The sequence below is a fragment of the Serratia sp. NCCP-200 genome, from assembly GCF_059697885.1.
The window spans coordinates 984,879-1,100,221 of record NZ_BAAKUJ010000001.1; the positions used below are offsets into that span (position 1 = coordinate 984,879).

General features: G+C 53.8%; 106 protein-coding genes, 1 pseudogene and 1 riboswitch (1 of these 108 only partly in view). Of the genes and pseudogenes, 71 read left to right on the forward strand and 36 right to left on the reverse strand.

Annotated elements, in window-relative coordinates; translation table 11 throughout:
* The first annotated feature begins 678 nt into the window (after positions 1-678).
* A complete protein-coding gene (gene lpxO, locus AC6HVW_RS04595; RefSeq protein ID WP_071681125.1) occupies positions 679-1,581 on the forward strand; it encodes a lipid A hydroxylase LpxO in 903 nt (300 codons plus the stop codon).
* A 53-nt stretch (positions 1,582-1,634) separates the two neighbouring features.
* Here the strand turns inward: lpxO and chaA are convergent, their stop codons facing one another.
* Both chaA and AC6HVW_RS04605 read right to left on the reverse strand, forming a co-directional pair.
* Positions 1,635-2,735 (reverse strand): sodium-potassium/proton antiporter ChaA, encoded by a 1,101-nt coding sequence (gene chaA, locus AC6HVW_RS04600; RefSeq protein ID WP_021180982.1) that lies wholly within the window; start codon positions 2,733-2,735, stop codon positions 1,635-1,637.
* 309 nt (positions 2,736-3,044) lie between these two features.
* On the reverse strand, positions 3,045-3,863 hold the full coding sequence (locus AC6HVW_RS04605; RefSeq protein WP_071680871.1) for a siderophore-interacting protein: 819 nt from the start codon (positions 3,861-3,863) through the stop codon (positions 3,045-3,047).
* 505 nt (positions 3,864-4,368) lie between these two features.
* On the opposite strand from AC6HVW_RS04605, the gene AC6HVW_RS04610 reads away from it, so the two are divergent.
* The 3 genes from AC6HVW_RS04610 (at position 4,369) to AC6HVW_RS04620 (ending at position 8,528) form a co-directional block, all read left to right on the forward strand.
* Positions 4,369-5,064, forward strand: coding sequence for a gamma-glutamylcyclotransferase (locus AC6HVW_RS04610; RefSeq protein WP_021805682.1), 696 nt, complete (start codon positions 4,369-4,371; stop codon positions 5,062-5,064).
* A 309-nt stretch (positions 5,065-5,373) separates the two neighbouring features.
* Positions 5,374-6,327, forward strand: a complete 954-nt coding sequence (gene cbl / locus AC6HVW_RS04615; RefSeq protein ID WP_021805681.1) for an HTH-type transcriptional regulator Cbl — start codon at positions 5,374-5,376, stop codon at positions 6,325-6,327.
* Positions 6,328-6,746: 419 nt separating this feature from the next.
* Positions 6,747-8,528 (forward strand): YchO/YchP family invasin, encoded by a 1,782-nt coding sequence (locus AC6HVW_RS04620; RefSeq protein ID WP_254698846.1) that lies wholly within the window; start codon positions 6,747-6,749, stop codon positions 8,526-8,528.
* Here the strand turns inward: AC6HVW_RS04620 and narL are convergent.
* Both narL and narX read right to left on the reverse strand, forming a co-directional pair.
* A complete protein-coding gene (gene narL, locus AC6HVW_RS04625) occupies positions 8,525-9,175 on the reverse strand; it encodes a two-component system response regulator NarL (RefSeq protein WP_071680870.1) in 651 nt (216 codons plus the stop codon). The two genes, AC6HVW_RS04620 and narL, sit on opposite strands and share 4 nt — an antisense overlap.
* A 9-nt stretch (positions 9,176-9,184) precedes the next feature.
* Entirely contained in the window at positions 9,185-10,969 is a 1,785-nt protein-coding gene (gene narX, locus AC6HVW_RS04630) for a nitrate/nitrite two-component system sensor histidine kinase NarX (RefSeq protein ID WP_071680869.1), read from the reverse strand.
* 353 nt (positions 10,970-11,322) lie between these two features.
* On the opposite strand from narX, the gene AC6HVW_RS04635 reads away from it, so the two are divergent.
* The 14 genes from AC6HVW_RS04635 (at position 11,323) to AC6HVW_RS04700 (ending at position 29,467) form a co-directional block, all read left to right on the forward strand.
* Entirely contained in the window at positions 11,323-12,720 is a 1,398-nt protein-coding gene (locus tag AC6HVW_RS04635) for a NarK family nitrate/nitrite MFS transporter (RefSeq protein ID WP_071680868.1), read from the forward strand.
* Positions 12,721-13,261: 541 nt separating this feature from the next.
* Positions 13,262-14,008, forward strand: coding sequence for a winged helix-turn-helix domain-containing protein (locus AC6HVW_RS04640; protein WP_071680867.1), 747 nt, complete (start codon positions 13,262-13,264; stop codon positions 14,006-14,008).
* Positions 14,009-14,397: 389 nt separating this feature from the next.
* Entirely contained in the window at positions 14,398-18,159 is a 3,762-nt protein-coding gene (locus AC6HVW_RS04645; RefSeq protein ID WP_497569281.1) for a nitrate reductase subunit alpha, read from the forward strand.
* Positions 18,156-19,700, forward strand: a complete 1,545-nt coding sequence (narH, locus tag AC6HVW_RS04650; RefSeq protein WP_021805674.1) for a nitrate reductase subunit beta — start codon at positions 18,156-18,158, stop codon at positions 19,698-19,700. The genes AC6HVW_RS04645 and narH overlap by 4 nt, the downstream gene beginning before the upstream one ends.
* Positions 19,697-20,419 (forward strand): nitrate reductase molybdenum cofactor assembly chaperone, encoded by a 723-nt coding sequence (narJ, locus tag AC6HVW_RS04655; protein ID WP_071680865.1) that lies wholly within the window; start codon positions 19,697-19,699, stop codon positions 20,417-20,419. The genes narH and narJ overlap by 4 nt, the downstream gene beginning before the upstream one ends.
* A gap of 2 nt (positions 20,420-20,421) precedes the next feature.
* The gene (gene narI / locus AC6HVW_RS04660; RefSeq protein ID WP_024485415.1) at positions 20,422-21,099 is read left to right on the forward strand and encodes a respiratory nitrate reductase subunit gamma; all 678 of its coding nucleotides are present in this window, start codon (positions 20,422-20,424) and stop codon (positions 21,097-21,099) included.
* 358 nt (positions 21,100-21,457) lie between these two features.
* Positions 21,458-22,465 carry a 3-oxoacyl-[acyl-carrier-protein] synthase III C-terminal domain-containing protein gene (locus AC6HVW_RS04665; protein ID WP_186487144.1) on the forward strand — a complete coding sequence of 336 codons (1,008 nt, stop codon included), beginning with the start codon at positions 21,458-21,460 and terminating at the stop codon, positions 22,463-22,465.
* Positions 22,462-23,478 (forward strand): NAD-dependent epimerase/dehydratase family protein, encoded by a 1,017-nt coding sequence (locus AC6HVW_RS04670; protein ID WP_186487142.1) that lies wholly within the window; start codon positions 22,462-22,464, stop codon positions 23,476-23,478. Before AC6HVW_RS04665 ends, AC6HVW_RS04670 begins: the two co-directional genes overlap by 4 nt.
* Entirely contained in the window at positions 23,471-24,277 is an 807-nt protein-coding gene (locus AC6HVW_RS04675; protein ID WP_071680862.1) for an MBL fold metallo-hydrolase, read from the forward strand. Before AC6HVW_RS04670 ends, AC6HVW_RS04675 begins: the two co-directional genes overlap by 8 nt.
* On the forward strand, positions 24,274-25,560 hold the full coding sequence (locus AC6HVW_RS04680; protein WP_071680861.1) for a F390 synthetase-related protein: 1,287 nt from the start codon (positions 24,274-24,276) through the stop codon (positions 25,558-25,560). The genes AC6HVW_RS04675 and AC6HVW_RS04680 overlap by 4 nt, the downstream gene beginning before the upstream one ends.
* On the forward strand, positions 25,557-26,174 hold the full coding sequence (locus AC6HVW_RS04685) for a phosphatase PAP2 family protein (RefSeq protein ID WP_059201086.1): 618 nt from the start codon (positions 25,557-25,559) through the stop codon (positions 26,172-26,174). Before AC6HVW_RS04680 ends, AC6HVW_RS04685 begins: the two co-directional genes overlap by 4 nt.
* Positions 26,171-27,289, forward strand: coding sequence for a sterol desaturase family protein (locus AC6HVW_RS04690; protein WP_071680860.1), 1,119 nt, complete (start codon positions 26,171-26,173; stop codon positions 27,287-27,289). Before AC6HVW_RS04685 ends, AC6HVW_RS04690 begins: the two co-directional genes overlap by 4 nt.
* A complete protein-coding gene (locus tag AC6HVW_RS04695; protein WP_071680859.1) occupies positions 27,282-28,376 on the forward strand; it encodes a fatty acid desaturase family protein in 1,095 nt (364 codons plus the stop codon). The genes AC6HVW_RS04690 and AC6HVW_RS04695 overlap by 8 nt, the downstream gene beginning before the upstream one ends.
* A 2-nt stretch (positions 28,377-28,378) precedes the next feature.
* On the forward strand, positions 28,379-29,467 hold the full coding sequence (locus tag AC6HVW_RS04700; RefSeq protein ID WP_071681123.1) for a fatty acid desaturase family protein: 1,089 nt from the start codon (positions 28,379-28,381) through the stop codon (positions 29,465-29,467).
* Positions 29,468-29,469: 2 nt separating this feature from the next.
* On the opposite strand, the gene AC6HVW_RS04705 is transcribed toward AC6HVW_RS04700, so the two are convergent.
* The 3 genes from AC6HVW_RS04705 to AC6HVW_RS04715 are packed head-to-tail and all read right to left on the reverse strand — an operon-like array spanning position 29,470 to position 32,038.
* Positions 29,470-29,613, reverse strand: coding sequence for a DUF2474 domain-containing protein (locus AC6HVW_RS04705; RefSeq protein WP_094983222.1), 144 nt, complete (start codon positions 29,611-29,613; stop codon positions 29,470-29,472).
* 14 nt (positions 29,614-29,627) lie between these two features.
* Positions 29,628-30,635, reverse strand: a complete 1,008-nt coding sequence (gene cydB, locus AC6HVW_RS04710; RefSeq protein ID WP_059201083.1) for a cytochrome d ubiquinol oxidase subunit II — start codon at positions 30,633-30,635, stop codon at positions 29,628-29,630.
* Positions 30,636-30,637: 2 nt separating this feature from the next.
* Positions 30,638-32,038, reverse strand: a complete 1,401-nt coding sequence (locus AC6HVW_RS04715) for a cytochrome ubiquinol oxidase subunit I (RefSeq protein ID WP_059201082.1) — start codon at positions 32,036-32,038, stop codon at positions 30,638-30,640.
* A gap of 141 nt (positions 32,039-32,179) precedes the next feature.
* Here AC6HVW_RS04715 and AC6HVW_RS04720 point away from each other — a divergent pair, with 141 nt between their 5' ends.
* Positions 32,180-33,589, forward strand: coding sequence for an aminotransferase-like domain-containing protein (locus tag AC6HVW_RS04720; RefSeq protein ID WP_071680857.1), 1,410 nt, complete (start codon positions 32,180-32,182; stop codon positions 33,587-33,589).
* Here AC6HVW_RS04720 and AC6HVW_RS04725 read toward each other — a convergent pair.
* Positions 33,586-34,560: an alpha/beta hydrolase gene (locus AC6HVW_RS04725; RefSeq protein ID WP_071680856.1), complete on the reverse strand. Its 975-nt coding sequence runs from the start codon at positions 34,558-34,560 to the stop codon at positions 33,586-33,588. The two genes, AC6HVW_RS04720 and AC6HVW_RS04725, sit on opposite strands and share 4 nt — an antisense overlap.
* Before the next feature lie 1,182 nt (positions 34,561-35,742).
* Here AC6HVW_RS04725 and AC6HVW_RS04730 point away from each other — a divergent pair.
* The 6 genes from AC6HVW_RS04730 (at position 35,743) to ompC (ending at position 43,771) form a co-directional block, all read left to right on the forward strand.
* The gene (locus AC6HVW_RS04730; protein ID WP_179252750.1) at positions 35,743-36,957 is read left to right on the forward strand and encodes an aspartate aminotransferase family protein; all 1,215 of its coding nucleotides are present in this window, start codon (positions 35,743-35,745) and stop codon (positions 36,955-36,957) included.
* Positions 36,958-37,007: 50 nt separating this feature from the next.
* On the forward strand, positions 37,008-38,042 hold the full coding sequence (astA, locus tag AC6HVW_RS04735) for an arginine N-succinyltransferase (protein WP_024529739.1): 1,035 nt from the start codon (positions 37,008-37,010) through the stop codon (positions 38,040-38,042).
* The gene (astD, locus tag AC6HVW_RS04740; protein ID WP_071680854.1) at positions 38,042-39,514 is read left to right on the forward strand and encodes a succinylglutamate-semialdehyde dehydrogenase; all 1,473 of its coding nucleotides are present in this window, start codon (positions 38,042-38,044) and stop codon (positions 39,512-39,514) included. The genes astA and astD overlap by 1 nt, the downstream gene beginning before the upstream one ends.
* A gap of 259 nt (positions 39,515-39,773) precedes the next feature.
* Positions 39,774-41,114, forward strand: coding sequence for an N-succinylarginine dihydrolase (astB, locus tag AC6HVW_RS04745; protein WP_071680853.1), 1,341 nt, complete (start codon positions 39,774-39,776; stop codon positions 41,112-41,114).
* 12 nt (positions 41,115-41,126) lie between these two features.
* Positions 41,127-42,110 (forward strand): succinylglutamate desuccinylase, encoded by a 984-nt coding sequence (gene astE, locus AC6HVW_RS04750; protein ID WP_071680852.1) that lies wholly within the window; start codon positions 41,127-41,129, stop codon positions 42,108-42,110.
* Positions 42,111-42,688: 578 nt separating this feature from the next.
* Positions 42,689-43,771 carry a porin OmpC gene (gene ompC, locus AC6HVW_RS04755; protein ID WP_021805655.1) on the forward strand — a complete coding sequence of 361 codons (1,083 nt, stop codon included), beginning with the start codon at positions 42,689-42,691 and terminating at the stop codon, positions 43,769-43,771.
* An 85-nt stretch (positions 43,772-43,856) separates the two neighbouring features.
* Here ompC and AC6HVW_RS04760 read toward each other — a convergent pair whose 3' ends face one another.
* Positions 43,857-44,048 (reverse strand): YdfD/YebW family protein, encoded by a 192-nt coding sequence (locus tag AC6HVW_RS04760; RefSeq protein WP_021181014.1) that lies wholly within the window; start codon positions 44,046-44,048, stop codon positions 43,857-43,859.
* A 225-nt stretch (positions 44,049-44,273) separates the two neighbouring features.
* On the opposite strand from AC6HVW_RS04760, the gene lysM reads away from it, so the two are divergent.
* Positions 44,274-44,714 carry a peptidoglycan-binding protein LysM gene (gene lysM / locus AC6HVW_RS04765; RefSeq protein WP_024486819.1) on the forward strand — a complete coding sequence of 147 codons (441 nt, stop codon included), beginning with the start codon at positions 44,274-44,276 and terminating at the stop codon, positions 44,712-44,714.
* Positions 44,715-45,206: 492 nt separating this feature from the next.
* Positions 45,207-45,371, forward strand: coding sequence for a hypothetical protein (locus AC6HVW_RS04770; protein ID WP_166732779.1), 165 nt, complete (start codon positions 45,207-45,209; stop codon positions 45,369-45,371).
* 701 nt (positions 45,372-46,072) lie between these two features.
* Here AC6HVW_RS04770 and AC6HVW_RS04775 read toward each other — a convergent pair.
* On the reverse strand, positions 46,073-46,459 hold the full coding sequence (locus AC6HVW_RS04775) for a helix-turn-helix domain-containing protein (protein ID WP_024486415.1): 387 nt from the start codon (positions 46,457-46,459) through the stop codon (positions 46,073-46,075).
* A gap of 101 nt (positions 46,460-46,560) precedes the next feature.
* Complete coding sequence (locus AC6HVW_RS04780; protein WP_071680851.1) at positions 46,561-47,253, reverse strand: IclR family transcriptional regulator; 693 nt, start codon at positions 47,251-47,253, stop codon at positions 46,561-46,563.
* Positions 47,254-47,470: 217 nt separating this feature from the next.
* Between AC6HVW_RS04780 and AC6HVW_RS04785 the strand changes: the two genes are divergently transcribed.
* The 5 genes from AC6HVW_RS04785 (at position 47,471) to cbpM (ending at position 53,006) form a co-directional block, all read left to right on the forward strand.
* A complete protein-coding gene (locus tag AC6HVW_RS04785) occupies positions 47,471-49,804 on the forward strand; it encodes a molybdopterin-containing oxidoreductase family protein (protein WP_071680850.1) in 2,334 nt (777 codons plus the stop codon).
* A gap of 3 nt (positions 49,805-49,807) precedes the next feature.
* Entirely contained in the window at positions 49,808-50,356 is a 549-nt protein-coding gene (locus tag AC6HVW_RS04790) for a 4Fe-4S dicluster domain-containing protein (protein WP_175415622.1), read from the forward strand.
* Between the two features lie 12 nt (positions 50,357-50,368).
* On the forward strand, positions 50,369-51,175 hold the full coding sequence (locus AC6HVW_RS04795; RefSeq protein ID WP_071680849.1) for a dimethyl sulfoxide reductase anchor subunit family protein: 807 nt from the start codon (positions 50,369-50,371) through the stop codon (positions 51,173-51,175).
* Positions 51,176-51,783: 608 nt separating this feature from the next.
* Positions 51,784-52,704: a curved DNA-binding protein gene (gene cbpA, locus AC6HVW_RS04800; RefSeq protein ID WP_021805649.1), complete on the forward strand. Its 921-nt coding sequence runs from the start codon at positions 51,784-51,786 to the stop codon at positions 52,702-52,704.
* Positions 52,704-53,006: a chaperone modulator CbpM gene (cbpM, locus tag AC6HVW_RS04805; protein WP_021181020.1), complete on the forward strand. Its 303-nt coding sequence runs from the start codon at positions 52,704-52,706 to the stop codon at positions 53,004-53,006. Before cbpA ends, cbpM begins: the two co-directional genes overlap by 1 nt.
* A 462-nt stretch (positions 53,007-53,468) precedes the next feature.
* Here cbpM and AC6HVW_RS04810 read toward each other — a convergent pair whose 3' ends face one another.
* Positions 53,469-53,681: a YccJ family protein gene (locus tag AC6HVW_RS04810; RefSeq protein ID WP_021181021.1), complete on the reverse strand. Its 213-nt coding sequence runs from the start codon at positions 53,679-53,681 to the stop codon at positions 53,469-53,471.
* Between the two features lie 169 nt (positions 53,682-53,850).
* Between AC6HVW_RS04810 and AC6HVW_RS04815 the strand changes: the two genes are divergently transcribed.
* The 3 genes from AC6HVW_RS04815 (at position 53,851) to AC6HVW_RS04825 (ending at position 54,733) form a co-directional block, all read left to right on the forward strand.
* Complete coding sequence (locus tag AC6HVW_RS04815; protein WP_021181023.1) at positions 53,851-54,090, forward strand: DUF2766 family protein; 240 nt, start codon at positions 53,851-53,853, stop codon at positions 54,088-54,090.
* Positions 54,091-54,209: 119 nt separating this feature from the next.
* Complete coding sequence (gene mgrB / locus AC6HVW_RS04820) at positions 54,210-54,353, forward strand: PhoP/PhoQ regulatory lipoprotein MgrB (RefSeq protein ID WP_021181024.1); 144 nt, start codon at positions 54,210-54,212, stop codon at positions 54,351-54,353.
* 98 nt (positions 54,354-54,451) lie between these two features.
* Positions 54,452-54,733 (forward strand): YebO family protein, encoded by a 282-nt coding sequence (locus AC6HVW_RS04825; RefSeq protein ID WP_071682968.1) that lies wholly within the window; start codon positions 54,452-54,454, stop codon positions 54,731-54,733.
* An 87-nt stretch (positions 54,734-54,820) separates the two neighbouring features.
* On the opposite strand, the gene fos is transcribed toward AC6HVW_RS04825, so the two are convergent.
* Complete coding sequence (fos, locus tag AC6HVW_RS04830; protein ID WP_071682967.1) at positions 54,821-55,228, reverse strand: fosfomycin resistance glutathione transferase; 408 nt, start codon at positions 55,226-55,228, stop codon at positions 54,821-54,823.
* 110 nt (positions 55,229-55,338) lie between these two features.
* Between fos and AC6HVW_RS04835 the strand changes: the two genes are divergently transcribed.
* The 3 genes from AC6HVW_RS04835 (at position 55,339) to AC6HVW_RS04845 (ending at position 57,501) form a co-directional block, all read left to right on the forward strand.
* Positions 55,339-55,641 (forward strand): phage protein NinX family protein, encoded by a 303-nt coding sequence (locus tag AC6HVW_RS04835; RefSeq protein WP_024486479.1) that lies wholly within the window; start codon positions 55,339-55,341, stop codon positions 55,639-55,641.
* 90 nt (positions 55,642-55,731) lie between these two features.
* Positions 55,732-55,968, forward strand: a complete 237-nt coding sequence (locus tag AC6HVW_RS04840; RefSeq protein WP_021181027.1) for a DUF4060 family protein — start codon at positions 55,732-55,734, stop codon at positions 55,966-55,968.
* Between the two features lie 162 nt (positions 55,969-56,130).
* Positions 56,131-57,501 carry an amino acid permease gene (locus AC6HVW_RS04845; RefSeq protein ID WP_024486480.1) on the forward strand — a complete coding sequence of 457 codons (1,371 nt, stop codon included), beginning with the start codon at positions 56,131-56,133 and terminating at the stop codon, positions 57,499-57,501.
* A 36-nt stretch (positions 57,502-57,537) separates the two neighbouring features.
* On the opposite strand, the gene AC6HVW_RS04850 is transcribed toward AC6HVW_RS04845, so the two are convergent.
* Entirely contained in the window at positions 57,538-57,822 is a 285-nt protein-coding gene (locus AC6HVW_RS04850; protein ID WP_059201070.1) for a hypothetical protein, read from the reverse strand.
* Positions 57,823-58,035: 213 nt separating this feature from the next.
* Here AC6HVW_RS04850 and AC6HVW_RS04855 point away from each other — a divergent pair, with 213 nt between their 5' ends.
* From AC6HVW_RS04855 to cspE, 3 genes are all read left to right on the forward strand, one after another.
* Positions 58,036-59,034, forward strand: coding sequence for an MBL fold metallo-hydrolase (locus tag AC6HVW_RS04855; RefSeq protein WP_021806779.1), 999 nt, complete (start codon positions 58,036-58,038; stop codon positions 59,032-59,034).
* A gap of 747 nt (positions 59,035-59,781) precedes the next feature.
* Positions 59,782-59,898 (forward strand): DUF2627 domain-containing protein, encoded by a 117-nt coding sequence (locus AC6HVW_RS04860; RefSeq protein ID WP_002211058.1) that lies wholly within the window; start codon positions 59,782-59,784, stop codon positions 59,896-59,898.
* A 41-nt stretch (positions 59,899-59,939) separates the two neighbouring features.
* Complete coding sequence (gene cspE, locus AC6HVW_RS04865; RefSeq protein WP_002221949.1) at positions 59,940-60,149, forward strand: transcription antiterminator/RNA stability regulator CspE; 210 nt, start codon at positions 59,940-59,942, stop codon at positions 60,147-60,149.
* A 65-nt stretch (positions 60,150-60,214) separates the two neighbouring features.
* On the opposite strand, the gene pgeF is transcribed toward cspE, so the two are convergent.
* The gene (gene pgeF / locus AC6HVW_RS04870; RefSeq protein WP_071682966.1) at positions 60,215-60,928 is read right to left on the reverse strand and encodes a peptidoglycan editing factor PgeF; all 714 of its coding nucleotides are present in this window, start codon (positions 60,926-60,928) and stop codon (positions 60,215-60,217) included.
* Positions 60,929-61,073: 145 nt separating this feature from the next.
* Between pgeF and rlmA the strand changes: the two genes are divergently transcribed.
* Positions 61,074-61,964: a 23S rRNA (guanine(745)-N(1))-methyltransferase gene (gene rlmA / locus AC6HVW_RS04875; RefSeq protein ID WP_497569282.1), complete on the forward strand. Its 891-nt coding sequence runs from the start codon at positions 61,074-61,076 to the stop codon at positions 61,962-61,964.
* Between the two features lie 190 nt (positions 61,965-62,154).
* On the opposite strand, the gene mntP is transcribed toward rlmA, so the two are convergent.
* The 5 genes from mntP to manX all read right to left on the reverse strand — a co-directional run bounded on the left by mntP (position 62,155) and on the right by manX (position 66,331).
* Positions 62,155-62,721, reverse strand: a complete 567-nt coding sequence (mntP, locus tag AC6HVW_RS04880) for a manganese efflux pump MntP (RefSeq protein ID WP_024487163.1) — start codon at positions 62,719-62,721, stop codon at positions 62,155-62,157.
* Positions 62,722-62,731: 10 nt separating this feature from the next.
* Positions 62,732-62,913, reverse strand: a riboswitch (yybP-ykoY riboswitch).
* A 218-nt stretch (positions 62,914-63,131) separates the two neighbouring features.
* The gene (locus tag AC6HVW_RS04885; protein ID WP_059201066.1) at positions 63,132-63,590 is read right to left on the reverse strand and encodes a DUF986 family protein; all 459 of its coding nucleotides are present in this window, start codon (positions 63,588-63,590) and stop codon (positions 63,132-63,134) included.
* 55 nt (positions 63,591-63,645) lie between these two features.
* Positions 63,646-64,488, reverse strand: a complete 843-nt coding sequence (locus tag AC6HVW_RS04890; RefSeq protein WP_071682965.1) for a PTS mannose transporter subunit IID — start codon at positions 64,486-64,488, stop codon at positions 63,646-63,648.
* A 15-nt stretch (positions 64,489-64,503) separates the two neighbouring features.
* Positions 64,504-65,304: a PTS mannose/fructose/sorbose transporter subunit IIC gene (locus AC6HVW_RS04895; protein WP_021181036.1), complete on the reverse strand. Its 801-nt coding sequence runs from the start codon at positions 65,302-65,304 to the stop codon at positions 64,504-64,506.
* A 55-nt stretch (positions 65,305-65,359) separates the two neighbouring features.
* Positions 65,360-66,331, reverse strand: a complete 972-nt coding sequence (manX, locus tag AC6HVW_RS04900) for a PTS mannose transporter subunit IIAB (RefSeq protein WP_071682964.1) — start codon at positions 66,329-66,331, stop codon at positions 65,360-65,362.
* A gap of 585 nt (positions 66,332-66,916) precedes the next feature.
* On the opposite strand from manX, the gene AC6HVW_RS04905 reads away from it, so the two are divergent.
* Complete coding sequence (locus AC6HVW_RS04905; protein ID WP_071682963.1) at positions 66,917-68,464, forward strand: TerC family protein; 1,548 nt, start codon at positions 66,917-66,919, stop codon at positions 68,462-68,464.
* Positions 68,465-68,534: 70 nt separating this feature from the next.
* Here AC6HVW_RS04905 and AC6HVW_RS04910 read toward each other — a convergent pair whose 3' ends face one another.
* From AC6HVW_RS04910 to pabB, 4 genes are all read right to left on the reverse strand, one after another.
* Positions 68,535-70,136 carry an EAL domain-containing protein gene (locus AC6HVW_RS04910; RefSeq protein WP_071682962.1) on the reverse strand — a complete coding sequence of 534 codons (1,602 nt, stop codon included), beginning with the start codon at positions 70,134-70,136 and terminating at the stop codon, positions 68,535-68,537.
* Between the two features lie 337 nt (positions 70,137-70,473).
* Positions 70,474-71,838: an L-serine ammonia-lyase gene (gene sdaA, locus AC6HVW_RS04915; protein WP_071682961.1), complete on the reverse strand. Its 1,365-nt coding sequence runs from the start codon at positions 71,836-71,838 to the stop codon at positions 70,474-70,476.
* Positions 71,839-72,210: 372 nt separating this feature from the next.
* Positions 72,211-72,789 carry a CoA pyrophosphatase gene (locus AC6HVW_RS04920; protein ID WP_059201062.1) on the reverse strand — a complete coding sequence of 193 codons (579 nt, stop codon included), beginning with the start codon at positions 72,787-72,789 and terminating at the stop codon, positions 72,211-72,213.
* On the reverse strand, positions 72,786-74,159 hold the full coding sequence (gene pabB / locus AC6HVW_RS04925) for an aminodeoxychorismate synthase component 1 (protein ID WP_071682960.1): 1,374 nt from the start codon (positions 74,157-74,159) through the stop codon (positions 72,786-72,788). Before pabB ends, AC6HVW_RS04920 begins: the two co-directional genes overlap by 4 nt.
* Before the next feature lie 265 nt (positions 74,160-74,424).
* Between pabB and AC6HVW_RS04930 the strand changes: the two genes are divergently transcribed.
* Together AC6HVW_RS04930 and AC6HVW_RS04935 are read left to right on the forward strand one after the other, a co-directional pair.
* Positions 74,425-75,432: a glycosyltransferase gene (locus AC6HVW_RS04930; protein ID WP_071682959.1), complete on the forward strand. Its 1,008-nt coding sequence runs from the start codon at positions 74,425-74,427 to the stop codon at positions 75,430-75,432.
* 63 nt (positions 75,433-75,495) lie between these two features.
* On the forward strand, positions 75,496-75,738 hold the full coding sequence (locus AC6HVW_RS04935) for a YoaH family protein (protein WP_021806766.1): 243 nt from the start codon (positions 75,496-75,498) through the stop codon (positions 75,736-75,738).
* Positions 75,739-75,775: 37 nt separating this feature from the next.
* On the opposite strand, the gene purT is transcribed toward AC6HVW_RS04935, so the two are convergent.
* Positions 75,776-76,954, reverse strand: a complete 1,179-nt coding sequence (gene purT, locus AC6HVW_RS04940) for a formate-dependent phosphoribosylglycinamide formyltransferase (protein ID WP_121607113.1) — start codon at positions 76,952-76,954, stop codon at positions 75,776-75,778.
* Between the two features lie 211 nt (positions 76,955-77,165).
* Here purT and dbpA point away from each other — a divergent pair, with 211 nt between their 5' ends.
* The 4 genes from dbpA (at position 77,166) to AC6HVW_RS04960 (ending at position 81,497) form a co-directional block, all read left to right on the forward strand.
* Entirely contained in the window at positions 77,166-78,548 is a 1,383-nt protein-coding gene (gene dbpA, locus AC6HVW_RS04945; RefSeq protein WP_021806764.1) for an ATP-dependent RNA helicase DbpA, read from the forward strand.
* A gap of 85 nt (positions 78,549-78,633) precedes the next feature.
* Positions 78,634-78,960, forward strand: a complete 327-nt coding sequence (locus AC6HVW_RS04950) for a YebG family protein (protein ID WP_021181047.1) — start codon at positions 78,634-78,636, stop codon at positions 78,958-78,960.
* Between the two features lie 39 nt (positions 78,961-78,999).
* Positions 79,000-79,308 carry a N(4)-acetylcytidine aminohydrolase gene (yqfB, locus tag AC6HVW_RS04955; protein ID WP_024530217.1) on the forward strand — a complete coding sequence of 103 codons (309 nt, stop codon included), beginning with the start codon at positions 79,000-79,002 and terminating at the stop codon, positions 79,306-79,308.
* Between the two features lie 155 nt (positions 79,309-79,463).
* Positions 79,464-81,497 (forward strand): S9 family peptidase, encoded by a 2,034-nt coding sequence (locus AC6HVW_RS04960; RefSeq protein WP_071682957.1) that lies wholly within the window; start codon positions 79,464-79,466, stop codon positions 81,495-81,497.
* 30 nt (positions 81,498-81,527) lie between these two features.
* On the opposite strand, the gene exoX is transcribed toward AC6HVW_RS04960, so the two are convergent.
* A complete protein-coding gene (gene exoX / locus AC6HVW_RS04965; protein ID WP_021806761.1) occupies positions 81,528-82,196 on the reverse strand; it encodes an exodeoxyribonuclease X in 669 nt (222 codons plus the stop codon).
* Positions 82,197-82,617: 421 nt separating this feature from the next.
* On the opposite strand from exoX, the gene AC6HVW_RS04970 reads away from it, so the two are divergent.
* Entirely contained in the window at positions 82,618-83,055 is a 438-nt protein-coding gene (locus AC6HVW_RS04970) for a TraR/DksA C4-type zinc finger protein (protein ID WP_021806760.1), read from the forward strand.
* Between the two features lie 112 nt (positions 83,056-83,167).
* Complete coding sequence (gene pip, locus AC6HVW_RS04975; RefSeq protein ID WP_071682956.1) at positions 83,168-84,157, forward strand: prolyl aminopeptidase; 990 nt, start codon at positions 83,168-83,170, stop codon at positions 84,155-84,157.
* A gap of 512 nt (positions 84,158-84,669) precedes the next feature.
* Here pip and AC6HVW_RS04980 read toward each other — a convergent pair.
* Positions 84,670-84,900, reverse strand: coding sequence for a DNA polymerase III subunit theta (locus AC6HVW_RS04980; protein WP_021181054.1), 231 nt, complete (start codon positions 84,898-84,900; stop codon positions 84,670-84,672).
* A 387-nt stretch (positions 84,901-85,287) separates the two neighbouring features.
* Here AC6HVW_RS04980 and ftnA point away from each other — a divergent pair, with 387 nt between their 5' ends.
* The 10 genes from ftnA to AC6HVW_RS05030 all read left to right on the forward strand — a co-directional run bounded on the left by ftnA (position 85,288) and on the right by AC6HVW_RS05030 (position 93,540).
* A complete protein-coding gene (ftnA, locus tag AC6HVW_RS04985; protein WP_024485864.1) occupies positions 85,288-85,806 on the forward strand; it encodes a non-heme ferritin in 519 nt (172 codons plus the stop codon).
* Positions 85,807-86,128: 322 nt separating this feature from the next.
* Positions 86,129-86,512 carry a CopC domain-containing protein YobA gene (yobA, locus tag AC6HVW_RS04990; RefSeq protein ID WP_024485865.1) on the forward strand — a complete coding sequence of 128 codons (384 nt, stop codon included), beginning with the start codon at positions 86,129-86,131 and terminating at the stop codon, positions 86,510-86,512.
* A 3-nt stretch (positions 86,513-86,515) separates the two neighbouring features.
* Positions 86,516-87,397, forward strand: a complete 882-nt coding sequence (gene copD / locus AC6HVW_RS04995; RefSeq protein WP_497569283.1) for a copper homeostasis membrane protein CopD — start codon at positions 86,516-86,518, stop codon at positions 87,395-87,397.
* Positions 87,398-87,466: 69 nt separating this feature from the next.
* On the forward strand, positions 87,467-87,808 hold the full coding sequence (locus tag AC6HVW_RS05000) for a YebY family protein (RefSeq protein WP_071683295.1): 342 nt from the start codon (positions 87,467-87,469) through the stop codon (positions 87,806-87,808).
* A gap of 659 nt (positions 87,809-88,467) precedes the next feature.
* Positions 88,468-88,851, forward strand: a complete 384-nt coding sequence (locus tag AC6HVW_RS05005; protein WP_039996018.1) for a hypothetical protein — start codon at positions 88,468-88,470, stop codon at positions 88,849-88,851.
* Positions 88,852-88,995: 144 nt separating this feature from the next.
* Positions 88,996-89,868, forward strand: a complete 873-nt coding sequence (cho, locus tag AC6HVW_RS05010) for an excinuclease Cho (RefSeq protein ID WP_071683296.1) — start codon at positions 88,996-88,998, stop codon at positions 89,866-89,868.
* 309 nt (positions 89,869-90,177) lie between these two features.
* On the forward strand, positions 90,178-90,657 hold the full coding sequence (locus AC6HVW_RS05015; RefSeq protein WP_071683297.1) for an anti-virulence regulator CigR family protein: 480 nt from the start codon (positions 90,178-90,180) through the stop codon (positions 90,655-90,657).
* A gap of 221 nt (positions 90,658-90,878) precedes the next feature.
* Positions 90,879-91,301, forward strand: a complete 423-nt coding sequence (umuD, locus tag AC6HVW_RS05020; protein WP_071683298.1) for a translesion error-prone DNA polymerase V autoproteolytic subunit — start codon at positions 90,879-90,881, stop codon at positions 91,299-91,301.
* On the forward strand, positions 91,301-92,572 hold the full coding sequence (gene umuC / locus AC6HVW_RS05025) for a translesion error-prone DNA polymerase V subunit UmuC (RefSeq protein ID WP_071683299.1): 1,272 nt from the start codon (positions 91,301-91,303) through the stop codon (positions 92,570-92,572). Before umuD ends, umuC begins: the two co-directional genes overlap by 1 nt.
* Before the next feature lie 425 nt (positions 92,573-92,997).
* Positions 92,998-93,540 (forward strand): fimbrial protein, encoded by a 543-nt coding sequence (locus tag AC6HVW_RS05030; RefSeq protein WP_071683300.1) that lies wholly within the window; start codon positions 92,998-93,000, stop codon positions 93,538-93,540.
* Positions 93,541-93,637: 97 nt separating this feature from the next.
* Here the strand turns inward: AC6HVW_RS05030 and AC6HVW_RS05035 are convergent, their stop codons facing one another.
* The 3 genes from AC6HVW_RS05035 to AC6HVW_RS05045 all read right to left on the reverse strand — a co-directional run bounded on the left by AC6HVW_RS05035 (position 93,638) and on the right by AC6HVW_RS05045 (position 95,674).
* On the reverse strand, positions 93,638-94,621 hold the full coding sequence (locus AC6HVW_RS05035) for a hypothetical protein (RefSeq protein WP_186486290.1): 984 nt from the start codon (positions 94,619-94,621) through the stop codon (positions 93,638-93,640).
* A gap of 64 nt (positions 94,622-94,685) precedes the next feature.
* Positions 94,686-95,006, reverse strand: coding sequence for an AzlD domain-containing protein (locus tag AC6HVW_RS05040; protein ID WP_021806744.1), 321 nt, complete (start codon positions 95,004-95,006; stop codon positions 94,686-94,688).
* Complete coding sequence (locus AC6HVW_RS05045; protein WP_071683302.1) at positions 95,006-95,674, reverse strand: AzlC family ABC transporter permease; 669 nt, start codon at positions 95,672-95,674, stop codon at positions 95,006-95,008. The genes AC6HVW_RS05040 and AC6HVW_RS05045 overlap by 1 nt, the downstream gene beginning before the upstream one ends.
* A 113-nt stretch (positions 95,675-95,787) precedes the next feature.
* On the opposite strand from AC6HVW_RS05045, the gene AC6HVW_RS05050 reads away from it, so the two are divergent.
* From AC6HVW_RS05050 to AC6HVW_RS05065, 4 genes are all read left to right on the forward strand, one after another.
* Positions 95,788-96,336 (forward strand): helix-turn-helix domain-containing protein, encoded by a 549-nt coding sequence (locus AC6HVW_RS05050; protein WP_186486289.1) that lies wholly within the window; start codon positions 95,788-95,790, stop codon positions 96,334-96,336.
* Between the two features lie 551 nt (positions 96,337-96,887).
* Positions 96,888-97,817 (forward strand): sugar ABC transporter substrate-binding protein, encoded by a 930-nt coding sequence (locus tag AC6HVW_RS05055; protein ID WP_021181075.1) that lies wholly within the window; start codon positions 96,888-96,890, stop codon positions 97,815-97,817.
* Between the two features lie 77 nt (positions 97,818-97,894).
* The gene (locus AC6HVW_RS05060) at positions 97,895-99,379 is read left to right on the forward strand and encodes a sugar ABC transporter ATP-binding protein (RefSeq protein WP_071683304.1); all 1,485 of its coding nucleotides are present in this window, start codon (positions 97,895-97,897) and stop codon (positions 99,377-99,379) included.
* A 17-nt stretch (positions 99,380-99,396) separates the two neighbouring features.
* The gene (locus tag AC6HVW_RS05065) at positions 99,397-100,422 is read left to right on the forward strand and encodes an ABC transporter permease (protein ID WP_071683305.1); all 1,026 of its coding nucleotides are present in this window, start codon (positions 99,397-99,399) and stop codon (positions 100,420-100,422) included.
* 53 nt (positions 100,423-100,475) lie between these two features.
* On the opposite strand, the gene AC6HVW_RS05070 is transcribed toward AC6HVW_RS05065, so the two are convergent.
* A complete protein-coding gene (locus AC6HVW_RS05070) occupies positions 100,476-100,895 on the reverse strand; it encodes an NlpC/P60 family protein (protein WP_254698844.1) in 420 nt (139 codons plus the stop codon).
* A 657-nt stretch (positions 100,896-101,552) separates the two neighbouring features.
* Between AC6HVW_RS05070 and AC6HVW_RS05075 the strand changes: the two are divergent.
* From AC6HVW_RS05075 to AC6HVW_RS05085, 3 genes and pseudogenes are all read left to right on the forward strand, one after another.
* Positions 101,553-102,893: pseudogene (locus AC6HVW_RS05075) on the forward strand (nucleobase:cation symporter-2 family protein); the annotation flags it as partial.
* Between the two features lie 109 nt (positions 102,894-103,002).
* Positions 103,003-103,830: a carbon-nitrogen hydrolase family protein gene (locus AC6HVW_RS05080; protein WP_071683308.1), complete on the forward strand. Its 828-nt coding sequence runs from the start codon at positions 103,003-103,005 to the stop codon at positions 103,828-103,830.
* A gap of 93 nt (positions 103,831-103,923) precedes the next feature.
* Positions 103,924-104,445, forward strand: coding sequence for a hypothetical protein (locus tag AC6HVW_RS05085; protein ID WP_071683309.1), 522 nt, complete (start codon positions 103,924-103,926; stop codon positions 104,443-104,445).
* A 57-nt stretch (positions 104,446-104,502) separates the two neighbouring features.
* Here AC6HVW_RS05085 and AC6HVW_RS05090 read toward each other — a convergent pair whose 3' ends face one another.
* From AC6HVW_RS05090 to AC6HVW_RS05110, 5 genes are all read right to left on the reverse strand, one after another.
* Positions 104,503-107,415 (reverse strand): HD domain-containing phosphohydrolase, encoded by a 2,913-nt coding sequence (locus AC6HVW_RS05090; RefSeq protein WP_186486286.1) that lies wholly within the window; start codon positions 107,413-107,415, stop codon positions 104,503-104,505.
* 225 nt (positions 107,416-107,640) lie between these two features.
* A complete protein-coding gene (locus AC6HVW_RS05095; protein WP_137751162.1) occupies positions 107,641-108,093 on the reverse strand; it encodes a hypothetical protein in 453 nt (150 codons plus the stop codon).
* Complete coding sequence (locus AC6HVW_RS05100) at positions 108,080-108,766, reverse strand: hypothetical protein (protein ID WP_071683311.1); 687 nt, start codon at positions 108,764-108,766, stop codon at positions 108,080-108,082. The genes AC6HVW_RS05095 and AC6HVW_RS05100 overlap by 14 nt, the downstream gene beginning before the upstream one ends.
* On the reverse strand, positions 108,766-110,031 hold the full coding sequence (locus AC6HVW_RS05105) for a DUF4123 domain-containing protein (protein WP_497569284.1): 1,266 nt from the start codon (positions 110,029-110,031) through the stop codon (positions 108,766-108,768). The genes AC6HVW_RS05100 and AC6HVW_RS05105 overlap by 1 nt, the downstream gene beginning before the upstream one ends.
* 30 nt (positions 110,032-110,061) lie before the next feature.
* Complete coding sequence (locus AC6HVW_RS05110) at positions 110,062-112,086, reverse strand: type VI secretion system Vgr family protein (RefSeq protein WP_261397407.1); 2,025 nt, start codon at positions 112,084-112,086, stop codon at positions 110,062-110,064.
* 357 nt (positions 112,087-112,443) lie between these two features.
* Here AC6HVW_RS05110 and aegA point away from each other — a divergent pair, with 357 nt between their 5' ends.
* From aegA to AC6HVW_RS05125, 3 genes are all read left to right on the forward strand, one after another.
* On the forward strand, positions 112,444-114,453 hold the full coding sequence (gene aegA, locus AC6HVW_RS05115) for a formate-dependent uric acid utilization protein AegA (RefSeq protein ID WP_186486284.1): 2,010 nt from the start codon (positions 112,444-112,446) through the stop codon (positions 114,451-114,453).
* Between the two features lie 21 nt (positions 114,454-114,474).
* A complete protein-coding gene (locus AC6HVW_RS05120) occupies positions 114,475-115,002 on the forward strand; it encodes a 4Fe-4S dicluster domain-containing protein (RefSeq protein ID WP_059201033.1) in 528 nt (175 codons plus the stop codon).
* 206 nt (positions 115,003-115,208) lie between these two features.
* Positions 115,209-115,343 carry the 5' end (the start) of a DUF4139 domain-containing protein gene (locus tag AC6HVW_RS05125; protein WP_071683314.1) on the forward strand. It continues 1,497 nt past the right edge of the window, so only the first 135 of its 1,632 coding nucleotides appear in the window; it begins with the start codon at positions 115,209-115,211; its stop codon lies off the right edge, out of view.

Sequence of the window (115,343 nt, forward strand, 5' to 3'; positions counted from 1 at the left end):
GACTGGCTGTGCTACCAATTGGCCGCTTTACCGGTTTACAACACCGTATCGATTTCCTTCGTGAACAAGCTGCAGATTGCTTCCTATAACTAAATACAGCACCGTATCAATTCCTTGCGTGAATAAGCTACAGATTGTCTTCTATACCTGACTACGGCTCTGAATCAGCTCCCTCGCCCTGCGGGAGAGGGGAATGGCCGTGCTACCAATTGGCCGCTTTACCGGTTTACAACACCGCATCGATTTCCTTCGTGAATAAGCTGCAGATTGCTTCCTATAACTAAATACAGACCGTATCAATCCCTTGCGTGAATAAGCTACAGATTGTCTTCTATACCTGACTACGGCTCTGAATCAGCTCCCTCGCCCTGCGGGAGAGGGTTGGGGTGAGGGGGATCTCGATTGCCTGACCGACAATCCGGTATCTCTCCCCGTGTGTTCATTTACTCCACCCAAACCGAATCTGCTAAATCGTTAGCTTCCTCCCTAGCGTAAATCCCATTCTCGTTTAAGCTTTGTGTAAATTTTTGCGGTTTTTTGTATAGAATTTTGGTTTCAATAACGTTAATTATTGGTGTCTTGCGGCCGTTAAACCGATCTTAACGGAGCTATGGGAATTGTTGGGTTGTGTGCTGTGCTTGCATTCTGCTGGTCGTATTTTGGGGTTCTGAAGTTATCATGAAATATATCATTCTGATCTTATTGATTTTGTGCGTTATTTACATTCATTATCGTGGCCGTGTTCGCTATCCTTTTTGGCGTCAGCTTTCCGACCATTCCACCTTTACTGCACCGCTGAACGTGTTTATGTACCTGTTCTCGCGGGTGCCGACCACGCCTTACCTGCAACCGGAGCAGTTCCCCGATCTCATTATCCTGCGTGACAACTGGCAGACCATTCGGGAAGAAGGGCTGCAATTGATGGAGATCCAGCAAATCAAGGCGTCGGATAAATTTAACGACGCCGGATTCAACTCCTTCTTCAAAACCGGCTGGAAGCGCTTTTACCTGAAGTGGTATGAGGATAACCATCCTTCGGCAATGGCGTTATGCCCGCAAACTACTGCGCTGTTGCGTAGCCTGCCTTCGGTGAAGGCCGCGATGTTTGCCGAATTACCCCATGGCAGCCGCTTGCCACGCCACCGCGACCCTTATGCCGGTTCGTTGCGTTATCACCTGGGGTTGATCACCCCTAATGACGACCGCTGCTTTATCGAAGTGGATGGCGAACGCTACAGTTGGCGCGATGGTGAAGGGGTGATGTTCGATGAAACCTATCTGCACTATGCCGAAAACCAGAGCGGGGAAAACCGCCTGATCCTATTTTGCGACATCGAGCGGCCGATGCGTTACCGTTGGGCGCAGGCGGTGAATCACTGGTTGGGGCGTAATTTGATGAGTGCTGCGACGGCACCGAATGAAGAGGGCGATCGTACCGGCGGCGTCAATCGGCTGTTCAAATATATCTATGCCGTGCGTAAGGTTGGCAAGCGATTAAAAGCCTGGAACAAGACGGGCTATTACATTATCAAATGGCTGCTGTTTGGCGGGATTGCAGCACTGATTTTCTTTGCACTATAAATAGAACGGGGCGCAAATAATGCCCCCCGTTGATGTTTTGTAACCACCCGCTATCAGGCAAATATCGTCATCATGTAAGCGGCAAACAGCGCCAGGTGCGCGGTGCCGTTTAACACGTTGGTTCTGCCGGTAGAGAACGAGATATGGCACAATATCAACACCGTCAGCATCACTACCATATGCGGTGCCTGCAGGCCGAAGATTAGCGTCTGGCCAGTCAGGGTGGCAATAATCGTTACCGCTGGCACCGTCAGTGAAATGGTCGCCAGCACCGAGCCGAAGAACAGGTTCATGGCGCGCTGCACCTGATTGTTCAACACCGCGCGCAGAGCACCCAACCCTTCCGGGGACAGGATCAGCAACGCAACCAGGAAACCGGTGAACTGGGTTGGTGCGTTCAGTTTGGTGAGCAAGCCTTCAAGCGGGTTGGCGTTGAATTTGGTTACGGCAATTACCGCGACCAGGTGCACGATCAACCAGGCGGCATGCCACAGGCTGCTGTGGGACGAGGGTTTACCGTGGTGCGGGTCGCCATCGTCATCTTCGTGTTCATAAACAAACAGGCTCTGGTGGGTTTTGGTCTGGATCAGCAGAAACACGCCGTACATTGCCGCCGAGATGGCCGCAACCAGCAGTGACTGGCCCACGCTGAAGTTGCCCCCAGGCAAGGCGCTTGGCAACACCAGCACGATCACCGCTAGCGGTAGGATCGCCATCAGGTATTGTTTGATACCGCCAAGGTTAACGTACTGGGTAGCAAACTTGCGCCCGCCGAGCAGCAGGGCAACCCCAACCAATCCGGCAGTCACAATCATGATGATTGAATATAGTGTGTCACGCATCAGGGCCGGGGCCGCGTCGCCGGTTGCCATCAGTGCCGAAATCAGGCTCACTTCCAGGATCACAACCGACAGGCTGAGGATCAGCGAGCCGTAGGGTTCGCCCAGGCGGTGGGCCAGGACGTCTGCATGGCGTACCACGCTGAAAGCACTGCTGAGGATACCGACCAGGGCAATAATGTTGATGGCCACAATCAGTGGGAAACTGCTGGTACCGCTCCACAGGTTGAGCACAACCAACGCGGCGATAGGGAAAATCAGGGAATACTCTGTGTGGCGAGATTTGGATCGGCCAGGATCGTTGTGCGACTTCATTACGGTACATCTCCTTCTCAAACTGCGTGGCCCGTCATCGCTGTTCACCTGCAGATAGGGTCAGCGTATCCAGAAAGTTGTTAATAATAATAGGATACACTCTGCGCATGACGCCGAGTAATAATGTGATGTTGTGTTTAGTTTTTAGAAAGCAAAACTTTGCTTTATGTGATAAGAGTAACAAAAAAACCGCATACGATGCGGTTTTTTTTACTTACTTTTACGTAAAAATCCAGGTGTTCTATGTTAAACGCCTATAAAAGGGTTTTAACTGGCATTTTTCACGGTAAATAAGGCAGATAATGGCGATCAGGAGTCAATGTTATCCATGATATCGTGCCTTTTCTGGTGGTAACCCTCTTCATTTAGCCCTTCACGCCAGTAAGGTACGGCATAAAGCTGATTACGCTCACATTGGCGCTCCCGGCGCAGGTAACGACGCAGTTCGACCACCAGGCGGTCCTCACCTGCCAGCCAGAACTGGGTGCCGCTTTGCGGCAGTGGCAAGGCACAGAATTGCGTGATGAGATCGGTCGTTTTCTCCGTGCCGCCAATGATCCAGCTTAGTTCAACACCGGCAGGTTTTTGCAGATCGATAACGTCCGCAGGGGTATCGACACGGATAAACGCGTGGCCTTCGCTATGTGCTGGCAAGTTTTCCAGCAGTGCGGCGATGGCCGGTAATGAAGAAGGATCGCCAGCCAGGCAGTAGAAGTCGGCCGCTGGCAACATTGGTTTGGGGCCGCCAGGGTTGCTGATACCAATTTTATCCCCCGGCTTGGCCTGACGTGCAAAGTTCACCGCTGGCCCGCTGTGGTCGTGCAGGGCAAACTCAATATCAATCTCACCCTGTTGCGGGCGGACGGCTCGAATAGAGTAGGTGCGAATTAGTGGGCGCACGGCATCGGCGGCCCACACTGGGCCCTTCTCGGTGAGCGTGGGCAGGTCTGGCTGGGTTTGGCCTGCGAGCGGTAAGAACACCTTGATATGTGCGGCGGCGGCTTCAGCAGGGTAAAAACGCAGGTCTGGCGCGCTGAAGGTGATACGGCGCAGGTGCGGCGTGATGTCGCGTAAACGGGCAACTTCGATCAAATAGGGGGCGCGGCTGCGTGGGGTTTCGGTTGTCACGGGGTTCTCCTTTATCATTCTGCAGGCAGTATATCATGCCATTTGATAATGAGAATTGTTTGCTGATTGGCGTGGCACATCAGGCCAAACGGCGTGATCCGCCCGGATTGTATTTTTTTACGGTTAAAACGCTGCGCTCTGTTAACAAAACGCAGGGGAAGAGTAAAGTTTTACGTCTATAATTATTATTGCTTCTGGGTACAAATACTTTTTCACATTAAATATGCCTGGAAACTTGATTGAAGGGTCAGAAAAGAATATGGTCATTTATACCCGTCGTCTTTCAAGTTGCAGCGTTGTTATCTGCACTTACCCACCCCAGTCACTTACCCAAAAGTAAGCTCCTGGGGATGAGTAAGCTTGTTGCCTAGCTGCAACTTGAAATCCATAGGGTATATATTTTTGCTGGGTGGTGGAAATAAACACGCCCCGAATCCCAAAAAAGAAATTGCATACACAGTGGCGAAGGGTTTAGGGCAATCCTATTCCCAGGAGGTTGTATTAGGTGTTAACTCGAGATTTTCTGCAAAAAGCAGACTGCAAAACGGCATTCGGCACGATCGAAGAGTCGCTGTTGCTGACACCGGAACAGCGCTCGGCCTCACTGACATGTACGCTCTCCAGGCGGCCGGATAATAGCCCGGTATGGGTTTTCGGCTATGGTTCACTGATGTGGAACCCGGTATTTGAATCCGAAGAGGTGCGCCCGGCGACGCTGCAAGGCTGGCATCGGGCATTTTGCCTGCGTTTGACCGCCGGACGGGGCACGCTGCATCAGCCAGGGCGCATGCTTGCTCTGCAGGAAGGGGGGCAAACCACCGGTCTGGCCTTCCGCCTGCCGGAAGATAAGCTACGTGAAGAGCTGGAACTCTTGTGGAAGCGTGAGATGATCACCGGTTGCTATCTGCCAACCTGGTGTGACCTGACGCTGGAAGACGGCAGCATCGTCACCGCCTTGGTGTTTGTGATGAACCCGCAGCATCCGCTATTTGAAGCGGATACCAGCCATCAGGTGATCGCTCCGCTGATCGCCAGCGCCAGCGGCCCGTTGGGCACCAATGCGCAGTATCTGTTTGCCTTGGACAACGAGCTGAAAAATCACGGCATGAAGGATGACTGCATCGGCGATCTGGTCGGCTATGTCCGCCAGTGGCTGCAACAGAACACCTCGGGGCCAATAGGTGGCGAAGCCACGGCCTAGCTTTCAGTTACCGTCGGGGCGTCGTATTGTGCGCCCCCAAATGTCTCAACAACCCTCGCGTTGATATATCTTATCCCTCTAGGTAATAACTTTTTGCTGCATAACTCACTTAACCATAATATTAAAATGGTTATTTATCTCATTGATTTTAAATCTATTTGTAATATAAAGAAAAGCGATGGTGAATTTTTAATGATAAAAAATGCACTTAGCATTAAAAGCTATAAGTAAAGACTATTCCTTATTTGTTCTGTTTGCCCAGACTCCGTATCAATATTGTTAACGGTTTTGGGGATAGAAGAGGACGGAATGAATTTTCAGCAATTAAAAATTATTCGTGAGTCAGCGCGTTGCAACTACAACCTGACTGACGTCGCTAATGCGTTATTTACCTCACAGTCTGGCGTTAGCCGTCATATTCGCGAGCTGGAAGAGGAACTGGGGATTGAGATATTTATCCGCCGTGGCAAACGGTTATTAGGCATGACCGAACCGGGCAAAGAGCTGTTGGTGGTCGCGGAACGCATCCTCAATGATGCCAATAATATCCGCCGTCTGGCCGATGTGTTCAGCAGTAAAGATGCGGGACAACTCCATATTGCCACCACTCATACCCAGGCCCGCTACAGCCTACCGGGGGTGATTAAGGAGTTTCGGGCGCTGTATCCGCAGGTGCGCGTGGTGCTTAATCAGGGGAGCCCGGAGGAGATTGCCGCCATGCTGGCCTGCGGCGAAGCGGATATCGGCATCGCCAGTGAACGCCTGATGAGCGAAGAGTCATTGGCTGCTTTTCCCTATTACCGCTGGAACCATGCGATCCTGGTTCCGGAAGGCCATGAATTGACACGCCAACCACTGGTTACGTTGGAAATGCTCAGTGCGTTGCCGTTGATTACCTACCGCCAGGGCATCACCGGGCGCTCACGGCTGGATGCGGCATTCAAAGCCGCAGGGCTGACGCCGGATATCGCGCTAAGCGCCCAGGATTCTGACGTCATCAAAACCTATGTTGAGTTGGGGCTGGGTGTAGGCATTCTGGCGGATATGTCGTTTGAAAAGGAGCGCGATCGTGGGTTGGTGAGCCTCAATGCCGAACATTTGTTTGAGCCTAATACCGTCTGGTTGGGGCTGAAGCGCGGTCAGTTACAACGTAACTATACCTGGCAGTTTATCCAGCTATGTAATCCCACCTTGTCGCTCACGGACATTAAAGAAAAAGTGTTCTCCGATCAGTTGGAACAGGTTATCGACTATCAGATCTGAGGCTGTAATGCGCTGGAATGGTGCAAAGCGCGCCATATCACTGTGCAATAATGAGGGGTGGATTACAGATTGCACGGCAATAACACTCTAAAATCTGTAGCTTGGCAAACTGGCATACAAGCTGCTTTACCTTAAACGCGGAAACGTTGACTATCCGCGACGAATTTCAACAGGCGTCCGTGCAGCACGTTTGCCCCAATGGTGGAATGTGCTGTTCGGACGTCTTTTTTATCGCTGGTAATACCCTTGGTTTAAATCCCCGATTACAGGTTTTTCCGATGGCTTCTTTTTGCCGATCGCTTACCCTATGGCTTCAGGTTGCATTATGCTGTGCGGCAGGTTATTTCTTCCTGCCGGAACGGTAGTGTCAACGAGATAAGTTTGCCATGCGGCAAGGAAGACGAAGGGCAAACGTGGTTATGAGCAAGGTTATTCAGCAAAAGATGTCACAGTTGTTATCCAGCACGCGCTTACTCGGGTTATTAGCTCTACCGGCGATAATGTTTAATGCCCAGGCGGAGGCTCCCCCGGCAGTGGTTGGCGTGCCTGACGTCCAGGCTGAGGCACCCGTCGCGGTGAAAAGCGAAGCTGAGTCCACGGTGGAAGTCCCCTCGGTCGGGACGAGCGTGATTGACGATCTGGCTAAAGCGCCACCGACAGCAACAGCAGAAACCCAGACGGTAGTACCAACGGCGGCGGTAGCAGAAGCTCAGACAATAGCGCCTCCAGCAGAAACCCAGGTTATCGCCCCACCGGCGGTGGCAAATGCGGCTGATATCGCAGCTAAAGTGCCTGCGGCCGTGACCCCGGTAGAAAAGCCTGTGGCTGTGGTCAGTGAGGTCAAGGCGCAAGCATCCCCGGCGCAAGAACTGCCGGATCTGGGCAGCGCTGGCGTCAACGATGCCGAAAAAGAAAAAGAGTGGGCTACGCGGGCGAAAAAGCTGGCAGAGCAGAATCTTAACCAGATATCCAGCGAGCGGGCGCGCGCCGATACCAAAGATTACCTGACCAACCAGGCCAGTTCGGTCTTACAACAGGAGACAGAGGAACTGCTTTCGCCACTTGGCACCGCTAAACTGTCGCTTGCGGTCACACCTGAAGGGGATTTTACCGGCAGCAGCGGTCAGTTGTTCAGCCCGCTCTATGACGTGGATGGCTTGTTGACCTACAGCCAGGTGGGTTATCTGCAAAAGGCTAATGGTTCACAGGGTAATTTTGGTCTGGGGCAGCGCTGGGTGGTGGGGGATTGGCTGCTGGGCTACAACTCCGTGCTCGACAGTGATTTCCAGAATCAGCGCAACCGCGGCAGCATCGGTGCAGAAGCCTGGGGTGACTATTTGCGCTTGTCGGCCAACTATTACCACCCGCTATCGTCATTTTCTCCACAGGCAAATAATGCCGTCTTTCTCGGCCGTCCGGCGCGTGGCTACGACATTACCACTCAAGGTTATCTGCCGTTTTACCACCAGCTTGGGGCCTCGCTCAGCTTTGAACAGTATCGCGGCGCCAGTGTCGATCTGCTAGGCAATGGCAACAAACAAACGGATCCTAGCGCTATGCAGGTGGGGCTCAACTATACGCCGGTCCCGTTGGTCACGGTCAAAGCCTTGCACAAACTGGATAATGTGGGCGAAACCCAGGACAAGGTCGAGCTGGCGATGACCTATCGCCTTGGGGTGCCGCTGCTCAAACAGATTTCTCCGTACTACGTGGAACAGGCCAAATCATTGCGCGGTAGCCGCTATGACAGCATTGAACGTAATAATGTGCCAGTGCTGGAGTTCCGTGAAAGCAAAACGTTGCAGGTGTTTCTGGCGACGCCGTCATGGAGCCTGAATCCAGGGGAAACGCTGCCGCTGGTGCTGGAAATCAAAGCGGCCAATAAGATCGCTGCGGTCAACTGGCAAGGGGATACTCAGGCCGTCAGCCTGACGCCGCCGGCGAATATCAACGATCCGCAGGGGTGGACCTTGACGGTGCCCGCGTGGGATGAGACGCCAGGGGCCAGTAATCACTACCAACTGTCCGTCACCCTTGAGGATGAAAAGCAGCAGAAAGCCACCTCGAACTGGATCACGCTACAGGTTACTGCTCCCCTGAGCTTGTCTATTGAAGGGGAGCCTGGGTTACCGCCGCCGCAAACTTTGCAGCCACCGGCAATCCCGGCGGTTACCGGGCCGTTGCACCCAGAGGGTAACTAATCCTTCTTATTACCTAACACCCAAACGGCGGCTTCTACGCGGGACTTCAGTTTCATCTTCTTCAGCAGGTGTTTCACGTGCACCTTGACGGTACTTTCGGTGATCATCAGTTTACGGGCGATCAGCTTGTTTGGCAGCCCCTGCGCGATCAACTTGAGGATGTCGCGCTCGCGCGGGGTTAACTGCTGGATGTCGCGTTCTACCGCCGGACGGTTTTCCCGCAGGCTGGCCGCCAGCACTGGAGTCAATGCTTCGCTCAGTACCATTTGCCCTGCCGCCGCCTGATGCAGCGCCTTGAGCAGTTCCTCTGGTTCCATATCTTTCAATAGATAGCCATCTGCACCGCGTTTTAGCGCGCTCACCACATCGTCTTCATGGTTGGAGACGCTAAACACCACCACGCGGCCGGAAAGGGCGGTTTGGCGCAGGCGATCCAGCGTTGCCAGGCCGTTCAGTCCGGGCATATTCAGATCCAACAGGATCAGGTCGGGATCGTGCAGCTCCGCCAGTTCCACCCCTTGTTCGCCATTGCTGGCTTCGGCGATGACTTGCAGCCGCGGATCCATGCTAATCAACTGCTTGACGCCGTTACGCAGCATGGGGTGATCGTCAATCAGCAGTATGGTGGCAGCTTCTTCGGTCGTCATAATATTTCCTTATTCGATAGCAGAGTTATCTGGGCGGAACGTCACCCGTACTTCGGTGCCGCCGCCGCTGCACGGCAAGATTTCGCACTGGCCATGCAGGCTTTTGGCGCGATCGCGCATGATGATTAGGCCGTAATGATCGGGCCGTTCACTGATATCGGGCAGACCACGGCCATTGTCGCTGACGCTCAGGGTGACTTCGCCCTGCAGGTTGGTCACCCGAATCGTGACCTGGCTTGCCTGCGCGTGTTGGTGAATGTTACTCAATGCCTCACGCGCGATCTGCAGCAGATGGATCGCCTGATAGGCCGGTATGCTTCGTGGTCCTAACTGATAATCCAGTTCGATGGTGATCCCCAGCCGCTGGTTGAATTCTTGCACCGTAGACTGTAGTGCCGCCAGCAGACCAGGTTCGGTCAGGCGCAGGCGGAAGGTGGTTAACAGCTCGCGTAACTGGCGATAGGCGGTGCTGATCTCTTCACGCATCTGTTGCACCAGCGCCAGGCTAGCCGCAGGGAGTTCGTTCCCCTGCATTTGCAGGCAACTGGTCTGCATTTTCAAACAGGTGAGGGACTGAGCGATGGAGTCGTGTAACTCGCGGGCAATCGCGGCCCGCTCTTCCATCAACATCAACTGCTGCTGGTGGTCAACCTGGCGCTCTATCGCCAATACGCTGGTCAACTGCTCTATCAGGGTATTCATCAACTGACATTGCTCATCGCTTAGCTGTTGTTCTGGTGCATGTTGAGCGACGACGATGCCATAATTGCCCAGTTGGTCACTCAGGCTCCAGCTAAGAGAAGGATGGCCCTGACTATGCGGCTGATGTTCGCTCAAGCAGGCGCTACAGACCGGATTATGGCAATACTCCGGCCTCAATGGCTGGTTACCGCTTAATTGTAGAAACTGTTCCTGACTGTTGTTTTCATACAGCCGTACCTGGATGCTGTGTAGCGGCGTCAAGGTTTGCAACTGGTTGAGGATCGGCGTCAGGCGGCTACAGATCGGCTCGCTGGTGTGCAACTGGCGGCTGGTGCGATACAGAAAGCCCAGCACCTGATTTTTCTGTTGCAGGTCGGCGGTTTTTTCTGCGACACGTTGCTCCAGCCTGGCATAGATGGTGGCAAGCTCATCGGACATGGTGTTGAGCGCGGCGCCGAGGGAAGACATCTCGTCCTGATGCCCACGTTGGGCAAAGCGGTGGCTGAAATCACCGCGGCCAACCGCCAGCGCCAGTGCCACCAATTGACGCCAAGGGTGCAGCAAACGGCGGCGTAGATAACAGATGGTGCCGACCAGCAGCAACAGCGTCAGGGCGATAAATCCCCCCTGAACCAGCGTCACCATCAACAAGCGCCGTTCGGTTTGATGATCGATATCGGAAACCAGCTTGTCCAGCAGGCTGACAAAATGGGCCACTTGGGGGGCCGCATCGGCGGGGCGTTGTGCTTGGCGCAGCCGTGGTTGCAGCTGGTTTAGCCAATAGTCACGCAGCGTCAGCAACTGTGGGGTTAGCCCTTCGCGCTCCAACGCCAGCTGCAAATCGCGGCTGGTTTCATCCTGATCCAATCCCTGCATCAGGAGGTCACTGCGGGCATCCAGAGGGACCTGAGACAGCAGACGGTAGCTCTGCATTCGTAGGGAGCCCGCCTTGTTGATGGCATGAGCATTGCCCTGAATGCTTTGCGACATCCAGGCGGAAATACTCATTCCGGCGATACCCAGCACCCCCAGCAGTAGCATTAGCAGGGCAACCTGGTTAACGATGGAAAGCGGAGCCAGCAAGCGTTTCATCGAATACGCGTCCCCTATAGAGCAGCAGAAACCAGAGAGTAGATATCAGCAACTCCGGCCGCCAAATTACGTCAATAGCAGCCATTTTTCCTCATCCCCCGGCGTAACCCCATACCCCTAACGAAGTACCCCTTAGTTTCCGGTGGCCTGACCCATAGCCAAACCATTAGCACTACTGTGGTATAACCTGCTGAATACCAATAGATTAGCTGGACTGGATTGGCTACTCACTAAGGGATGTATGAGGTTTTTCCACCATGAGTTACCTGCTTGCTCATTGATTTGCGTCAACTTTACCGCTTGAGGGGATCAACTAGGGTGTGCGCAGTTATCACCGTGTTTCTGAGGTTATTATGTCGCAATCTGCAACGCCTTTAGCAAAAAAAACGGGTGCGGTTATTCAGGACTGGCAACCTGAGAACAGCGAATTCTGGCAGCAGAGCGGGCACCGCATTGCCCGCCGCAACCTGTGGATCTCCATACCCTGCCTGTTGCTCGCCTTCTGCGTCTGGATGCTGTTCAGCGCCGTGGCGGTTAATCTGAACAAAGTGGGTTTTAACTTCACCACCGATCAGTTGTTTCTGTTGACCGCATTGCCTTCGGTTTCCGGCGCGATCCTGCGCGTGCCGTATTCCTTCGTGATCCCGATGTTTGGTGGCCGCCGTTGGACGGCCATCAGCACCTGTTTCCTGCTGGTACCTTGCCTGTGGTTGGGCTATGCGGTGCAGGATCCAACCACCTCATTCAACGTATTTATCATTATCGCGCTGTTGTGTGGTTTTGCTGGGGCCAACTTTGCTTCCAGCATGGCGAACATCAGCTTCTTCTTCCCGAAGGCGAAGCAGGGTGGCGCGTTGGGGCTGAACGGCGGTCTGGGAAATCTGGGGGTCAGCGTAATGCAACTGGTGGCTCCGTTAGCCATCTCGCTCGCCATGTTCGGCTTCCTGGGCGGCACTGGGCAGACACAGCCAGACGGCAGCCAGTTGTGGTTGGAAAACGCCGCCTGGATTTGGGTGCCTTTCCTGCTGGTGGCAACGCTGGCGGCCTGGTTCGGTATGAACGATTTGGCCGCCTCAAAGGCTTCTTTGCGCCAACAACTGCCGGTACTGAAACGGGGTCACCTGTGGGTTTTGAGCCTGCTGTATCTGGCGACCTTTGGTTCCTTTATTGGTTTCTCTGCCGGTTTTGCCATGCTGGCGAAAACCCAGTTTCCTGACGTGGTGATCCTGCATTATGCCTTCTTCGGGCCGTTCCTTGGGGCGCTGGCTCGTCCCGTGGGCGGGGCGCTTTCCGATCGCTTTGGCGGTATTCGTGTGACGCTGCTGAACTTTATAGTCATGGCTATTTTCGCCGCCTTGCTGTTCCTGACCTTGCCGGGTAGCGATCACGAGGGCTCGTTTATGGCCTTCTATGGCGTGTTTATGGTGCTGTTCCTCACCGCCGGGTTGGGCAGCGGCTCGACCTTCCAGATGATCGCCGTGATATTCCGTAAAATCACCGTGGACAGAGTGAAAGCCGAAGGAGGAAGCGATGAGTTGGCACAGCGCGAGGCGGTAACCGATTCGGCTGCGGCGTTGGGCTTTATCTCGGCGATTGGTGCAGCAGGGGGGTTCTTTATTCCCAAGGCGTTTGGGACTTCGCTGGCGTTGACTGGCTCACCGGCTGGGGCGATGAAGATCTTCCTGGTGTTTTATATTCTGTGTGTCGTGGTGACCTGGGGCGTTTACGGCCGTAAAAAGGTTTCCCGCTAGTTGAGTCAAGCGGAGGCAGCATGCGGCGGCCCTGCGGTCGAACATGTGCGACTCCTATCCATTGAGCACCATTGCCTGTCAGTAATCAGATACTCCCCGCTTGCCGGGGAGTATCTACCCTCTCAATTCCCACCCGTTGTTTCACTGATAGCCAATCGGTGAATTCACCGCTACTTTCGCCAAAACTCCGATGTGTAATATTACCGACACTTGGCGATTTTATTGGTCTATATTAACATCGCTTTTTTGTTGAGTGCTGATAAGAGGATCCCATGTTTATTTATTGATGAAATCTTAATGCCCACTATTTCATCAAAAAAGAAAATCCGTAATCCTTGATGCGGAGTGGTTTATGTCTGAATTGGCCATGGACCAGGAGGGGGTGGTTTTTTCTTAGTGAGCTGCATGATTTCACTAAGTTATGAAAAACAGGTGAAATATAAAGTCAGTCTGTTTCACCGAGTTTATATTTAAATTGTTGAACATTTTTTCATATGTCTATACAAATGGGGACGCTGTGAACTCATAAGGAAAATGAAAAGTGGCTGCTGAACAGGAAATAAAAATCATAAATTTTGATGTTTTGCTCCCCTCCAGGCAGCGTTCACGCCTACGTTGGAAAGAGCTGCAGATCCTTTCCCTGCTGGTTAACCGGTCGCCTGAGTTGGTGAGCCGCTCAGAAATCATTGAGACTATCTGGAAAGGCACCTATTGCTCAGACTCGACAATCAATCAGACGATTAAGTCCATTCGCCAGAAAATTGGCGACACGGAGCATGCTCTCATCAGGACCATTCCTCGTCTTGGCTATAAGGTGGACGATAAAGCGATTTTTAACTTTATATCATCAGGGGAATCTGCCGCCGCTACGAAGATTATTCCTGGAAATGATGATGGTGAAAATTTCAATAGTGATTTATCTGAGGATAAATTAAATCATATGGCCGATGAAATTATTGAAAATGCAACGGTGTCGCAAGGTTATTCCCGAATGAATCCGATATTAAGCGAAATGGTTTTGGATGATCCCAGGCAAAACACGCTAACGCCGGGGGGCCGAATATTGAAGTATTTGGCAGCGTTTATTGCGTTGTTGACAGTTTCACTTTTATCCTATGCTTTGGGCAGCCAAACCAGGCCTGCAATACAGCATAAGCAGCTAAACAGCCCTCGTATGGTCCTCTCTTTTTCATTAGACACCTCCCCAGGTGTTCATCCCCAGGCGTTGAATTGCGTGTATCTGGCGGGGAATGAAAAGGAAATGCGGGTTGAATGTAGGACTCGCTAGCAGGGAGTCCCTGGAAGCCGTTTCAGACAAGATTATCCGGTAATTTTGTCATCAATCTAGCTCACACTTCCGTTTTTACCGTCACTACCCCCAAATTTCCGTTTCAGGAGGTTCGCCAGAGGCTTATCTCTGTAAATCCATTATTCTTGTTTTATTACAGTTAGATAGCGTTAATTTTAACGCTCATCCTTTAGTGGTATTTCCACCGCTCCCCACGTTTTTCCTCACTGATTCCCTTGATCGCAATCAAGTTACGCCCGGCTGAGCATCAGTAGCCTTGGCCGCAGATTGAGCAATGTCACTTGGCAACTTCTTACAACAATATGCCCGTCGTCTTTCATGCTGCGGCTTGAAACTCGTAGGGTGATGAGCCTTCAGGAGAACTCCGGATGAGCAAATTTCTAGATCGGTTCCGCTACTTCAAGCAGCTGGCCGAACCTTTCTCTGGCGGTCATGGCCAAACGCTGAACACCAACCGCGATTGGGAAGACGGTTACCGCAGCCGTTGGCAGCACGACAAAGTGGTGCGCTCCACCCATGGTGTTAACTGCACCGGCTCCTGTAGCTGGAAAATCTATGTGAAAAACGGCCTGGTTACCTGGGAAACCCAGCAGACCGATTATCCACGCACCCGTCCTGATTTGCCCAACCATGAGCCCCGTGGCTGCCCACGTGGTGCCAGCTATTCCTGGTATCTCTACAGCGCCAACCGCCTGAAATATCCGCTGATGCGCAAACGCCTAATCAAGCTATGGCGTGAGGCTAAAGCCTTGCACAGCGATCCGGTTGATGCCTGGGGTTCGATCGTTTCCGACCCGGAAAAAGCCAAAAGCTACAAAGTGGCCCGTGGCCGCGGTGGTTTTGTTCGTTCCAGTTGGCAGGAGGTCAATGAACTGATCGCCGCCTCCAACGTCTATACCGCCAAGACCTTTGGCCCGGACCGCATTATCGGCTTCTCGCCGATCCCGGCGATGTCGATGGTGTCTTACGCAGCCGGTGCCCGTTATCTATCGCTGATTGGCGGCACCTGCCTGAGCTTCTACGATTGGTACTGCGATTTGCCACCGGCCTCGCCGATGACCTGGGGCGAACAGACCGACGTGCCTGAATCCGCCGACTGGTACAACTCCTCGTATATCATTGCCTGGGGTTCCAACGTGCCGCAAACGCGCACCCCGGATGCCCACTTCTTCACCGAGGTTCGCTACAAGGGCACCAAAACCGTCGCGGTGACGCCAGACTATGCGGAAGTAGCCAAGCTATGCGACCAGTGGCTGAACCCGAAACAGGGTACCGATAGCGCCATGGCGCTGGCGATGGGCCACGTGATGCTTAAAGAGTTCCATCTGGATCGTGAAGTTGGCTATTTCCGCGACTATGTACGCCGCTACACCGATATGCCGATGCTGGTGATGTTGGAACCGCGCACCGAGGGCTATTACGCCGCTGGCCGCCTTCTGCGCGCCGCCGATCTGGTGGATGGCCTTGGCCAGGAAAACAACCCCGAGTGGAAAACCGTCGCGCTGGATCAGACCAGCGGTGAACTGGTGGCGCCGCAGGGCTCCATCGGCTTCCGTTGGGGTGAGAAGGGCAAATGGAATCTGGAACAGCGTGAAGGTAAAGCCCAGCAGGATGTAGAGCTGCAACTTAGTATGCTAGGCAGCCATGATGAGGTGGTTGACGTTGGCTTCCCTTACTTCGGCGGTGCCGAGAGTGAGCATTTCAACAGCGTGGCGCTGGACGACATCCTGCTGCACAAACTGCCGGTAAAACGCCTGCAACTGGCGGACGGCAGCCAGGCGCTGGTGACCAGCGTCTACGACCTGACGCTGGCGAACTACGGCCTGGATCGTGGTCTGAATGATGCCAACTGCGCCAACGGTTATGACGAAGTCAAAGCCTATACGCCAGCCTGGGCAGAACAAATCACCGGCGTGTCACGCCACAACATCATCCGCATTGCGCGCGAGTTTGCCGAGAATGCCGAGAAAACCCACGGCCGTTCGATGATTATCGTTGGGGCCGGCGTCAACCACTGGTATCACATGGACATGACCTATCGCGGGTTGATCAACATGCTGATCTTCTGCGGTTGCGTTGGCCAAAGCGGTGGCGGCTGGGCGCACTATGTTGGCCAGGAAAAACTGCGCCCACAAACCGGTTGGATGCCGCTGGCCTTTGGCCTGGATTGGCAACGGCCGGCGCGCCATATGAACAGCACCTCGTTCTTCTACAACCACTCCAGCCAATGGCGCTATGAGACGGTCGGCACTGAAGAGCTGTTATCACCGATGGCGGACAAGAGCCAGTTTGCTGGCAGCCTGATCGACCTGAACGTGCGTGCTGAACGCATGGGTTGGTTGCCATCGGCACCGCAACTGGACACCAACCCGCTGCTTCTGGCCGCTCAGGCCAAAGCGGCCGGTCAGACACCGCTGGACTTCACCGTGGAGAGCCTGAAACAGGGCAACGTTCGCTTTGCTGCCGAACAACCGGATAATCCACAGAACTTCCCGCGTAACCTGTTCGTCTGGCGCTCCAACCTGCTGGGCTCCTCCGGCAAGGGACATGAATACATGCTCAAATATCTGCTGGGGACCGAGAATGGCATCCAGGGCCAGGATCTGGGCCAGCAGGGCGGCGTAAAACCGCAGGAAGTCGAGTGGTTGGATAACGGTGGTGAAGGCAAGTTGGATCTGGTCGTGACGCTTGATTTCCGCATGTCCAGCACCTGCCTGTATTCCGACATTGTGTTGCCCACCGCCACCTGGTACGAGAAAGACGATATGAATACCTCGGATATGCATCCGTTTATTCATCCGCTGTCTGCGGCTGTCGATCCTGCCTGGGATTCCAAGAGCGACTGGGAGATCTACAAGGGTATCGCCAAAGCGTTCTCCGAGGTTTGCGTTGGTCACCTGGGTCAGGAGACAGACATTGTCACGCTGCCGATCCAGCATGACTCCGCCGCCGAACTGGCGCAGCCCTACGGCGTGAAAGACTGGAAGAAAGGCGAGTGCGAGCTGATCCCGGGCAAAACTGCGCCGCACATCATGGTGGTAGAACGCGATTACCCCGCGACCTACGAGCGCTTTACCTCGCTCGGCCCGCTGCTGGACAAGCTTGGCAATGGGGGTAAGGGCATCAGTTGGAACACCCAGACCGAAGTCGACTTCCTGAAAAAGCTCAACTACGTGAAGACCGAAGGCCCGGCAGTTGGGCGGCCTAAGATAGAAAGTGCTATCGATGCGGCGGAGGTGATCCTCTCGCTGGCACCGGAAACCAATGGGCAGGTGGCGGTGAAAGCCTGGCAGGCGCTGAGCAACATCACCGGGCGCGATCACACCCATCTGGCGCTGAACAAGGAAGACGAAAAAATCCGCTTCCGCGATATTCAGGCCCAGCCGCGCAAGATCATCTCCAGCCCGACCTGGTCTGGCCTGGAAGACGAACACGTTTCTTACAACGCCTGCTACACCAACGTGCATGAGTTGATCCCGTGGCGCACCCTGAGCGGCCGTCAACAGCTGTATCAGGATCACGAGTGGATGCGAGCCTTCGGGGAAAGCCTGCTGGTTTATCGCCCGCCGATCGACACTCGTGCCGCGCAGCCGTTGCTGAACAAAAAGCCAAACGGCAATAAAGAGAAGGCGCTGAACTTCCTGACTCCGCACCAGAAGTGGGGCATTCACTCCACCTACAGCGACAACCTGTTGATGCTGACCCTGTCACGCGGCGGGCCAATCGTCTGGTTGAGTGAGGACGATGCCAAAGATTTGGGCATTGAAGATAACGACTGGATCGAGGCCTTCAACGCCAACGGCGCGCTCACCGCTCGTGCGGTGGTCAGCCAGCGTATTCCGTCGGGCATGACCATGATGTATCACGCGCAGGAACGTATCGTGAACATTCCAGGCTCGGAAATTACCAGCCAGCGCGGCGGGATCCACAACTCGGTGACCCGCGTGTGCCCGAAACCGACCCATATGATCGGCGGCTATGCGCAGTTGGCCTACGGTTTTAACTACTACGGCACCGTTGGCTCGAATCGCGATGAGTTTGTGGTGGTGCGCAAAATGGACCATATCGACTGGTTAGACGGCGAAGGTAACGACTACGCGCAGGGCAGCCAGCAGGAGAAAGCCAAATGAAAATTCGTTCGCAAGTTGGCATGGTGCTCAACCTGGACAAGTGCATCGGTTGCCATACCTGTTCGGTAACCTGTAAGAACGTCTGGACCAGCCGCGAAGGCATGGAATATGCCTGGTTCAACAACGTGGAAAGCAAGCCGGGCATCGGTTATCCCAACGCCTGGGAAGATCAGGATAAATGGAAGGGCGGCTGGATACGCAAAATCAACGGCAAGCTGGAGCCGCGCATGGGTAACCGCGTTGGCCTGCTGTCGAAGATCTTTGCCAACCCGGATGTTCCCGCGCTGGACGATTATTACGAGCCGTTCGATTACGACTACCAGAATCTGCACACTGCCCCGCAGGGCAAGCATCAGCCGATCGCCCGTCCGCGCTCGCTGATCACTGGTCAACGGATGAACAAGATCGAAAGTGGCCCAAACTGGGAAGAGATCCTCGGCGGTGAGTTCGACAAGCGTGCCAAGGATAAAAACTTCGACAACATGCAGAAGGCGATGTACGGCCAGTTCGAAAACACCTTCATGATGTATCTGCCACGCCTGTGCGAGCACTGCCTGAACCCGGCCTGTGTGGCGACTTGTCCGAGCGGAGCGATCTATAAACGCGGCGAAGACGGCATTGTGCTGATCGATCAGGACAAATGCCGCGGCTGGCGGATGTGCCTTACCGGCTGCCCTTACAAGAAAATCTACTTCAACTGGAAGAGCGGCAAATCGGAGAAGTGCATCTTCTGCTACCCAAGGATTGAGGCTGGCCAGCCGACCGTATGTTCGGAAACCTGCGTGGGGCGTATCCGGTATCTCGGCGTGCTGCTGTACGATGCCGACCGCATTGAACAAGCGGCCGCTACAGAGAACGATAAAGACCTGTATCAGAGCCAAATGGATATCTTCCTCGATCCGCACGACCCGGCGGTGATTGAGCAAGCGCTGAAAGACGGTATCCCGCAAGGGGTGATTGAGGCTGCGCAGCAGTCGCCGGTTTACAAGATGGCGATGGACTGGAAGCTGGCGTTGCCGCTGCACCCGGAATATCGCACCTTGCCGATGGTGTGGTACGTGCCGCCGTTGTCTCCGATCCAGTCGGCTGCCGATGCCGGTGAGTTGGCCCATAGCGGCGTGTTGCCTGATGTCGAAAGCCTGCGCATCCCGGTGCAATATCTGGCGAATCTGTTGACCGCCGGGGATACCGCTCCGGTGCTGTTGGCGCTGAAACGGATGTTGGCGATGCGCCACTACAAGCGGGCAGAAACCGTGGACGGCGTGGTGGATACCAGCGCGCTGGAGCAGGTGGGGCTGACAGAGGCGCAGGCGCAAGAGATGTATCGCTATCTGGCGATCGCTAACTACGAAGACCGTTTCGTCGTGCCTTCCAGCCATCGTGAGCTGGCGCGCGAAGCCTTCCCTGAAAGCAAAGGCTGTGGCTTCAGCTTTGGCGACGGTTGCCACGGCAGCGACAGCAAATTCAACCTGTTTAACAGCCGCCGCATCGATGCCATCGACGTGACGCAGAAAACCCCGCGCAAGGAGGATGCTTCATGATCGCTCTGCGAATTATTGCCCGCCTGCTAGATTATCCTGAACAGGAACTGTTTGACCATCAGCAAGAGCTGGTGGAAGCCCTGGAAACAGCCTGCGAACTGGATTTGCATCACAGTGCCCAGCTGATTCTGTTTATCCGCCGCTTCTGCGTCCGTCCGTTGCTGGACGTGCAGGCGGAGTATTGCGAGCTGTTCGATCGCGGCCGTGCGACTTCACTGTTGTTGTTTGAGCACGTTCACGGTGAATCCCGCGACCGTGGCCAGGCGATGGTCGATCTGATGGCGCAATACCGCGAAGCCGGGTTGGAGATCGATAGCCGGGAACTACCGGACTTCCTGCCGCTGTATCTGGAATATCTGGCTAGCCGCAACAAAGAGGAAGCTCAGGGCGGATTGCAGGATATCGCCCCCATTCTGGCCCTGCTGGGTGCTCGCTTGCAGCAGCGTCAAAGCCCGTATGCGGTGCTGTTCGATCTGCTGCTGGTGTTGTCTGCTAGTGGCGTTGCAGCCAAAAGTTTGCAGCCACAAGTTGCCGGTGAAACACGTGACGACACGCCACAGGCACTGGATGCCGTCTGGGAAGAAGAACAGATCAAGTTTTTGGGTGAGCAGGGCTGTGCTTCGGCGCAGCAAGCCACTCACCAGCGGCGCTTTGCTGGGGCGGTAGCGCCACAGTATCTGGATGTGGGCTCAATGACCTCGGCAACCAAAGGACGCTAATCATGCACTTTCTGACGCTTTTCTTCTTCGATATCTATCCGTATATCGCCGGGGCGATCTTCCTGATCGGCAGTTGGCTGCGTTACGACTACGGGCAATACACCTGGCGTGCTGGCTCCAGCCAGATGCTGGATAAAAAGGGCATGCGGCTGGCCTCCAATCTGTTCCATATTGGCATTCTGGGCATTTTTGCCGGGCATTTCCTCGGCATGCTGACGCCGCACTGGATGTATGAATCTTTCCTGCCGATCGCCGTGAAGCAGAAAATGGCGATGTTTGCCGGTGGGGCCTGTGGCGTGATGATGTTGGTGGGCGGCGTGCTGTTATTAAAGCGCCGTCTGACAAACCCACGTATCCGCGCCACCAGTAGCGTAGGGGATATCCTGATCCTGACGTTGCTGGTCGTGCAGGTGTGCCTGGGGCTGTTGACCATTCCGTTCTCTGCTCAACACATGGACGGCAGCGAGATGCTGAAGTTGGTGGCCTGGGCGCAAGCGGTGGTGACCTTCCATGGCGGTGCAGCTCAACACCTGGAAGGGGTTGCACTGATATTCAAGATCCATATCGTGCTCGGCATGACCCTGTTCCTGATTTTCCCGTTCTGCCGCCTGGTGCATATCTGGAGCGTGCCGGTGGAATATCTGACTCGCCGCTACCAGTTGGTGCGTAACCGCCGTTAATTCCCCGCGTTACCCAGCGGCAAGGTCTTTGGACGTTGCCGCTGTTCTGTTTTCCCCGCATCAATACCCTTTTACCGTTGATTCAGTCATTGATTTTGGCCTGCCTTAGCCTCCCAGGACATGGCCAAACAGCTTATTCTTATAGATCTCTTTTCGGCGTTGATCTAGGCTGTGCCATTAGGTTAACGGCATGGTTTACCAGGTTAGTTAAGCGAACGGAATCAATCAGTAAAAATTCCTGTTAGGATTTTCCTTATGCTGATGTTAAATAAGGGCTAGATCAAAAGAGCGTAAAAAGTTTGATTAATTACGCTGGATGCTAAGCCAAATGAGTTAGGGATAAGCAGACTGAACACCTATGACCATTGATAACCTGTCCCACCCCGTGCTGCCGCTGAAAATCATTGCGACAGGAGCGGCTTTGCCTCCCGGCTGCGTCGAATCTTCGGCGTTGGATCGGCAGTTGAACAAACCCGACGGCTATGTAGAAAAACGCTCGGGAATTATTCATCGCTTTCATGCCAGCAATCAGGCCAGCCAGGCTGAACTGGCCGTCGCCGCATTGGATGACGCGCTGGCTCGCCATACTATTGTGCGTGGCTCCATCGATCTGTTGATCTCGGCCTCGGCCATTTCTGTACAGGCATTGCCCTTTAGTGCCGCGCATATTCTTAAAATCGCCGGCTTACCCTCAGGTACCGCAGGCTTTGATATCAATACCAGCTGCGTCAGCTTTATTAGCGCATTGCAGGTGGCGGCAGGGCTACTCAACGCCGGCGTTTACCGGCGTATTGCCATCGTCTCTGCCGATATCGCCTCCCGCGGTATCGACTGGGAAGATGAAGAGTCCTCACTGATTTTTGGCGATGGTGCCGCCTGTGCCATTGTGGAACGCGGCGATGGGCGCAGCGGGATTTTGTCCTACCTGATGGAAACCTACCCGGAAGGCAGCGATCTGTGTGAAATCCGCGCCGGTGGCACACGCCGTAACCCGCGTGCCGGGATGAACGACAGCGATTTTCTGTTCCATATGAAGGGCAAGCAGCTGTTCCGCCAGGCTTCGGCGCTGATTGAAGGCTACCTTGAGCGCTTGCTGAGCGCCGCAGGGCTCACCTTGCCACAAATCGCCACCGTGGTGCCGCATCAGGCCAGCCATCTCTCGCTGGAACATATGCGCAAAAGGCTGCATGTAGCGCCGGAGGCGTTGGTGGATATCTATCGTTACCGGGGCAACCAGGTGGCGGCATCAATTCCTTCCGCGCTGCACGAGGCGGCGATCACCGACAGGCTGAATGCCAATCAGCCGGTAATGTTGATCGGTACCGCTGCTGGGCTGACCCTGGGCGGCATGGTTCTGCTGCCATGAAAGTCTTGGTAACCGGAGCGACCAGTGGGTTAGGGCGCAATGCGGCCGAGTGGCTGCTGGCTGCCGGACATCAGGTGCATGCCACCGGGCGTGATGAGGCCGTTGGCCGTGAGTTGGTGGCTCTGGGGGCAAAGTTTACCCCGTTGGATCTGACCCGTGCCGGGATGGAACAGTGCGAACAACTGATGAGGGGTTATGACATCGTCTGGCACTGTGCCGCCAAATCTGCCCCGTGGGGCGATCGCAAGGCGTTTTTCCAGGCCAACACCTACGTCACGGAAAAGCTAGCCAAAGCTGCCGGGCGTTGCGGGGTGAAACGCTTTATCCATATCTCGACCCCGGCGATCTATTTTGACTTTAAACATCATCACAACATTGCCGAGGGTGAATCTGCCCGCCGGTTTGCCAATCATTACGCCGCCAGTAAGTATGCTGCCGAACAGAGCATTGGTGCGCTGTTGCATCGCTATCCGCAAACCACGTACCTGATCCTGCGACCTCGTGGCCTGTTTGGGCCACATGACCGAGTGATCGTACCCAGGATCCTGGCCCAGATGCAGCGTGATAAAGGTGCTCTGCGCCTGCCCGGCGGCGGTAAAGCCTATCTGGATCTGACCTTTGTGCTCAACGTAGTACATGCAATGGATCTGGCCAGCAACCGGCCGAATTTGCCTTCCGGCGGCATTTATAACATCACCAACCAACAGCCGCAGCGGCTGGAGGATATGCTGCACCAACTGCTAGCCCAGCAGCTAGGCTGGCAATATCGGGTGCAGGCATTGCCTTACCGACTGTTGTGGGCGGTGGCAGGTGGCATGGAATTGATAGCCCATTTTACCGGCAAAGAGCCGGTGCTGACGCGCTACAGCGCGGCGGCCGCCTATTTTGATATGACGTTGGATAACAGCCGCGCGATTGAAGAGCTGGGCTACCGGCCACGTTATAGCCTGGAGCAGGGGATAGAGCTGACAGGGCAATGGATGAAACAGCAGGGGATGGCGGCGCATGGCTAACATCACCCCCTTTGAAATCGGCTATTGCACCCACCTTGGCTGCATGGCGCTGCGTGGCTCGCCAATGCGTAGCTGCAAATTCCCCTCCCGTGCCTACCTGCTGGAGGTGGGCGATCGTCGCTGGCTATGGGATACCGGTTATGCCAGCTATTTTCAACAGTACACCGCCAGCGGTATTTTCCGGTTGTATAGCCAGATCACCCCGGTCTATTTCAGCCCACAGCAGGCGCTGCTTGAACAGTTGCGTAACCGGGGTGTAGGCGTGCGTGATATTGAGGCGGTGATCATTTCCCATTTTCATGCTGACCATATCGCTGGCCTGCGCGATTTCAGCAGCCTCAACATGATTTGTTCCGGTGAGGGCTGGCAGCAAACTCGAGAGCTGCGTGGCTTTGCCGCCCTGAAGCGGGCGTTTATACCGGGGTTGATCCCCGAGGAGTTTGAATCCGCATTGCAGTTTGTGGAGTCATTCCCGCTACAGAGTCTGCCAGCCGAACTGGCACCGTTCCAGCAGGGATATGCGCTGCCGGGCAGCGATGGGCAAATCTTCATTGTTCCTCTGCCAGGGCATGCTGCGGGCCACCTTGGCGCCTTTGTTCAAACCGACGCGGGCTGGACGCTGCTGGCAAGCGATGCCGCCTGGTCGCCGCTGAACTACCAGCAACTGCGTGGCCCTTCGCGGCTGGCGAACCTGATCATGGACAATCCGCGTAGCTACTACCAAACCCTTGAAGCGCTCAACCAGCTGCATCACGGCGGCGCGGCGGAGATCCTGTTGTGCCATGAGGGGGATTTATGATCCCGCTGATGACGCTGTGGCATTATCTGCGAGCGCGCAGGCTGCATTTCACCGAAAGGGCAGAACTGGAGGCTTACCAGGCGCGTCAGTTAAAACGCTTTGCCCGCCGGGTATTGGCGTATAGCCCCTATTTCCGGCCATACTGTCTGTTACCTGTGAGCGAATGGCCAGAAATGGACAAAGCGATCATGATGACGCATTTTGATCGGATGAATACCGCCGGGCTGCAACTTGAGGCGCTGTTGGCCTGCGCCAGGCGCAGCGAAACCGATCGCGACTTCACCCCAAAAGTGGGCAAATACAGCGTGGGTCTATCGACCGGTACCTCCGGGCGGCGCGGCGTATTTGTGGTCAGCCCGCAGGAGCAGCAGATTTGGGCTGGCGGCATGCTGGCAAAAATGCTGCCGCAAGGGGTATTTGCCGGTGAGCGGGTCGCGCTGTTTCTGCGTGCGGACAACAATCTGTATCACAGCGTCAACAACCGCTGGTTGAGCCTGACGTTTTACGATTTGTTTGCACCCTTTGCCGAGCACTTACCGCAGATTGAACGGGAGCAACCCACCATCGTGGTCGCACCTGCGCAGGTATTGTGCGCGTTGGCTCATGCGGTCGAACGGGGCGAGTTACGGCTACAGGTGAAAAAGGTGATCTCGGTGGCCGAGGTGCTGGAGCCGCAGGATCGTCAACTGCTAAAGCGGGTATTTGCCGACGTGGGCGAAGTCTATCAGGCCACCGAAGGTTTTCTGGCTGCCACCTGTAGCCACGGCACCTTGCATCTGAACGAAGAGTTTATTCACGTGGAACCACAGTGGCTCGATGAACAGCGCTTTACCCCGTTAATCACCGATTTTACCCGCCGTACGCAGCCGATCGTGCGTTATCGGCTGGATGATATTTTGGTACGGTGTATGGAGCCTTGCCCGTGCGGCCAGGCCAGCATGGCGTTGGAGCGGATTGAAGGGCGCTGTGACGATCAGCTGTTACTGCCAGGATTGCTGGGGGCGGCGCAGCGAGTCTTTGCCGACTTGTGCCGCCGGGTGATTGCCAACGCGTTGCCCGCCGTGGCGGATTATCGCCTGACCCAGTTGTCTGGCCAGCGGCTGCACCTGATGGCCGACTGCAGTCCGGAAGAACTGGTACATTGCCAGCAGCAACTGATTGCGCTGTTTACCCAGCAGGGTATCGCGGTGCAGCAACTGGAATGGCAACTGACCGCACAACGCATCATGCCGCAGTTCGATGCTAAACGCCGACGTATCGTACGGTTGCCGGAGGTGCCATGAAAGAGGTGATCTATCGCCTATGGCAAATGCTGCTGGGTTGGGGCTTTGTCGGCCTGATTTATAACAGCACTGACCGATGGCAAGGCGCTGGTTATCAGCTGACGCCGAGTTGGCTGGATCGTGCCATTCCCTTCAGCCCGCATGCTATCTGGCTATACCTGTCTTTTTTCCTGATCGTTCCGCTGTGCTATCTGCTGTGTCCGCTGAGCCGGATCAAATGGCTTAGAAGCTCAATGCAGCTTGCCGCTCTTGTTGCGGGGGCCATCTATCTGCTGTGGCCGACGACGATGGACTACCCGGTCGATCAGGGCAGTTCACTCAGCTCAACCATGCTGGCGGCATTGATCGGGATTGATTCCAAACAAAACTGTTTACCCTCTTTACATATAGCCTTGACGGCCCTGGCCGTGTGGGCCGTGGCGGACAGTCGGAAAAAATGGCGCAGCGTACTGTTGTCGGTTTGGGGAGTGGCGATTGCCTTCTCTATTCTGCAACTGCGCCGTCACCTGTTGGTGGATTTGCTCAGTGGGGCGGTGTTGGCCATGGCCGTAGGCTATGCCTGCCAGCATGTTCGATGGATTGTCAGTGATTTTCGTCAGGGAGAACGACCATGACCGATCTGGTAATACCGATAGTATTTATGCTGTGCGTGGTGCTGGGTGAAGCCCTTTGGCTGCAAAAGCGCAACCGGGGCAGCGTTGATTGGCACGATGTGATCTTCAACCTCAACTCCGGGCATATCATGCTGTGGCTGTTCCGGGGGCTGGAGATTTTCTGCTATGGCTATGTGGCGACCCATTACAGCCTGGGCCTGGTAGATAGCTGGCCGGTCGCGCTGGTGTGGCTGTTTGCTCTGCTGGCGTGGGACTTTGGTTTTTACTGGTTACATCGCCTGCATCACCGTTTCCGCCTGCTGTGGGCGGTGCATGTGGTGCATCACCAGGGAGAACACTTCAATCTGTCGCTGGGCGTGCGTAACTCGTGGTATTCGTCATTAACGTCGATCCCGTTCTTTATGCTGCTGGCGTTGGCCGGAGTGCCGCTTTCGGTGTTCATTACCGTTTCGATCCTGCACTACGGCATTCAGCTGTTTAACCATAATGCGCTGACCCCAACACTGGGCTGGCTGGAAAAAATCTTCGTTACCCCGGCGCACCATCGGGTGCATCACGTCAACGATCTGGCCTATTCCAACCGTAATTTTGGTGGCAGCTTTATCTTCTGGGACAAGCTGTTTGGCACCTTTGGACCGTCGCTGCCAACCGAGCCTTTCGCCTATGGCGTACGCGGGGAGAAATCGTCGGCTAACCCGTTCTGGGCCAGCAATCAGCCGTTTTTGCGCTACTTCAAACTGCCTTTCAAACCCTCTGCCAATAGCGCCCGTTTCCGCAGCTCCGCCTGGTGCATGGTGAGTGGTGCGTTGTTGCTGTTCGCCCTGGTGCTGGGCTACGTGTATCGTTTCGGGTACGGCTACAACGGCCTGACCGGCGAGCAGGCGGTACTGTTTATGCTGTTGGCGGTTGGCGCGGTGGCCCTGGGTGGGATTGCCGAAGGCCGTAGCTGGGGTGTAAAGGTCTGGTTGCTGGTGGCGTTGGCCGCTCCACTGCTGTTGCTGCTGGCGCTGGGTTGGCACCAACCTTACTGGTGGCTGATGACCTGCGGCATTGCCGTGCATGGCTGCGCCGTTGCCGCTGGCTGGGGACGCCAGAAGGAGGCTTTACATGGTTGATCCGTTGCCGCCACTCTCTTTCCCTGCGGATGGGGAACAGGCGTTTCATCGTGAACTGAAACGACGGGCCCATGCTTATCTGAGCGGCCGTAACGATCACCGCTTTGCCGATGTGGCCCGTTGGGTCAAGGCTATCGTCCTGTTGTTGCTGTGCGTGGGGTTCTACCTGCTCAGCCTGATGCAGCAGCAGGGGCTGGCGTTTATGCTGTGCTACTTTGCCTTTGTCATGATGGGCATGTTGCTGAACGTCAACGTCAATCATGACGCTTCGCATAACGCGTTTGCCCGCACTCCTTGGGTGAATCGCCTGGCGGGGCGTTTGGTGACGATCCCGCTGGGGGTCGATCCGGACTATTGGCGGACAAGGCACGTCAGCTATCACCATGTGTATGCCAACGTCGAACATTACGATCTGGATACCGAAGAGAACGGCTTTTTCCGCCAGACGCCGTTCCAGCAATGGCGAGCGCACATGCGCTATCAGCACCTTTACTGGCCGCTGATTGCCGCCTTGTCGCTGCCCTATATCGCGCTGGTGTTTGATTGGTCAGACCGGTTGGGCAAAACCCCGTTGGCCGCCGAGGGTGTGCTGGCCGGACGCAAGGGCTGGGCGGTGTTTATTGCCAGCAAACTGTGTCACATAGTGGTGGTGCTGGTGATCCCGTTGGTGGTTTGCCAGCAACACGGCATTGGCTGGCAAACGGTGCTGATCGCCTATCTGTTGAGCCAGATGCTAGCCTCGCTGCTGGTGGTGTTCTTACTGCTGGGTACCCACTGGGCGCAGGCTGAGTTTTACGCTGTGCCAGAAGGAGGCCAAATGCCGCAGGGCTGGTATCGGCACAACTTTGCCACTGCCTGCGACTGGGAAACCTCGCCGAAGTGGTTGCATCATCTGACCGGCGGGCTGAATTATCATCTCACCCATCATCTGTTCCCCGGCTGGAATCACCGCCATTATCCAGCGCTAGCCGCCATTCTGGCTGAACTCGCGCCACGCTATGCCATGGATTATCGCTGCATCAGCTATCGTGAGCTGTTGCAACAGCAGCAACGCTTCCTACGTACGATGGGGCAACAGCCTCTATGAAGATGCCAGACACCACGCCGCTGCGGCCCTTGGCGTTCCAACGGGAGAACCGCGATATTCATCTGGCGCTGATGCGTGGCAGCCAGGCCTATCTGGCGGAGCGGGGCGACCACCGCTTTGCCGACCGAGGGATGATCGCCAAGGTATTGCTGCTAATCTTGGTGTGCGCGGGCTTTTATGCACTCAGTTTGCAGCAGCAAAACGCCTGGGCCTATTTCGGCTGCTACGTCGGCTTTATTTTCTCCGCCATGATGTTGACGGTGAACGTGGTGCACGACGCTTCACACAATGCCTTTTTCAAACGGGCACGGCTGAACCACTGGCTTAACTTTATTGTGAGCATCCCGTTGGGGTTGGATGCGGACTGTTGGCGGGTGCGCCACGTCATCTTCCACCATGCCTACAACAATATCGAAGGTTACGATCCGGATATTGAGCCGAACGGCGTGCTGCGGCAAACGCCGTTCCAGCAGCGCAAAACCTTTATGCGTTTGCAGCAATACTACTGGCCGATAGTGGCGGCACTGACTTTCCCGTATTACATCTGGCTGTTTGACTGGTTGGATCGGGCTGGCAAAACACGCATGACGCCCAAGATGATGTTGCAGGGGAGCAAAGGCTGGGGCGTTTTCTTGCTGAGCAAGCTGGCACACTTCACGTTGGCGTTGGCAATCCCGCTATGGCTGATGCCGCCTGATGTCAGCGCCACGGCGATCTGGCTAACTTACCTGCTGAGCCAGATGCTGTCGTCGTTGGTATTTGTGATGCTGATTGTGGGTACCCATTGGGCCAAAGCCAATTTTTATCAGGCTCCCGAGCAGGGCAAGATGGTGCATGGCTGGTATCAACATCTGTTTGCCACCACCTTCGACTGGCAGGCCACGCCACGCTGGGTTGGTTACTGGCTGGGCGGTGCCAACCTGCACCTGACCCACCATCTGTTCCCGCATTGGAGTCATCGGCATTACCCGGCCTTGGCGAAGATCATTGCCGAGGTTGCCGCTCAACACGGGCTGGATTATCAGTGTCTGGATCTGAAAACGCTGTTGCAGATGCAACAGCGTTTTTTGGGGGCGATGGGGAAGCAGTGAAGTTATTCCGGCTTCATCCCGGCGGCGGTCATCAGCAGGCGGAATAGCGAAGCGACCAAAAACAGCCCCAGGACGCTGGCACTCCAGATAACCACCAGCCAGCCGACGCGTTTCCACCAGGGAATGGTAGCGGTGTTCTCATTCATCGTCTTATTCATCATCAGTGATACCCATCCTCATGGCTCACCTTGCCGCGGAACACGTAGTAGCTCCAGAAGGTGTAGACCAAAATAATCGGAATAATAAACAGCGCGCCCACCAGCATAAAGCCCAGGCTTTGTAGCGGCGCAGCGGCTTGCCATAGGGTGATGGTCGGTGGGATCAGCAGCGGCCAGATGCTGATACCCAGACCGCTTAGCCCCAGAAACACCAGCAACAGCGTCAGCAGGAACGGCGAATAGTGGGCATCGTGGCGTACGCCGTGCCAGATCCCCCAGGCGCTGAGCAGCACCAGCAGCGGCACCGGCAGCAGCCAGAACAGGTTCGGCAGGCTGAACCAGCGGGTCGCAATTTCAGGGTGAGCGATCGGCGTCCAGACGCTGACGGCCAGCAAGATTAGCAGCAGGCTAACCAGCAGCGGTGTGGTCAGACGATGCATCCGGGTCTGCAAGCTTCCGGCAGTCTTCATCACCAACCAGGTGCAGCCGAGTAACGCATAGGTCACTACCAGGCCCAAACCGCAGAACAGGGCGAACGGAGTGAACCAGTCGAAGGGACCACCAACATAGGCACGGCCTTCCACCGGGAAACCGTCGATAATCGCCCCGACGACCACGCCCTGGCAGAAGGTGGCCAGGATTGAACCGCCGATAAACGCCTTATCCCAGATATGGCGCTTTTCCGGTTTGGCTTTGAAGCGGAACTCAAAGGCCACGCCGCGGAAGATCAGGCCAAACAGCATCAGCGTGAGGGGAATGGCCAACGCATCCAGGATCACCGCATACGCCAGAGGGAAAGCACCAAACAGGGCGGCCCCACCAAGCACCAGCCAGGTTTCGTTGCCGTCCCATACCGGTGCTACGGTATTCATCATCACATCGCGATCGTGGCTATCTTTCACCCATGGGAACAGAATGCCGATGCCCAGATCAAAGCCGTCCATGACCACGTACATCATGGTGCTGAACACGATGATCACAAACCAAATCAACGGAAGATCGATACCCATGTTCAGCTCCTGTCGTCCAAAGTTTCGTGTACCGCTGAGAGCGGGCGTGCCGGAGTGCCGTGGCCGCTTGGCTCGTCACCTTCATGGGCCTGCGGGCCTTTGCGGATCAGGCGCATCATGTAGGAGTAACCGACGCCAAACACCGAGCAGTAGACGGCGATAAAGGCCAGCAGGCTCACGCTCATATGGATGTCGCCATGGGCAGAGACGGCATCGGCGGTGCGTTGCAGCCCGTAGACGACCCACGGTTGGCGGCCAATCTCGGTGGTGAACCACCCCGCCAGCAAGGCGATCAGCCCCGAAGGCCCCATCCATAGAATGAAGTACAGGAAAGGTTTGGACTGATACAGCCCGCCGCGCCAGCGTAGCCACAGGCTCCACACGCCAGCCAGGATCATCAGCATGCCCAGCGCCACCATGATCCGGAACGACCAGAACACTACGGTGGAGTTAGGGCGATCTTCCGGTGCGAAGGATTTCAACGCCGGAACCTGCTCGGTGAGGCTGTGGGTGAGGATCAGGCTGCCCAGGTAAGGGATTTCCACCTTGAAGCGGGTTTCTTCTCGTTCCATATCCGGCCATCCGAACAGGATCAGCGGCGTGGCCTCTCCCGGCGGGTTTTCCCAGTGGCCTTCGATGGCGGCGATTTTGGCCGGTTGATATTTCAACGTATTGAGGCCGTGTGCGTCACCGATCACCGCCTGGATAGGGGCGACGATCAGTGCCATCCACATGGCCATTGACAGCATCTTGCGCATGGCTGGCGTATCACGGCCACGCAACAGGTGCCAGGCCGCCGAGGCACCGATAAAGAAGGCCGACGACAGGAATGCCGCGGTGGTCATATGCAGCAGGCGGTAAGGGAAGGACGGGTTGAAGATCACTTTGAACCAGTCAACCGGCACGACCACACCGTTGATGATCTCGTGCCCCTGCGGAGTCTGCATCCAACTGTTGGAGGCCAGGATCCAGAAGGTGGAGATCAGCGTGCCGAGTGCTACCATACAGGTAGCAAAGAAGTGCAGGCCGGGGCCAACACGATTCCAGCCAAACAGCATTACGCCCAGGAATCCGGCTTCGAGGAAGAAGGCAGTCAGCACTTCATAGGTCAGCAATGGGCCGGTGATACTGCCGGCAAATTCGGAGAAAAAGCTCCAGTTGGTGCCGAACTGATAGGCCATCACCAGGCCGGAAACCACGCCCATGCCGAAGTTGACGGCAAAGATTTTGGACCAAAAGTGGTACAGGTCCCGGTAAGCCTGATTGCCGGTTTTCAGCCATAGGCCTTCGAGCACCGCCAGATAGCTGGCCATGCCGATGGTGATCGCCGGGAAGATAATATGGAAGGAAACGGTGAAGGCGAACTGGATCCGTGCCAGCTCCAATGCATCAAGTCCGAACATGGAGCCTCCTTGATTTGTTCATAATCGGCCTCTTAGGAAAGCGAAAGCTTGCTTATTAAAACTTGCACTAAGTAGAGCATGGAGTAGAGTAACGATAACAGTGACAGTTATTTTACTTTTTCCTATAACAGTTGGAATTGTATGACCAGATATGAACAGCTTGCCCAGCAGATCCGCGAACAGATCCAGAACCGGGTATGGCGTGCCGGGGATAAACTGCCCTCGCTGCGGGAAAGTGGCAAACGTGCCGGGCTGAGCCTGATGACGGTGGTGCAGTCATACCAGCTACTGGAAAGCCAGGGTTGGATCGTAGCGCGGCCGCAGTCTGGTTACTATGTGGCGGCCCGTTCACAGGCGTTACCACAGCCCATTCGGGGTGAGAAACTGCTGGTAAGCGAACAGGTGGATATCAACGCCTTTATCTTTGACGTGCTACAAGCCTGTAAGGATCCAGAGATTGTGCCCTTCGGTTCGGCTTTCCCGGATGCCACCCTGTTTATGCAACCCAAGCTGGCCAGGGCGCTGAGTAGCGTAGCCCGAAAATTCACACCTCACAGTTCCCTTGCCAATCTGCCGCCCGGCAACGAGGCATTGCGTCGCCATATTGCCCAACGCTATGCGCTGAATGGGATGCAGGTCTCCCCTGATGAGATTGTGATCACCGCCGGAGCGATGGAGTCGTTAAGCCTCAGCCTGCAAGCGGTGACGCAGCCGGGGGACACGGTGGCTATTGAATCCCCGGCATTTTACGGCGCGTTGCAGGCGCTGGAACGTCTGAAACTGAAAGCGGTGGCGATCGCTACCCACCCGCAGCACGGAATCGATCTGGATTCGTTACAGCAGGCGATTGAGCAGTATCCGATCAAGGCCTGCTGGCTGATGACCCATTTCCAGAATCCGCAAGGGTCGAGCATGTCGGACGAGAATAAACAACGGCTGGTGATGATGCTGCGCGAGCATCAGATCTCGTTGTTGGAAGACGATGTGTACGGCGAGCTCTATTTCAGCGCCGAGCGGCCCTTGCCAGCCAAGGCGTTGGATCAGGGCGGGCAGATTTTGCACTGCTCGTCGTTCTCAAAATGTCTGGCTCCGGGATTTCGCGTGGGTTGGGTAGCCGCAGGGCGATATGCGCCGCAGATCCAACGTTTGCAACTGATGAGCACCGTTTCAACCAGCGTGCCGACGCAGATGGCGATCGCCGATTATCTGCTGCATGGCGGCTATGATACCCATCTGCGTCGCCTGCGGCGTTTATTGGCCCAGCGCCAAAGTGCCATGCATCAGGCGATCGCCCATCACTTCCCGCCGACGGTGAAGGTCAGCCAGCCGGACGGAGGCTATTTCCTGTGGCTGGAGCTGGAGGCGACACAGTCATCCATGGATCTCTACCAGCGTGCGCTGGCAGAGGGCATCAGTATTGCGCCGGGGCGAATGTTCACCACCGGCGATCGTTTCAACCACTGTTTCCGCCTGAACGCCTCCTTTGAGTGGAGCGACAGGCTTGAAACCGCCATCAAGACCTTGGCCAGGCTGATCCGTAGCCTGGGCTAGGCCAGGTAATGTTTCAATGCACGTCCGGCCTGATGAATAGCCGAATGCACCGCCGGAACCTGGGCGAGGGGGTTTAACAGGCCGTAATCGTGGATCAGCCCATTGTAGCGGGTGGCGGTCACCTCGACGCCAGCCGCGTTCAGCAGGCGGGCATAGGCTTCCCCCTCATCCCGCAGTACGTCCAGTTCGGCGGTCTGGATCAGCGCGGGTGGCAGCCCCTGTAGCTGTTCCAGGCTCGCATTGAGCGGTGAGGCGTAGATCTCCTTACGCTGGGCCTTGTCGGTGGTGTAGTTGTCCCAAAACCACTTCATCATATTGCGCGTCAGGAAATGGCCTTCGGCAAACTGATGATAGGAATCGCGATCAAAACTGGCGTGAGTGACTGGCCACAGCAGGATTTGGCAGCGCAGTGCCGGCGTGCCTCGCTCTTTAGCCATCAGGCTGACCACCGTTGCCATGTTACCGCCAACGCTATTACCTACTACCGCCAGCCGGGTACCGTCGACGTTGATCTTTTCTCCGTATTCCGCCACCCATTCCGTGGCCGCGTAGGCTTGCTCGATGGCGCTGGGATACTGGGCTTCTGGTGACGGTGTGTAATTGACAAACACCGCTACCGCTCCGGAACTGTAAACCAGGTCGCGCACCAATCGTTCGTGAGTTGGGAAGTCACCCAATACCCAGCCACCGCCGTGGAAAAACATGAATACCGGCAATTTACCTTTCACTCGTGGCGGGCGCACGATGTGCAGCAGGATGTCCTGACCGGCCACGTGAATGGTTTTCTCTTCGATCTCGACCTCACGCTGTACCACCTCCACGCTGCGTTGCGCGCCTTCCAACACCTTACGTGCCTCCTTCGGCTTCATCTGTTCCATCGGTTTGCCGCCGCTGGCATTCAACTCCGCCAGAAAGGCGGCTACGTCTTTAATCGCTGCGGGCTGGGTGGCATCAAAGGTTTTCTTGCTCATGTTGGGATCCTTAAGGTTGAGGAGGAACATTGAGTACGGGGTAACTTATCAGTGTAGTCAAAGACTGGGGGTGTGCCCTCACCCCAACCCTCTCCCATAGGGAGAGGGAGCTAATAGCTCCTGCTCATTTGGAAGTAAAGTGGTCCTCTCAGCAAACTCATCTCCTCATGCAAAGGTGAATCACCACAGTTTCAAATCCACTCGATCGCCCCCCTACTAAAAGGACGAACACCCAGATAAATTGTGGCACGGACTGTCCCCGGTCTGTACACCCATAGGGAGAGGGAGCTGATAGCCCCTGCTCATTTGGAAGTAAAGTGGTCCTCTCAGCAAACGCATCTCTCATACAAAGGTGAATCACCACAGTTTCAAATCCACTCGATCGCCCCCCTACAAAAGGACGAACACCCAGATAAATTGTGGCACGGACTGTCCCCGGTCTGTACACCCATAGGGAGAGGGAGCTGATAGCCCCTGTTCATTTGGAAGTAAAGTGGTCCTCTCAGCAAACGCATCTCTCAGGCAAAGGTGAATCACCACAGTTTCAAATCCACTCGATCGGCCCCCCAACAAAAGGACGAACATCCAGATAAATTGTGGCACGGACTGTCCCCTCTCCCTGTGGGAGAGGGTTAGGGTGAGGGGCATTTTGCTGCGTTAAATGAGGGCGCATTGCACAATTGCGGTGCAAAAGGGCGCCGATCCCGCCATCTCACGCAATTATTTTTGCGAGCAGGATCAGAAAAGCGGAAGAATTTTGCGATTGAATAGGATTTCTCCATCGCTGATGATTTCAGGCCCTATTTTTGCCATTAATCATTACAAATGCATAATTATTGAATATTTATGCAATATAACTCCTTGTTTTAACGAAAAAAATTAGTAAATCCGTCAAAAACCCCGTTCTGGCACGATAGCTGCTCTACACTATTTATCAAATGGGCTGTATTTTAACTACTCATTAACATTTATTCCCCGCTCCGGGGCGCTAAATGCGGCATTAATAGTGAATAACCGATTTTATGTAACAGGTTTGTATCTGAATAGGCGGCGGTGAGCAGCATTATCGTCGGCCAGAAAAGACACCGGATAATAAGGTTAATTTGCTTTTTCGCTGGCCTTGCGCCACCAGAGCGGTCCTTACCGCCAAAATTCAGCCTTTGCTGACGTTATGAGGTCATTATGGAACAGCCAATCGCAGTTACCCGCCAGTCTTTCGACGACTGGATGATCCCGGTTTATGCCCCTGCGGACTTTATTTTGGTGCGGGGAGAAGGCTCACAGGTTTGGGATCAGCAGGGGAAATCCTATATTGATTTCGCCGGAGGCATTGCCGTCAACGCCCTGGGCCACGCCCATCCGCAGGTGTTGGCGGCGCTGGTAGAACAGGCAGGCAAGCTCTGGCATCTGGGCAACGGTTATACCAACGAGCCGGTGTTACGCCTGGCCAAACAGCTGATTGATGCCACCTTTGCCGACAAGGTATTTTTCTGCAACTCCGGCGCGGAAGCCAACGAGGCCGCGCTGAAGCTGGCGCGAAAATATGCACTGGATAGTGGTAACAGAGAAAAGAACCAGATCGTCGCGTTCAATAACGCGTTTCATGGTCGCACCCTGTTTACCGTTTCTGCCGGGGGCCAACCAAAATACTCACAGGATTTTGCGCCACTGCCTGGCGGCATTACCCACACGCCGTTTAACGATCTGGCCGCCGCTGCTCAGGTGATTAATGACCGTACCTGCGCGGTGATCGTTGAGCCGATTCAGGGTGAGGGCGGTGTGGTACCGGCACAACCGCAATTCCTGCAAGGGTTGCGTGAACTGTGCGATCGCCACGGCGCACTGCTGATCTTTGATGAGGTGCAAACCGGCGTGGGCCGAACTGGCTCGCTGTATGCCTATATGAATTACGGGGTAGTACCGGACGTGTTGACCACCGCCAAGGCGTTGGGCGGCGGTTTCCCGATCGGTGCGATGATCACCACCGACCATTTGGCGAAAACCCTGGGCGTCGGCACTCATGGCACCACTTACGGCGGCAACCCGCTGGCAGCGGCAGTGGCTGGGGTGGTGTTCTCGCTGATTAACACACCGGAGGTGCTCGATGGGGTGAAGCAGCGTCTCGAGTGGTTTATCGCCGGGCTGACGGAAATCAACCTACAGTATCCGATCTTTAGCGAAATCCGCGGGGCGGGTCTGTTAATTGGTTGCGCTCTGAACCCGGAATATGCCGGTAGAGCCAAGCAGATCACTCAACTGGCTAACGAGGAAGGGGTGATAGCCCTGATCGCGGGTCCGGACGTGGTGCGCTTTACGCCTTCGCTGATCATCCCGGAACAGGATGTGAAAGAGGGGCTGGCGCGATTCGCGCGTGCTGTGGCGCGGATTTGCAGCTAATCAAGGCGGCTGCGCCCGGTGCGCAGCCGATGACTACCGAGGTTCGCATTATGATGATTATCCGCCCCATAGAGCGTCGTGACCTGGCTGACCTGCTGACGCTCGCCGGTAAATCCGGTATTGGCCTCACCTCTTTGCCGCAGAATGAAGAGACGCTGTCGGCACGCATTGAGCGGGCGTTAAAAACTTGGCAAGGCGAACTTCCCCAAAGCGATCGCTGCTATCTGTTTGTGATGGAGGATACCGAACGGCAACAGGTCGTTGGCGTCAGCGCGATCGAAGTCGCGGTTGGGCTGACCGAACCCTGGTACAGCTTCCGCGTAGGTACCCAGGTGCATGCCTCTAAGCAGCTTAATGTCTATAAATCGGTGCCAACGCTGTTTTTAAGCAACGATCATACCGGCCATTCGGAGCTCTGTACGCTGTTCCTCGATCCGGACTATCGGCATGGTGAAAATGGCAAGCTGCTGTCAAAGGTCCGCTTCCTGTTTATGGCCGCATTTCGTAATCAATTCTCCCGCAAAGTGATAGCGGAGATGCGCGGTTATTCCGATGAAAATGGCCGTTCCCCCTTCTGGGAAAGCGTTGGCCGCCACTTCTTTTCTATCGAGTTCGCTAAGGCGGACTATCTCAGCGGCACCGGGCAAAAGGCGTTTATCGCCGAACTGATGCCAAAACACCCGCTGTATGTCGACTTTCTGGCCGAAGATGCGCAGAAGGTGATCGGCGAGGTTCACCCGCAAACCGCACCGGCGCGCAAGCTGCTGGAAGCCGAAGGGCTGCGCTATCAGGGCTACGTCGATATCTTTGACGGGGGCCCGACGCTGGAAGCCGAGATCGACGAGATCCGTGCGGTCAAGCGGAGCAAACTGGTGAAGGTGGTGCTGGATGATGCGCAGGTATTCAGCGAGGCCCCGGCCTACCTGGTGGCCAACGACAACTATCAAAATTATCGCGCCCTGTTGGTGCATGCCCAACTGCATGATGACCGTCTACGTATCAACGCCGAGACGGCAGCGGCGCTGGGCGTCGAACAGGGGAGCCCGGTACGGGTCATCAAGCTTATCGCTCAGGAGAAAATGTAATGTCGCATCCTGCATTGTTAATTAATGGCGTCTGGCTAGCCGGCCGGGGCGCTGAGTTCAGTAAAACCGATCCGTTGGATAACCTGCCGCTGTGGCAAGCCAATGCGGCCAGTATTGACGACGTGGCTTCGGCCTGCGCAGCTGCACGCGAGGCTTTCCCTACCTGGGCGCGCACGCCGTTTGCGCAGCGCGAACAGTTGGTAAAACGCTTCGCGGCGTTGCTGGAAGAGCATAAACAGCATCTGGCCGAGACCATCAGCCGTGAAACCAGCAAACCCCGCTGGGAAACCTTGACCGAAGTCCAGGCGATGATTGGCAAGGTGGGCATTTCATTACAGGCCTATCAGGCACGAACTGGGGTGACGGAAACCGCGATGGCCGACGGAGCCTCGGTGTTACGCCATCGGCCGCACGGCGTATTGGCGGTGTTTGGCCCGTATAACTTCCCAGGTCACTTACCGAATGGGCATATCGTTCCGGCGCTGTTGGCGGGCAACTGCGTGGTGTTCAAACCTAGCGAATTGACGCCGTTAACGGCGGAGGTGACGTTACAGCTATGGCTGCAGGCGGGGCTTCCGGACGGGGTGATCAATCTGGTACAGGGTGGGCGTGAAACCGGTGAGGCCTTGGCAAGCTGTGCTGATATTGATGGGCTGCTGTTTACCGGCAGCGCAGGCACCGGCTATCACCTGCATCGCCAGTTGGCCGGTCAGCCAGAAAAGATCCTGGCGTTGGAGATGGGTGGCAACAACGCGCTGATCGTCGAACAGGTTGAAGATTGTGACGCGGCGGTGAATCTGGCCATTCAATCGGCGTTTATTTCTGCCGGACAGCGCTGTACCTGTGCTCGTCGTATTTTGGTGAAAAACGGGCCGCAGGGAGATGCCTTTATTACACGCCTGGTTCAGGTGGCATCTACGCTGCGTATTGGCCGTTGGGATGCTGAGCCTCAGCCGTTTATGGGCGGGGTGATTTCCCCCGCGGCGGCAGAGAACATGCTGGCAGCTCAGCACCATCTGTTGGCATTGGGTGGCAACGCCTTGTTGACCATGAAATCGCTGGAGAGCGGCAGTGCGTTATTAAGCCCTGGGATTATCGATGTGACCGGTGTGGAGGACGTGCCAGACGAAGAATATTTTGGTCCGCTGACCACGATCATTCGTTACGATCATTTCGACCAGGCGTTGCGCATGGCTAATAACACGCGCTATGGCCTGTCTGTTGGGCTGGTGTCCCCGCAGCGTGAGCAGTTCGAACGGCTGCTGCTGGAGGCGCGAGCCGGTATTGTCAACTGGAACAAGCCGCTGACCGGGGCTTCTAGCGCAGCACCTTTCGGTGGTGTGGGGGCTTCTGGCAACCATCGGCCAAGTGCGTTCTATGCGGCAGATTACTGCGCCTGGCCGATGGCTTCGCTGGAAAGTGCCAGCCTGACGCTACCCACCAGCCTGTCACCGGGCCTGATATTTAACTGATCTGCCCCTCACCCCAACCCTCTCCCACAGGGAGAGGGAGCTGGTATGGAGTGGTATTCAGATGCAGAGTCGATCCGTAGCTACGCCAGAACAAGATACAGAGATACAGAGATACATCTATAGCATTATCCATCGGTGGTCAGGTTGAAGAAGAAATAACCGCTGGCACGTTCGATTCCCTCTCCTTGGGGAGAGGGTTGGGTGAGGGAGATAGCACCCAGTGACAGGCATCACCCTTCGCAGTTTACAGGAGAGCAAAATGTCCGGATATGAAGTCAATTTCGATGGGTTGGTTGGCTTGACGCACCACTATGCCGGGCTGTCGTTTGGCAATGAGGCTTCGACGCAGCACCGCAACAGCGTGTCGAACCCCAAGCTGGCGGCAAAACAGGGGCTGCTGAAAATGAAAGCGCTGGCGGATATGGGCTTCCAGCAGGGCGTATTGCCACCGCAGGAACGACCTCATCTTCCCACGCTGCGTAAGTTGGGCTTCAGCGGTAGCGACGAGAGCGTGCTGGCCCAGGCGATGCGAACCTCACCGCGCCTGCTCTCGGCGCTTAGTTCGGCCTCATCCATGTGGACGGCCAATGCCGCGACGGTTTCGCCTTCGCCAGACAGTCAGGATGGAAAAGTGCATTTCACCGCCGCCAACCTGAATAACAAATTCCATCGTGCGATTGAGGCCGAAACCACCTCCAGCGTGCTGCGTGCCATCTTCAATGATGAGCAATACTTTGCTCACCACGATGCCTTACCGCAGGTGGCACTGTTTGGAGATGAGGGCGCCGCCAACCATAACCGCCTTGGGGGCGACTATGCCAAACGTGGGGTGCAGGTCTTTGTGTATGGCAAGCAAGAGTTTGGCGGGGAAAGTGCCCCCACGCGTTACCCGGCTCGCCAGACGCGCGAGGCCAGCGAGGCGATCGCCCGCCTGCATCAGTTGCACGAGCAACAAACGGTATTTCTGCAACAGAATCCGGCGGTGATCGACCAGGGCGTTTTTCATAACGACGTGATCGCCGTCAGCAATCAGCAGGTGCTGTTCCATCATCAGCAGGCTTTCCTGCACCAGCAGCAGGGGCTGGATCAAATCCGCCGTAAGATGGCCTTGCTGGAGACGGAGCTGGTGGCGATAGAAGTGCCAACCTCCCGTGTCAGCGTGGGGGATGCGGTGGCGACCTACCTGTTTAACAGCCAGATCCTGACCAAAGCCGATGGCAAGATGATGATCGTGGTGCCGGAAGAGTCCCGCCAACATCCGGGCGTTTGGCATTATCTGTCGGAGATGGTGACCAGCGGTGGCCCAATCGACGAGATCAAAGTGTTCGACCTGCGCGAAAGTATGCGCAACGGCGGTGGCCCGGCTTGCCTGCGTTTACGCGTGGCGCTGAACGATGCTGAGTTGAGGGCGGTGAACCCGCGGGTGATGATGAACGATACGCTTTTCGCCACCCTGAACGACTGGGTAGACCGCTATTACCGCGATCGCTTGGTACAAGAGGATCTGGCAGACCCGCAACTGCTGCATGAAGGGCGTGCGGCACTGGATGCCCTGACTTCTATCCTTGGGCTGGGTAATGTTTACCCGTTCCAACAGTAACCGGAGGCAATAGTGAACAATTTATTGGCTCTGACGTTGGCAGGAACTCCACCGGCTACCACCCAGGGTGAAAACGCTGCACTGCGCTGGAAGTGGTTGGGGGAAGGGCTATTGGAGCTCACTCCACTGCAAGGCTATCGGCAAGCCGTGGTGCTTTCAGCCGGTATTCACGGCAATGAAACGGCCCCGATCGAACTGCTCGACCGGTTAGTGAACGAGATCTTCGCAGGTGTGCGGCCATTGGCGGTGCGCTTGCTGGTGGTGTTGGGCAATCCACCAGCGATGCGAACCAATCAACGTTATCTGGCAAGCGATATGAATCGCATGTTTGGTGGGCGCTATCAGCAGTTTGAGCCCTCTGGCGAAACGGCGCGGGCGCAGCAGTTAGAGCAAGTGATCACCAGCTTCTTTGCCGGAGAGCAGGCTACCCGTTTTCATTACGATCTGCACACGGCGATCCGCGGATCGCTGCTGCCACGCTTTGGTATCCTGCCCTATCAACTACAGAGTTACAGCCCCGAGATGTTGGCGTTACTAGACGCTGCCGAGTTGGATGCACTGGTGATACACCAGGCGCCTGGCGGCACGTTCAGCCACTATTCCTGCGAGCATGCGCAGGTGGCCAGCTGTACCCTCGAATTGGGCAAGGCGCGTCCCTTTGGTAGCAACGATCTGCAGCAGTTTTCCTCTATCAATAAAGCACTGCAGGCGCTGGTCTGCGGGCAATCTCTCCCTTTGCGGGATGAGGCTCCGATTCGGGTGTTCCGTGTCGAGCGGTCGCTGATTAAGCGCAGTGAATCTTTTAAACTCTATTTAAGTGACGATACTGCCAATTTTACCGCTCTGCCGCAGGGCACTTTATTGTATGAGCAGCCTGGGGAAAGCTATCGGGTGCAGCATGAAAGGGAATGGGTCCTGTTTCCCAATCCCAAGGTAGCATTGGGGTTACGTGCAGGCATGATGTTGACCGAGGTCCCGCGTAGTATCCTGTTTTAATCTCACCCCTTCATTACGCCACAGATAAGTGACCTGTGGCGACGTTTTTCTTTTCAAACTTTAATAGCGTAATTTATTTAATCAGTTGATAGGGTATTTTGCCTGTTACGTGCCATTACTCGCGATGATTTACCCTAATGAGTAAAAAACAGATTAAAGATACAATTATTCGCGCCATTCCCGGCAATCAGATTGATATAGGTTAAAAGTGTGAAATAAGTAACGCTATTGCTTAGCATGCTAATTTTGTGGTTATTCAAAATTGTAGGTAAATCACACAAAATGAAACGTAGATGCACCATTTTGGTGCTTATAAACGTAAAAGTTATGGCTTATGCATTAAATATCTATTTAAATCATTATATTAGAATAGCATTTTAATGTAATATTTGGTTACAAATAAACATGCTTTATGCGTGCCGTTTCATGAACTTTTTTATTTTAAGTTTTTATTCATGATGCTAATGTCACATGGCGCTTTATTAAGGGGCGTAGATAAAAAACAAAATGATAAAAATCACAGCCCAAAGCATAAATTGGGCGTGACGGGCAGCTTTTAATAAAATCTAGGAAAATAAATGATGAAACGCAGTGTAGTAGCCCTGGCGGTTGTTCTGGCCACCGCCGCCTCGATGGCCAATGCGGCCGAAATCTACAACAAAGATGGCAATAAACTCGACCTGTACGGCCGTGTTAACGCCAAACACTTGTTCAGCGATAACAAATCAGCCGATGGCGACGCGACCTATGTGCGTTTTGGTTTTAAAGGCGAAACGCAGATTAACAGCGATTTGACCGGTTATGGCCAATGGGAATACAACGTCCAGGCTAACCACGCTGAGTCAGCGGGTACCGAAGGCACCAAAACTCGTCTGGGCTTCGCTGGTTTGAAATTCGCCGAGTACGGTTCCTTTGACTATGGGCGTAACTACGGTGTGGTTTACGATGTAGAATCCTATACCGATATGCTGCCGGAGTTTGGTGGCGATACCTATACCTTCACCGATAACTTCATGAATGGCCGTTCTACCGGTCTGGCTACCTACCGTAACCGCAGCTTCTTCGGTCTGGTCGATGGTCTGAATATCGCCTTGCAGTACCAAGGTAAGAACGAGAATGACCGCAGCAACATCCATAAGCAGAACGGTGATGGCTATGGTATGTCTGTGGACTATCAGGACATCGGCGGTAGCGGCATTGGTGCTGCGGTAGCCTTCTCTGATTCTAACCGTACGAAAGATCAGAAGGCAGTTCAATACGGTAAAGGCGACAGCGCGACGGCCTGGACCACAGCGCTTAAGTATGACGCCAACCAGGTGTATCTGGCGGCCATGTATGCTGAAACCCGCAACATGACCCCGATCACGGTTAACAGCGTTGCTGGCTTTGCCAACAAGACGCAAAACTTTGAAGTGGTCGCGCAATACCAATTCGAAAATGGCCTGCGCCCATCACTGGCTTACCTGCAGTCCAAGGGTAAAGACATTGAGAACATCGGCGATGTCGATCTGGTGAAATATATCGATATCGGCGCGACTTACTACTTCAACAAAAACATGTACACCTACGTTGATTACAAAATCAACCAGTTGAATGACGATAACAAGCTGAAACTGAACACTGACAACATCGTGGCCGCCAGCTTGACCTACCGTTTCTAAGTCGTATTCAAACCTCATTCCTGTGTCGGAACGTGGTTCAAAAGGCAGAGCGCAAGCTCTGCCTTTTTCAGTTTGGCGTGTGGGATCAGAAAGGAGCGTACTCGCTGGCAGGTAGCCAGAAGCCGTCGATAAAGTCCTCGATCGGAAAACAGCCGGCATGGCGTAACCGTTGTTCTTTCATTGCTACCAGGCATTGATGCTCATCACGCAGCACGTCGACAACGATATCGGCACAGCCGCCATCCAGATAGCAAACGAACATCACCAATGCGTACATAACCTATCGCGTCCCCCCATTAAGGCTCCAACCCCCATTGTAGGTAAAATTTGACTGAATTTAGCTAATTAATACAAAAAAATAATAATTGACCAGACAAAAACGGTATTTTCAGAATTATGGCAGCGTTTAATCATCCTTAAGAGGATTGAAGTTCCGCTCTGTACTGCTAAGCTTAATGAGTTTTAAAATTTCTTAACTATCCAATCATTAACGGGAGCGAATATGGGATTGTTTAACTTCGTCAAAGAAGCTGGCGCAAAACTGTGGGATACGGTGAGTGGTAACGCTGAGGATCAAAGCGCCAAGCTGAAAGCGCACCTTGATAACAGCGGCCTGCCAGATACGGACAAGGTGGATGTTCAGGTCGTTGATGGCAAGGCTGTGGTCACCGGGGACGGTATCAGCCAGGAACTGAAAGAAAAAATTCTGGTAGCCGTGGGTAACGTGGCAGGTATCAGCGGCGTGGAAGATAATGTTGCAGTAGCGCAACCAGAAGCGGAAAGCCGCTTTTACACCGTCAAAAAGGGCGATACCCTGAGCGCCGTTGCCAAAGAGATGTATGGCAATGCCAACCTGTACAACAAGATTTTTGAAGCCAACAAACCGATGCTAAGCCATCCAGATAAAATCTATCCGGGGCAGGTATTGCGCATCCCACAATGATGCTGAAGGCCTAGGTAATCGAAGCTCGAGCTTAGAACTGTGTAATCCAGCGCCCCATCTGGGGCGCTGTGCATAAATCCCTCAACCAATACGTATGTTCATACAGACGTTCGCCCCTATAAGTTCCCCACCCGCAATTCGATAAATCCAACGAATATTTCCAGTCCGCACGCTGGTGACTAACCCTGATAATCTTGACCCTGTTGCAGAAAATTGGTAGCGTCTGCACACAAGAATAATCTTAGCTATTGCTGGCGTAAATTTGGCTGTTGCTTGAAGCCTAGGGTTACCCCTTTTGTGCATCAAGGCGTTATGCCAGGCGATAAGAGAGTAGAGGGTGTGAACGCCCCATTAGACAAAAAAATACCAGGAAAACCATGGACAATGCGCAACGGGTCAGCACAACGTTGACGGCGGTTGCTGCATATTGATCATTATTACGTTGACGATCACACAGTGGGTGGGAGTTACTTACTGTTTTTAGGAGATAAAATGGAACACAATCCGCATGATGAAACCAAGCTTATTGCGGTCATTGCCTTATTGGTCTCAGTGTTGCTTGTCGTGTCGATCCTGTTTGGTATCACGTATTTATCCGATCTGCGGCATATCGATCAAGAGGTCGATGCCAAAAGTTGTTACATCAAAGGCGGCTGAAGCCAGAGCTGCATTTATCGCAATCCTTGATTCGACGATGAAATATTTTTGCCATATGCCTTGGTTTATTTGGGACTTAACGTACTAGCTGCGATTAAACCACTAATAAAGGTTATGGCGAATTATTCGTCGACCGTGGGCCGTTAAATAGACAACGGATAGCTGGATGGCATTTTTTACGCCACGGCAAAGCTGCTACAGCTCAGGTGTAGCAGGGGATCGACATACTTTTTGATGGCCTTTGCTTATGAGAGTCAGGCAGCATGGTCTGCGGACTTTATTGATTAACTTATCTAAATAAATTCACTTTAATTATATTTAACTCGCAATAAATTATTAAAATGAATGTATTTCTTAAATGTATTTGTGATGTTAATCAAATATTGTTATTCCCCCCGGTTCAGCACGCTGTCGTAACTAGTCAGGCCCTGCTAAGCTAAGACTAATCTGTACGGAAATCTCTGTCAGTTCTATTGCCGATGTAAGCGAGGTGTTTATGAGCCAATTACTCTCCCATGCAAGATTATCCCATGTTGTGATCGCCACGGCGGTGTTTTGGGTTTGCATTGCTGTACTCGTGGCGGTAGCACTAAAGTAACGCTGGATGATTAACCATCAACCTTGACATAGCTAGCACACTCAGCCAACGGCTCCTTTCTGGGGCCGTTTCTTTGGTCGTCATTTAAACAACCCGCTGCTGCTCACGCCATCTTCTGGTGAATAATATGCAGCGGAGGCTCGATATGCAGGTCGACACTCAGATCCTGGCGGAAGTCATAGGGCGTAATGTTGAAACGCTTTCTGAACATGTAGGTGAAGTGCGATTGGGAACCGAAACCAAAATCCAGGGCGATATCGAAAATAGAAGCCTCGCTGCTGCGCAACTGGTACACCGCTCCGGCAAGGCGGCGCTCGCGGATGTACTTGCCCAGCGAGATCCCCGTCGCTTCTTTGAACAGCTTCTGCATATGCCACAGTGAATAGCCGGAATACTCGGCCAACTCTTCAAGGTGGATCACTCGTCCCAGGTGGGTTTCGACCCATTTACTGAGTGCGCAAACTAGTGCGAGGTGATGTTCTTGTATCAATAACTTTACCCAATTGATTTTGTCGTTTAACCGCAGCGCAGAGCTTACGGCAGGCTCACTTAGCGTACCTTACAGGCCCCGGGTTGTCACCTGCGTGCCGGTTATAGCGGGATCGTTTTGACCTTCGCCATCAGGCGACCTGCCAGACGGACAATCTCTGCCGGGTCGTCTGGAATAAACCCCATGGTGATCGCCATCCCCAACAGGACGTTGTCCTGGCTGAAAATCGGGCAGGCAATCGCGCGTGCCCCGGGGATGCCTTCGGTAACATTGTAACGTACCGCATAGCCCTGCAGACGGATCTTTTCGAGCTCTTTAGCCTCAAGCAGGGGCGTAATAGAACTATCAAACGCCTGATAGGCATAGCCCGCTGCACTGGCATTCATAGGGATGAGGGTGTTTTCAAGGTAATCGATGTCGATATTTTTATGGCTGCGATTGTAGCGGGTCAGCAAGATGTTACCCCCTTGGCGCACCGCCCAACCGGTGGAGTAGTTCAGCTCATCACGCAGCTCACAGAGCGCATTATTGATGATTGTCGCCAGCGTCTGCTGTTTGCCTGCCGCCGCGGCCAGCGCCAACAGCTTGGTGCCAAGCGAGTAGCGGCTGGTCTCCTGCTCCTGATACAGCATCTGGCTACGGCACAGCGAAACCAGATATTTATGCAGCCGGCTTTTCGACAGCCCACTGTGTTTGGCGATATCCGAAGCGCGGGCGTTTCCCCCCAGTGCGGTGACACTTTCTAATACCGATACGGCAATATCGACCGAATTTACGCCTTGAACTTCTGACATTCTGCTTACCTTACTTGCCATTACCTCGTTCCGATCACTTTACCAGTTTAAGGCGGTGAATGCCCCCGCTAACCTGAGCCTGGCATCCGCAGCAGGAGAATTTTCAGCGCGCAAGGACTAACTATTTTGAGGTGGATTGATCTGCTTCAATATACTATGGGTTAACTCGGTTTATTTATAGTGAACACCAGGGCGTGTATTTACCGAGATAATAACTATGAACGAACTTTCTTCACTCCGGCTCAAACGACGTACTTTGCTAAAAGGACTTGGCGTTATTGGCCTGGCGTCAATATCGCCTTGCGCTTTCTCCTTAACATCCGAACAAAAAGAACCCTTACGGCACATCCACCTAAAACTGACGGACTATCAAACTTTCCGCTCAACCTGTGCGATGGAGTGCCTACACTGCAACCTGACCGCTTACGTCTATCAGAAAAAGCTGATGAAGATTGAAGCGACGGAAGGTTTCAATGTGAAATGTTGCTTGCGGGGCATCAGCCGTACCAAATGGGTTTATCACCAGCAGCGCGTCACGACGCCTCTGCTGCGGGTAGGCAAGAAAGGTGAGGGCAAATTCGAGCCTATCAGTTGGCAACAGGCATTGGATTTAATCGAAAAGAACATCCGTACCACCATCAAGGAACAGGGCAACGAAGGGCTGCTGTTGTCCACTCATGCTGGCAACATGGACTCGATAAAGAACGATATGGGCAAGGCGTTCTTTGACTATCTGGGCGGTTCGGTGAAACAGGCGGGGTCGCTCTGCTGCTCGGCAGTGACGGCGGCGATGATGCCAATGGTGGGATTACGCTATGCCGATACCCGCGACACCATTGCCGACAGTCGTTTGATCATCTGTTGGGGTAACAACCCGGCGGTGACCATGCAGGCGTATTTTAAAAACTATCTACGTGCGCAAGAGCAGGGCGCTCGCATCGTGGTTATCGACCCACGTTTTAACGAGACCGCCGCCAAAGCAGACGAATGGATCCCGATTGTTCCAGGTGCGGATACGGCTTTAGCGCTCGGGATGATGAAGATCATTATCGAAGAGCAGCATATTGACGCGGATTTCCTGCGCCAGCATACCGGCGCGGTGTATCTGGTGGATGCCAAAGATCAATTGGTGCGTGCCGATGCCAACGACACTGAAAGTTATCTGGTTTATGACTGCACCAGCCAGAGCCTGGTACGGCATGACAAAGCGGGGATAACCCCGGCGTTGTTCCAGCACCAACTGCCAGCTGACAGCGGCTATCGCACCGTATTCGAAACCGTTTACCAGCAGGCTGCACCGTGGACGCTTGACCGGGTTGCGGCTGAAACCGACATTCCCGCCCACACCATTTTGCGTTTGGCCCGCGACTATGCCACCACCGCTCCGGCGATGATTGTGCAAAATATGTCAGGCGCTCAGCGCACCGAATTTGGTACCTACGTGGCCGCCAGCCAATTCTACCTGGCCCTGCTAACTGGCAATATCGGCAAGCGAGGGGCGGGGATCTGTGACGCGGGCGGAGCACGCCAAATGGCAAAATTCAGCCCGATCATTCCACCAGCGCCTGCGGTGAAGAAAATCACCCCGATACCGGTTGCCAAGGTGGGTGAGTGGGTGGTCAATGACCGGCCTTATCCGATTAAATTCTGGTGGATTATGACCATGGGGGTCATGACACAACTGCCCAACACCAACATGGTCAGGAAGGCGTTGGAAAAGGTTCCCTTCGTGGTGGTGGCCGATAACCTGATGAGTTCTACCGCGCTGTATGCTGATCTGGTGCTGCCGGTGACGACCATTTTTGAAGATGTCAGCCTGATGGCGGGCGTGCGTAGCCACTATGTGCAGCTGATGGAGCAAGCGGTCGAGCCACCGGGTGAAGCCAAGCCGGATTATTGGATCTTTGCACGTCTGGCTGAGCGTTTTGGCTTTGGCGAGGTGTTTAACCAGCCGATTGAGCATTACATCAATGCGTGCCTGCAAGGTTCCGGTATCACCCTGGAACAGCTGAAAAAAGGGCCGGTGCTGCCGGTGAGCGGCGACTGGATCCCGTTTGAAAATGGGGTGTTCCGCACGCCGACCCGTAAAGCCCACTTCTTTATTGAAGAGTGGCAGAAGAAAGAGTTTTCGCCGGTCGTTACTTATCTGCGGGTGAATGAATCGCCACAAGGCTCGCCGGAATTGGCCTCTAAATACCCGCTGATGGCGGTACAACGCAAGCTGGCGCGCAGCATTCACTCAAGCCACGGCATGAACGAATGGATCCTTGAGGTGCAGCGCAATAAGCCTAACGTGATGATCCATCCGCAGGATGCACAACAGCGCCGGATCAAACACGGCGACTGGGCCACCGTATTTAATGAGCGAGGGGAGCATCGGGCGATTGCCGTGGTGACGACGCATATCAAACGAGGTGTGGTTTCCCTGGATAACGGCTGGTGGGAACAGCAGGGAGGCAGCAGCAGCCACGTCACCAATGACGCCGTAGAGGCGTTGGGTACCGGGCATTGCTGTAACAGTACGCTGGTTGATGTACGGGCGGAGGGATAACCCATGACCAAACAATATGGCTTTCTGATTGATATTAAACGTTGTTACGGCTGTAAAACCTGTTCCATGGCCTGTAAGTCAGAGAATCAGACGCCACCGGGCGTGCTTTGGCGGCGGGTGCGGGAGTATGAAACCGATGGCCCGAATTCTGAAGGGTTTATTTCGATGTCCTGCAACCATTGTGACGATCCGCAATGCATGAAGGTATGTCCGGCGGATACTTACCATAAGCGCCCGGACGGCATTGTGGTGCAGGATCATGAGAAATGCATCGGCTGCCGCATGTGCATTATGGCTTGTCCGTACAACGCCCCAGTGTTTGATCCGCAGGAAGGTAAAACCAGCAAGTGCAATATGTGTGCCGAGCGTTTGGACGAAGGGTTACCGCCGCGTTGCGTGGCGTCTTGCCCGGCGGGCGTCTTGAAGTTTGGTGATATCGAGGAGTTAAGGAAAATCCACCCAACGGATTGGGCGGTACTGGAGGCTAGATATCACATGCCCGATCACCGTATCAGCGGCCCGAACGTGGTCATTATTCCAGCGGATAAATAATAGGGTGCTACCATGAACGAATATGAACTGCCGTTGGTGTTTTTTACCGTGCTCTGCCAATGGGGCATTGGCGGGATTATCGCCTTGACGCTCTATCGGTTGCGACCAACCTCCCAGATGTCCGTTGAGCAACTGAAATATCTGGTTCTGGGATTGTGGCTGGTGGAGGTCGTTGGCTCCAGCTTGTCACTGCTGCACCTGGGGAGCCCGTTTGGGGCTTACCGCGCGGTGCTGGGCCTGCCGCACTCCTGGTTAAGCCGTGAGGTGATCGCCTTTATCCTGGTGAATATCAGCCTGTTCCTGATGTTGGCAGTTTGCTGGCTGCGGCCGCAGAAGTCGGCCTTGATCACCACATTGGGAATGGTGACCTCGGTATTGGGGATTGCCGCCATTCTGGTCTCGGCACAAATCTACTACCAGATGGTCAGCCATCCGCTGTGGCATACGCCACTGACCCAATTGGCGTTTCTGAGTACCGCGTTACTGCTGGGGTTCGCTACCTTGGGGATCTATTTGAATTGCTGCGGCCTGGCCGTTCCGCGCACGGTTCGCTACGGTTTGCTGGTGGGCTGCCTGTTGCTGCTGGCCACGTTGGTGGGGCGTTACCAGATTGCCGGGGCCAGCGCTCAAGGGATCATGCTTTGGTGGCAGCTGGTTGGCAGCATGTTGGTGGGGGGGGTGTTGTTCGCGGTGCTTGGCCTGCGTACACGTTTGGCTCCATCGATGGCCGTGATAGCCGGAGTGGCATTGGTGTCGGGGGAGATTGTCGGGCGTATGCTGTTTTATCATAACGTCATGGGCCAATTCCCCTGGTTCTGATGCAATAAACTGAGGTCGGTCCAGCCGTGCAACCGCCGAGCGACGGGCCGACCCAACATCCTGCAGAAAAAAGCCTCAATACAGGGCTTGCCAGCATTCGGAAAAACCAGCTAATCTGAGATTGCCCGCTACCGCAAATGCCAAGTAGTCCAGGCCAGCAATGTAATTAACCAAAACAGAGAGTCAGCCGTAACAACGCCACGTTGATGGGGTGATCGCATGTTAATGACAGTGATTATTACTCTTTTTGTGATCGTGGGCGTCGCCGCTTTTCTGGCAATGCCAGTGATGATGGTCAATAACACGCAAGGCGTGGGAGGTGAAGAACCGTGAAACTGGCTAGCAACCGGAACCTGCAATGTTAACTCGAAATTCACTCGCAACCTGTTGACCGGCTCAGATATGGGCCGAGTCATCAACACTTTGTCAGCACCGCAATTCCCGCACGTTCCGCAACAAATCAGCCCGAAACGCTAAATCTCCGCGTGAAGTGATGCGCATACTGCACTAACTGCTTGATGGCGCTACAATGAGTTCTATCTCCTCAACTTGCTCGCGCGTCAACGCGCTATCCACTTTTCCGGCCACAGTAAAGAGACCATAGCATTATGGAAATCAAGGATTACTACGCCATTCTAGAGGTTAAACCCTCAGATGATATCAAGGCTATTAAAACCGCCTACCGCCGCCTGGCGCGCAAATATCACCCCGATGTCAGTACCGAGCCCGATGCCGAAACGCGCTTTAAAGAAGTCGCAGAAGCCTATGAAGTGCTGAAAGACAGCGAACGCCGGGCCGAATATGACCAAATGCGGCTGCATCGTAACGAGCCCAACTTCGGCCGTCAGACCCGGCGTGAAGAGTATGGTGGTGCCGAGGATTTCTCCGACATCTTCTCCTCGATGTTTGGCCAGCGTGCGCGTGGCCGCCAGCAGGGCCAACCGCGTGCGGCCCGTGGGCAGGATGTTGAGATCGGTGTGGCTCTGTTCCTGGAGGAAACCCTCACAGAGCAAACCCGCACCCTGAGCTACAAGGTGCCGGTGTACAACGCATTTGGTCAGACAGAGAAAGAGATCGCTAAAACGCTGAATGTGAAAATCCCGGCGGGCGTGGCAGACGGGGAACGTATCCGCGTGAAAGGCCAAGGCGTGCCTGGTATGGCTGGCGGTGCCAATGGCGATTTGTACCTGATCATTCAGCTGGCACCGCATCCGTTGTTTGAGGTGATCGGGCACGATCTGGAAATCGTTCTGCCCTTGGCACCCTGGGAGGCGGCGTTAGGAACCAAGGTTTCTGTCCCTACACTGGCGGACAATATCCTGTTGACCATCCCTGCGGGGAGCCAGACCGGGCAGCGGTTACGCGTCAAAGGGAAGGGGCTGGTCAGCAAAAAAGAGACCGGCAATTTGTATGCGGTGATCAAGATTGTCATGCCTGCCAAACCCGATGCAGACAGCGCCGCACTCTGGCAACGACTGGCCGAGGCGAATCAGGCCTTCGATCCTCGTACGCAATGGAGTAAAGCATAATGGCCAAGCTACAGATAACCCTCACCATTACCGAGTTTTGCTTGCATACCGGCGTAACGGAAAGTGAATTGGCCGAGGTGGTGGGGTTGGGAGTGATCCAGCCCCGCGATCTGACGGTGGATGATTGGCTGTTTGATGATGGGGCGGTGGCGGCGTTTAATCGCGCTCAGCGTCTGCAACGTGAACTGGCTCTGGATTGGCCCGGTATTGCGGTGGCGCTGACGTTGCTCGATGAGATTGAACAGTTGCGCAGGGAGAACGCTCAGCTACGCCATCGTCTTGAGCGCTTTATCGCAGAGTGATGCCCCTCACCCTAGCCCTCTCCCACAGGGAGAGGGGACCGATCGAGTGGGGTGAAAGTGTAGTGATTCATCATGAGCATCGGCTGACTCACCTTGGACTAAAGGGTGATCGAGTTTGCTGATATGACCTCTTTAGTTCCAAATGGGCAGGGGCAAACAACTCCCTCTCCAACAAGGAGAGGGACAGATCGAGTTGGGTGAAAGTTGAGCATCGGCTGACTCACCTTGGACTAAAGGGTGATCGAGTTTGCTGATATGACCTCTTTAGTTCCAAATGGGCAGGGGCAAACAACTCCCTCTCCAACAAGGAGAGGGACAGATCGAGTTGGGTGAAAGTTGAGCATCGGCTGACTCACCTTGGACTAAGGGGTGATCGGGTTTGCTGATATGACCTCTTTAGTTCCAAATGGGCAGTGGCAAACAACTCCCTCTCCCTGTGGGAGAGGGTTGGGGTGAGGGGCCTCAGACGTTTTTACGCTCGATGGTTTCTTCACCCCAGTACAGTTGGTCGGCTTCGGTTTTACTGAACGCCAGCGGTAACACTTCATCGCTGCCTTCCTCCCAAATTTTTTGCGCCAAAACCTCGTCATTACCGGCCAACTCAAAGATCGCTTCGGCAATTTCTACCGAGGTTTCACGCACTGTCGCCCAAGATTTCACATTATGATTTGCCATGACTGCTCTCCTGTTGAGTGTGAGGCACAGCCTAGTATAGGCCACAATTCTGCCGCTGGTTTTTGCAAGGCATGCGTATTATTGCCGAAAATTCAGGGCGGAACGCCTGCGGCAAAATGCAAAACGGCGTGGTATTCTTTGCCGCGTTTAAATCAACAGAGGAAAAATTATGTCTAGCGCACTGAGCAACGATCAAGAACTGGTTTCCGATCTGGTTGCCTGCCAACTGGTTATCAAGCAGATCCTGGATGTGATCGACGTGATCGCGCCGACCGAAGTACGGGACAAAATGGCCAGCCAGCTCAAGAGTATCGATTTTAGCAGCCACCCGGCCGGGGCCGATCCGATCACCAAGCGGGCGATTGAAAAAGCGATTGCGCTGATTGAGATGAAATTTAACCGCGAGTAACCGGGTTATCTTTTGTTCCAGATGGCTGAGAAATCTAAACGGCCGGTTAAACTTCGTTTAAGTTGCCTATGCTAGCATCGATGATTAGGTTAACAACATAATCATAAGGCTGCTAAGGTTTGGGGCGTAAAAAACTGCTGGTGATAGCGGCAACGCTGTTTGCCTGCTTGCTTTTCTATCTGCTGGCTCTGGATAGCTATTGCGATCAAGGTGAGAAGTTTGCACTGGGCATTTGCTCAATCACGCGTATCGTTCCCTGGTAACATGGCGAAATAACAATTTTTCGCAAACTTGCCCCTGGCCTTGGTGAGAATGTTACTATGTCGGCTTGGTTGAGGCAGTAGAGTAGATAGGGTTGTTCATGTTTGATTTAGCTTCTGGCCCGTCCGGCCTGATTTCCATCGCCGTTGTGGTGTTGGCTGCATTGTTTGGCTTGTGGGTCTGGTTCATCGTGAATCGCGCCAGCGTACGCGCCAACGAACAGATCCAGCTGTTGCAGGAAATCGCCGAGCAGCAGCGCCAGCAAACGGCACTGTTAAAAACGTTGGTGCAAACCGCCCGCGGGGACAAGGCATCGGGTGACGATTATGATGATGACCTTAGCCCGGCACTGAGTTATAAAGGGTTTATCCCAGAGCGTTAATCGCATCCCTCATTTGGTGAGAAGGTTAAGGACACGTCGGTTATCTCAGTTTCAGTTTTAACCGGATCGCCTTCTCACCATTCCGTTTCAGTAAAACACCATCCCCTGATAGGGTTTCTCCCGGCAGGCTGCCAACCGGCTTGCCAGATCGCCACAGTGAATTTCCAGCGCGTGCCGATCGGGATCGAGAAAATAGCAAGATTCGCCCTCACTGTGATTACTCTTCCACTCCTGTACGCCTGATTTGCGCAAACGCTCCACAACAATGGCAAAGTTCTCCGGTGCCACGCTAAACGCGTAATGCGTATAGTCGCCCAACAGCTGATTTTTTCGGGCATCATCCAATGACAGGCATAACCACAGTTCACCCAAGACAAGATAGGCACCTTGATGCCAGCGGGCTTTAGGGGTAAACCCCAGCACCTCCACATAAAAGCGAAAACTGCGTTCTACCTCACTTACCGCGAGCGTCAGGTGGTTAAGACCCAGCAACATAATCAATTTATCCGTTAGTAAAAATAATGTTTACGGCACGCGAGCTGTCATAAATCTGTCGTATTGGCGTCGTAATGTAGCGCCAACTCTACGAAAGATGGATATCAGCAATGATTAGATGGTACGAAGAAAGCGACGCCGAAGTAAACCGCAGCATTGCGTTAATCACCGGGGAAAATCCGGACAAATGGTACCCTTACGGCGGCGTGAAAGGGAAAGATTACTGCAAGAACCCCTCCGATGCCTGGCCGATTATCTGCGCCAACAAAATAAGCCTTAATGCCCCCGAACAAAGTGACCAGCCACAGTGGCAAGCCAGTATGATCACCCAGCAAGGGGAGTGGCAAGCTGGCAGTCATAGCCCGTTGCGTGCCGCAATGATCTGTTTTTTATTGAGTCAGCAAGCGCAATAAATCAAATGTTAGTCGATAATGTAGATGACCCGTAATGATGAGACACCGCCTTATTCTGACAATGGACCTGTCGCTGACGGAGACTGTTTTATGAAGCGCATTATCAAAGGTGATACCACTCTCTCTCATTTAGTGATTGCCCATGCGGCGATCGATTGTCATGCCAAAAGCTATGGGCTGCACCGACAGGGCTGGCCCTCAACCTATCTGATAAAGTATCAAAACGATCGCGTGGCGGTGGAGGTCATCACCCGCCGTCAATCCTATGTGGCGACGCTGATGATCGGCGCACGTAACCTCAGCAAACTGTGCGGTATGCCAAGCTAGCTGGCGTAGCAAACCTCCTGCAACCCTCTGGCCCGGTTAACGATCGCCGGGCGCTAATCCTTGATGCCTGAAAGGTTAAGTGTTAAAACGCCCGCAGGTTTATTTATTGGTTGGCGATATCTTGCGCAATGCTGCCTGGATACTCAGCCGGACGAGGATAAGATGGGCGGTCAGCTTCAGGATACCCCGCTAAAACGCGGTTTAAAAAACAGACACATACAACTTATTGCCCTGGGCGGTGCCATCGGTACCGGCCTGTTCCTGGGTATTGCACAAACCATTCAGATGGCCGGGCCTTCCGTGCTGCTGGGCTATGCCATAGGTGGTTTTATTGCCTTTTTGATTATGCGCCAACTGGGGGAGATGGTAGTGGAAGAGCCGGTAGCCGGTTCCTTTAGCCATTTTGCCTATAAATATTGGGGGGACTTTGCCGGTTTCTTATCCGGTTGGAACTACTGGGCGATGTTTATCCTGGTCGGTATGGCGGAACTGACCGCCGTAGGGATTTATATTCAATACTGGTGGCCGGAAATCCCAACCTGGGCATCGGCGGCAGTTTTCTTCGTCGTGATTAACCTGGTCAATCTGGTGAACGTACGCCTGTATGGGGAAACCGAGTTCTGGTTTGCCATCATCAAGGTGGCGGCGATCCTGGGGATGATCGTCTTTGGTGCCTACCTGCTGGCCAGCGGCAACGGTGGCCCGGAAGCCAGCATTAGCAACCTGTGGGATCAGGGCGGTTTTATGCCACACGGCATTAGCGGCCTGGTGATGGCGATGGCGGTGATCATGTTCTCGTTCGGTGGGCTGGAAATGGTGGGTATTACCGCAGCAGAAGCCGCCGATCCACGCCGTAGCATTCCTAAAGCCACCAATCAGGTGGTGTATCGTATCCTGATTTTCTATATCGGCTCGTTGACGGTGCTATTGTCACTTTATCCGTGGGGCAAGGTTGTGGAAGGGGGCAGTCCGTTTGTGATGATCTTCCATGCGCTCAACAGCAACCTGGTGGCGACCATGCTCAACGTAGTGGTACTGACGGCAGCACTGTCGGTCTACAACAGCGGCGTGTATTGCAATAGCCGGATGCTGTTTGGCCTGGCGACACAAGGCAATGCGCCAAAGGCGCTGACCAAGGTTAACAAACGTGGCGTACCGGTGCTGTCTATCGCGTTATCGGCGCTGGCCACCTCGGTAGGCGTATTGATTAACTACGTCATGCCTGGCGAGGCGTTTGGCTTGCTGATGGCGCTGGTGGTCTCGACGTTGGTGATTAACTGGGTGATGATTTGCCTGGCGCACCTGAAATTCCGCGCAGCCAAAGATCGCCAAGGGGTGATCACCAGCTTTAGGTCGCTATGGTATCCGTTTGGCAACTATCTGTGCCTGGTGTTCCTGTCGTTGATTCTGGTGATCATGTACTTCAGCCCAGGGATCCGCATCTCCGTACTGTTGATGCCGGTTTGGGTACTGTTGTTGTGGGTTGGATTTTTGCTGACCCGGCGTAAAAAGGCGGGTGGTAACAAGAGGTAGTATTCACGTTGGAGGCGCCTCAGCGCCTCCGAACGGTTAACGGGCGACGGCATTGCCCTGAGGGTGGCGCCCCAGCCGCAGCAGCTTTCTGCACAGCAGGAACAGGGTGCTGATAACATCAATCACCACCACGCTAAGCATCAGCAGGCCCAGCATAAAAAAGCCTGCCAGGGTGCTTGCCAGTAACAGCAGCGGTGACGGTACGCGTAGCCGGCGCAGCTTCATTGCCAGATACATTTTCCAGTATTGCCCAAGCGTCGCCAGCGCTCGGCGATAGCGGCCCATACGAACGCGTGACTTGCCTGATGCAGTCCGGCTCATAACTCCTCCTTTTTCAGAATGTCCTAGTAAGTAAATCACAAGGTTCTTAAGAAAGGCTTAACAGGTTCTTGGCGACCTTGGCCTTCTTACTCTGGCTATGACAACAACATCCACAAAAAGGTCAGTTGTTTGTCATTGCGATACTATAAGCTATTGGGTAGGCAATCTTGTAACGATTGCGGCACCACTATGGTACTACAGGGAGAGAATGGGTTGAAAATAACCAACAAATATTACGACGCCAGCAAGGCGCATCATACGCCACAGGGATTCTGCAATCCGGAGCCATCGTTACACCAGCCCGGGGATCTGAAGCGCTGGCAAGACGAACGCAAGAAGCTCGGCCTGCCCAAACCTCCTCAGGCAGGCTACGAGCAGTTTATCGCCAACTGGTGGCAAGCCGCCGATCTGAGCGGCGATCAGGACCGTGTATGGTGGTTGGGCCATGCTTCTCTGCTATTGCGTCTTGGGGGCCGCCACGTGCTGATCGATCCAGTACTGTCGCCAAGGGCATCACCTGTGAGCTTCTATGGCCCACATCGCAAGACGCCGCCCCCGCTAACGGTAAAGCAGCTGCCAGCGGTAGATGTGGTGCTGATTTCCCACAATCACTACGACCATCTGGATCGTCAAACCATCAGGGAACTGACCAAACGCTTTCGCAATGCCACCTTTGTCGTCCCGCTGGGCCTCAAACGCTGGTTCAGCCATTACCCGGCCAAACGGGTGGTCGAACTGGATTGGTGGGAGAGCCTGACGCTGGATGAGATGACGTTCTACGCCACGCCAGCACGCCACTGGAGCATGCGTACACCGTGGGATCGCAATCGTTCTCTATGGTGTGGCTGGGTGATCCATCACCCGGCGCTGCGTTTTTATTTCTCTGGTGACAGCGGTTACAGCGAACGGTTGGTTGATATCGGCACCCGCCTTGGGCCGTTCGATATCGCGGCGTTGCCCATTGGCGCTTACGCCCCAAGATGGTTCATGCAAGAGCAGCATATGGACCCGCAGCAGTCGGTGAGGCTGTATCAGCAATTGAATGAACCCAGAGTGATCCCTATCCATTGGGGGGTGTTTGAATTGGCCGACGAGTCGTTGGATGAACCACCTGTGCAACTCAGCCTGGCACTACGCGAAGCCGGGGTTGAGCAGCACAGTTTTTATCCGCTGAAGATTGGTGAACATCTGGAGGTTAGCCCTAACTCCTAATGAGTATCATGGGGTTGCGGCGTACCCCGCATCGGGTGGCGCTGGGCGTGGTGCGGCTTTGCGGGGTTTACGGCGGGTAATGGATAAAACCGTCACGCCAAGATTAGCGAAAAAAATGCCTTGGCGATTTCGTTAATCTTCGGCGGAAATAGCCGCAGAGTGGGTAGGTGGTATTTTTATTATTTGTTTTTATCCTTACTAACTTAGCTACGGATATAAACTTGCAGGACGGGGTGGCTATTTCGTCCGCTTGCACTTTCTTGGTGCAAAATTTGGCTCACTGCATGATTATGCACTGGCCTGTGTGAGCGTTTTGGCCCGAGTGAACGGTTCTGTTACGGTGGCCAAAGCATAACTATCCTGCTATGACAGGCTTTGCTACCCAAAGGTCGGATCAGTGGGCCGTTTGGCCCCCGGCCTTCGATATTCAATAGTTGCATATAAAATTCCATAAAGATTCAAATTTTTTTACGTTCTTTGGCCTGTCTGCGGCTTATATGTGGTCAAAATCGCTCGCTGTCGAGTTGAAAGAATTCTTAAAACTGAGGCGCCACGCGGAGTACAGCGCGGCTTCTTTACAAAGCAGAAAATAGCCAAGGCTTCAACCTCTTTTACCCTATTTAAGCTATTCTTGCGGCTGACCGTTTCAAATATGTGCGACACGTCCATGAGTGATTAAAAATGGCTTGCCATCGATTCCAGAGTATGTGATAACGCACTTGGGTAAAACGAGGTACAGTTCTGTATATGTGTGGCATTTTCAGTAAAGAAGTTCTGAGTAAAGACGTTAGCGTTGAATACCGCTTCTCTGCCGATCCTTATCTTAGTGCCTCAAGCAGTAACGACTCTAGTTTGTCTATGTAACGCCTACGGGCGGTTTAAACAATCCAAAGGAAATACTCAAGATGGCAAAGATCAAAGGTCAAGTTAAGTGGTTCAACGAGTCTAAAGGTTTCGGTTTCATCACCCCAGCTGACGGCAGCAAAGACGTGTTCGTACACTTCTCTGCAATCCAGGGTAACGGTTTCAAAACCCTGGCTGAAGGCCAGAACGTTGAGTTCGAAATCCAAGATGGCCAGAAAGGCCCATCTGCAGTAAACGTTACTGCAATCTAATCAGCGTCAGCTGAACAAAAAACCCGCCTTAGTGCGGGTTTTTTCGTATCTGGCGTCGGTGAATGTCACCCGGTGATGATGATGCCGGAATACTGGTTGCGGCCTTTAATCCCCGGATGGTTGGGATCTTGTGCGCGGCGATGGCTGTTGCGGCGATAGCTGGTGTATTTAAAGCGCTGGGGCTGCCGTGGGTCGCTGTTGAGCGTGCAGATGGTGCAAGAGCCTGCGTGATCGACTGCGGCGAAGCCCAAGGCTTTGAGCTTGTTTACGGCGATGGCGGCCAGATCCAGATGGCGTTGGGTCGGGCTGATCAGCTCTGCTGGCAAGGGCAGCGCCTGCTGAAACTGTTCGACCAACTCCTGGTTAACCTGATAGCAGCAAGCGCCCGCAGCGGGGCCGATGGAGGCCACCCAGTTGGCGGTATCGTCATCCTGGCCGATACGTTTGGCCATCTGCTCCAGAATGCCATCCAGCAGGCCGCGCCAGCCCGCATGTACCGCAGCAATGGCGCTACCGTCTTTACGGCTGAAAATCACCGGCAGGCAGTCTGCGGTTAATACGCTGATCAGGATCCCTGGCTCACGGGTAAAGAAGCCATCGGCCTCACCGCATTGCTGGCCCGCCTGATGGATATCGACTATGCGAGTACCGTGTACCTGTTTTTTCTCAGGCAGCGTATTGCGAAAGGGCTGTAACGGCGTTGGCAGCAGGGCACCTTTATTGCCAAAGCCATGAGCGATGCCAGGAACGCCGCTGAGCAGCGGGGAATAGTCGGTCATAGAACGTTTTTGCCTGTGGCTGAGAGGAGATATCCAGTGTAGCCAGCTTTTGGATTACTTGGCTAGTGGCAGATGGGCATCCGCCTTGCATCGTACACCAGCCTTCTTTAGACTACCCGCGCCATCTCTCTCTGGGATCTCATCCATGTCTTATCAGTGCCCCCTGTGCTTCCAACCGCTTGATTTCGCAAACCAACAGTGGCGTTGCGAAAATAACCATCAATTCGACCGTGCCAAAGAAGGGTACGTCAACTTAATGCCGGTGCAACACAAGCGTTCTAAACAGCCGGGTGACAGTGCCGAGATGATGCAGGCCCGCCGCGCATTTCTTGACGGCGGCTACTACCAGCCGTTGCAACAGCGGGTGGCTGAACTGTTAGCCAGCACTTTGCCTATTGAGCCACAGGCACTGCTGGATATTGGCTGTGGTGAAGGCTATTACACGGCCGCAGTGGCTGCAAGCTTGTCTCAGGAACGGACCGTAGCGGTATATGGCCTGGATGTTGCCAAGGTGGCTATTCGCTCGGCAGCCAAACGCTACCCGGCGGTCTCTTTCTGTGTAGCTTCCAGCCATCGCCTACCGTTTGCCGACGCGTCGCTCGATGCTGTGTTACGTATCTATGCCCCCTGTAAAGCCGAGGAATTGGCGCGGGTCGTCAAGCCGGGTGGGGTGGTTGTGACGGTGTCACCGGGGCCGCGGCACCTTTATCAGCTAAAACAGCAGGTTTATCAGGAGGTTCAATTGCATGCGGAGCATGATGAGCAGCTTGAGGGCTTCAGCTGTGAATTGGCCGAGCCATTGGCTTATCCGATTGCGCTGCCGGGTGAGCAGGCTGCCAATCTGTTGCAGATGACGCCGTTTGCCTGGCGCGCTTCGCCGGAGGTGCAGCAAGGTTTGCTCGACATGGCTACCTTTGCCTGCGAGACGGATTTCGCCATCCGTTTGTACCGCCGGATTGCCCCTCACCCCAACCCTCTCCCACAGGGAGAGGGAGCTGATAGCCCCTGCCTTTTTGGAGGTAAAGAGATCACCTGAGCAACTCGAACACCCACCTTATTCAAGGTGAGGGAGCTGCCCGGAGTAGGTAATTGGCCCGTGTAGCTTCGGAAAGTAGGGAGTAAAAGCAAGAAAGTTAAGGTATTACGCAGAAAGATCAACGAATTCGATCGGTTCCCTCTCCTTGGGGAGAGGGTTAGGGTGAGGGAGTCTTCTTCTCTGCCAAGGATTAAGCCAGGTAGCCCAAGTGCTCCAGCAGGATATTAAAGCCAATCCCGATCAACACCACGCCGCCAAGAATTTCTGCGCGCTTGCCCAGCAGCGGGCCGATAAACCGGCCAACCATCATCCCCAGCGTCGCCATGATCATGGTCGCCATACCTATCGCCATCGCGGTATGCAGGATATTAACCTGCAGGAATGCCAGACCCACACCGATTGCCATCGCATCCAGACTGGTGGCAATGGCCGTAGCAACCAGCACCCAGAAGCCATGACGATTGACTTTCTCTTCTTCCGGCTTGTTTTTCACCCCTTCAACGATCATGCGTGCGCCAAGGATAAACAGCAGGCTAAAGGCGACCCAGTGGTCCCATTCCATGATGTATTGGCTGGCAAACAGCCCGATGCCCCAGCCGATAAGCGGGGTAATGGCTTCAATGATGCCAAAGATCAGACCGGTACGGATAGCTTCGCGAAAACGCGGTTGATGCAGAGTGGCACCTTTGCCGATCGACGCGGCAAACGCGTCCATAGACATGCCAAAAGCCAGGATAAGAGTTGCGGAAAGGTTCATTGAAATAGTCTCGGCCGGGTGGCTCCATATACACGTAACCCACCCCCAACCATACGACGGAGTTACGTGCCTATGGTCTCGCCAACCTACCTGGCTGCCCGCACCACGTTTCGCTGACGAAACGAGTATGTTGATACGGGCGTTTCTGGTTAAAACTCCCCCAGAAACCGGCTACTCCCCAATGACGGCGCAACCATACCATAATATTTTTGCTGCGGACAACGTTTAATTTCACCGAGGCATTGGGTGAAATTGAGACTTATTTTCATTAACCAGCTTGGTGAGAGTAATAATGGCGGTAGATGCATCAATGGTGTGGAAATAATAAGCAGGAAAAACACCATCCATGCTGATTAATTACCCAAAAAAAGCACTGTTAATTAATCAGGATGGGGCGGGGTGGTTTTAACTCATTTATTTTCAAGGAAAAAATGATAGATTTTTTCCAGGTCATCCAGATGCGTAACCTGGATTAATAACCGGCGCTGTTCTAAATCGATAACCAGAATGCCGTCTTCGGATAAATTCATGGCTTTGATGCGTCGATAGTCAATAAACGCATTTGCATAGAAGAAGCCCGTAGTTTTAAACAACATTTTGGGCTTGCGGATATAGGAGATATATACCGCCATCAACGCCAGGGAAATTAACAGGTAGGTAGTTATCGGCGCTCCCTGCTCGACCAGGTTGCGGTAGATCAGGATGGCGATCAGACCGACGAAGATCAGGCAGTCCAGGCGGTTACCCCGCTTGAGCTGCACCTTTAACAGCGTTTTTCCTTTCAGCAGGTTCATGCCGAGCTCGTCATACAGCGCATACGCCAGCATCAGCAGAATAAAAATCAGTATTACGCCATCGGTCAGCGACATCTCACCACTCCATAAATAAAAAAACCGGGGGTTGCCCCCCGGCTATCAATTGCTATTACAGACCTAACAGACCAATCCAGTAACCGAAGATACCGATGGCGAAGAAGCCGATGATGATCCACAGCGCGTTGACCTTCTTGCGCAGCAGCCACATACAGCCGAAGGTCAGCAGTAGCGGTACCAAGCCAGGCATCAACTGGTCAAGGATGGTTTGTACCGTGGTGACGTGGGTTTGCCCGGTCTGGTCGGTAATTTTTGACACCACCAGCGGGATATTCACGTGCGTCCACTTGTTAACCAGGGCCCCCATGACAAACAGGCCGAGGATGGACGCCCCTTCCGTCAGTTTTTGCAGGAAACCACCGCCCATATCGCTAACGATATCGACCCCTTTTTGATAGCCGTAGGCGACACCGTAGTAACGAACCAACAGGCGCACCAGGTTAAACATCACGAAGAACAACAGCGGGCCGAGCAGGCTGCCACTCATGGCAATACCGGCACCCAATGCGGCAAATACCGGGCGAACGGTACCCCAGAATATCGGGTCACCTACGCCGGCCAGTGGCCCCATCAAACCGACTTTGATGCCGTTGATGGCCGCATCGTCGATCGGTGCGCCGTTGGCACGCTGTTCTTCCATCGCCATGGTAACGCCAAGTATTGGCGCTGCGACGAACGGCTGCGTATTGAAGAACTCAAGATGGCGTTTGATTGCCTGCTTGCGTTCGTCGTTGTTGTCCGGGTACAGGCGACGGATCACCGGCACCATCGAGAAGCAAAAACCTAGCGCCTGCATACGTTCGAAGTTCCATGAACCCTGGAACAGGTTGGAGCGTACGAATACGCCTCGAATATCGGCAGGTGTCAGTTTCTTTTGAGTCGTTGTATCAACCATTTCTTTCACCTATTCCTAGTCCAATTCGTTATCGAGGTCGTTGGCACCGGCAGGGTTGGCCTGAACCACCTGAGACTTGTTGTATTTAGGGCTGAGCTGGATATAGAGCACCGCCATCACCACACCGATCACACCGAGTGCGACCAGGTTAAAGTTGGTGAAGGCTGCGGTAACGAAGCCCAGGTAGAAGAATGGCATCAGATAACCGGCACGCATCATGTTGATGACCATCGCGTAACCGACTACCACGATCATGCCACCGGCGATGTTCAGACCGCCTGTGACCACTTCCGGAATTGAGTTAAGCAGGGCGTGGACGCCAGCTGTACCGACAGAGACCGCCACGATCACTGCAGGAATAGCGACACGCATTGCCTGTACCAACAGGGCCGCGATGTGGATCACGGTAATACCGTTCAGGTTACCCCGTTCTGCCGCTTTGTCCGCCGCATGCTGGAAGGCCACGGTGATGGTACGCACGATAATGGTCAGTACCTGGCCTGCTGCTGCCAGTGGGATCGCCAGGGCGATACCGGCACCGATGTTTTGCCCACCGGCGATAACCAGAATGGTGGAAATAATCGACGCTAACGCCGCATCGGGTGCAACCGCAGCCCCGATGTTCATCCAACCCAGTGCGATCATCTCCAGCGTACCGCCGATGATGATACCGGTTTTGATGTCACCGAGAACGAAGCCAATCAGCGTACAGGCCACTAACGGGCGGTGGAATTGAAACTCATCCAGGACGGAACCCATCCCGGCGATACAGGCAACGATAAATATCAGTACAATCTGAAGAGTGGTGATCTCCATTGCACTTCTCCTATATGACCAAATAGCTCTGAGTAAAAAATTAACGACGTTGCCGTTAATTGAGTTTGTTAATCAGGTCCATCATTTTTAGCTGACTGTCGGAAGAGACCTTACGGACTTCAAGTTCAATCCCGCGTTCGTTTAACTTCTTAAACGCCTCGATGTCTTTCTCATCGACGGACACCGCGTTATTCACCTGGGTTTTGCCCTGGCGGAACGCCATACCACCGATATTCACCGATGTGATATTCACGCCTTCCTCAACCAGACGCCAAACGTCGGTTGGGTTGGTGAACAGCAGCATCACGCGCTCACCCGCATATTTCGGGTTGTTCCAGACGCGGATCGCCTTTGCCACGTCAACAACGTGAGCGGTAACGCCTGGGGGAGCAACCTGAGTCAGCAAGGTTTTACGGACGTGGTCGGCGGCCACTTCATCACTGACTACGATGATGCGGCTGACGTTGGTCTCTTTGGTCCAGCGGGTAGCAACCTGGCCGTGTATCAGACGATCGTCGATACGTGCCAGACAGATTTTCATATGGTCATTGGGGCCGAGAGGCGCTTGGGGCGCAGCGGCTTTTGGAGCAGGGGCACTTTGTGGCGCGACGGGCTTAACACTCTCTTCCGCCGGTTTTTTCAGCGCTTTCACGCCTTCACGGCCGGTTTCCAACGCCAGCGCGACCAGTTCGTCAAAGCTTGGGCTGTCATCACGGGCCATGAATGTTTCCACCAGCATGGGAATGTTAACCCCGGTGATAACCTCATAGTGTGGTTTGTCTACTGCGATGCGGCTGGCCGCGTTAAACGGGCTGCCGCCCCAGGTATCAACCAGAAACAGGACGCCATCGCTGGTATCGAGCTCACTGATTTTCCCATTGTATTTCTCAATTAACGTTTCAGCATTTTCACCGGGAACGAAATCTATGTAGGCGACGTTGGCTTGCTCACCCAATAGCATTTCTGCTGTTTTCAGCAGTTGTTCCGCTGCAGTCCCGTGTGTGCCGATGATAATAGCTATTGCCACTCGCTACCTCCTCGTTGAACTTAAGGCACGGATCGTGTCTTGACTCATCACCATCCTGGCAGTCACTTCCGCGGTTCAGATACGTTGGTTCAATACATTATGGTAGAAAAAAAGAAACTCACACTTAACATTTATCACGCAGTTTCAAAAACCTGTGGCCGTTAATTCCCGTTAACGCCATTTATTTTAGTGCGTGAAAAAATAAATTTTGTGACATTGCTCTGCTATTAGTGGATCGATTAAGCTGAATAGTTAGTTTGCGGAATTAAACAGCAAAGCTGTTACAAAATGAGACGTAAACTGAACAAAGCCACTTTTCTGGCGAAAAATTTCCTGTTAGAGTGCATTCTTCTTTCATAACCAAGGAGTGAAGGGCCTCAGCCCTCCCTATGGACTGTCACCGAAGTTACTGTTTTACAAGGTTTCACCCGCCACCTGTTGGCGCCACAACGTTCGCTCGGCCTTATGGCTGCTTCCTGTTAGTGCCATCCTGTTTTCTCTCTGTCATCGCCAACGCCACGTCTGCGTTTGCTTCCCTACGTCTGAGCACAGCTCTGCCAACCTGTCTTTCTTCTGGAGTCTGATATGGAAATATTAATGGACCCCTCGATTTGGGCCGGGTTATTGACCCTGGTGGTCTTGGAAATCGTGCTGGGTATCGACAACCTGGTATTCATCGCCATTCTGGCCGACAAACTACCGCCCAAGCAGCGTGATAAAGCGCGCATTATCGGTCTTTCATTAGCCTTGGTGATGCGTCTTGGGTTGCTGTCGGTGATTTCATGGATGGTGACGCTGACCAAACCGCTGTTCAGCGTGGGGGAGTTCGCTTTCTCTGGCCGCGACCTGATCCTGCTGTTTGGTGGGGTATTCCTGTTGTTCAAAGCCACGATGGAGTTGCATGAACGGCTGGAGGGCAGCACCCATCAGGAAGGTGCCAACCGTGGCTACGCCAAATTCTGGGCGGTGGTGGTACAGATTGTCATCCTTGATGCGGTGTTCTCGCTCGACGCGGTGATCACGGCGGTGGGGATGGTCAACGATCTGCCGGTCATGATGGCAGCGGTAGTGATTGCGATGGCGGTGATGTTGCTGGCCTCGAAACCTTTGACCAACTTCGTGAACGCCCATCCGACCATCGTGGTGCTCTGTTTGAGCTTCCTGCTGATGATCGGCCTGAGCCTGATTGCCGAAGGCCTTGGCGTGCACATTCCGAAAGGCTATCTGTATGCGGCGATTGGCTTCTCGATCCTGATCGAGATGTTTAACCAGATTGCACGGCGCAACTTCATCAAGCACGAGTCTCGTCGCCCGATGCGCGAACGCACGGCTGAAGCGATTATGCGCCTGATGGGGCAACAGCGTACCCAGCAGCAGGTGGATGAAGACAGCCTGCATAAGGTGAAAGAAACCTTTGCGCAGGAGGAACGCTATATGATCAGTGGCGTGCTGACGTTGGCTTCCCGTACCTTGCGCAGCGTAATGACGCCGCGCACCGAGATTTCGTGGGTAGATTGCGAACGCTCCCGCGACGAGGTGCGCGAACAGTTGCTGGATACCCCGCATAGCCTGTTCCCGGTTTGCCGCTATGAGCTGGACGAGTTTATCGGCGTGGTACGTGCCAAGGATCTGCTGGTCGCGTTGGATCAGGGCGTGGATATCGCCGAGTTTGCCGCACGTACCCCACCGATCGTGGTGCCGGAAACCATGGATGTGATCAAGCTGTTGGCGGTATTGCGCCGGGCCAAGGGCCGCCTGGTGATGGTGACCAATGAGTTTGGCGTGGTGCAGGGGCTGGTTACGCCGTTAGACGTGCTGGAAGCGATTGCCGGTGAGTTCCCGGACGAAGATGAAACGCCGGATATTATCGAGGATGGCGACCGCTGGCTGGTGAAAGGCGGGGCGGATCTCCACTCGTTGGAGCAGGCGTTGGACTGTGACGATCTGGTTAGCCCCACCGAGGATTACGCCTCGCTGGCGGGCTTCCTGCTCTCATATTCTGGCCAGATGCCAACGGTGGGAGACGTGGTCGAACTCCACGACCTGCGCTTTGAAATCCTTGAGATCTCGGATTATCGCATCGAGCTGGTCAGTATCACCAAGGTGAAACCGCAGCACGAGCAAGACGAGTAAGTGGTGAGGCCGGGGGGAGTATCCCCGGTTTCAGTTTGCAGTGCTCCTATAGCGAGCCGGTTGAAGTTTGTCAGCCGTCTCGCTTTTCTTTTGTTTGCGGCTGTTGATGCAGCACGCGTTGACGGGTTTCATACTGTTGCAGCCACAGTGGAAACACGTTGATCGGCATCGGCTTGGCAAAATAATACCCCTGCAAGGCATTTACCCCCTGCGAACGTAGATATTCTGCCTGTTCCTCCGTCTCAACTCCTTCGGCCACCAGTTTTAATTTCAGGCGCTGTGCCAACGTAATAATGGTATCTGTCACGGTGGCATTGACTGCGTCGGTACCAATGGCGGCGGTAAAGCCACGATCGATCTTCAACACGTCCGGGCTGAGCTTTTTCAGGTAACTGAGCGAGCTGTGGCCGGTGCCGAAGTCGTCTATCGCCAGCATGATCCCCATCTCTTTGAGCGTTTTAATCTGCTCATACTGAATTTCTGACAGGGCGGTTCGCTCTGTCAGTTCCAGCATCAATGAAGGCATCGGATGGGCGGGCAGCCATATGCGGCGGATGTCATCGATAATGCTGACGGTGTTGAAATGCTCTGCTGCGACGTTGATGCTGATATAGAAAGAGGGGCGAGGGGGGAACAGGTTGAGGTTTTCCACCACAGTGGTCATCAGATAACGCGTCAGGGGAATGATCAGGGCGTGTTGTTCGGCCAGCGGGATAAACACGTCTGGCGAAATCCAGCCTTGCCGCTTGTTCTTCCAGCGCATCAAGGTTTCAACGCCGACACAGCGCCCATTATCGCTGTTGATAATCGGCTGGCAGTAGACACGAAATTCGCGATGCGTAATGGCGTGGCCAATATGGTAAGACAGGCTCATGCGGTTGGCGGTGATCAGATAGACCACGTAGGCCGCCAGCAGGCTCAGCATAAGCGCCAGAGGAATATGGCGGGGTAGTGCGGCCAGTGCCAGAGTACGGGCATCAGGTCCAAACAGGGAGATGGAAAAAGGATACTTGGCGGATTTGGCGGTGTATTGCAGGCCTTCGGCTTTGCCATCGCTCAGGGTAATTTCCTGTTGACCATATTCCAGTCGGTAGGCACCCACGTTGAGAGCAACCCGGTGAGCATAAGGCTCTTGTGGTTCCAGCAGGAAATTGGACAACAGATCGATATTGAAAACGTGCAACACTCCGCTGGTACTTTGATCGGGCACCGGAGTCCACAGCACCAGCGTTGGCGTTCCTTTTGCTACCGTGATGGAGGGGCGCAGTGCCAGCTGCATGCCGCCTTGGGTCATGGTCGGGAAAATGGTGGTAAACACATAGTGGCGCTGACCAAACAGGCTGGAGCAATAAATCGTACCATCCTTGACTAACAGCAACGAGCGCAGCGCCTGATTCTGTGCGGCACGAAAGCGTAACGTTGGCATCACCGAATCGCAGGGTTGCCCGATTAGCGACATGGTGCTGAGAGCCTGTTGCTCTGCGGGCAGCAGCAACGCATTGAGTTTGGTGATCACCCGGCTGGCCAGGACGCGCTGGTTCTGCTCGGTATTACGGACTTCCTGATAGTAGCGGGTATACAGCGAAATCAACAAAATAGCCAACCCAACCGCGCCGGCGAGAAGCCAACGGTAATAGCGGTATTTCGATGCGGCAAGTTGGGTCATCAACATCCGGTAAGTCCTTGTTCAGTCTAACTGCCTGACGCCACTTCCAGGCGCAATTTCAGTAATACTATGCTTGGCTAATTCTAGCCTGTTCGCATGGAAAATTGATGGTAACTCAACAAATTATTTCGGTTGGCGCGATCAAAGGGGAAATTTGGGGGTTAACCGGCGGATGGGCGAAGTGGTCAGGTTAGCAGTATTGCTGAATTTGTACGGGGCAACGAGGTTTTTCCCCAGCTAATCTATTGATTCTCTGAGTGTGCGCAGCACGCGGTTGCGTAGCCAGTTCAGGCTTTTTCAGCCGTTCCCCCTCGCCGGTGATGACGAGGGGGGACAGACTTAATCAGTCACACTGAACCTTGATCGCCAGACCGCCACGGGAGGTCTCACGATACTTGGCGTTCATGTCTTTACCGGTTTCGTACATGGTTTCGATCACCTTATCCAGCGATACGCGTGGCTCGCTGGTGCGGCGCAATGCCATACGCGCCGAGTTGATCGCCTTCACCGAGGCAATGGCGTTGCGCTCGATGCAAGGGACCTGTACCTGACCGGCTACGGGATCGCAGGTCAAGCCCAGGTTATGCTCCATGCCGATTTCGGCGGCGATGCAAACCTGCTCAGGGCTGCCGCCAAGCAACTCGGCCAGGCCCGCTGCGGCCATCGAACAGGCCACACCAACTTCGCCCTGGCAGCCCACTTCGGCACCGGAAATCGAGGCGTTCATTTTATACAGCGTGCCAATCGCACCGGACGCCATAAAGTAACGGACATAGGTTTCCGGGCTGACGGACTCGATGAAATGATCGTAGTAAGCCAGCACCGCAGGGACGATCCCGCAGGCTCCGTTGGTTGGGGCGGTCACCACGCGGCCACCGGCGGCGTTCTCTTCGTTCACCGCCAGCGCAAACATGTTGACCCAGTCGATAACGTTCATTGGGTCGCTGGACAGTTTGTCTGAGGAAACCAGCAAGCGGCGCAGGGCGGAGGCGCGGCGTGGAACCCGCAGCGGGCCAGGCAGTACGCCTTCGGTGTTCAGACCGCGATCGATACAGGCGCGCATGGTTTGCCAAACGTTACCGAAATAGGCCTCGATCTCCTGCTTGCTATGCAGTGCCAGTTCGTTTTGCATGACCATCCCGGAGAGGGACAGGCCAGTGGCGTGGCAGTGGGCCAACATTTCGCTTGCCGAGTGGAACGGATAGGGAACCGAGATTTCGTTACTTTCGGCTTTGCCGAAATGTTCTTCATCAACGATAAACCCACCCCCGATGGAGTAATAGGTTTTACTGTAAACCTGCTTGTCGCCAGCGAAGGCATGGATCTGCATGGCGTTTTCGTGCAGCGGCATATTGTCGCTACGGAATACCATGCCGCCGTCGCGGGGGAAATCGACTTCGTGCAGGCCGTTGGCCAGCATCAGGCGTTGACGTTGCTCAACATCGCGAATAAAGCCTGGAATGCCATCGATATCGACGGTATCAGGCATATTGCCCGCCAGGCCGAGAATGATGGCGATATCGGTATGGTGACCTTTACCGGTCAATGAGAGTGAGCCGTAAACATCGACGGCAACACGCGTGACGGAAGGCATCAAGCCTTCGTTTACCAGATCGTCGACAAACTGTTTGCCGGCTTTCATCGGTCCAACCGTATGAGAGCTGGACGGGCCGATGCCGATCTTAAACATGTCGAAAACGCTAATCACGCTAAAACTCCTTAAAGAGGCATATTGTTATGGCTGCTGCGGTTAAAAACCGCGCAGGGAACGGCGATAGTGTAAAAGGGCCGTACGGGTTTTGCGGCCCTTTTCGCATGAAATAAAGTAATCCTTGGTATTGCTGTTAACGCCTTAAAACGCTACCGGGGTAATCCTTATAATATTAGTGGTTTATTCCGGTCGTGGCTATTTTACAGGTATTTCGTAAGGTTGAAGAGAGAGTTTACAGTTTTTTTAAAACATCGATAGCGGTAACGGTAGTTGATAAAACAGACTGCTGGAGTGATAGCGATCGCTTTATACTCAAAACGACAGGTAATCCCGGCTTTAACGTGACGTATGTCTCAAAAAATGCCAGATTCAAATGCTGACTTGCTGTGCCAGGCGGCGAATAATTGCGGCCGTCAGACCCCAGACGAATTGGCTCTGATACCAGGAAAGATAGACTCGATGTGCGTGGCCACCACGATGAATGTCCAGCGGATAATAGCGTGAGAGCCGCAGCGCTTCTTGCAGCGGGATTTCGAACACCTCGGCGACCTCATCTTCGTTGGCATGAAACGCCACATCTGCCGGGATCAGGCCCACCACCGGCGTCACCTGAAAACCGGTGCTGCTGTCGAGCGGGGCCAACTGGCCGAGGATGTGCACCCGCTGCGGCGGGATCGCTACTTCTTCCTGCGCTTCACGCAGTGCGGTAATGATGGGAGAACCGTCTTCAGCATCGGTTTTACCGCCGGGGAAGGCCACTTGGCCCGCGTGTTTACGCAGTGAATCGGCGCGGCGGGTGAGCAACAGGGTCGGTTCTGGCCGACAAACGATCGGGATCAGCACGGCGGCTGGGCGCGAGTTGTGGGAGATCTGCATCGCCTGCGGCTGTTGCAGCTGAAAGCGGCTGATAAAATCGGCCAATGAGGCCGGATAGTCCTGATGGCTCACGAAACGGTAAACTCCCCCAGCTGTGGCAAGATACGGCCTACCTTATCAAAGGTTTCCTGATACTCCGCCTGTTCCTGACTATCTGCAACGATGCCACCTCCGGCAGAACAGCTGATGCGCCCGTTTTCGGCAATCAGGGTGCGGATGGTGATATTGGTGTCCATGGTACCGCAAACGCTGAGATAGCCAATGCTGCCACAATAGGCATTACGACGCTGCGGCTCCAGTTCTTCGATGATTTCCATTGCCCGCACTTTGGGCGCGCCAGTAATCGATCCGCCGGGAAAACAGGCGCGCAACAGCTCGCTAGCCGAGCGGTTAGCGGGCAGGGTGGCCGTAATGGTACTGACCAGATGATGTACCGCCGGGAACGGCTCAACCACGAACAGTTCCGGCACCTTGACGCTGCCAGGCTCTGCCACACGGCCAATGTCATTACGCAGCAGATCGACAATCATCAGATTTTCGGCCCGGTCCTTGGGTGAGTTGGCCAACTTTTGCGCCTGTTCTGCATCCAGCGCGGCATCGGCAAGGCGGGGTAGTGTGCCTTTGATGGGCCTGGTCTGGATCTGCCGATCGGCCAACCACAGGAAACGTTCTGGTGAAACGCTTAACACCGCGTTGGCGGGCAGGCGCAGGAAAGCGGAGAACGGCGCACGGTTGCTGGCGCTTAGCTGCTGGAATGCCTGCCATTCGTCCCCTTGATAAGGGGCGGAAAAACGCTGAGCCAAATTGATCTGATAGCAATCGCCACTGCGCAGATAGCTCTGGATCCGCCGGAATTTTTCGCCATATTGTTGGCGCGTCATGTTGGCCTGCCAGTTGCCGGTCAGGGTGAAGGGGGGCTGCGGCACCACATGCTGTTGGTTAAGCCATTGCCAGCGCTGTTCTTCATCCCCATAGCTGAGCAGGGTCAGTTTTTGCTGATGATGATCGGCGATCAGTGCCCAGTCATAAATACCCACCGCCATATCCGGCAGCTTGATATCGGCCTGCGCCAACTGTGGCAACGCTTCGATGCGTCGCCCCAAATCGTAGCCAAATAGCCCCAGCGCTCCCCCTTGAAAGGGCAGTTCGCCGTTCAGTGGCGGATGCAGGTTGAGAGCATCTAGCTGTTGCTGCAACAGCACAAAGGGATCCTCCGGTGAGTGACTGCGAGTCTCTCCCTGCTGGATCTCGGTGCTGGCACCGCAAGTCGTCAGCGTGGTGCGTGGTTCTGCCACCAGAATGTCAAACCGGTTATGCGGGTGCTCGGCAAAGCCTGAATGCAGCAGCATAGCCCAAGGCCGTTGTGCCAATGGAGCGAACAGCGTTAATACGGCTTCGCGCGTATAGGGTAACGATTTAAGGTTTGGGGCGGAGACATTCATAGGATCAATCAACCTGACTCACGTAAACAGCGGTGTTGGCAACCATTCTGCCACATTACGCCATAGGGTGCTGCTTACAGATTAGCCGCATGAAAAGTAAACCATGCGTAAATGAAGCATTTTTTGCCACGTCTGCCATATTATTACATGTAAAAATCCCGCCTATATTCACCGGAATAAATTTCCGCGATGGATGTTCTAATAAGCAAAAATAAATTCAAAATTATCTTTTTCACCCGAAAATCATTCTGCAGGTGAGGCAGCAATGTCATTAAAATTAAGCGTTATTGTTCCTTTGCATAATGTAGGGGAGCTATTTATTCCTTTCTTGAATTCATTGCTGGCGCAACATGAACAGCAGTTGGAGGTGATCATCATTAACGATGGTTCCACCGACGGCTCTGGAGAAATCGCGCACCGCTACGCCGCGCAGCATCCGCATATCAAGGTCATCGATCAGCCCAATTCAGGGGTTTCCAATGCCCGTAATGCCGGGCTGGCCGTGGCCCGTGGCAAATATGTCGCCTTCCCCGATGCCGATGATTTATTGGATCCAAAAATGTATTCAACGCTGCTTGCATTAGCCGAAGAACATCAATTAGACGTGATGCAATGTAACGGCGAACGCTATTTTGCAAGCAATGGTGATTTGCAACTCATTATTCCTGTTTCGCGCTTGAAAGATACGGTGGTTATTTCTGGCGCGCAGTGGTTGGAAATGGCGTTGAAATCAAGACGCTTTATTCATGTGGTGTGGTTAGCCGTGTATCGCCTGGATTTTATCAAGCAGCACCAACTTTATTTCGAACCTGGTTTACACCACCAGGATATCCCGTGGACCACCGAGGTAATGTTCAATGCTCAACGAGTGAAATACCTGAGCAAACCGCTATATCGCCAACGGGTACATGACCGCTCGATCAGCAACCGTCGGCGTACCGGGCAGGCGAACGTCGAGTATCAGCGCCACTATATGAAAATCGTCGAGATGCTGGTGGCGCTGAATCAGCGTTACAGCAGCAAGATCCCGATTTGTGCGGCCTTCCACTGGCAAATCGCGCGTGAAGCGCTGGGGATTTGCCATAGTATTCGCCGTGAGCCCGAATTGCAGGCGCAACAACAGATTGCTGAAGATTTCTACCGGCGCGGCATTCAGCGGATGATGATCGACAATATGCGAGGTATCAAGCAGACCTGGCATGTGATGCTGTGGCTGCATCGCTTAAAACAGTGGCGCATTGATAACGCGACCCCCTTGCGGGCCAGCGAATAACAGGTGTAGGGATCTTCGTCGTTAGCGCGTATAATTCACACCTATTTTACCGGGGAGAAATACATGCTTGCAGGTATGCCGTCACTGAGTCACCAAGAACAGCAGGAAGCTGCTGAACGTATCCATCTGCTGATGGGGCAGGGCATGAGCAGCGGAGAGGCCATCGCGACTGTGGCGCAAGAAATCCGCGAAAAACATCAGGGCGATCAGGTTAGCGTAATGTTCGACGATGAAGAAGAAGAACAGCAGCAGGAAGAACCGACCGAGTATCTGGACGAAGATAGCGAAGACGACGAAAACTACTGACGTTAGCGGGGGTCGGCGTCCCGAACCCCCAACCGGTTTACCCCTGCACCGTCACCGCGGCAGCGGCCTGTTTGGCCAGCTCTACCGCTTGCTCTACTTCTGGCGCAACGGCCAGTGCAACACCCATCCGGCGTTTGCCCTCGATGTTCGGTTTACCGAATAACCGCACCTGATTATAACCACTTAGTGCCGTCTCCAACCCGCTGAAGCGCACGTTGTCGCTGCTTAGCTCCGGCAGGATCACCGCAGAGGCGGCGGGCCCGAACTGGCGTATCGCGTTAATCGGCAGCCCAAGGAAAGCACGCACGTGCAGCGCAAACTCGGACAGATCCTGCGAAATCAGCGTAACCATGCCGGTGTCGTGCGGGCGTGGAGAGACCTCGCTGAAAATCACCTCATCACCGCAGACGAACAGCTCCACGCCGAACAGGCCAAATCCACCCAGTGCGTTAACCACTTTGGCGGCAATTGCCTGAGCACGGCTTAATGCCAGCTCTGACATCCGCTGCGGCTGCCAGGACTCGCGGTAATCACCATCTTCCTGGCGGTGGCCGATCGGCTCACAGAAATGTACGCCATCGACGGCGTTGATGGTCAGCAGGGTGATCTCGAAATCAAATTTGACCAGCCCTTCAACAATGACCCGGCCTCCGCCAGCGCGCCCACCAAGCTGTGCGTAATCCCAGGCTGCGCCCAGTTGCTGCTCTTCACGGATCAGGCTTTGCCCTTTACCGGATGAGCTCATCACTGGCTTGACGATACAAGGGTAACCAATTTCGGCCACCGCTTGGCGGAAGCTTTGCTCGTTATCGGCAAAGCGGTAGCTGGAGGTTGGCAGCTCCAGCGTTTCAGCGGCCAGACGGCGAATACCTTCACGGTTCATGGTCAGACGTGTGGCTTCGGCGCAGGGGACGACGTTATGGCCCTGTTGCTCCAACTCAACCAGCATGCTGGTGGCGATAGCCTCTATCTCCGGCACGATAAAATCGGGGCGTTCCTGTTCGATCAACGCTTTTAGCGCCGCGCCATCCAGCATGTTGATGACGTGGCTGCGGTGTGCCACATGCATGGCCGGGGCATCGGCGTAACGGTCGACGGCAATCACTTCCAAGCCTAAACGCTGGCATTCGATGGCCACTTCTTTGCCCAGCTCGCCTGAGCCGAGCAGCATAACGCGAGTGGCGGCAGGGCGCAGGGCGGTTCCAATAGTTAACATAGTCTGATACCTGGATCTGAATGAATTCACGGGTCTGACACTGAGCGTGCAGTATATACGAAAACGATTGCGTACGACCAGCGGCGCCTATTAACCGCTTTTTTTAACGCTGAAATCCGGAAACCCCACCAACTCTGTTATCATCTGCGCCTGATCCGGTGCCAGCCAAGCGCAGCGCCGCCTTTCCACTTGCTATATAAGAGTTATTGCCGTGAGCACAGTTTCTTTTTCTTCCCTGCCGCTGCCAGCTGAACAGTTGGCCAACCTCAACGAACTGGGGTATGCCGAAATGACGCCGGTACAGGCCGCAGCGCTGCCTGCCATCCTGAACGGGCAGGACGTGCGTGCCAAAGCGAAAACCGGTAGCGGTAAAACGGCGGCATTTGGCATCGGCCTGCTGGATAAAATCAACGTTGCCAAAGTGGCCACCCAGGCGCTTATTCTGTGCCCGACGCGTGAGCTGGCCGATCAGGTGAGCAAAGAGCTGCGTCGCCTGGCCCGCTTTACCCAGAACATCAAGATACTGACCCTGTGTGGTGGCCAGCCGGTGGGGCCACAGCTCGACTCCCTGGTGCATGCGCCGCACATTGTGGTGGGTACGCCGGGTCGTGTGCAGGAGCATCTGCGCAAGAAAACCCTGGTGCTGGACGAGATGACCGTGCTGGTGCTGGATGAGGCCGACCGCATGCTGGACATGGGCTTTGCCGATGATATCGATGATGTGATCAGCTATACGCCGCCGCAGCGCCAGACCCTGCTATTTTCTGCCACCTATCCGGCGGGCATTGAGCGTATTAGCGCCCGTGTGCAACGCCAGCCACTGAATGTGGAAGTTGAAGATGGCGATGAGCAAGCCTCTATCGAACAACGTTTCTATGAAACCACTCGCGATCAACGCCCTGCGGTGCTGGTGAGCGCCATCCGCCATTATCAGCCCGCGTCCTGCGTGGTGTTCTGTAACACCAAGCGTGATTGCCAGAGCGTGTATGAAGCGCTGGAAGCCCGTGATATCAGCTGCATGGCGCTGCATGGCGATCTTGAACAACGCGATCGTGACCAGGTGCTGGTTCGCTTTGCCAACCGTAGTTGCCGTGTATTGGTGGCGACCGACGTGGCCGCGCGTGGCTTGGATATCAAAGAATTGGAGCTGGTGGTCAACTACGAGTTGTCGTTTGACCCTGAGGTTCACGTCCACCGCATTGGCCGTACTGGCCGTGCCGGTCTGAGTGGCTTGGCAATCAGCCTGTGTACGCCGCAGGAAATGGTGCGTGTTCATGCTCTCGAAGAGTATCTGTCCATGCGCGCAAAATGGTCGCCAGTGTCTGAGCTGAGCGGGGCGTCTAACGCGCCGCTGGAAGCGGAAATGGTCACCCTTTGCATAGACGGTGGCCGCAAGGCAAAAATCCGCCCTGGCGATATTCTTGGGGCGTTGACCGGTGACGCCGGGCTAACGGCGGCAGAAGTCGGCAAGATCGACATGTTCCCGGTGCATGCCTATGTGGCTATCCGTAAGGCCAGTGCCCGTAAGGCACTGCAACAGCTTCAGCAAGGTAAGATCAAAGGCAAGAGCTGCAAAGTGCGGCTGTTGAAATAATAAACGGCAGGGCGCTTGCAGCCCTGCCCGAAATCACTCTATACTGTATAAAAATACAGTATCATAACCTTTGAGGAAGATGCTCATGGCTGTTGAAGTGAAATATGTAGTAGTGAGAAACGGTGAGGAAAAAATGACTTTCGCAAACAAGAAAGAAGCCGATGCCTACGACAAAATGTTGGATCTGGCCGATAGCCTCGGTGAATGGTTGCAGCAAGCGCCAGTCTCGCTGGAAGAAGAACAGCGAGAAGGGTTGAGCTTCTTCCTGGCGGAACACAAAGATGTGCTGGCGCAGATCCTGCGTGGTGGTGCCCCGCAAGAAGCCGCCAAAAAACCAGCCAAAACCAAAGGTGAGAAACCTGCCGCCGCCCCGGAAGAAGGCGCTGCGTCAGAAGAGCAGCAGGCCGCCTAAGCAGTGGTACAGCAACATGATGATAACCAAGGATCCAGCATGTCCCGTGAGATAACCTTCTTCAGCCGTTTTGAGCAAGATATTCTGGCCGGGCGCAAAACCATTACCATTCGGGATGCTAGCGAAGCTCACTTCCAGCCGAACGAGGTGCTGCGCGTCAGCCGCAACGAAGACGGCGTATTTTTCTGTTATATCGAGGTAAAGTCGGTAACGCCGGTGCGCCTGGATGAGCTAACGCATGAACATGCGCAGCAGGAGAATATGACGCTCAGCGAACTCAAGCAGGTGATCCAGGATATCTACCCAGGGCTTGATGAGCTGTTTGTCATCGCGTTTACCAAGCGCTGATGCCGTACGCCATCTCACATTGCGATGAGATGCTGACAAAACCTAACCGGTTCACTGCGTAGGGGCGCTGCTGCGCCCATTTACTTACGCGGCTTGTTAACCTTGTGAAATTCGTGTCATTCTTGCCTTAATCAAAGTAAGCGGATGATTTAGCAATGATGACACCTCCCAAGGCAGAAAAACGTCCTTATCCCATCACCATCCATGGCGACACGCGTGTGGATGACTACTACTGGCTGCGCGATGACGAACGTACCGATCCCCAGGTATTGGAGTATTTGCGGGCTGAAAATGCCTACACCGACGCTCAGCTAAAGCCGCAACAGGCGCTGCGTGAAACTCTTTATCAGGAGATGGTCGCGCGTATCCCACAGCAGGAACATTCCGTGCCTTACGTCAGGCGTGGTTTCCGCTATCAGACCCGCTATGAGCCGGGTAATGAATATGCGCTGTATGTGCGCCAGCCTGCAGCGGCTACCGAGCTTTGGGATACCTTGCTCGATGGCAACCAGCGTGCGGAAGGGCACGAATTCTATACGCTGGGCGGGTTGGACGTCAGTCCGGACAACCAGCGCCTGGCCGTGGCGGAGGACTTCCTGTCACGCCGCCAATACGATATCCGTTTCAAGGACCTAGGCGACGATAGCTGGGCCGATGAGGTGCTGGAAAACACCTCTGGTAACTTCGAGTGGGCGAATGACTCCGCCACTGTCTACTACGTGCGTAAACACGCCAAGACATTGTTGCCGTATCAGGTCTATCGCCACGTGGTGGGTAGCGATCCGCAGCAGGACGTGCTGATCTACGAGGAACAGGATGACACTTTCTACGTCAGCCTGGAAAAAACCACCTCCGAGCGCTTTATTCTGATCCACCTCAGCAGCACCACCACTTCGGAGATCCTGCTGCTGGATGCGAACAGTGCAGACAGTAAGCCGCAGATGTTTGCGCCGCGCCGTAAAGATCACGAATATGCCATCGATCACTACCGTGAGCATTTCTACATTCGTTCTAACAGAAACGGCAAGAACTTTGGCCTGTATCAGAGCGAGCAGGCTGAGGAAAGCCAATGGCAGGAACTGATTGCCCCGCGCACCGATGTCATGCTCGAAGGGTTCAACCTGTTCCGTGACTGGCTGGTGGTGGAGGAGCGCATCGCCGGGCTGACCCAACTGCGCCAAATCCACTGGCAGAGCGGTGAAGACAAGCGCATCGCTTTTGACGATCCGACTTATGTCACCTGGCTGGCCTACAATCCAGACCCGGAAACCGAGCTGCTGCGTTACGGCTATTCCTCCATGACCACGCCAACTACGCTCTATGAGTTGAATCTGGACAGCGGCGAGCGGGAGTTGCTCAAGCAGCAGGAAGTGAAAAACTTCACGGCGGAAGATTATCGTAGCGAGCGCGTGTGGGTGAAAGCTCGTGACGGCGTCGAGGTGCCAGTATCTTTGGTTTACCGTGCTGACCGTTTCGCACATGGGGCGAACCCGCTGATGGTCTATGCCTACGGCTCCTATGGCAGCAGCATGGATCCGGCATTCAGTGCCAGCCGCCTCAGCCTGCTGGATCGTGGTTTTGTCTTCGCGCTGGCGCATATTCGCGGCGGTGCCGAGCTCGGGCAACTCTGGTATGAAGACGGCAAGCTGTTCAACAAACAAAATACCTTTAACGACTTTATCGACGTCACCAAGGCATTGGTAGAGCAGGGCTATGGCGATACTGACCGGGTGTTTGCAATGGGCGGCAGTGCCGGTGGCTTGCTGATGGGCGCGGTAGTCAACCAGGCTCCTGAGCTGTTCAATGGCGTAGTGGCTCAGGTACCGTTTGTGGACGTGGTCACCACCATGCTGGATGAGTCCATCCCGCTCACCACCGGTGAATATGACGAGTGGGGCAACCCAAACGACAAGGCGTATTACGATTACATCTTGCAGTACAGCCCTTACGACCAGGTGAAAGCGCAGGATTATCCGCATATGCTGGTCACCACCGGGCTGCATGATTCGCAGGTGCAATACTGGGAGCCTGCCAAGTGGGTAGCGAAACTGCGTGAGTTGAAAACTGACGATCGCCAACTGCTGCTGTATACCGATATGGATGCTGGCCACGGCGGTAAGTCTGGGCGCTTTAAGGCTTACGAAGATATTGCGCTGGAATATGCGTTTATTCTGGCGCTGGCGGAATAAATCATCGCGGGCAGGAGACTGCCCGCCTGATTAACCCAACAGATAGTATTTCAACGTGTGTTTCATATCCGGGCTGAGATCGTCGATGGATTTCAGCATCCAACGCAGATAGCCAGGATCGTCCAGCGCCACCTGCTCAATAGATTGCCCACGATATTTGCCGAACTTGAATTTTTTCAACAATACCGGCTGCTCGGTGATTTCCAGCATCTGTTCTGGCGTCCAACCGGAGTCCTGCACAATGCGTTGCAGCAGTGCGGCGGTGACGTAGCAGTCGTACAGTGCGCGGTGTGGATAAAGCGCGGTATCCTGCGGCAGTTGTACATCCAGATTCAGCGCATAGCGCAGGTATTGATTACCATATTTAATGTCTGGGTACAGCGTACGTGCCAGCTTGAGGGTACAAATCCAGGCACCGTTCATTTCCGGCAGCATGGCACGATCAAAGGCGGCGTTGTGCGCAACATAATATTGGCTGCCCTGGTAACGCCCAATGGCGACGGCGATACGCGGCTTGCCCTCAACCATCTGCTCGGTGATGTGGTGAATGGCCATGGCGTCCAGGCCGATAGGCCGGTCTGGGCTGATCAGGTCGCTCATCGGATTAGTGATTTGCCCGTCGATCACGTCAACGGAAGCGACTTCCACTACGCCGCCGTCTAGCCCACAGGTTTCAGTATCGATTACACGTAACATCATGATGTTCCCAGCTAAAGTCTACTGCCTAGCTTAACGATATGGGGTTGCGATGCCAACCTGTCTTTTCGCAGGCAACAAAAAACCCGCCTCGGCGGGTTTAACTACGGTCAGAAACTGATTTACTCACCAGATGTAGACGCCTGTCCTTTTTTGGAACGTTTCTCCGCTTTTTTCTCGGCTGGGGTTTTCAACGGCTTCTTCTTCGCATTTTTCTTGCTGTCCATTCCCTTACTCATGATGGCCTCTTGGTTAACCTATGGTTGGGTGGCTTGCTGGACCATTAACTCCCTCGCGGCCATCATATGCAAGCAGCAAAGGGTATGGAAACGTCAACGCCTTGTTTATCCAATGATTATTTATTATTAACCTTTATGTGTTAAAAATGTTATAATGTAACAAACTTATGTACACGGAGTGTGCCATGACAGTCATGACATTATTAAGCGAGCAACAACTGCTGGCGATGCCAGAATCTGATTACATGAATACGGAGCAGCGGGCGTTTTTCCGCCAACGCCTATTGGACGAGCAACAAAAACTCTGGCAGCACATCGACGTGCTGAAACGTGATATCGACAGCGGCGATATAAGCGGTGACGAAGCGGATAAAGCCGCGCGCGAAGAAGATCTGCGCCTGCTGTTCCGCCAATTGGATCGGGAAACCCGCCTGTTACCCAAGATGGCCGCCGCCCTGCAGCGCCTGGAAACCGGTGATTTCGGTTATTGCCTTGAAACGGGTGAGCCTATTGGCCTGCCACGTCTGTTATTGCGCCCGACGGCGGAGCTGAGTATTGAAGCCAAAACCGCACAAGAAATGCGCGAACCCCATATGCGTAAAAGCAAGTCGACTTCATTTTAAGCAAACGCGCACTAACATGTTGGTATAGGTGGAGGTTTTAGCGTTTTACCGTTGACCTGATGAGCGGCTTCGGCTTTGATGAAGGTATCACTCACAGAGAGACGTACGCGCCATGGAACAATTACGAGGTTTGTACCCGCCATTATCCGCCTATGACAGCGGTTGGCTGGATACTGGAGATGGGCACCGGATCTACTGGGAGCTGAGCGGCAATCCAAACGGTAAGCCTGCGGTCTTTATCCACGGCGGGCCTGGCGGTGGTAGCGCACCTTATCATCGCCAGCTGTTCGACCCGCAGCGCTATAAGGTTTTACTGTTCGATCAACGCGGCTGTGGTCGTTCCAAACCACATGCCAGCCTGGACAATAACACTACCTGGCACCTGGTCGACGATCTCGAAAGACTGCGTGTCATGGCCGGAGTGGACCAGTGGCTGGTCTTTGGTGGCTCCTGGGGTTCCACGCTGGCGCTGGCCTATGCACAGACGCATCCGCAACGCGTCAGCGAGATGGTGCTGCGGGGGATCTTCACGCTGCGTAAGCAGGAGCTGAGTTGGTATTATCAAGACGGCGCTTCCCGCTTCTTTCCGGATAAATGGGAGCGGGTGTTGTCTATCCTTTCGGAGGAAGAGCGCAAGGACGTGATTACTGCCTACCGTCAACGTCTGACTTCACCGGATCTGCAAGTGCAGCTTGAGGCTGCCAAACTGTGGAGCGTGTGGGAAGGAGAAACGGTAACGCTGTTGCCAAGCGGTGCTTCCGCCTCCTTTGGCGAAGATGATTTCGCGCTGGCCTTTGCCCGTATTGAGAACCACTACTTTAGCCATCAGGGCTTTCTCGACAGTGATGACCAGCTGTTGAGCAACGTCCCGCTGATCCGTCATATTCCGGCGGTGATTGTCCATGGTCGTTACGATATGGCCTGTCAGGTACAAAACGCCTGGGATCTGGCCAAGGCCTGGCCAGAGGCTGAACTGCATATTGTCGAAGGGGCAGGGCACTCCACGGATGAACCGGGTATTTTGCACCAGTTGATGCTGGCTACCGACCGTTTCGCTGGCCCCTCACCCCAACCCTCTCCCACAGGGAGAGGGAGCTGTTAGTCCCTGCTCATTTGGAGGCAAATTGGTAACTTTAGCAAAATCGGTCGCCTCCTCTGCTGGCTACCGACCGTTTTGCACAACCCTTTCCCACTGGGAGAGGGAGACGTTATTGGAGGTAAATCGGTAACTTTAGCAAAATCGATCGCCTCCTGATCCAAGGTGAGTCGCAAGAAATTTTAAACACACTCGATCGGTTCCCCATTTGGAGGTAAATCGGTAATTCTAGCAAAATCGGTCATCTCCTCATCCAAGGTGAGTCGCGAGAAATTTCAAACACACTCGATCGGTCCCCCATTTGGAGGTAAATCGGTAACTCTAGCAAAATCGGTCATCTCCTCATCCAAGGTGAGTCGCGAGAAATTTCAAACACACTCGATCGGTTCCCCATTTGGAGGTAAATCGGTAACTTTAGCAAAATCGATCGCCTCCTGATCCAAGGTGAGTCGCGAGAAATTTTAAACACACTCGATCGGTTCCCTCTCCCTGTGGGAGAGGGTTAGGGTGAGGGGTCATTACTTCATTTTAGGTTCGTAAGGCAGGCGAGAGAATTTGTGTGATTCGACGCGATAGTGCATCACTCGCTCGCGGAAGTAGTCTTGCAGATGCTTTGGCTGCTCACGCTCCACCATCTCAGGGATCACCGGCATATTGTAGCGTTCCTTGAATGCCACTCCAGACGCGGCCAGATCAACGTTCACCTTGTCCATCTCGTCTTTGGAAAGTTCTGCCAGATTGTAACCCATGGGATCCTCCTTCTAGTGTGTAACGGCAACTCAGCGCAGAAGGTAATCTACCGTGCCGCGCTTGGCAAGCTTCTCAAGCCAACCTATCCCTGTCATCTTCAGACTCTGAGTATAGAGTCATTACAAAAAGCAGGGTGATATAATGTTTAAGCCTAATGACGTTGTTTTATTTTGTTAAATAAGAATGATTCGTCTTCCTGCAAATATAAAGATGAAAATGATTATCATAATAATTTAATGTTAAATTGAGTTTTTTATAACGCATTGAATTTATGGCTAAATTAACTTTTAAATAAATGAATGTAAATCAAGTGTTTTTATTTTGTATTAATCAAGGCATAATGTGGTCAATTAAATTTATGACCTGCAAAAATAATAGGGATCCTCATGCTAACGCAAGCAATGACCACGAAACTGAATGAGCAACTGAATCTGGAATTCTATTCCGCCAATTTGTATTTGCAAATGAGCGCCTGGTGCAGCGATAAAGGCTTCGAAGGTGCCGCCGCATTCCTTAAAGAACATTCACGCGAAGAGATGCAGCACATGCAGCGTCTGTTCGACTACCTCAGTGATACCGGGGCTTTGCCGCTGATCGGCAGCATTTCTGCACCACCGGTAGAGTTTGAATCACTGGCGGACGTTTTCCAGCAGACTTACGAGCATGAGCAACTGATCACTCGTCAAATCAATGAACTGGCGCACGTGGCTATGACCACACAAGACTACTCAACCTTCAACTTCCTGCAATGGTACGTTGCCGAACAGCACGAAGAAGAGAAGCTGTTCAAATCCGTGCTGGACAAGTTGGCGCTGGTAGGCAGCAGCGGCAAGGCACTGTTCTTCATTGATAAAGATCTGAAGAGAATGGGTGCTGAGGCAGTAAGCGGTAACGGCCAGGCCTGATAACCCGCTTTTGTCATCAATCTGAAAACCGCGTACTTTTCCCCGTACGCGGTTTTTTTTGCCCTGCGTTTATCGGTCAGTGATAGCGATACGTGCTGCCAGATCGCAAAATATCAGTGATGTGCTCGACTTGCCGATTCACCGTCGTTATGATTTAACGCGATACGCTACCGGGAGGTAGAGAGTTATAACAGTGAGTTACCCACTCCTTCTGCTGTTTACCCGTGGCGCAATCACAGTGGTGGGTTGAGGCTGCGGAAACATCGCTCCGCGTAACCGGTCTTGGCCCTTATCACCTACATAATTGATAAAGGACTCCTCCGTGATCGCTAAAATTCGTTCATCCTATCGCCTGCTTTCCACCATTTTTGTACTGTTTGTCGGCTTGTCTTCTCAGCAGGCGTTGGCGCATGCCCACCTGAAAGTACAGACTCCGGCGGCAGATGCCACCGTCAGCTCTGCGCCAAAAGTGCTGACGCTGAATTTCTCCGAAGGCATTGAGCCTAACTTCAGCGGTGTGAAAGTGACCGGCCCAGATAACGCCGTGGTTAAAACCGGCAAGCTGGATCTGGATCCAAGCAACAACACCCAGATTAACGTACCGATTGAAAGTGAACTGGCTGCGGGGAAATACCAGGTCAGCTGGCACGTGGTTTCCGTTGACGGTCATAAAACCAAAGGTCAGTACAGCTTTACCGTTAACTAAGCTATGACTCTGGCGACCCTGTTTGTGCTGTGTCGCTTTGTGCACTTTACGGCGGTGATGCTGATGTTTGGCGTCAGCCTGTTCACCGCCGTCCTGTCGCCACAGCGCCTTTCCCCGATAATCACCCGCGATTTGCGCCCGCTGCTGCTCGCCTCGACCTGGATCTCCGCATTAACCGCTTTGCTGATGCTGGCTATTCAGGCCGGCTTGATGGGCGATGGCTGGGCGGATACCTGGCAATTGAGCATTTGGTGGGCGGTGTTGGGCACCACTTTTGGTGAGGCCTGGTGCTGGCATCTGGGGTTTTCCCTGCTGGCCTTGTTAGCCTTGCTGTTGCCTGCGGCAAAGCGGGGGCAAGCGCTAGCGCTGTGCTCGGCACTGCTACTGGTCAACATGGCGTTTATCGGCCATGCGGCGATGCATGCGGGCATATTGGGAATAGCACACCGAGTTAACCACGCTTTGCACCTATTAGCGGCAGGTTACTGGTTCGGCAGCCTATTACCGTTGTTGCTTTGCCTGCGCTACTTGCCACAACCGCAATGGCGTAGCGATGCGGTCGCCACCTTGATCCGTTTCTCCCGCTGGGGCCATGTTGCCGTGGTGCTGGTGATCGTCACGGGCATAATCAACAGCCTGATCATCCTTGGCCGCTGGCCAGTCGATCTCGATTCCGCCTATCAACGCTTGTTGTTAGTTAAAGCCGGGCTGGTGGCATTGATGGTGATGGTGGCATTGGCAAACCGTTACGTTATCGTCCCCGCAATGCGCACCTCCCCCAATCTGGCACAGCGCGGGTTGGTGATCGCCTGTTGGCTTGAGGTGACGTTGGGCGCTGCGGTGCTGCTGTTGGTGAGTTTATTTGCAACCTATGCACCGGTATGACATTGCGCCTTGCCGGATGCCCCCAAACTGCGGGAAAATCGATTTAAATCGCAACTTAAGGCCAAAAACATGAAATCTGTAATTCTTGGTATTGCGCTGTTGGCAACGGCGTCGAGCGCGCTGGCGGCAGATAAGCTGGTTAACGTCACTAAGCTGGAGTACGGCAAACAGTGGGCGTTCACCAAAGAGGAGGTCACGCTGCAATGCCGCAAAGGGGCCGCCTTGTTCGTGCTCAACAACAGCACCCTGATGCAGTATCCGCTCAATGAAGCCGCAGAAGCACAGGTGAAAGCGGGGCAGCAGCGTGCCCAATCGCTGGATGTGATCCTGTTGGATGATGCCAACAACCCAGGTCATAAAATGAATGTGCAACCTTTCCGCGAAAGAGCAGAAAAACTGTGTGCTGACTAATCAGCTAACCACCCGATACTTATGCAAAAGTTTACGGGTGGTGACGAGATGTACGTAATTAATTTCTGTTTGTAACTATCACTTGTGTGCGCTGGGCTGGCAAAACTGGCACCTTGGACTATTCTTAGATTGCACGGTTGAACAAACCTTGCATAAATGCCAACTTTTAGCGCACGGCTCTCTCCCAAGAGCCCTTTCCCTAGACCGAGTATAGGAATCGTACTCGGTCTTTTTTTATTCTTTTGATTTATAACATTTTTTTATCCGCTACACGAAAACCGTTACCCCTCACCCCAACCCTCTCCCCGAACACATCTTAGGCAATATTAACGTTTCCACAGGGAGAGGGAGCTAGTCCGCAACCGTAGTCAGGCACTGTATCAACATGTAGCACGTAAAGTTCCCTCGTCCTTTGGGAGAGGGCTAGGGTGAGGGGACAATCACCACGGCTGCATTGATCAATGCCCATAACATCATCGGTAAAAACGTGAACATTCGCAGCTGGGTGCTTTTATATTTGCGTACTACGGACGAGGTTTATCACCTTTATTAGCACTGTGAGTGATAAAGATGGTTGAGGCTACAGAAGTGCATTGACCGTAAATTAGCTGATGATAGGATGTTGCCACTTGTAACGCACCTCATAGGGAATGGATTGAATGAAGAAGATTATAGCATTTTGTTTTATCACGGTAATGATGAGTGGATGTGCCCAAAAGGTTGATCCAGCACTTCAGGCAGAAGTCGAAAAGCCACTGATCTGTAAGGATGATAAGGAGTGTGATTTATACTGGAAACGCTCACAGTTCTGGGTGGCGACCAATTCCAATTGGAAGGTGCAAACGGTAACCGATACTATAATTTCAACCCACAACCCTGCGCCCTATAGCCCTTTATTGGCATATCAGATAAGCAAGATGCCCAATGAAGATGGTACATCGAGAATATTTATAAAACCGTTTTGTGCCAACATGCTTGGTTGTGAGCCTAACCCAGATATGGCAACCGTTGCATTCAAAAGATTTGTGAGAACCGGTCAGTAAACGTCGAGTAGTGAGTATTGTTAGACTCAGTCCTATTATCCAGGCGCCTGTATGATAGGATTGACGAGTTTTACTGCGTTCCCCCCCTTCAAACCCCCACCCAACCCCGCTATACTGTATAAAAAATCAGTATGGAGAGTACGATTGGCCAGACGTTCTGCCGCACCAAGGCTCGAGTTTGAAGCGGAAGCTATCTACCAATACCCGGAACACCTACGCCAATGGCTGGAAGGCTTGCCCGCTTTACCTGGGGTGTACCTGTTCCACGGCGAGTGCGAAACCATGCCGCTCTACATCGGTAAGAGCGTGAACCTTCGCAGCCGGGTGCTTTCACATTTGCGCACCCCGGACGAAGCGGCCATGCTGCGCCAGGCCAGGCGTATCACCTTTATCAGGACGGCGGGTGAAATAGGGGCGTTGTTGCTGGAAGCGCAATTGATTAAACAGCAACAACCGCTGTTCAATAAACGCCTGCGTCGCAACAGGCAGCTCTGCGCATTGCAACTCAATGATGACAAACCCACGGTGGTGTATGCCAAAGAGGTGGATTTTGCTCGGCACGCTGGGTTGTTTGGCCTTTTTGCCAACCGGCGGGCGGCACTACAAGCGCTGCAGTCTATCGCCGATCAGCATCAACTCTGTTATGGACTGTTGGGGCTTGAGCCATTAAGCAAAGGCCGCCCATGTTTTCGCTCGGCACTGAAGCGGTGCGCCGGTGCTTGTTGTGGCAAAGAAAGTTTGGCCGATCATCAGCAGCGTCTGATTTCAGCACTAGAGCAAAGCCGCGTGGTGTGCTGGCCGTGGCGTGGTCCGATAGCCTTGCGAGAGCAGGGGGCTGATATGGCTCAGTACCATATTATTCACCACTGGTTATGGCTGGGTGCAGTAGATAGCCTGGATGAAGCGAGGGAGTTAATGATTGCTGCGCCGGGCTTTGATAGCGACGGATATAAAATTTTATGCAAACCTGTGATCGGTGGAGAGTACGAGATTATCGATCTCTACGAAAAAACCTGAGTTAACGTCTTCGCACCAGCCAGAAGGACTGCGCGAGTGCCTGCATCAAAGGCGGACGCCAGAACCGATACCAATAGTGGCCGTTGAACGGCCCGAACTACCGCCAGAGCCAGAAACACTGACTGAAGTGCATCCTGCCAGCAGGATGACTAAAAGGGTACCTGCAATAATTTTCATAAAGCCCACCTGGTTAGCCCTGCAACGCATGAATCAACTTAGCATAAAACCCACTATAAGATGAATCCATATTGCTCGGTAGTCAGGGGAGGGCTAGATTGATCGAGTATCCCCTCATTGAGGTTATTTAAAATGCTCAAGCATCGCTGTTCTGCCCTCGCACTTGCGTTGATCGTGTTCACATCCTCAGCCTCCGTTATGGCCAATCCAGGGAATGGTAACGGTAATGGAGGTGGGCATGGTAATTCAGCTAACCATGGCGACAATCATGGGAAGGGTAATTCAGGCAAAGACCATTCAGACAAAGGCAAAAAATCCAAGGGTGGTAATGACGATCTGGTTACCGTGAATATCAATTATGACCGTGTCCGGCCCCTGGCGGTAAACTATGGATTAACCGGGTATCAATCTTTACCTCCCGGCATTGCCAAGAACCTGGCACGGGGTAAGCCATTGCCGCCAGGGATCGCCAAGAAAATGGTGCCAGCTTCAATGCTGGGACAACTGCCATCTTATCCTGGCTATGAATGGCGTATCGCCGGGAATGATTTAGTTCTGGTGGCCTTAAGCACGGCTATTGTTGCCTCTGTCATCAATGGGGTATTTGACTAGCTACTGGCCAGCCCTGGGTAATTATTTCAACGATAGTTACCCAATAAATCAATGGGTTCCATGTCAGCGGCCCCTATCTTAGCCGATGATGGGTATGGGAAAGGGAGGCCAACTTTCTTTCCTTACCGATCATAGCCATATCATTCATGGTGAAAATCTCTCTTCCTCCCACCATTCGGCATATCTATACTGTATAAAAATACAGTATAGAGACATGCCCCATGAAACACTTTACTCCAACACCAACTCCAGAGAAATTGTACCTGCCACTGTTTTCCGATCGGGTGCCTGCTGGCTTCCCAAGCCCGGCGCAGGACTACGTCCATGCCAGGATCGATCTCAACGAATATTGCATCAGCCACCCGAATGCCACTTACTTTCTCTACGCCTCCGGTGAAAGCATGTTGGAGGCGGGCATTGTCGATGGCTCGATGCTGGTGGTCGATTGCAGCATTGGGGCCGAACATGGCGATATTGTGATCGCCAGCGTTGGCGGGGAGTTCACGGTAAAGCGGTTATGTATGCGGCCAGTCGTGCAGCTCGAACCGATGAACCCCAACTACCAGCCCATTCCGCTACATGATGGAGCTGAAGATTTAGATATCGTCGGCGTCGTGGTGTCGACTATTACGAGGCTGAAGTAATGTACGCGCTGGCCGATGTGAACAACTTTTATGCCAGCTGTGAAATGCTGTGGCGGCCCGATCTGCGTGGCCGCCCGGTGGTGGTGTTATCAAACAATGATGGCTGCGTGGTGGCCCGTAACCAAGAGGCCAAAAAATTGGGGATGGCGATGACCGGGCCGTATTTCAAGGTCAAGCAGCAGTTGGAACGGGCGGGAGGCGTCGCTTTTAGCAGCAACTACGAGCTGTATGCCGATATGTCAGCTCGGGTGATGACGGCATTGGAAGCGTTGGTCCCCCGCGTTGAGATCTATTCTATCGATGAAAGCTTTCTCGATCTCTCCTCGGTGCCTAATTGCGGCAATCTGGAACTGTTTGGGCGGCAGATTCGGGACAAAGTGCGGAGCGAGACGAGGCTAAAGATCGGGGTCGGGATTGCACAAACCAAAACGCTGGCCAAGCTGGCAAATTTTGCCGCCAAAAGATGGGTGAAACAAACCAACGGCGTGGTCGACCTTTCCAGCCAGGAGCGGCAGCGTAAGCTGATGAATAAGGTGCCGGTAGAGGAAGTCTGGGGCATTGGGCGGCGGATTGCAAAAAAGCTGAACGCGATGGGCATAGAAAGTGCACTGCAACTGGCTGATGCCAGTACCACCATGATACGTAAACGCTTCAGCGTGGTCATCGAACGTACGGTGCGGGAACTGTGTGGTGAGCCTTGCCTTGAGCTGGAAGAGTTTGCGCCAACCAAGCAGCAGATTATCAGCAGCCGCAGCTTTGGCGAACGCATCACCGAGTATGAACATATGCATCAGGCAATTTGTTTATATGCCACACGAGCGGCAGAAAAGCTGAGGACAGAACGGCAGTATTGTCGGCACGTCAGCGCCTGGATCAAAACCAGCCCGTTCGCTACTCACGAAGCCTATTACGGTAATTCGGCCAGCGTCAAATTGAATACGCCAACGCAAGACACCCGCGATATTATTGCCGCCGCGATGCGTTGCCTGGATGCCATTTGGCAACCCGGTCATCGTTTCGATAAGGGCGGCGTGATGCTGCAGGATTTTTTCAGCCAAGGCGTTGCACAGCTCGACATGTTCGATGAATATCAGCCTCGGCATGGCAGTGAAGAGTTAATGAAGGTGATGGACTCCATCAATAACTCGGGCCGGGGCAAGCTGTGGTTTGCTGGTCAGGGAACGCAGCAGGTGTGGTCGATGAAGCGTGAACTGCTGTCACCGGCTTATACCACCAGGCTGAGTGATTTGCCCCGTGCCCGGGTATACTGAGCGGCGCGTTTCCCTGACCACTACGCCATAACTGGTGGTTAATGTATTCACAGGTTTGATCCTTTCCCGGACGAAGGGCGGGTCTTGCCTTTTATCTCGGGAGCCGCCATTTTCTACAACTATATCGATCCGGTGCTGCATAACTCGACTCAGGATGGCTTTCAGCTCGTGTTCAACGTTGCGGGGCACCAGTTTGAAGGATAGTTGCTGCGTTCGGCCCCTCACACGGTAAAGATCATATCTACCAAAAATCCCACCGATTTATCCGTCGGCATCAGCGTCCTGCCATTGACAGCACAACGGTAACAGAAGGAATCCTTATCATTAAGTGGGTAATCTTTAATTAAGCAGAACAAACACTGCGAATTAAATCAGGTGGAACATCAGTTTCACTGTGCTCTCTTATTAGGATAAGGATATTTATCATGAATAATACCGTCAATGGAACCATCAATTTTGCTGGACAAATCGTTGCCCAAACCATGGGGATTGAAGAGGGTGGCATTATTGTACAGCGGCCACGCAGTGCTGGCCTCACCGTCAGCGTTAATGGCAGCGAAACGCAAAATGGCTACGTGCAGCTTGGTGCAGTAAACGAAGTGCAGCTGGCAAACCCGGGTGCTCAGGCACAGGCTACCCGCTTCGACATCCGTGTAGCGGGCATCTCGGAGCAATATACTCACGCCTTGGTGTTTTTTGAGGGGGGTGCCACGGTTGATGCTGCCACCGGCGGCCTGATTAATATGGCGGAGGCGGGGAACGTGCAGATCCAACTGCGTAACCAGCAAGGCGATATTGTCCAGGCAGGGAGTAACTCTCAACTGGTCAGTTCGGCGTTTGTCCCGGTGATGGATGGTGAGGTTTATGCCTCCTTTGCAGCAAACTTCTGCAGTACCGGTCGCGCAACGCCGGGTAATGTGGCGAGCAAGGTTGATTACACGCTCTATTTATTTGAGCTGGCTGCCTGATTGATCAATAGCGATATCTAACCCACCGCTCGGTGGGTTTTAGCCCAACCATCCCAAAGGGCGAGAGAGCCAGTTCGTGCTCTTGATTAGCTTGTATTTATTGCCCAGCCAAACCATCAGCCTTCACCCAGCCCGGGGTTTTATCGCCGGTTTTGGGGTGAAGATAGCTCACAAACAAAAATCCCTTATAAGCCTGCCCGTGCGTGGCGGTAACGCTATCGCCATTGACGACAAACTTCCCACCCTCATCCTGGCAGAGCTTATCCGGCGAGTCGTAAAAATAGAGTTTTTTGCTCTTCACCAGATACTTCGCCGCAGGTGAGGACGCTTTGCTTAATGCAGCTTCGGCGCTTGCCTGCGCATCGTGGCAAATCTCGTCGAGCGGGGCCAGACGATCAACGTTGATCCAGCCGGAGGCATTGCCATAACCGACTAACAGATAGCCATTTTTCTCACCTGCGACGGGTTCAAGCGCGGCATAACCCACCACTTGCACCTTGTCATCCGGGATCACAAATTGAGACTCATTGACGCACTGCTCGGTGGGGGCAACGTGAAAATAAGCCCGGCCTTTACCACGCACCACATATTTAGGGGAATCGGCGATGATTGGGCCTAATTTCATCTGGTCCAGAATGGCCGCGCAGCGCTGCTCCTTCTGTAGGCATTGCTGATATTGTTTGCCGTACTGTGGATTAAAGGTGAGTTGCAGCGGATGCTGTTCGTCGGCGCTGTTATCCAGTAGCTGGCCGGTTTGCGGATCGTACATGACCCAACCAAGATGTCCGGCCCCTGGCGAATCGGGTGAGGTTGACTTGCGGCGGTCGAACAGTTGAATGGCCTGTATGCCGTTGGCCCGTGGTTCAATATTGATTTCCAGCTTGTTCGCTGGCACTTTCTCCGCCCGGATCAGAGCCTGATTGCTGCTGGCTAACAGCTTGATCAACGGAGCCTGACAGTCAAACAGCGAAGCAGGCCGGTCAGGGGTAAAACCTGGGCCCACTGGCGTCACGGCCTGTAGCGCTGTCCAGGGCGCAAGCAGCACTATTCCAACTACGGCTAATGTGGCGAGCTTCTCCATTTCTATCCCATCTACGGTGAGGCAGCATACCTGCCGGCCGCTATCATACCCGGCCAGCAGTGAGTTATGCCACACCGGCTACCCGCAACAGCGCCGTCACTGCCGCCGCAGCCAGCAACACCACGATTAACGGCGTTTTCCGCCAGGCTAATAATGCTCCCACGGCCACACCGCCTAAACGGGCATAACCAGCAAAGTGTTGCCCTTCGAACAGCGTCGCGATCACCGCTACGGCGAGCAGCAACGTGGTGGCGGAGTCGGCGAGCAAGGCCTGAACCCGGTCAGAAAAGCTCAGGCTGCGGCCCAGCAGGAACCCGGCAAAGCGAAACGCAAAGGTGCCGCTGGCAAGGAGCAGAATGCCGATGATGAGTGTTTGGTTATCCATTATTTTTCTCGCTTTCTGATCAGTAAACCCAACAGTGAAAACAGCACTGGCATGCCAATCGGTACCAAGGGCACGCTAGCCAGGGCAATCAGGGTGCCGGAGCAGGCGGAAATACAGGTACGCAGTTTTTTCAGCGAACCGACAATCAAGGCCAGCAAAATGGTGGGGAACACGGCGTCCAGCCCGATGGCATTGATATCGGGAATAAAGCTGCCGATGGTGCCGCCAATCAACACGCCCAACGGCCAGCAGGCGGCAATCCCCAGCCCACAGAGCCAGTAGGCTGCCCGTTTTTTGGTCAACGTCGGTTGGGAAATGCCGAACACCACGCTTTCATCATTCATGATATGGCAACCCAATAACTTAAAGCGGCTGCGCTCGATCACCTCTTTCACTGCCATACCGAACGGCAGGTGGCGTGCATTTACCAGCAGCCCGGCTGCCGCCGCAGCAAAGGGGCTACCACCGCTGGCGACGATGCCGATAAACAGAAATTCAGAGGCACCCGCCAACACCAGCAACGACAGCATCAGTGGGACCCAGAGCTCGAAACCCAGGCCGATCGCCAGCGAACCATAGGAGATCCCCACGATGCCGTCTGCCAGGCAGACCAGCGCGATCCCTTTGATCACGCTCTTATCGAGCGAGGGGAAAAAGTTTTTAGCCATACTATTTTTCTCACTGCCTTTCTCAAAACGAACGGTTGTTCTATTATAATGAACACTTCAATCTCGATTTACAAGTCGAACGATCGTTCGTTATAAGGTGAGTTACGCGGCCTATGAAACAACCCATCAATATCATTGCGGAAGCTCTGGTGCGCGAACGCCAGCGTACAGGCCTCTCGTTGGCAGAAATTGCCCGCCGGGCAGGAATTGCCAAATCAACGCTGTCTCAACTGGAAGCGGGGAATGGTAATCCGAGCCTCGAAACGCTGTGGGCACTCTGCGTTGCACTGGATATCCCCTTTGCGCGTTTGATGGAGCCGCAGAAAAGTAAAACGCAGGTGATCCGGCGTGGGGAAGGGGCGGCGGTGGTGTCGGAAGTGGCTAACTATACGGCGGTACTGTTGGCAACCTGTCCGCCTAGCGCACGGCGAGATATCTATCTGCTGACGACCCAGCCGGGAGCCGACCGTCTTTCTCATCCGCACCCGTTAGGCTCGGTGGAACACATCGTCATCACCCAGGGGCGTGCCTTGGTCGGGCTGGTGGAAGAGCCTGCCGAGCTGAATGCCGGGGATTATATTTGCTATCCAGCCGACCGGCCGCACATCTTCCGCGCCCTGGAACCGGATACGCTGGCCGTGCTGGTCTCAGAACAAAACTAACATCCCCCTAACTCTAACTCTCTCCCAGAAGGGAGAGGGAACCGAATGTTGACTACGGCGTTCTGCCTTATACCTCCAGACTGACTTCCGTTCTTACCTACAACACCGTACCCGCTCCCTCTCCCTTAAACAGCTGTTTATGGGATCCCCCGATTTTACAATGGGAGAGGGCTGGGGTGAGGGGGAGCAGCGGTCACTTTGCGCCCATTTGTTAGATCCCTGTCATGTTTTTGTTATTTTCCCATTCCAAAACACACGTTTCGCTTGTTTGGGTTAAAAAATTTCATTAGTCTCATTTTTGAAATAAACGTTTGATGTCTGTGTGAAGTGTTTAACAGTTACATCAGGGGTTAATTTCAATGCATTGTTTTAACGATTATTTTTAATTATTCCCAAGCATCTCATAACCAGTATTAACTGATGAGATACCGCGCGGAACAGGGTTTTAAGGCGATAATAACGAGCGGATTGTTGTTTGAATGTAAAAAATATTTTTCATTAGCCGTCAAATCAACAGGCCTCTTCATTCTAACAATTAAAGGGTACAGAACATGAAGCTGAAGAAATTGATCGTCACCTCGCTACTGATGTGCATGCTGCCAGCCTCGGTGTTAGCCAAAGATATCAAGATCGGCGTGTCGATGGCCTACTTTGATGACAACTTCCTGACCATCCTGCGCCAATCCATGCAAAACAAAATGAAGCAGGAAGGTAACGTCAGCGGCCAGTTTGAAGATGCCAAAGGCGATATCGCACAGCAGATCCAGCAGATAGAGAACTTTGTCAGCCAAGGGGTCGACGCCATCATCCTTAACCCGGTAGATACCCAGGGCGTCAAGCCAATGATCAAGCTGGCGGAGAACGCCCATATTCCGCTGGTGTTCGTTAACCGTCGGCCAGAAGCTACGTTACCAGCCGGTATGGCCTATGTAGGTTCAGATTCCAAACTGGCGGGCAAGCTGCAGATGGAAGAGCTGGCCAAGCTGATGAACGGCAAGGGCAACGTGATGATCCTGCTAGGTGAGCTTTCCAGTGAAGCCACCCGTGACCGGACCCGCGGGGTTGAGGAAGTGGTGGCCCAGTATCCGAATATTCACATCATCGATAAGCAAACCGCCAAGTTTTTCCGCAAAGAGGCGGTTGACGTGACGACCGACTGGATCCTCTCCGGCCAGCAGATTGATGCCATCGCTTCCAACAACGATGAAATGGCGATCGGTGCCATTCTGGCGCTGAAGCAGGCGAAGAAAACCGGTGTGCTGGTAGCGGGAGTGGACGGTACGCCAGATGCCCTGGAGTTTATCAAGAAGGGAGATTTGAGCCTCAGCATCTTCCAGGATGCCAAAGGTCAGGGGGAGGGTGCCGTGCAAACCGCCATTCAACTGGTTAAGGGTGAGAAGGTTGAAAGCAGCGTCATGATCCCTTACCAACTGATCACCAAAGCCAATTACCAAGACTTTGCCGACAAGAATAAAAAGTAATGACCAACCGGCCCCTTGCCCAACGGTACGGGGCATCGTTCACAGCGATCGGCAGGATAACGGCGGAGGTTATCAGTATGTATCCTTATGTGTTGGAGGCGGAAGGCATCAGCAAGCAGTTCCCGGGCGTTAAGGCGTTGGATAACGTGTCGCTCAAGATAAAACCGGGCAGCGTACATGCGTTAATGGGGGAAAACGGTGCCGGTAAATCGACACTGATGAAGTGCTTAATCGGTATTTATCGGCCCGATGCCGGCACCATCAAGGTCAAAGGGCAGCCGATGACGTTTAACGATACGCAGGCGGCCTTGCACTCGGGCATCTCTATGATCCACCAGGAACTGAACCTGGTACCGCATATGACGGTGGCAGAAAATATCTGGCTGGGGCGTGAACCCGCCAAGCTGGGTTTTGTCAATCACGAGGAATTAAACCGTAAAACCCGCGAACTGTTGGCGCACCTCAAGATTAAATTAGACCCGGAAACCCAACTAGGCACGCTGAGCATCGCCAACCAACAGATGGTCGAGATTGCCAAGGCGGTGTCTTATAACGCCGACGTATTGATCATGGATGAGCCGACCTCGGCATTAACGGAAGGGGAAGTGGTGCATCTGTTTGCGATCATTCGTGAACTGAAGCAGCAGGGTAAAGGCATTATCTATATCAGCCACAAAATGGATGAGATCTTTGCCATCACCGACGAGGTCAGCATCTTCCGCGATGGTACCTCGATCGCCAGTGATAAAACCGAGAATCTGACCAAACAGTCGCTGATCACCATGATGGTGGGGCGCGAGCTGACCCAGATGTTCCCCAAGTTCAATAACAACATCGGTGAAGAGGTGTTGCGTGTGGCCGGATTGCGGCGCAGCGGCTGGTTCCAGGATATCTCCTTTGCGGTTAAGCGTGGGGAAATTCTCGGGGTTGCTGGGCTGGTGGGAGCTGGGCGCAGCGAAGTGATGGAGAGCCTGTTTGGCATGCATCCGGCCGAGGGGGGCGAGATTTATATTGAAGGCTTGCCGGTAAAAATAGACTCCCCCTCCAAGGCCATCGAGCAAGGGCTGGCATTCCTGACTGAAGACCGTAAAAAGTCTGGCCTGTTTCTGGTGCTGTCGGTGGTGGAGAACATGAGCATCGTCAACCTTGCCGCCTATACCAGCAAAAACGGGTTTGTCAGCCAGACGCAAATGGCCAAAGACTGCATGGAGCAAATCAGCAAACTCAATATTAAAACCCCGACGATGGACCAGATTATCAATAACCTCAGCGGCGGCAATCAGCAGAAGGTCTTGATTGCTCGCTGGCTATTGGCGCAGCCGAAGGTCCTGATCCTGGATGAACCCACGCGCGGTATCGACGTGGGGGCCAAGGCAGAAATTTATCGCCTGATCAGCGAATTGGCGCACCGCGGCGTCGCCATTATTTTGGTTTCGTCTGAATTGCCGGAAATACTCGGCATGAGCGATCGCGTCATGGTGATGCACGCCGGACGCATTACGGGGATCCTGGATAAAGATGAAGCAGACCAGGAAAAAATCATGGCGTTGGCCTCGGAATAACGCAAAGGTAAAACACAATGAATAACGTCAAAGTGGAAACTCAGCCAGTCAAAGTCTCGCCGTTTGCCGATTTCAGCGGCAAGTTGCCGAAAGATACCGGCATCTTTATCGTCATGATCGGTATCGCGCTGATTTTTGAAATGCTGGGCTGGTACGTGCGCGATCAGTCATTCCTGCTTAACCCGAACCGCCTGCTGTTGATCGTTTTGCAGGTGGCAATCATCGGCATCATCGCCGTTGGTGTAACTCAGGTCATCATTACCACCGGTATCGATCTCTCATCTGGCTCGTTGATTGCCCTGACGGCGGTGGTGGCGGCCAGCCTGGCGCAAACCTCCGAAAGCATTTCGCCAATGTATCCGGGCCTGCTGGATCTGCCCGCTGCGATCCCCATCGGGGCCGGGATTGGGGTGGGGATTATTTGCGGATTTATCAACGGGTTCTTGATCACCCGCACCGGCATTCCACCGTTTATCGCCACCTTGGGGATGATGGTTTCTGCCCGTGGTTTGGCACAGTATTACACCAAAGGTAACCCGGTCAGTTTCCTGTCGGATGGCTTCACCTCGATTGGCCAAGGTGCCATGCCGGTGATTATCTTTCTGGTGGTGGCGGTGATTTTCCATATCGCCCTGAAGCACACCCGTTATGGCAAATACGTGTATGCCATCGGCGGCAATATGACCTCGGCCAGGGTCTCTGGGATCAACGTCAATAAATACCTGGTGACGGTCTACACCATTGCGGGTGGGTTGGCAGGATTAGCGGGCGTGGTGCTGGCGGCACGAGTCAGTAGCGGGCAGTCGAGCATGGGGGTGTCTTATGAGTTGGACGCCATTGCCGCAGCGGTCATCGGTGGCAGTAGCCTGATGGGGGGAGTGGGGCGCATTACCGGTACGCTGATCGGCGCGGTGATCCTCGGCCTGATCAAAAGTGGCTTTACCTTTATTGGCGTGGATTCCTACATTCAAGACATTATCAAAGGCATGATCATCGTGGCCGCCGTGGCTATCGATATGCGCCGTAACCGCAAGAAGCTGTGAGCCTCGCCTTGGCCGCCGGTGTGGTGACCGGCGGTTGGGCCAGGTGGGCAGGTTTATGCATCGCTGCCATTGATACGTCGGGCCAGTTCGTAACGTGCGCCCCAGTATTGGTTATCCAGCCTGGAAACGGTGACGCCCTTACTGGTAGAGGCGTGAACAAACTCACCCTCTCCGATATAAACGCCTACGTGGCGCTGACGGGATGAGGTTTTGAAAAACACCAGATCGCCCGTGTTTAACTCGCTTTTGGCTACGCGCGAGCCCAGTTTCATTTGTTCACCGGTGCTGCGTGGCAAGCTGACGGCAAATTCATCTTGAAACACGCGCTGCGTATAGGCTGAACAGTCGATGCCTTTGCGCGAGTTACCCCCGAATTTGTAACGTACTCCTTCCCATCGGTCATAATGCGACAGGATTTTTTTTAGCTCCTGAGTATTATTGTGGCCGGAACTGGCTGAAGCGGAAAAGCTCATGCAAAAAGCTGAGCAAGTGAGAAATACAGCAAAAAATTTAATCATAAAAGATTTCTGAAAGAGCAACTGAACGTCTATCCCTGTAATGGAGTGGCCGGATCGCCTGACTCATTCCTTCTGAGTGGTGGTAATATACACAGTTGTTGTTCATAAATAAACCAAAGACAGGCTAATTATTGACCATTTCTATGCGGGTTATCGGCTTGTTACTTTTGATAGCGCACCTCTGGTTGGCTGTGGAAACCCGGGAATGACGGGCAATCAAGGAATTAGCAACCGGTGGCAGATTTTGCCAACCAAAATTGCAACATGTCGCTGCTATTGGTTTATCGGCTGGGTACGGTGGTGGGATCTCAAATTGAGACGAATCATATTGGTAATTTTATCAATTGCGCCATTTTCGCCGAGGGTGAGTGTTATTTTTTATCCAATTTAATGTTAATTAAATTGAAGTAAATTAAGCCTCATCTGTGATGGTTTCCGCATTTAAAACACTCCCCTGCACAATACCACCTGAGAACAGCCCATTCTGCACACAATATGCATGCCCCAAACTCGTGCCGTACATCCATTATCAGGGGGGTTATCAGGCTGTGCCCTCGAATCGTAGCCATCAGGAATGACAACCTGATCAAGGCCGTACAGGAGTGAGGTTCCATGACCAACTTGAATACTATTTTGCCCGGTGAGAAGGCGCGGGCGACTGAAAAACCGATTGATAAAGTTGAAGAGATATTACCCATTGCCCATCTTTTTACCCTGGGGCTTCAGCATGTTCTGGTGATGTATGCGGGGGCGGTTGCCGTCCCATTGATGATCGGCGGCAGCCTGGGGCTGGATAAGTTACAGATTGCTTATCTGATCAGCTCCGATCTGTTCTGCTGTGGCGTGGTGACGCTATTGCAATGCATCGGGATAGGTCGCTTTGCGGGTATTCGGTTGCCCGTCATTATGTCCGTCACCTTCGCAGCCGTCACGCCGATGTTGGCCATCGGTGCCAACCCCGAAATCGGTCTGACCGGTATCTTTGGTGCCACTATTGCGGCCGGTATTATCACTACATTGCTGGTGCCGTTGGTAGGCCGTTTGATGCCGCTGTTCCCAACCCTGGTGACGGGGATTGTGATCACCTCTATCGGCCTTAGCATCGTGCGGGTCGGGATAGATTGGGCCGCCGGGGGCAGGGGCAATGCCAACTACGGTAACCCGGCCTATATTGGCGTCTCGTTGCTGGTGCTGATTTTTATTTTGCTAATCACCCGGTTTAGCAAAGGCTTTATCTCTAATATTTCCGTGTTGTTGGGGATTGGCTTCGGTTTTGTGGTGGCGCTGCTGATGGGAGAAGTCAGCTTTTCTGGCCTGGATGATGCCGCCTGGTTTGCTATCGTGCGCCCCTTTGCCTTCGGTTGGCCCACCTTTGATCCTGCGTCGATTATCACCCTGACGATCGTCATGCTGATCGTATTTATTGAATCCATGGGCATGTTTATGGCGCTGGGGGAAATTGTCGGCCGCCCAACCACCAAGCAGGATGTGGTACGCGGGTTGCGGGTTGACGGCCTGGGAACCATTATCGGCGGTATTTTCAATACGTTCCCGCATACCTCGTTCTCCCAGAATATTGGCTTGGTCAGCGTTACTCAGGTGTCCAGCCGCTGGGTATGCGTGATGGCAGGTTTGATTCTGGTGCTGTTCGGCTTGATCCCCAAAATGTCTATTCTGGTGGCCTCGATCCCGCAGTTTGTCTTGGGGGGCGCAGGTATCGTGATGTTTGGCATGGTGCTGTCTACCGGCATCAAGATCCTGACCAGGGTCAACTTCAATACCAATCGCTATAACGCCTATATTGTCGCCATCAGCCTGGGACTTGGCATGATCCCGATCGTAGCGGCTGATTTCTTTACCCAGATGCCAGCGAGCCTGCAACCTTTGCTGCACAGCGGCATTTTGCTTTCTTCGGTGGCGGCGGTGCTGCTGAATCTCTACTTCAATGGCTATCATCCGGAGGAATAACGCTGCCGTTTTATTGATTGTCTCCGTTAACAGTGACTTGCCAGCCAGTGGCTATAACAGGTAAAAACACTGTTCGACTTAAAAGGAGTAATCAATGCGGATAACCTTGGCCCAATTTACCTGCCGTGAAGGGGACATTGCCCATAACCTGGCCGCCGTGCTGGCGCAGATTGAACGTTGCAGCGGCCAAACCGACCTGTTGGTGTTGCCAGAAACGCAGCTTACCGGCTTTACCCATCCTGACGGCAATACGGACTACGCGTTGCAACTGCAAGGCCCGGAGCTCGCGCAAGTGGTGGCGGCAAGCCAGCGTACGGGTATTGCCGTCGCCGTGGGTTTTCTTGAGCAGGATGGCACGCAACTGTTCAACAGCTCGGTACTGATCACACCGGAGCAGGGCATCTATCTGCATTATCGCAAAAGCCATTTATGGACCAATGAACGCGCCGAAGCGCAAGCGGGCGATCGCCTGGTCTGCGGGTTGTGGCGTGGGCGGCGTATTGGTTTACTTATCTGCTACGACATCGAATTCCCAGAGGCATCACGAGCGTTGGCAATGATGGGGTGCGATCTGTTGCTGGTTACCGATGGCAATATGGATCCCTATGGTCACGTGCATCGTAACGCTTTGCTGGCTCGCGCTCAGGATAATCAGATGTTTGTGGCGATGGCCAACCGCGCCGGGCATGGATGTGGGATGCAGTTTGCTGGCGAAAGCCTGGTTGTTGATCCCTTGGGGCGTGAGGTGGCCAGACTGGGGCGAGAGCCGGGAATAGTGCAGGCAGAGCTGGATTTCAGCCTGCTGGAAGCGGCTCGCCGCGAATATCGTTATCTGGAAGATCGGCGTTTGGCACTCAGCGGGGAGACGCAGTGGCAGCAGCGGGATGATGAACAACGTTGGTGGCCGCTAATTCCACGTTAACACCGCTTGCTGAAAGGCCAATGGCTTAGGTAAAGTCATAGACAGATTGGTCACTGTAATTGATAGACTTGCAGCACTCTAAGGAGCCGTACCATGCAATACTTCGCCCTGAGTAAAAGAATCTTGCCATTGGCTGCGCTGCTGGTGCTGTCGTTGCCCACAGCCTGGGCAGCACAAAACGCCCCAGCCCCGATCCCATCGGCGTTAATCGGCAACTGGAGCGTGACCAAGATCATTCCCACCCAGACCGTGGGCTGCTGGGATGAAAAGCAGGCACAGCAGTTGGTCGGTAATAGTATCAACTATAAAGCAGACGGCTTTACCTGGCATGAACAGCAACTGATCAATCAGGGGGCGACCACCACCACGGTAGAGGCGCAAGAGTTTGTGGAAGACAACTCGGGCGATAATTGGTACGTCGATTTCCCGATTTTGGGTATCAGTACGCCTTCGGTGCAGCGAGTCATCATTCAGCATCAGGATGTCACCGTACCGGGGATCACCGATCAGGGGACTGAAGGCGTTCCCGGTGATAACGTGTTGGTGAAAGATCGTAATACGTTGCTCTTCTCCCAATGCGGCGTGTGGTTTGAGGCGCAACGGCAGAAAAAATAGCGAGATGTTTGACGGCGGGGGCGCCGCTGCGCCCCTATGTCGTGAAGCTGCTGGGTATCAGTTCGTCGGTTGGCAATCGGGTATTTCGAGTTTGCGTAACAGCGCGGGAATATCGACGGTATCTATTTTATCGGCTTGCAAATAGCTCTGCGCGTAGTCATACCAAATACCAGACTCCAGGAACAGGATCATCAATTCGCGGTCCAGATGATTTTCATTCGCCATGCTGACCAGAATATTGAGTGCCTCAGATAACAGCTTGCCCGGTTTATAAGGCCGATCGGCGGCCGTCAGAGCTTCAAACACGTCGGCGATCGCCATCATACGTACCGGAATGCTCATCTGCTGGTGGGTTAACTGGTAAGGGTAGCCTTTGCCATCCATGCGTTCATGATGGCCACCGGCAATTACCGCCACGTTGGCCATGGTGCGTGGGAACGGCAGTTTTTCCAGCATGATGATAGTCTGCATAATGTGCTCGTTGATTTTATAGCGCTCCTCCTCACTCAGGGTGCCTCTGCGGATGCCCAGGTTGTAAATCTCCCCGTGGTTATAGAGCAAGGTCGGCTCTTTGAGTTTGAAGTGATAACTTTCGGGCAGATGGCTTTTTTCGTCGCGGTAGATGATATGTTCTTCTTTATCCGCCAGCAGTGGCTCCTGGGTAGGTAAGGGGACGGCAGGACGGCGGTTTTTACGCGCCAATTCTTCCCGTGCCACGCCTGCGGTGTCATCCAGAGTACGGGTCCATTGATATTGTGCGATTTGTTGAATGCGTGCGAGCGCGCTGTCAGACAGGAATTCGCCACCGATATTACACTGGGCAATAAAATAGAAATCCTCATCCAACTGCTGCAGCTCATCGCGTAGCCGTTGTTCTTCCTGCTCGGTAGCGGGGTTCGTAGCGTGCTTGCGCAGGAAGCTAACCTCTTTTTCCCGCTTCAGCACCTCAAAGCGCATCCGCACCTCGTGAATACGGTCGTAAATCATCTCCAGCTTGGTGGCCTTATCCACTATGGCCTCCGGCGTGGTGATTTTCCCGCAGTCGTGCAGCCAGCAGGCGGTGTGCAGTTCCTCCCACTCATTGGCGGAAAGGGTAAAATCGGCGAACGGCCCTTGTTTGGCCTCAACCGCTGCCTTGGCGAGCATCTTGGTAATGACCGGTACGCGCTGGCAATGGCCTCCGGTATAGGCGCTCTTGGCGTCGATCGCTCCGGCGATTAACTGTATAAAGGCGCCCATCAGATGCTTTTGCTCTTGCAGCAAATATTGCGTCTCTATCGCTACCGATAAGCTGCCCACCAGAGCATTAATCAGCTGTACTTTGGCTTGCCCATGTTCCGGGCCAGCTTCGGCAGGATTAAGCAGCAGTAAGAACCCCATCAGTTCCCGATCATGCGTTTGCATCGGGACAGCCACATAGTGCAGCGGCAAATGGGAACCAAAGATCGTGTGTAGTTGGCTGGGGATATTCTCGTTGGTAAAGACTCCGGCAACGGTTTTACCCTCCAGAATCTGCCAAAACGCGCTGGATTGCTGCGGATCAAACTGCAACGATGCCACCACCGAACTGTCCACCTCTTTTCCAGCCCAGTTGCAGGCTATGGGTGAAAAGCAGCCGGGCGTTTTGTCTGACAGGAAAATAATGCCGCCGCTCATGGTCGCGATTTTACTGGTTTCATTGAGCAAGCCCTGCATCTGCTGCGGGAAATTATCCTTGGCGGATAACAGGCTGCCCATCGAGATAAACTGCTTGAGCGTCAGCTTCATTTTGGACATGGCTTTGTGCAGGTCGTCCACCTCTTCAATCACCGAGCGTTCCTCCGCCCGCTCATCAAAATGCAGATTGCTGATGGCGTCGGCATCCTGGCGCAGGCGGATCAGCGGCCGGGAAATACGTAAGGAGAAGTACCAGACCAGCGGCAGGCCGAGCAGCAGTAACGCAAAGGCGATCAGGGTCGAGCGGTTGCGGATGGCGTTGGCATCAGCGGTCAGATAGGCCGAGGGCGTGGCAATCACCAACTGGTAGCCTTGGCTTTGCCCCTTAAGCTCCACAACGGCCCCAAACCAACTCTGCCCTTGTGCCGTAAATAGGCTGCTTGCGCCGTGATGGGGATCTAGCAACGCTTGCAGCACCGGGATGTGCGCAATGCTGTTGAGCCCATCTTGGCCTTTGGGGTGTTGTGCAGGCAGGCTGGCGATGGTTTCGTTGGCAGCGTTGATAATTGCCGCCTGGCTATCCGGCGGTAGGCTTTGTTGAAGAAACCATGAAAGTGAAGCCAGTGAAACGTCCAAACCGATCACTGCATGGCCATCTGGAGCCTGGATGCTGTAGGTGAAGCCGGTTTCACCGGTGCCTTTGAAGGTATAGAGCGGGGAGGTAATCAGTTGCTGAGTTTTTACTGCCAACTGATACCAGGTACGCTCCCGGGGATCATAATTGTTATACGGCACGGTTTTTACCGCCATAACCTGCTGTTTACCGTCCAAAAAGATATTCTCAGCCTGGGGCGAGGTCTCTAAAAAGCGGTAGCTTTGCGCCAGCCATTCGGCATCTTCCGGCGCATTAAATAAAGCTCGGTTGGCTGGGGTGAGGCGGCGTAGTATAAAGAAATCGCCGTTGGGATAAGCGCTGTATACCGCATTGGCATAATCATTTTGCTTGAGTATCTCGACCAGCGGGCCGATAAATGCCATGCGTTGTTCGAGCGTGGTGGCTTCTATTATTGGCATGCGTGCCAACATCTTCGCCGACATTTTCATGCTGCGGGTCACGGAGTCCAGCTCCGCAGCAATGGTTTCGCCGGTTTTTTGATACTGTCGGTTGGTGCTGGCCTCGGTCAGTTTGCTGAGTTGGCTGTGGCTGAAAAGCACGATCACGCTGCCGATGGAGACAATCAGCAAGGTAAACAGCACGGCAATCTGGATATGTAGCGGATAGCGGCTTCTTAAACCTGTGATCTTTCCTGCCATGGTGCCCACCTTGGATGCCAATTTTTAGCTTTTTTAAATTATAGACGAAGCAGGGGGGATCTGATTGGTGGCGTAGTAAGGCTATTGAGTTGATTTTAAGGTGAAATTTTTTGTTTCGTAGCTAAATAAACCAATACGTTATTTAAAAATAAAGCTTTATGAAACAACGGCGACAAAGATAACACTTTTGTCGCGCGGGCGTTGCTCCTGAAACCCTTGAGGCTGTTACTTAACACCAAGCTTCTCCCTCAATAGTGGCATGTAGCTATCGATGTTATAAGTTTTATCCCCGGTGATGCTGGCGCAGGCGTTATGGGCGTAAATAAAATAGCTTACGCCAACGCTTAGGCCTAAATCATTAAGATCGGGTTTTTTGGGATCTAAAAGACCATGGCTATCTGAAATTAAGTTAATATGACTGTTAACCTCTCCAATACTTAATGCATTACGGCTAATAATTGAGGGGGCTCGAGATAGCAGTAATGGAGACTTTGATTTAACCTTATCATACTGTTTAGACATACATGATTGATAACGTTCACACTGTAAAAATTCATTTTCATTGCAATAAATTCTTGACATCTCAATAAGATTGTCGATATATAGATAAGGTATATAGTTCTTGCACCCCGAAGCTAAAAAAACGGTTGCAATTATGATGATGTCAAATCTTTTCAACTTTTGGCCACTCCATATCAAACATTCTATCTGCGTTGGCATGTCCGGTATACGACATGTCAGGTAAAGTATTTAGCGCCTGATTATAATCTGCACCAGAGCAATTCTCCCAAGGGCCACCGGTTCGAGCAATCATATTAGCGGAGCTCCTGTCAGCAATCGAATAATCAATATAGATATTATCCCAGTGTTTGACATTGGTGGGTTTGGGGCTTTTGCCTTTCCTGGATACCGGATCAAGCGTCACTAATAATTCAATCGGAATATCGGGGTTTTCCTTCGCCAATAAAATCACTCGGTCCCCACCCCAACTATGGCCGACTAGCACGATTTTCTGCCCGGCAGCATGCCACTCTTTCATTAGCGGCGGAACTTTGCCACCGCCATGTTCGGAGTAGGCCACATCCTGTTTGCGCTGGGTGATAGCCTTGCCAGTGTTATCCTTAGTGTCCCTGCCATTTCTTTCTTCATAAGGAGCAAAAACACCACTTAGCAGCGGCTGGTAGCTAGCATCCATCGCACCGCCAACAAATACTACCAAGGTTTTTAAACAGCTGGCGGTAATCTTACCTTGCTGCTCTTTTACGCTGGGCAAGATAATATAGTCGCCCGGGTTGTTATTTTTGTGCTTATATTCAAAACCCGGAAAAATAATTCCATCTGATGCGCACATTATCTTGCCTCCAAATGCTTACGTAACATCAATAGTTCCTTTCTGATGCGTCGCTGAGTGTAGGCCACCAACTCAGCGAGCCGTAGATCTTCCTGACTAACGTGATTATCAGCAAAATGCACCTTAACCCAAGGGTAGAGCGGGTCATCAAAGACTTTATGGCCGAGGAAGAACTGTAATGCCAGGATAACCGCCTGCCCGTGCAACGTGGTGACCCCATGCTCCTGAAACCAATGTTGATCTTGAGCTAATAGGCCGAACATCTGATGTATGGGAACGTACTGCGCCCGCTCAGGGTAAAGTGAGCGTACATAATCCACCACGTGCTGTTCTTCATACATATAGGGCAACTGGGTAAGTTTCAGGGTTTTTAGCCTTTCCAGCGCTGCCAGGTAGAGCTCTAACCGCTCGCCCATGCTTCGTACAAAAACCAGCCCCAACTGCTGATTTAACACGGCCAACTGCCCAGGTTTCTCTGCTGCGGTTGTCAAATAGGGCGCGACGATATGCTCAAGCTGGAGATCGGTATCAAAATGGCTGCCTAAACTGCAGGCTAAATCAAGAAATTGGCAACGGTCGTTAAAACGCTCCAGCCGGTGAGTTTGGCATTTTTCCGCGATGAGGGTAATGAACCGCTGGACCTGTTCATCGCCCAACAGGCGGGTGCGCTTCGGATATTTATCGGTAAAGTAGCGCTGTAGCTGGCAAACCTGCTCGTTCTGGTTTTGCTGCTTTAACTTGGCGAGTTGCGCTTCTTCCAGCGTAACTATCCCTGTCAGAGTTGGGGCTGCCTGGGTGGGTAATTCAATCATCTGTTGCCGGACCCAAAGCGAGCTGAATACCCCCATCAGCTGATTTTGCTGGGACTCGGTGGAGGTCGCCAGGATTAACGGTAGAAACTGGGCGTCCCAATAGCGGAAAAATACCGTCTTCCCATCTGGCAAACTAATCTGCGTCAGGCCCCGTAAATGGTCGAGAATGCGCTGACGCGGCTGTTCACTGACTGCCAGCCATCCCCAGTCCGTTGAGGATGCTTCACTCACCCACGCTAAAAACGGGCTATTAACCGACAGCTCCACCAAATAGGGCATCACTTGGTGCCAATCTTTGTAGGCCGTATAGTGATAAATCCCTTCTGCAACGTTGGAACCATCCAGTTGATAGTAGTGTTTCAATGGCTGCGCATCGCTAACGGTGGACAACACCGCATACAGCCGTTGTCCTGATGCGCAATTGGCCAGCCATTGCTGTAGTTGACTCTCCATATCTTCGTTTCCTCCGGCAAGCTGTACCGATTAAATCGCGCAACCCTGTTGTTTACATCGTTCACACTCTTCGCAAAATGCTCGCGGTTGTTTCAACGCACTAACCTGTGCAGGATTTAGCGCAAAGGCAGGGACGCTGGCTGGGATGGGGATAACATCGGGTATTCTGCCGCCCCATCCTCTGCCGGAGCCCGGGCTGCCGGTACCCACATTAAGCGTGGGGCCGATCGTGACGCCGCTGGGATCGATTTTTATAAAGCTGGAGCCGGCCTTTAAGGTGATTTCCGTGCCGGTTTCTATCACTATTTTAGTGCCGGACTTCAGGTGAATTTCCTGCCCAACCTCCGTCAATAAGGCGTTGCTGGCGTTAATGTGGAAATTGCTATTCACGGTCAGGGAATAATCGCTTTCTACTCGGTCACGCTTTTCGCCATTAACCTGCAGAAAATCATTGTGGACAACCTGTTGTCTGCGATCGTTGCCTATCCGCTGGTGCTCGTCGTGATCGATACGCGTGGAACTGTCATGCAGCACTTCGGTTGTCATGTTCTTTTGCGCATGCAGATAGAGCTCTTCCTGGCCTTTTTCATCTTCAAAACGCAGTTCGTTAAAACCTTCGCCTTTATGGGTTTGCGAACGGATCGACATCTGGGTCTTGGTGCCCGGCAGCTTGCCCGGGGGCAGGTTGCTGGCGTGATAAGTACGGCCGATAATTACGGGCTGATCGGGATCGCCATTCAGAAACTCGACGATCACCTCATGGCCAACACGTGGCACGGCCGACATGCCCCAACGTGGCCCTGCCCAGGGGTGTGATACTCGGATCCAACAGGAACTGCTGTCGTCGGTTCTGCCCGAGCGATCCCAGAGAAAACGGACTTTCACCCGACCGAACTCATCACAAAAGATTTCTTCAGTGGCTGGCCCCGTGACAATGGCGATTTGTGCGCCATCAATCCGTGGCTTGGGGAGTAAAGCAGGGCGCCAGGTCTGATCGTGGGGAATAAACGCAAACTGGCAGGTTACGATAGTTCCCGTCCCGCCTGAGTTACTTTCAAGCGCTTGGGGTTGCTGCCCTGAATGGTTAGCCTGGGTGATTTGCCAACGTGTATTGAGCGCCTCCAGAGGATGGTTTTCCAAGGTAAAACGTACGCCGGGTTGCAGCGCCGGGCAGTTGCTTGCCCCTTCGCCCTGATGAGCATCGTTACGCAGCGCCTGGATGCGCCAGCGGGCAAAAGATTTACCCACCTCGGTGCTTTTGAAACGCCCTGGGAAATCGTAATGAAAGTACTTACCGGGCTGATGTTCAGTATCGCGGGCGTCATCGCCGAACTCTGCCAACCATAAGGGATCTTTAAAGGTGTAATCTTTCAACAGCACTTCGGCGAGGCGTAAACTTTCCCGGCGCTTAAAGGTGGTGACGCAGGGTTCATCCAACGAGGTCGATGACTGGTCGGGATAATAGGGGAGCGTTGGCCCGTCATGCAGTGCGGCGCAATCATCGGAAAACACCAACGTATGTTTGCCATTTTGGTGCTCAAAGAAATAGTAAATCCCTTCTTCTGCGGCCAGGCGGTTAATAAAATCGAGATCGCTTTCATTATATTGGACGCAAAACTCACGTACGGCATGGGGATAGCGCAACGCGTGTGCGTAGTCGCTGATCTTGTTTTCTTTTAACAGGGTTTCCAGGATTTCCAGAAAGTTTTGTTGCTGGAAAATACGTGAACGGTGGCCCAACCCGGCTCGCCAGAGCGAGGGACGGATGCTAAACCGGTAACGCGTTTGATGAAGTCCGGCATCCCCTTGTTCGATGGAGGTGACAATGCCATTAACGGCCCGTTGCACCTCGGTTTCACGCCAAATCGTCAGCGTGGCGGTATTATCCAGGATTGAACGGAACTCCACGCTGGGCTTGGCGCTAGCTACCTCAAGCTCTAGCGCGAACGGGCTGGAGAATTGCTCATGCAGCGTAAATCCCACTACCACAAAAGCGTCTGCTGGCAGGTTGCCAACACTTACCGTAAACCTCAGCCCGCTGGCTTGTTTGCTCATCCCTGGCATGCGTTTCCCCCATTTATTACATGAATATATTCCGCTCAATTACAACAAAAAATCCATGGATAGATAAATAATGTTAATGTATTAATGGCGAAATAACAACCAAAGGTGCCGTGTAAATACGAACCAATACGACAATGGGTGATTAAAGCGAAGAGTTGTCCTGCCTGGCTTTAGAGCGGATTGGCGTATTACGCCATTTTCATGCGAAATGTCATGGAAACCGATCAAATATAACCACTATATTTACATGGTTATAACCTTACTGACACCTGCCTACGCCAGCCAAGATAAGGAGATAACGTCAACGAAAGCGTGTTTTTTCAGTCAGCCTGTTCGGAAAGGATACCTATGAATCAATTTATCGTTGCGGAATCAGAAGCCTGCATTGGCTGCCGGAGTTGCGAGGTCGCCTGCGTGACTGCGCACCATCAAGGGGCATACCCAAGCAAGCGCGAATATTTCACCCCAAGAGTCAAGGTTATTCAGGGCACCCATGGTAATACGGCCGTGTTCTGCCACCATTGCGAAGATGCGCCCTGTGCCAATGTTTGTCCTACCGGGGCCATTGAACAGAGAGATACCAGCATCCAGGTCAGCCAGGAGAAATGCATCGGCTGCAAAGCCTGTGCGGTCGCTTGTCCGTTTGGCATGATGACGGTGGTGACCGAAACGGTGCAGCCCGCCAATCATCGCCTGGCCGACAGCTATCAGAAGGTTGAGGCACAGAAATGCGACCTGTGTAGCGAGCTGAACCATGAGCCCGCCTGTATACGCGCCTGTCCAACCCATGCACTCAGCCTTGTGAACAACCAAACGTTGCTGGACCAGCAGCGAGAAAAGCGGCTACGTGCTGCGGCGCGCGATCACCATAGCCAACTGTTTGGCAGTGCCGCTAATCAGAACCCGGAAGCGAAGGCCTCGAAGAAATCAACGCCGATCCGTAATCTGCTGCAACAGCCTCGGGCACCTCGCCTGGAAGCCAGCAAAATCACGCTCGAGCTGCGCAAAACCAGCTTTGCCGAAATCTACCAACCCTTTAATGAGCAACAGATCCAGCAACAGGCCGAACGCTGCCTGAGCTGCGGCAAGCAGAGTATCTGCTCCTGGACCTGCCCGTTGCATAACCAGATCCCGCAGTGGATCAAACTGGCTAGCCAGGGGCGCATCTGGGAAGCAGCGGAGCTATCGCACCAAACCAGCAGCCTGCCGGAAGTATGCGGCCGGGTATGCCCACAGGACCGACTGTGCGAGCAATCCTGTACGCTCAATGAGCACGGGGGAGCCGTCACCATCGGTAACATTGAGCGCTACATCACCGAAACGGCCTTTGAGATGGGCTGGCGGCCAGATATGTCGGCGGTGAAAGACAGCGGCAAGCGCGTTGCCATTATCGGCGCGGGTCCGGCGGGGCTGGGCTGTGCCGATATCCTGGTGCGCAATGGCATCAAACCGGTGGTGTTCGATCGCTATCCGGAAATTGGCGGGCTGCTGACCTTCGGCATTCCGGCGTTCAAACTGAAAAAGGACGTGATGGCCAGAAGGCGTGAGATCTTCAGCGATATGGGCGTGGAGTTCCGTTTGAATACCGAGATTGGCAAAGATATCTCGATGGAAACCCTGCTCAATGATTACGACGCGCTGTTCCTTGGCGTGGGGACCTATAAATCGATGCGTTCCGGCCTGGAAAATGAAGGTGCGCCGGGAGTGTATGACGCCTTGCCATTCTTGATCGCCAATACCCAACAACTGATGGGCTATGCCGAAAACCCGCAAAGCCCTTACGTCAATATGGCGGGCAAGCGGGTGATCGTACTGGGGGGCGGTGATACCGCTATGGACTGCGTCCGTACCTCATTACGTCACGGTGCTGAGCAGGTGATTTGTGCCTATCGGCGTGATGAAAAGAGCATGCCGGGTTCGAAAAAGGAAGTGAAAAATGCGCGGGAAGAGGGCGCAGAATTCATGTTCAACCTGCAACCGCTAAGCATCGTGATCGATGAGGAAGGTAAGGTCAGCGGCATTCAGATGCGGCGAACCGAAATGGGGGCTCCAGACAGCCAGGGCCGGCGGCAGGCGGTCCCTGTAGAGGGTTCCGAACATATCGTACCGGCGGATGCGGTGATCATGGCCTTTGGTTTTAGCCCGCATCGTATGGGCTGGTTGGCAGAACATAACGTGATGCTCGACAGGCAAGGGCGCGTGGTGGCACCAACGGTGGCGGGTTATCCGTACCAAACCAGTAACCGCAAGATTTTCGCCGGTGGTGACATCGTGCGCGGTGCCGATCTGATCGTGACCGCCATTGCCGAAGGGCGCAAGGCGGCCGAAAGCATCGGTTATTACCTCAATGTGCTCTAACGCGGCTCAAGGAGAGACGGTATGAATCAGTTTGTCATTGCCGATATGAAACAGTGCATTGGCTGCCGCACTTGCGAGATAGCCTGCGTGATGGCGCATCTGGGGGATAATCCGTTGCCGATGACGGCGGAAAACTTCAATCCTCGCTTACGGGTGATGAAAACCCTCAGCGTCAGCGTACCGATGCTGTGTCGCCAATGTGAGAATGCCCCTTGCCTGAACGCCTGCCCGAACGAGGCCATCTATAACCAGGATGGCAGCGTGCAGGTGCTCCAGTCGCGCTGTATTGGCTGCAAGAGCTGCATGGTGGCTTGCCCTTATGGTGCGATGGAGGTGGTGGTCAATCAGGGGTATGTCAGCAATGGTGTCGCGTACCAACGGGCTCAAGCGAATAAATGCGATCTGTGTCAGGGGCGCGAAGCGGGGCCAGCCTGTGTCGAGGTGTGCCCAACGGCGGCGTTAACCCTGATCCGGCCAGTAGACCTGCAAGCCATGCAGTTGGAAAAGCAACAGCGCGCGGCCCGTGGCTCTGCACCGAACCTGCGGTAAATTATTCCTTACCTCACTACAACCCATTCTGCGTGATAACCGCGTGGAATGGGTTTTCTTTCATGATCCGCGCGACGTGGCTAAATGAAACGAATATCGCTGCTTTACCTTTGAACGCGATGATCTTTCAGAAATCTTACCACCAGGCTGCATGCTATAATTCGTCGATATTCTGCACGGAACCTCTTTGTTAAGGATAAATGACGATGACCCTCTTCCCAGGATTTAAAACCACGCTGTTGGCGGCCTCGGTGCTGTTGGCCTATACCGGCCTGGCTCAGGCGCAAAACGTCACGCTCAACGACGTGACGGTCTTTATTCGCGGTGCCGAGTTATTCAAC

Coding starts and splice junctions, on each gene's coding strand:
- narJ (WP_071680865.1), top strand. CDS start 19,697: ATGATCGCTCTGCGAATTATTGCCCGCCTGCTAGATTATCCTGAACAG.
- AC6HVW_RS05100 (WP_071683311.1), bottom strand. CDS start 108,766: ATGTGCGCATCAGATGGAATTATTTTTCCGGGTTTTGAATATAAGCAC.
- aegA (WP_186486284.1), top strand. CDS start 112,444: ATGAATCAATTTATCGTTGCGGAATCAGAAGCCTGCATTGGCTGCCGG.
- AC6HVW_RS04795 (WP_071680849.1), top strand. CDS start 50,369: ATGAACGAATATGAACTGCCGTTGGTGTTTTTTACCGTGCTCTGCCAA.
- chaA (WP_021180982.1), bottom strand. CDS start 2,735: ATGAAGTCGCACAACGATCCTGGCCGATCCAAATCTCGCCACACAGAG.
- AC6HVW_RS04715 (WP_059201082.1), bottom strand. CDS start 32,038: ATGTTCGGACTTGATGCATTGGAGCTGGCACGGATCCAGTTCGCCTTC.
- AC6HVW_RS05080 (WP_071683308.1), top strand. CDS start 103,003: ATGCGGATAACCTTGGCCCAATTTACCTGCCGTGAAGGGGACATTGCC.
- cbl (WP_021805681.1), top strand. CDS start 5,374: ATGAATTTTCAGCAATTAAAAATTATTCGTGAGTCAGCGCGTTGCAAC.
- AC6HVW_RS05050 (WP_186486289.1), top strand. CDS start 95,788: ATGAAACAACCCATCAATATCATTGCGGAAGCTCTGGTGCGCGAACGC.
- AC6HVW_RS05090 (WP_186486286.1), bottom strand. CDS start 107,415: ATGGCAGGAAAGATCACAGGTTTAAGAAGCCGCTATCCGCTACATATC.
- AC6HVW_RS04960 (WP_071682957.1), top strand. CDS start 79,464: ATGATGACACCTCCCAAGGCAGAAAAACGTCCTTATCCCATCACCATC.
- pgeF (WP_071682966.1), bottom strand. CDS start 60,928: ATGACCGACTATTCCCCGCTGCTCAGCGGCGTTCCTGGCATCGCTCAT.
- AC6HVW_RS04720 (WP_071680857.1), top strand. CDS start 32,180: ATGACCAGATATGAACAGCTTGCCCAGCAGATCCGCGAACAGATCCAG.
- AC6HVW_RS04850 (WP_059201070.1), bottom strand. CDS start 57,822: ATGAGCCGGACTGCATCAGGCAAGTCACGCGTTCGTATGGGCCGCTAT.
- cspE (WP_002221949.1), top strand. CDS start 59,940: ATGGCAAAGATCAAAGGTCAAGTTAAGTGGTTCAACGAGTCTAAAGGT.
- AC6HVW_RS04815 (WP_021181023.1), top strand. CDS start 53,851: ATGTCTAGCGCACTGAGCAACGATCAAGAACTGGTTTCCGATCTGGTT.
- AC6HVW_RS04930 (WP_071682959.1), top strand. CDS start 74,425: ATGTCATTAAAATTAAGCGTTATTGTTCCTTTGCATAATGTAGGGGAG.
- lysM (WP_024486819.1), top strand. CDS start 44,274: ATGGGATTGTTTAACTTCGTCAAAGAAGCTGGCGCAAAACTGTGGGAT.
- AC6HVW_RS04665 (WP_186487144.1), top strand. CDS start 21,458: ATGACCATTGATAACCTGTCCCACCCCGTGCTGCCGCTGAAAATCATT.
- astD (WP_071680854.1), top strand. CDS start 38,042: ATGTCGCATCCTGCATTGTTAATTAATGGCGTCTGGCTAGCCGGCCGG.
- AC6HVW_RS04730 (WP_179252750.1), top strand. CDS start 35,743: ATGGAACAGCCAATCGCAGTTACCCGCCAGTCTTTCGACGACTGGATG.
- AC6HVW_RS04770 (WP_166732779.1), top strand. CDS start 45,207: ATGGAACACAATCCGCATGATGAAACCAAGCTTATTGCGGTCATTGCC.
- yqfB (WP_024530217.1), top strand. CDS start 79,000: ATGTCCCGTGAGATAACCTTCTTCAGCCGTTTTGAGCAAGATATTCTG.
- AC6HVW_RS04680 (WP_071680861.1), top strand. CDS start 24,274: ATGATCCCGCTGATGACGCTGTGGCATTATCTGCGAGCGCGCAGGCTG.
- AC6HVW_RS05070 (WP_254698844.1), bottom strand. CDS start 100,895: ATGAGCTTTTCCGCTTCAGCCAGTTCCGGCCACAATAATACTCAGGAG.
- AC6HVW_RS04780 (WP_071680851.1), bottom strand. CDS start 47,253: ATGTCAGAAGTTCAAGGCGTAAATTCGGTCGATATTGCCGTATCGGTA.
- AC6HVW_RS04905 (WP_071682963.1), top strand. CDS start 66,917: ATGGAAATATTAATGGACCCCTCGATTTGGGCCGGGTTATTGACCCTG.
- cbpA (WP_021805649.1), top strand. CDS start 51,784: ATGGAAATCAAGGATTACTACGCCATTCTAGAGGTTAAACCCTCAGAT.
- AC6HVW_RS04620 (WP_254698846.1), top strand. CDS start 6,747: ATGAGCAAGGTTATTCAGCAAAAGATGTCACAGTTGTTATCCAGCACG.
- narL (WP_071680870.1), bottom strand. CDS start 9,175: ATGACGACCGAAGAAGCTGCCACCATACTGCTGATTGACGATCACCCC.
- narX (WP_071680869.1), bottom strand. CDS start 10,969: ATGAAACGCTTGCTGGCTCCGCTTTCCATCGTTAACCAGGTTGCCCTG.
- rlmA (WP_497569282.1), top strand. CDS start 61,074: ATGTCTTATCAGTGCCCCCTGTGCTTCCAACCGCTTGATTTCGCAAAC.
- exoX (WP_021806761.1), bottom strand. CDS start 82,196: ATGATGTTACGTGTAATCGATACTGAAACCTGTGGGCTAGACGGCGGC.
- AC6HVW_RS04895 (WP_021181036.1), bottom strand. CDS start 65,304: ATGGAGATCACCACTCTTCAGATTGTACTGATATTTATCGTTGCCTGT.
- AC6HVW_RS04835 (WP_024486479.1), top strand. CDS start 55,339: ATGATTAGATGGTACGAAGAAAGCGACGCCGAAGTAAACCGCAGCATT.
- umuD (WP_071683298.1), top strand. CDS start 90,879: ATGAAACACTTTACTCCAACACCAACTCCAGAGAAATTGTACCTGCCA.
- AC6HVW_RS04950 (WP_021181047.1), top strand. CDS start 78,634: ATGGCTGTTGAAGTGAAATATGTAGTAGTGAGAAACGGTGAGGAAAAA.
- pip (WP_071682956.1), top strand. CDS start 83,168: ATGGAACAATTACGAGGTTTGTACCCGCCATTATCCGCCTATGACAGC.
- ftnA (WP_024485864.1), top strand. CDS start 85,288: ATGCTAACGCAAGCAATGACCACGAAACTGAATGAGCAACTGAATCTG.
- AC6HVW_RS05035 (WP_186486290.1), bottom strand. CDS start 94,621: ATGGAGAAGCTCGCCACATTAGCCGTAGTTGGAATAGTGCTGCTTGCG.
- AC6HVW_RS05000 (WP_071683295.1), top strand. CDS start 87,467: ATGAAATCTGTAATTCTTGGTATTGCGCTGTTGGCAACGGCGTCGAGC.
- AC6HVW_RS04970 (WP_021806760.1), top strand. CDS start 82,618: ATGACAGTCATGACATTATTAAGCGAGCAACAACTGCTGGCGATGCCA.
- ompC (WP_021805655.1), top strand. CDS start 42,689: ATGATGAAACGCAGTGTAGTAGCCCTGGCGGTTGTTCTGGCCACCGCC.
- umuC (WP_071683299.1), top strand. CDS start 91,301: ATGTACGCGCTGGCCGATGTGAACAACTTTTATGCCAGCTGTGAAATG.
- AC6HVW_RS04860 (WP_002211058.1), top strand. CDS start 59,782: ATGTGTGGCATTTTCAGTAAAGAAGTTCTGAGTAAAGACGTTAGCGTT.
- AC6HVW_RS05015 (WP_071683297.1), top strand. CDS start 90,178: ATGCTCAAGCATCGCTGTTCTGCCCTCGCACTTGCGTTGATCGTGTTC.
- AC6HVW_RS05030 (WP_071683300.1), top strand. CDS start 92,998: ATGAATAATACCGTCAATGGAACCATCAATTTTGCTGGACAAATCGTT.
- pabB (WP_071682960.1), bottom strand. CDS start 74,159: ATGAATGTCTCCGCCCCAAACCTTAAATCGTTACCCTATACGCGCGAA.
- AC6HVW_RS05120 (WP_059201033.1), top strand. CDS start 114,475: ATGAATCAGTTTGTCATTGCCGATATGAAACAGTGCATTGGCTGCCGC.
- AC6HVW_RS04685 (WP_059201086.1), top strand. CDS start 25,557: ATGAAAGAGGTGATCTATCGCCTATGGCAAATGCTGCTGGGTTGGGGC.
- narH (WP_021805674.1), top strand. CDS start 18,156: ATGAAAATTCGTTCGCAAGTTGGCATGGTGCTCAACCTGGACAAGTGC.
- AC6HVW_RS04705 (WP_094983222.1), bottom strand. CDS start 29,613: ATGAATGAGAACACCGCTACCATTCCCTGGTGGAAACGCGTCGGCTGG.
- cydB (WP_059201083.1), bottom strand. CDS start 30,635: ATGGGTATCGATCTTCCGTTGATTTGGTTTGTGATCATCGTGTTCAGC.
- purT (WP_121607113.1), bottom strand. CDS start 76,954: ATGTTAACTATTGGAACCGCCCTGCGCCCTGCCGCCACTCGCGTTATG.
- AC6HVW_RS04675 (WP_071680862.1), top strand. CDS start 23,471: ATGGCTAACATCACCCCCTTTGAAATCGGCTATTGCACCCACCTTGGC.
- AC6HVW_RS04635 (WP_071680868.1), top strand. CDS start 11,323: ATGTCGCAATCTGCAACGCCTTTAGCAAAAAAAACGGGTGCGGTTATT.
- copD (WP_497569283.1), top strand. CDS start 86,516: ATGACTCTGGCGACCCTGTTTGTGCTGTGTCGCTTTGTGCACTTTACG.
- AC6HVW_RS04645 (WP_497569281.1), top strand. CDS start 14,398: ATGAGCAAATTTCTAGATCGGTTCCGCTACTTCAAGCAGCTGGCCGAA.
- AC6HVW_RS04700 (WP_071681123.1), top strand. CDS start 28,379: ATGCCAGACACCACGCCGCTGCGGCCCTTGGCGTTCCAACGGGAGAAC.
- AC6HVW_RS04725 (WP_071680856.1), bottom strand. CDS start 34,560: ATGAGCAAGAAAACCTTTGATGCCACCCAGCCCGCAGCGATTAAAGAC.
- cbpM (WP_021181020.1), top strand. CDS start 52,704: ATGGCCAAGCTACAGATAACCCTCACCATTACCGAGTTTTGCTTGCAT.
- AC6HVW_RS04980 (WP_021181054.1), bottom strand. CDS start 84,900: ATGGGTTACAATCTGGCAGAACTTTCCAAAGACGAGATGGACAAGGTG.
- AC6HVW_RS04910 (WP_071682962.1), bottom strand. CDS start 70,136: ATGTTGATGACCCAACTTGCCGCATCGAAATACCGCTATTACCGTTGG.
- AC6HVW_RS04670 (WP_186487142.1), top strand. CDS start 22,462: ATGAAAGTCTTGGTAACCGGAGCGACCAGTGGGTTAGGGCGCAATGCG.
- narI (WP_024485415.1), top strand. CDS start 20,422: ATGCACTTTCTGACGCTTTTCTTCTTCGATATCTATCCGTATATCGCC.
- AC6HVW_RS05005 (WP_039996018.1), top strand. CDS start 88,468: ATGAAGAAGATTATAGCATTTTGTTTTATCACGGTAATGATGAGTGGA.
- AC6HVW_RS04885 (WP_059201066.1), bottom strand. CDS start 63,590: ATGTCGCTGACCGATGGCGTAATACTGATTTTTATTCTGCTGATGCTG.
- AC6HVW_RS05105 (WP_497569284.1), bottom strand. CDS start 110,031: ATGGAGAGTCAACTACAGCAATGGCTGGCCAATTGCGCATCAGGACAA.
- AC6HVW_RS04785 (WP_071680850.1), top strand. CDS start 47,471: ATGAACGAACTTTCTTCACTCCGGCTCAAACGACGTACTTTGCTAAAA.
- AC6HVW_RS05110 (WP_261397407.1), bottom strand. CDS start 112,086: ATGAGCAAACAAGCCAGCGGGCTGAGGTTTACGGTAAGTGTTGGCAAC.
- mntP (WP_024487163.1), bottom strand. CDS start 62,721: ATGAACCTTTCCGCAACTCTTATCCTGGCTTTTGGCATGTCTATGGAC.
- AC6HVW_RS04810 (WP_021181021.1), bottom strand. CDS start 53,681: ATGGCAAATCATAATGTGAAATCTTGGGCGACAGTGCGTGAAACCTCG.
- AC6HVW_RS05045 (WP_071683302.1), bottom strand. CDS start 95,674: ATGGCTAAAAACTTTTTCCCCTCGCTCGATAAGAGCGTGATCAAAGGG.
- AC6HVW_RS04890 (WP_071682965.1), bottom strand. CDS start 64,488: ATGGTTGATACAACGACTCAAAAGAAACTGACACCTGCCGATATTCGA.
- AC6HVW_RS04760 (WP_021181014.1), bottom strand. CDS start 44,048: ATGTACGCATTGGTGATGTTCGTTTGCTATCTGGATGGCGGCTGTGCC.
- AC6HVW_RS04845 (WP_024486480.1), top strand. CDS start 56,131: ATGGGCGGTCAGCTTCAGGATACCCCGCTAAAACGCGGTTTAAAAAAC.
- AC6HVW_RS05040 (WP_021806744.1), bottom strand. CDS start 95,006: ATGGATAACCAAACACTCATCATCGGCATTCTGCTCCTTGCCAGCGGC.
- astA (WP_024529739.1), top strand. CDS start 37,008: ATGATGATTATCCGCCCCATAGAGCGTCGTGACCTGGCTGACCTGCTG.
- AC6HVW_RS05060 (WP_071683304.1), top strand. CDS start 97,895: ATGTATCCTTATGTGTTGGAGGCGGAAGGCATCAGCAAGCAGTTCCCG.
- AC6HVW_RS04840 (WP_021181027.1), top strand. CDS start 55,732: ATGAAGCGCATTATCAAAGGTGATACCACTCTCTCTCATTTAGTGATT.
- AC6HVW_RS05065 (WP_071683305.1), top strand. CDS start 99,397: ATGAATAACGTCAAAGTGGAAACTCAGCCAGTCAAAGTCTCGCCGTTT.
- AC6HVW_RS04790 (WP_175415622.1), top strand. CDS start 49,808: ATGACCAAACAATATGGCTTTCTGATTGATATTAAACGTTGTTACGGC.
- AC6HVW_RS04935 (WP_021806766.1), top strand. CDS start 75,496: ATGCTTGCAGGTATGCCGTCACTGAGTCACCAAGAACAGCAGGAAGCT.
- lpxO (WP_071681125.1), top strand. CDS start 679: ATGAAATATATCATTCTGATCTTATTGATTTTGTGCGTTATTTACATT.
- AC6HVW_RS05055 (WP_021181075.1), top strand. CDS start 96,888: ATGAAGCTGAAGAAATTGATCGTCACCTCGCTACTGATGTGCATGCTG.
- AC6HVW_RS04690 (WP_071680860.1), top strand. CDS start 26,171: ATGACCGATCTGGTAATACCGATAGTATTTATGCTGTGCGTGGTGCTG.
- AC6HVW_RS04825 (WP_071682968.1), top strand. CDS start 54,452: ATGTTTGATTTAGCTTCTGGCCCGTCCGGCCTGATTTCCATCGCCGTT.
- AC6HVW_RS05085 (WP_071683309.1), top strand. CDS start 103,924: ATGCAATACTTCGCCCTGAGTAAAAGAATCTTGCCATTGGCTGCGCTG.
- fos (WP_071682967.1), bottom strand. CDS start 55,228: ATGTTGCTGGGTCTTAACCACCTGACGCTCGCGGTAAGTGAGGTAGAA.
- AC6HVW_RS04695 (WP_071680859.1), top strand. CDS start 27,282: ATGGTTGATCCGTTGCCGCCACTCTCTTTCCCTGCGGATGGGGAACAG.
- astB (WP_071680853.1), top strand. CDS start 39,774: ATGTCCGGATATGAAGTCAATTTCGATGGGTTGGTTGGCTTGACGCAC.